Origin of the sequence: Actinacidiphila guanduensis, from assembly GCF_900103985.1 — a bacterium.
GTDB lineage: Bacteria > Actinomycetota > Actinomycetes > Streptomycetales > Streptomycetaceae > Actinacidiphila > Actinacidiphila guanduensis.
Genome location: NZ_FNIE01000004.1, coordinates 1 through 113,268, shown reverse-complemented (window position 1 = coordinate 113,268; position 113,268 = coordinate 1). Strand labels below are relative to the sequence as shown.

Here is a 113,268-nt window from a genome sequence, read left to right as displayed (position 1 = left end):
GGGTGCCGTAGGACTGCACCCAGCCGTGCCGCGTGGCGAGGAAGCCCGTCAGCTGCTCGGCGAAGTACTGCACCATGTCGTTGCGCTCGGGCTCGCCGTGCACCAGGACGTCCAGGCCCGCCTTCTCCTGGAAGGCGATCACCTCGCGGATCTCGGCCCTGATCCGCTCCTCGTACTCTCCGGCACCGATCCGCCCTGCCCGCAGGTCCGCGCGGGCCGCGCGCAGGTCCCCGGTCTGCGGGAAAGAGCCGATCGTCGTGGTCGGCAGCAGCGGCAGGGCGAGCTGCGCCCGCTGCGCGGCCGCGCGTTCGGCGTAGGGCTGGGGACGGTGGGTCCCGGCGGCGGTGATGGCCGCGGCGCGGGCCCGTACCGCGGGGTCGAAGGTGATGGGGGAGCCGGCGCGGGAGGCGAGCGCGGCGCGGTTCGCCGCGAGCTCGCCGGCGATCGCGCCGGCGCCCGCGGACAGCGCGTGCGCGAGGGTGACGACCTCGCCGGTCTTCTGCCGCGCGAAGGCGAGCCAGCGCAGGATCTGCGGGTCGATGCCGTGCTCCACGGCGGCGTCCAGCGGCACGTGCAGCAGGGAGCAGGACGCGGCCACGTCGACCCGGTCGGCCAGGCCCAGCAGGGTGCCGAGGGTGGCCAGGGACTTCTCCAGGTCGTTCACCCAGATGTTGCGGCCGTCGACGACGCCGGCGACCAGGCGCTTGCCCGGCAGGCCGCCGGCCGCGGCGAGATCGGCGAGGTTGCCGGCGCCCGCCTCGGTGAAGTCCAGGGCGAGCCCCTCGACCGGGGTGCGGGCCAGCACCGGCAGCGCCTCGCCGAGCCGCCCGAAGTAGGTGGCCACCAGCAGCTCGGGCCGGTCGGTGAGTCCGCCCAGCTCGCGGTAGGCGCGCTCGGTGGCGGCAAGTTCGCCCGCGGTGCGGTCCTGCACCAGGGCGGGCTCGTCCAGCTGCACCCACCGCGCGCCCGCGGCCCGCAGGTCGGCGAGCACCTGGGCGTAGACGGGCAGCAGCCGGTCCAGCAGTGTCAGCGGGTCGAAGTCCGCGGGAACGCCCGGCGCGGGCTTGGCCAGCAGCAGGTAGGTGACCGGGCCGACCAGCACCGGCCGCGCCGCCAGGCCCATCGCCCGCGCCTCGGCCAGCTCGCCGAGCTGTTTGGCCGGATCGGCGGCGAAGACCGTACCCGGGCCCAACTCCGGCACGAGGTAGTGGTAGTTCGTGTCGAACCACTTCGTCATCTCCAGCGGCGCCGCGTCCTGCGTGCCGCGGGCCATGGCGAAACAGCCGTCCAGCGGGTCGGCGGCCACGGCCGCGCGGTGCCGCTCGGGGATCGCGCCCACCATGACGGTGGTGTCCAGGACGTGGTCGTAAAGGGAGAAGTCGCCGGTCGGCACCTCGTCGAGGCCGGCGTCGGCCAGCTGCCGCCAGGTGTCCCGGCGCAGGCCGGCGGCGGTCTCCCGGAGGGCGCCGGCGCCGACGCGGCCCTTCCAGTAGCCCTCGACGGCCTTCTTCAGTTCCCTGTCCGGCCCCTGGCGGGGGTAGCCGTACACGGTCGCCCGTGCTGCCGCGGCTGCGGACGTCGCTGTCACGGAGATCTCCTTCGCGAGATGAATCCCTGGTCTCCCGGTGGCGGGACGAAGGGGCGAAGGGTGACGGACCACGGACGGGTGGCCGGGCACGCGGCAGGTGCGGCGGCCCGTCCGATGTGTGCGCCGACCCGCCCTCGAGGTCACCGGGATGTCCGCGCGCGGGACGTCCCGGCGCGGGCAGGTGGCAGGTCTTCGGACTCGCGGGCGCGCCTCGTATCCCATGTATGCCACGAGGCACCTACTGGCCGTAGCTTCCCAGGCCCGCTGCGGGCCCAGTGCGTGTGACGGCGGTCGTTCCCGCTCACCGCTGCGGGGCAGTCCCGGATTCCCACCGGGTTCCCTCTTGCGACGCCTCCCGCCTGGCGGACGGGCGCGAACCAGCTGCGCCTCCCAGCATAGGAGGCCGCGCCGCCACCCGCGCAGTCTGCTGGTGGCGGCGGCTCCCCCTGGCTCCTAGGGTGGACGGGCATCGTTGCCGGGCCGGCGGAGGGGACGTGCTGGAGCGGGTCGAGATCGACGGGACCGAGGCGGGGGCGCGCCCCAGACGGACAGCGTGGAGCAGACGGTGACGGGACCGCACTGTCTGCCCCGCCGCCTGCTCGTCGTCGATCCGGCGCCAGGGGAGCAGGCGCTCGCGGAATTGAACGCCTTTGCCGCGCTCGGCCTGGAACCCGTGGTCAACCTGCGGCGGGTGGCAGACGCCGCGCTCCGCGCCCGGATCGAGGCGAGCTGGGAGACGGTGGACTTCGACGGCTTCCGTGAACCCGAGCTGGCCGCGCACTTGGAAGCGGAGGGCCACGGTTACGACGCTCTGAAGTGCCGGGCCGGGATCCCGCTCACCCGGACGGTACTGGAGCGGGCCACCCACCCCGGCCTACGCCACCGCTTGGTCCTGGCAGGCCGGGCAGCGGCAGGCTCCGACACGTTCGATCGGGCAGCGGCAACGCGCTTGGGCGTGGCCATTCGTACGACTCCGGGAGCCAACGCCGCCGCGGTGGCCGAACTGACCGTGGCGCTCGTGCTCGACGCGTTGCGCGGTGTCTCGCGGCGCGCCGCCGCGCTGCGCGAGGGGTCGTGGGGCGCGGCAGTCGAGGACCTGCCCACGGGCAGCCTTGCCGGGGCGCGGGTGGGACTCGTGGGCTCCGGGGCGATCGCCCGGCGGGTCGCGGGGTTGACGCGCGCCTTTGATGCGGAGGTGTGGGTGTGCGGGTCCCCGCGGTTCACTCCCGAGCGGGCGGTCGGCTGGCCCGGCCGGCGGGTGGAGTCGCTTGCCGAACTGCTGGCCGGTTGCGATGTGGTCTCCGTGCATGTGCCGGCCACGGCCGAGACAGTCGGGCTCATCGGTGCGGCAGAGTTGCGGCTGATGCGACCCGGCTCGGTCCTGGTCAACACATCGCGGGCGAGCGTCGTACGGGAAGAGGCCCTGCATCATGCGCTGCTCGATCCCAACCGCGGTCCGTGGCGAGCAGCGGTTGACGTCTTCGACACCGAGGGCCCACGGTTCTCCTCGCTGCTCGCGGGGAACCCGCACTGCACCGTTTCCCCGCACGCGGCGGGCATGACGCGCGCCGCGATGCGGGAGGCGTCCCAGCGGCTCTTGGGCGAGTTCGCCTCCTTCTTCGGCAGGCCCGAGGAGGGACCGCCGGCGACGGACCCGGAAGGCCGGTCCCGCCAGTCGAGTTGAGAGGCAGGGATGCCAGCCGGTGACGGTGTTGCCGACCGGGGAGAACAGCTAGGCCGGGGAGGGGGTCGGGGCGGGGGCCGGGGTGCGGTGGGGGAGGAGGAAGGGGGTGGCCAGGAGGAGGGCGCCCGACAGGGCAAGGGCCGGGCGGAGGCCGAGAAGGGCGCCCAAGCAGCCCCACAGGGCGGTGAGCAGGGCCGCGGAGGTCTTCGTGGTGACCGTCCAGGCGGTCAGGGTGCGGGCCACGCGGGCGGTGGGGGTGCGCTGGAGGCGGTAGGTGGCGTATACGGGGTTGAAGACACCGCAGCAGAAGATGAGGCCCGACTCGACCGCGATGACGAGCAGAAGGCCGCCCGTGCCGCGGCCGGTGAAGGCCAGGCCGATCGGCCACAGGGCGCGCAGGGTGCCGAAGACGAGCAGGACGCGGTGATCGCCGTGGCGGGCGGCGAGAGGGCGGGCCAGGCGTGAGCCGAGCAGGCCGCCGAGGGAGGGCGCGGCGAAGGCGAGGCCGTACTGCCAGGGGGCGAAGCCGAGCCGGCCGAGCATCAGCACGTCGAGCAGCGGCTGCGCGGCCACCACCAGGCCGTTGAAGACCGCGGTGTTGAAGAACAGCGGGCGCAGGGCGGGGTCGGCGAGGATGTACCGCCAGCCGTCGAGCAGATCCGAGGCTCGCAGCCGGGCGCCCGAGCGGCGTTCCGGCCGCGGCTCGTCGCCTCCCGTCGCGCGGATGCCCAGCGCCGAGAGCAGGTAGCTGACCGCGTCGGCGACGACCGTGGCCACCGGGCCGAGCAGGCCGATCGCCGCGCCGCCGAGCGGCGGCCCGACGATCGTGGTCGTCCACGCCGTGGACTCGAAGCGGGAGTTGGCGGTGAGCAGGTCCCCGGGCGGCACCAGCGACTTGAGGTGGACCCCGGACGCGGCGCGGAAGGTGATGTCGGCGGCCGCCACGACCACCGAGACCAGCAGCAGCTGGACGAAGCCGAGCACACCGAGCGCGTAGGCGGCCGGAATCGTCAGCAGCACCGCGAACCGCGCGAGGTCCATCGCCATCAGCACCGGCCGCTTGGGCCGGAACTCCACCCACGGGCCCAGCGGCACCGCCACGGCCGCGCCCACCGCGGCACCCACCGAGGACAGCGCGGCCACCTCGACGGGCCCGGCGTGCAGCACCCGGATGGCGATCAACGGGAACGCGCCGAAGGCGAGCCACGTACCGAGGGCGCTCGTGCCGTACGCTCCCCACAGCCACCCGAAGCGCGGCCCCAGCCGGCCCCCGAGCAGTGGTCCCAGCCCGCTCTTCATCCCCGAGAACTCCTCGCTCCACAACCGATCCGCGTGCAGGAGCATCAAAGCGAGTCCCGTGGCCTGGGATCAAACAACCATGAAGCCGTGAGCCACAACCAATGGTTGTGCGCGTAGGGTTGCGGGTATGGACCTCGATGCCGTACGGACCTTCGTCTCCGCCGCCGACGCGGGACGGTTCCAGGAGGCCGCCGCCGAACTGGGAGTCACGCAGCAGGCGGTCTCCAAACGCATCGCAGCACTCGAACGCGACCTCGCCGTACGGCTGTTCACCCGCACCCCGCGCGGCGCCGAACTCACCATCGACGGGCAGGCGTTCCTGCCCCACGCCCGCGAACTGCTGCGTGTCGCCCAGCGTGCGGCCGCCTCCGTGCAAGCCGGGCGCCGGCCGCTGAGGGTGGACGTCATCACCTCGCGCGGCGCCGGCTCGGGCCTGATGCGCGCCTTCCATCAGGCGCACCCCGACATCGAACTCGACGTGGTGACGCTCTTCGAGATCGACGCGGCCGTGGCCGCCATCCGCTCGGGCACGATCGACGCGTCCTTCCGGGCGGTCGGCGCGCCCGGGCACCCGCTGCCCGAGGACATCGTGTCCGCCCGCGTCGCCGACGAGACGCTGCACCTGCTCACCGGCCCCAAGCACGCGCTGGCCGGCGCCCGTTCGGTGACGCTGGACCAGCTCGTCGGGCACCGGATATGGATGCCGGGCATCGCCCCCGGCACCGAGTGGGCCGCCTACTACGACGACCTCGTCGCCGAGTTCGGCCTCACCATCGAGGCGACCGGCCCCAACTTCGGCTCGGACGCGCTGCTGGACACCGTCGCCGACACCCCGGCGCTGGCCACCTTCATGGGCGAGCACGCCCGCCTCGTCTGGCCCACGGCCCACGGCCTGCGCCGCATCCCGGTGACCGGCCCGACGCCGGTCTACCCGCACTCGCTTGTCTGGCACCGCGACAATCCGCACCCCGCCCTTCCGGTCCTGCGCGCCCACCTCGCCACGGCGGCGCCGGCGCCGAACGCGCCGGGCACGTGGATTCCGCAGTGGGCGGGCCGGGGGTGAGGAGCGGGCCGTCAGCGAGCGGGCCGTGTACGCGGCTCAGCCGCCGGGCGGGCGGGCCCGGCGCGGGCCGTGAGCTGTCAGCTCGGCTCGTCCACGAGGGCGGCCACCGCTTCGATCTCGACCAGCTGGTCGTGGTAGCCCAGCACCGTGACACCCATGAGCGTGCTGGGCACGTCGTGGTCGCCGAAGGCGTCGCGGACGACCTGCCAGGCGGTGACCAGGTCGGCCTGGCGTGTGGTCGTCACGAGGACGCGGGTGCTGATGACGTCCTGGAGCCCGGCGCCGGCCGCGTCGAGCGCGGTGACCAGGTTGGCCACCGCCTGGGCGGCCTGGCCCGCGTAGTCGCCGACGGCGACCGTGGCCCCGTCGGCGTCGAGCGGGCAGGCGCCCGCGAGGAAGACCAGCCGGGCCCCGGCGGGCGCGGTGGCCGCGTAGGCGTACTCGGCGACGTCGGAGAGGGCGGCGGAGCGGATGAGGGTGACGGCGGCGGCCACGGCGGTCCTTTCGCGGAGGGCAGGGCGCGCGCCATGCTGCCAGGCCGCGCCGGGGGAGCGCCCGCGGTTTTCGTACGGCCCGCGGGCAGGCCCCCACCCTCCGGCGCACACGCGTACTTGCCTGCCTGCGCACCCGCGCACCTGCTGCGTACCCGCGCACTTTGCGTGCCTGCGTGCCCGGGCACTGCTGCGTACCCGCGCACCGACAGCCGGGGCACTCGCCGGCCGCCGCGCCCGGGCACCGAGACCTCGCGCACCCTCCGTACGGGCTCCGTACCGGCTCCGCACGGGCGGCGCCGGGCTCTACGCGCCCGCTGCCCGCACCCCCGCCTCCGTCACCGTCCGGGCCGTGCGGACCACGCTCGCCACCGCCGACTCCTCGTCCAGTCCGCACAGGTCGGTGAGGGAGAACAGCGCCTCGGCGCTGACCACCACCGCCAGGTCCCGTTCGAGCTGGGTCAGCGCCTCCTGGGTGCGCGCGCTCGCGCGCAGGGGGGCCAGCGCCTGCTCGATCAGGCCGAACCGGATGCCCGGCCGCGCGGCGACCGTCTCGGGACGAAGGAGCGCGGCCGCCATCGTCGCGCGGACGGCGCCCTGCCGGGCAAGCACCCCGCGCAGCAGGAACTCGCAGGCGAACGCGACCCGTTCGACCGGATCGGGGTGGTCGGCGACCGGCGCGAGGGCTTCCTCGGGGGAGGGCCAGTCCCCGGCCAGCGCCTCCCCGATGAGCGAGGGCAGGTCGGGGAAGTAGCGGTAGGCCGTCGCCTCGGAGACCAGAGCCTCGCGCGCGATCTCCGGCATCGTCACCTCCCGCCCGGTGCCGATGAGCGTGCGCGCGGCGGCCACGATCGCCGTCCGCGTGCGCAGCTTCTGGTTGGTGCGGCCGGTGCCCGTCGTCATGCGTCGTCCTCCCTCTGTTCGTCCTCTCATGGTAGCCGAATCCTCGCGTTGTGAGAGTTGACTTGCATCACGGAGGTGAACGGTCTATCTTAATGAGAGTCCACTCTCACGAAGGAGCTCGACATGACCGACGTTTCCGTGGTCGGACCCACCGGTGGCGAGATGATCCCGCTCGGCGCGGTGCGGATGCGCATCCTCGAGGACGGCAGCACCACCGACCACCGCCTCGGCATCGGCGAAATCACCGTGCCGCCGCACACCGAGGGCCCGCAGCAGCACCGGCACGCCCAGCACGACGAGGGCTTCTACGTCGTCTCCGGCACCGTGCACTTCACCGTCGGCGACACCGTCCACGTCGCCCCGGCCGGCACGCTCGCCATGATCCCGCCCGGCGCCCCGCACACCTTCGCCAACCGCGGCGACGAGCCCGCCGTCCTGCTCAACACCTTCACCCCCGACCTGTACGTGCAGTACTTCCGCGACCTGCAGGAGCTGTTCGCCAAGGAGGGCAACCCGAGCCCGCAGGCCGCCGCCGAGGTGATGGGCCGCTACGCCACCGAGCCCGCCACCGACTTCGCCTGAGCCGCCCGGCCCGCCCCGCAGCCGAGCCACTCCCGCACCCCGCCACTGCCCCACCCCGCAAGGAAGACCAGGAGCACACGCATGACCGCCACCGTCCACACCCTCGCCCTCGGCGGCACCGAGCCCGGTGCCGATCTCACCGTCGATCTCACCGTCGACGACCAGGGCTCCGGCCGCCCCTTCCTCCTGCTCCACGGCGGCGGCGGACCCCAGACCGTCGCCGCCTTCGCCGGCCTGCTCGCCGAACAGCACGGCGCCCGCGTCCTCACCCCGGTCCACCCCGGCTTCGGCGGCACCGAACGGCCCGAGCAGCTGACCGACGTCGGCACCCTCGCCCGCCTCTACGCCGACCTGCTCGACACCCTCGACCTGCGCGACGTCATCGTCGTCGGCAACTCGATAGGCGGCTGGATCGCCGCCGAACTCGCGCTGCTCGGCAGCGAGCGGGTGAGCGGATACGTCCTGGTGGACGCCGCCGGCATCGAGGTGCCCGGCCACCCGGTCGTGGACATCTTCCCGCTCACGCCCCAGGAGCTGTCCGCGCTCTCCTTCCACAACCCCGCCCGCTTCGGCATCGACCCGGCGGCCCTGCCCGAGGCGGTGCGCGCCGCCGCGGCCGGCAACCGGGCCTCCCTCGCCGTCTACCAGGGCCCGTACAAGATGGCGGACCCCGGCCTGCGCGAGCGCCTGGCGAAGGTCACCAGCCCGGTGCTGGTGGTGTGGGGCGAGAGCGACCGGGTCGTGGACCGCGACTACGGCCGCGCGTACGCCGCCGCGATCCCAGGCGCCCGCTTCGTGCTGATCGCGGCGAGCGGTCACCTGCCGCAGATCGAGATGCCGTCCGAACTGCTGTGCATCGTCGCGGAGTTCGCGGAGGAGAACGCCTGACGGTCCTTGCCGGGAAGCGACGGCGGGCGGCGCGCTCCCGGCCGGTGGCCGGGAGCGCGCCGAGGTACCGCGGAAGGGGCCCGCGGGCCGTGCGGGGGCCGCGCGGACTGGTCCTGCCGAACGGGCGCTCGGGGACGGGCGGTTCGGAGTGGGGCGTTCGGAGCAGGACCCGTCCGGCTCAGAGCGCGGCGACCCAGTACGGCGAGAGGTTCATCCAGCCGTTGCCGCGGGCGCCGTAGAGGGTGCCGGAGGAGTTCTCCGTCAGCGTGTACCAGGAGTCCACGTAGTCGGGGTCGTTGGTCCACCACGAGTCCGGCATGGCGGCCAGGATCGCGTCCACGAGCGGCACGTAGGCGCCCTGGTCGGTGATGGTGAGCAGCGCGTCGGCGAGGGCCTGGGCCAGGGCCTCGTAGTTGGTGCTGCCGTCGTCCTCCATCATCACCAGGTCGGCCTCGTCGTACTTGTAGAGCGACCAGTTCACGATCAGCTGGTTCGGGTAGTAGGTGTGGTGGTCGTCATCCAGGTAGGGCATGTCGACGGTGTCCACGCGCACGACGCCGTCCAGGCCGAAGCCGCTGACGATCGAGAAGATCTCCGCGTCGCCCTCGATCCAGGGCTCCTCGTCGTCGTTGAGCCACACCGAGTTGAGCTTGGTGGCCCAGTAACCGCCGTCGGCCGGGGCGGCGTTCGGGGAGGTGCCGGCGGCGTCCGTACGAGCGGCCGGCTTGAGGCCCTTGGCCGCCAACTGGGCGTCCACCTGGGCGAGGCCGGTGCTCAGCGCCTTGGTCACGTCGATGTCCACGACGTAGACGGGCTGTTGGGGCGCGTGGCGGGTGCTGAGCCGGTGGGTCCGGCCCGAACTGTCGTACGCCGTCGCGGTGGTGGCGGCGTCGCCGTGATCGGCGACGGCCACCAGCGGCAGGGTGGCGGGCCTGAGCGCGGTGCGCATCGCGTCGGAGCCCAGCCGCAGGCGCAGCAGCGAACCGGTGCTCGCGGGAAGGCCCTTGGCGGCGGCGATGGCGCGGTCGGCCGAGCGGACGGCCGCCTTCAGCGCGGCCGGGGTGCGGCCCGAGCCGGTGAGTGCGGCCAGGTCCACTTGGTCGGAGCCGAGCGCGGCGATGCGTACCCGGGCCCGCCAGGCGGGGTCGGAGAGGGAGGCGGCCAGTGCCCGGGCGGTGGCGGACTCGGAGTCGGCGATCTGCGAGGCCGTCGCCGCGGTGGCCTTGTCCGCGGCGGCCTTGGTGGAGGCGGGGGCCGCGTCGCGGGCGTGGGCGACGGGCAGGGCCAGGCCCTGGACGGCCAGGGCTGAGGCGGCGGCGAGGGCGAAGCCGATGGCGGCGCGACGCGCGGGGCTGAGGCGCATGGGGGTTCCTCCTGGGGACGTGCCGGGGGCGCCCGCGGGCAAGCGCGGGCGGTGCCACGGCGATTGGGGGAGTCAGGTGGAGCCGGGGCACGGAGCCGTGCGGTACGGGGCCGAGCTGAGGAGCCGGTAACGGGCGGTGCTGTGCGGGCACATCGCAGATGATTGCGCTGTTCCGGGGCCGTGCGCGCCGGCGGGTGCTCTGCCGGATCTATGCGAGTAGACGCCCCGCACGGCATTGAGGATGAAGGGCCCGCGGGCAACGCACAAGCGCGATCTCCGGCCAGGTGGGGCGCGGGCGTGGCCGGAAAGCTGTGCCGTCTCCCACAGGCCCCATCCGTCCCTGGAGTCGCGCCCGCTTTATGGCCATCAGCGCTGTCCCCGCGGCAAACTCGACCTCCTGGCCGCCGCGGATGTCCCTCGAGGGACGGTGACACCACCTCCGGCGTCCGCCGGTGGAGCCCCCGGCCGGGCCCGCTCCTCGGCAGTCAGCCGCGCCGGGCGAAGAGGACCGCTTGCGATGCCGCCCGCCCCGGCGAGAGCAGCAGTTGCGCCTCGACCTCGAACCCGGCCTCGCGCAGCCAGCTGACCACCTGCTCCGGCTGACGCCGGTGGACATGGACCTGCATCGGGTGGCCGCCGTAGCCCTCGGTCTTGAGCCGCGACCCGGCACCGACGTGGAAGAGCAACTGCAGCGGTCCGCCCGGCCGCAGCACCCGGTGGAAGTGGCCGAACACCGCCGGCACCTCGTCGTCGGGGATGTGGATCAGCGACTGCCAGGCCACCAGGCCGGCCAGCGAGCCGTCAGGAAGGCGCAGGTCCGTCATGGAGCCGACCTCGAACCGCAGTCCGGGGTGGTCGCGCCGCGCGACGTCGACCATGCCGGGCGACAGGTCGACGCCGAAGGCGTCCACGCCCAGCGTGTGCAGGTGGGCGGTGACGTGCCCGGGGCCGCAGCCGACGTCCGCCACCGGGCCACCGCCCGCCGTGCGCACGGTGTCGGCGAACAGGGACAGGGCCGTGCGGATGTATTGCTCGCGCGCGATGGCGCCGCGGACGAGGTCGGCGTAGGCCACCGCCACCGTGTCGTACGACGTTCGGGTGTCGGTCAGCCAGTCGTGCGTCCACATGGCGCACACGCTAGTTCACGACCTTGCAGGGCTGCCGCTCAGAGGCCTGCCGGGTGCAGGACGTCGGCGACGACTGTGCTGACGTTGTCGGGGGCGCCGTTGGCGTTGGCCAGGGTGATCAGGTCGCGGACGGCGTCTTCGGGGGCGGGGGCGTCGGTCAGGACGCGGTGGATGTCGTCCGCCGGGACGGCTGCGGGCAGGCCGTCGGAGCACAGCAGGTAGCGGTCGCCCGGTCGGGCGTCGTGCAGGCGCAGGTCGGGGGTGCCGTGCGAGCCGCGGCCCAAGGCCCGTACCAGCAGGGAACGTTGAGGGTGCGAGACGGCCTCCTCGGGGCTGATGCGGCCCTCGTCCAGGAGTGACTGGACGACCGTGTGGTCGTGGGTGATCTGGAACAGCTCGCCGTCGCGCAGGAGGTGGACGCGCGAGTCGCCGATGTGGACGAGGGCGAGCTGCGCGCCCGTCCACAGCATCGCGGTGAGCGTCGTACCGGCGTCCTCGGGAGCCGCGCCCGCGACGGCCTGTGCCGCCCGATCGGCGGCGTCCTGAAGGACGTTGAGCAGGTCGCCGGCCGGAAAGGCGCCGCTCTCCAGCGACTTGAGCGCGTCGATGGCGGCGGCGCTCGCGGGCGCGCCCGCGCTGCCGAACCCGTCGGCCACGGCGAGCAGCCGCGAACCGGCGTACGCGGCGTCCTGGTTGCTCGCGCGGACCCGCCCGGTATCGGTACGGGCCGCGTAACGGATGTTCAGGGCAGGGGAGTCGGAGGTCATAGCAGGGTCCTTCCGGGACAGATGGTCGACGAGGAAGGCGGCCAGGTCCCGCCGCGCGGCGGCCTCGGCCTCGACCTGGGCCCAATACGCGCGGACCTCCCGCGCGGCGGCCCCGGCCTCCAGCGCGCACACCAGCCGGATACGCGCCAGCGGCATGCCCAGGCGGCGCAGCCACGCCACCAGCCGGGCCTGCTCCACCTGCTCCGGGGCGTAAAGGCGGTAGCCGCTCGCCGGGTCCACGCGGGCGGGGGTGAGCAGGCCCAACTCGTCATAGAGCCGCAGCGCCTTCGGCGACAGGCGCGACGCCTTCGCGAATGCCCCGATCGTCAGCCACCCCATGCCCCGCTCCCTCCTCGTACCGGGCCCGTCGCCCGGCCCTCCCGATGCTGCGGCTTCCCCCAAGGTAAAGGTCAACCAACCCCCGCCACGCGGCCCACCAGGACCGATCCCCGCAGGTCGCGGCAAGCGGGACGGGCGCCGGGCCGGCGATCGGCGTTCCCGTCGAGGTGCAGGCGGCGCCCGCACGCGGGGATGGCCCTGACCGCACTGCGGGCGGACGGGAGGCACTGCACCGGATCAGCGCGGCTCGACGGGCGGCTCGGCGTCAACTGCCGTCGCCAGGCACCGGAGATGCGGGAGCTGTTCCGGTTTGGGCGAGGGCGGTCCGCAGGAAGGTGCGGAGGTGGGTGCGGATTGCGGCCGGTGCTTCGAGCCAGGGCTCGTGGCCGGCTGCTTCGATCGCGATCAGGGGGATGTCGAGGCGGCGGGCGAGTGCCGCGAGGGCGGACACCGGGCGGGGATCGGCCACTCCGGCGAGGAGTTCGGTGCGCTGGGGCAGGCAGGCGCGCAACTCGTCGAGGCGGGCGTCGAGCGGGTCCGCGCGTGCGGCCGCGCCCAACTCGGCGTTCATGAACCAGTTGACGGGGCGGCGGCGCCCGGCGTCCCGCGCGGCCCGGGCCCGGCCGCGTTCGGGGTCGGCGTGGTCGGTAAACCACGCCAGCGTGAGCAGTTCGACCTCCTGGGCCTCCGTCCGCCGCGGCAACGACTCCAGAGCGCCCAAACGTTCACGCTCCCGCGCGGGCATCCGCCGATCGCGCTCCGCCCGGTAGGGCGCCCGCCAGTCGCCGACGAAGGGCCCGCACATCAGGAGCACGGCCGACGCCCGGCCCGGATGAGCGAGACAGAACCGGGCGGCCAGGTCCGTACCGTAGGAGTGCCCGACGAGAACCACCTCCGCGGCGCCCCAGTGCTCCACCAGCTCCGCGAGATCATCCACGTGCCGTTCGAGGGAATGCCGCCCCTCCCACGGAGAAGCCCCGGTGCCACGCTGGTCGTAGCGGTACACGGGCGCGAGGTCCGCGACCATCGGGGCGAGTTCGCCCAGGTAGTCCGGCAACCCCGGCCCACCGTGCAGCAGCACCACGGCAGGCTTCCGCCCCACACCACTGGGACGCGAACCCTCCTGACGGCCACCGTCCGAACCCGGCTCGCCGGCGCACCCGTTGCTCGCGCCGGCGTCGAACGAACCCGCGCCATCAGCACCCGCCCCGTCCGTACGCGCCTTGCCCCCGTCCGCGCCACCGGCACCAGCGCGACCCGGGCCCGCACCGTCCGCGCGCGTCCCGCCCGCTTCCGCGCCGCCCGGAACCGCGTCCCCGAGAGCCGCAGCCGCCAGTGTCCTCCACCGCACCCGCGCCCCGTCACTCATCACCGCGAGGCCCCGCGTCTCGATCAAGGTCACCGCGCCGAAGCTACTCCCGTCCGCCGGAGCCTGCCAGACACCGTACGACGGGCCGTACTCCGGGCGGAGCCGTGCTGCCGGCGTGCGGATGGGGCACCGCCGGGCGGCACCCGCAGCCGGGCCCTCCCACCCTGGGCCCCCGAAGCCCGCAGAATGGCTCGCGGTGCCCGCCGGCCGACGGTGCCGGGGGTCGGGAGGAGTACGGGATGCGGATCGGGATGCAGCTGGAGCACCGCCGGGGGTTCCTGGAGGCCGTCGCGGAGCTGCGGGACCTGGAGCGGGCCGGACTCGGCACCGTGTCCGTCGCCGAGCTGTACAGCTTCGACGCGGTCAGCCAGCTCGGCTACCTCGCCGCCGTCACCGACCACCTGGAGATCGCCTCCGGCATCCTGCCGATCTACTCGCGCACCCCCGCGCTGACCGCCATGACCGCGGCCGGTCTCGACTACGTCTCCGGCGGCCGGTTCACCCTCGGCCTCGGCGTGTCCGGGCCGCAGGTCATCGAGGGCTTCCACGGCGTGCCCTACGACGCCCCGCTGGCCCGCACCCGCGAGGTCGTGGAGATCTGCCGCGCGGTGTGGCGCCGCGAGACGCTGGCGTACGAGGGGCGGCACTACCGGCTGCCGCTCGGCCCCGGCGAAGGCACCGGCCTCGGCAAGCCGCTGAAGCTCCTCAACCGGCCGGTGCGCGAGCGCATCCCGGTGATGATCGCCGCGATCGGGCCCAGGAACACCGCGCTGGCCGCGGAGATCGCCGAGGTGTGGGAGCCGGCCTTCTTCCACCCCGAGCGGGCCGAGGAGGTCTTCGGCGCCGCCCTGGCGCAGGGCCTGGCCCGCCGCGCCCCCGAACTCGGCGCCCTGCGCGTGCACGTGGACGCCCCGGCCGCCATCGGCGAGGACGTCGCCGACGCCCTCGACCAGGCCCGGCTGCGCCTCGCCCACTACATCGGCGGCATGGGCGCGCGCGGCCGCAACTTCTACTTCGACCTCGCCTGCCGCTACGGCCACACCGAGCAGGCGGAGCGGATCCAGGACCTCTACCTCGACGGCCGCAGGCGCGAGGCCGCGGCCGCCGTCCCCGAAGCCCTCGTGCGGGGCGTGTCGTTGATCGGCACCTGCGCCGAAGTCGCCGACCGCGTGGCCGCGTTCGCGGCTGCGGGCGTCACCACCCTCTCGCTGAGCCCGATGGGCCGCGCCACGTCCACCCCCGAGGCCCGCGTCCGCCTGGTCGAGCAGATCGCCGCGATGGCCGGCTGACCCCGGCGGGGCCCACTCGCCGAGGGGACGAGCCCCCGTCCCAACGCCGGCTGGCCGGGCGCGGCTTCCCTATCCGCGTCCGCCTCGGCATGCTCACAGGTACGACCAGTGACGACACCACGTGCGACAGCCCGGACCCGGGCGAGGCCGCGGTGGGCCACGCAACCCGCAAGGACGCTCGTGAACGAACAGCCCCTCACCATCCCCTCGCCGGCCGACATCGAGGGCGCGGCCGGACGGATCCGCACGCTGGTGCGGCGCACGCCCGTCATCCACCTGGCGGCGGGGGAGTTGGACGTTCCCGTCCCCGTCACCTTGAAGCTGGAGTTCCTCCAGCACACCGGCTCTTTCAAGGTCCGCGGCGCGTCCAACGCCCTCGCCCTCGTGCGCGCCGGGGAGCACGGAGCTCCGACCGCCGGCGTGTGCTGCGCGTCGGGAGGGAACCACGGGGCCGCCGTCGCCTGGGCGGCGCGCGAGGCGAACGTGCCCGCCACCGCGTTCGTGCCCGATTTCTCGCCCAAGGCCAAGACCGACATCATCGAAGCCCTGGGCGCCCGCCTGCGCCTCGTCGAGGGCTTCTACGCCGACGCCCTGGCCGCCAGCCAGGACCACGCCCGGCGCGAGGGCGCCTCCCACATCGACGCCTACGACGACCCGCGGACGGTGGCGGGGCAGGGCACGCTCGGCCTGGAACTCGCCGAGCAGGTGCCGCAGGGCCAGCCCGTGCTCGTCGGATGCGGCGGGGGCGGCCTGTACGCCGGGGTCGCCCTGGCGCTGGCGGGACGCAACCGGGTGATCGCGGCGGAACCGTCCGCGGCATCCTCGCTCACCGCGGCCCTGGAAGCGGGGAGTCCGGTGGACGTGGAGGTCGGCGGGGTCGCCGTGGACAGCCTGGGCGCCCGACGGGCGGGCCGGATAGCCACCGCGGTCGGCCTCTCGCTCGGCATGAAGACCCTCACCGTCGCGGACGAGGAGATCACCGCCGCCCGCGCATTGCTGTGGCGGCGGCTGCGCATCGCGGCCGAACCCGGCGCGGTGACCGCGCTGGCTGCGCTCCTCGCACACGCCGAACAGTTCCCTGACGGGGCCACCGTCGTCGTCTCGGGAGCCAACGCGGCACCCCCGGCCGGCGGCTGAGCAGCGGCCGGAGAGGCTTCGAGCGGTGCGGGCCGCCGGCGGCCCGCACCGCCGGAAGCGCGGATACCCGCCGGCCCGCCCGGCGGACCACCGGACCGGGCGTACGCGGTGACGCGAAGGGCAGGCGACAGGAGGCCGGCCGGAGGCGCCGGGCTCCCGCGCCCCGGTCAACCAGGGGGCATCAGCAGCGACGTCACCAGCGGCGGTCCTGGGCCATCGGCGGGCGCGGGGCGGAGCCGGGGCGCCGGGCCAGCTCCACCAGATCCTGGATCGTGATCATTCCGAGCAGCCGCCGGTCGTCCTCCAGGACGAGGATCGGGCCGCCTCCCGCCGTTCCCGAGCGGTCCAGCAGGTCGGTGAGCAGGTCGTCGGGGGAGGCGAGGACGCAGCGGTCCAGGGAGGCGGCGACATCGCGGATGCGGACGCATCGCGTCGGAGGCGTGCAGGCCGCGCAGCGACTCCGTCAGGGTCGAGCGGCGCACCTCGGCCACGGCCGCCATCGACAGGAACCAGCCGAGCAGCACCAACCACAGCCCCGCCGTGGCGCCCGCGAAGAACTCCACCAGTCCGGCGCCGACCAGCAGCGCGCCGGCCACCTGGCCGCACCGCGCGGCGATCCGCGCGGCCCGCTCGCGGTCGCCGCGCGCCCGCCAGATCACCGCTTGCAGGACGCGGCCGCCGTCCAGTGGCGCGGCCGGCACCAGGTTGAAGGCCGCCAGCGCGATGTTCGCCCAGCCCGCCCACGCCAGGACGGCGCTGACCAGCGCCCAGTGGGCGACGTCATGGGTGAGCACCGCGGCGCCCAGGCCCACGCCCCCGCACACCAGGCTGGTGAGCGGACCAGCCGCCGCGATCACGCCCTCGTCCCGGGCGGTCGTGGCCTGCCCCATACGGGTGACCCCGCCGAGCGCGAAGACGGTCACGTCCTTGACCTTGATCCCGACCCGGCGCGCGACGAGCGCGTGCGCCCCCTCGTGCGCGATCAGACTGGCCCCGAGCAGCAGCGCGCCCGCGACCGCCCAGGCGCGGTAGGCGCCCTGCGAGTGGTTCGGCGCCCACTCCGGGAGTGTGCCGCCGCCCAGACCGACGGCCAGCACGATGATCAGCAGGGGCGCGCTCCAGTGGAACCGCAGGGGCACCCCTGCGATCCGTCCCATGGACAGCGATCCCTTCACCACACCTCCCCGCCACCGCGGGGGCATCGGTTGCTGCGCCCGGCCTTCTTCCAGTGTCCGCCCGCCGGGCGCGGAACGGGCGGCCCGACAGACCCGGAGACACCGGCCACCGGCCCCGGCCGGCGGGGGCCGAACGTCCCGGCGGGAGCGGGAGCGGGAGTGGGAGCGGGGGCGGCGGGGGGCGGAGCACGCCGATGGCCACTCGTGCCGCGACGGGGTGCGCCCGGTCGGACCGGAACCCTGGCGGAGCTCTGGGGGCGGCAGCCCTGCCCGCGGGACCCTCAGTCGTCGGTCCGGCGTGCCGGGCGGAGCCCTTCCAGTGAGTAGCGGGCCGTGGCGATGGCCTCCACGGTCTGCTCCTCGGTGAAGTCCTCAGAACCGGGGATGTGCGGGACGAAGCCGATGAGGACACCGTCGCGGAGCACCTCGGCGCCGAGCTCGACGGACTTCCGCACCGTCCAGAGCGCCTCGCTCCCGTCGGGGATCACCACGCGGATGCCGAACTCGTACACGCCCTCGTCGGCGCGGTGGGCCATGACGTCCCGCGCGCGCAGGGCGGAGACGATGCGGTCGATGCGGTCGCGTTCCATCGCCGGAAAACCTCCTGCGCGGCCTGGTCCGGAAAAGCCGGGCTTCCTGCCCCGGCTTTCCACCGTACCGCCGAGGCACGGTGCCCCTCGGGCGTACGACGGCGGGCCGGCGGGACCCCTTCCCGGAGTCCGGGCCCGGCCGCCCGGGAGCGGCCCGCTGCGAACAGAACCGCAATTCGCTCGCGGGTACGGGTGTTCATGGCCGCCGCGGGCCGTCCCACCGGCACCGCGGCGGAGTCAATTCTGTGAGCCGTTGAAAAAGCCCTGATCGGCCGGTACGCGGCTGTTTCGCGGCCAGGGCGCCGGGCAGCCGAAGGGCACGAGGACGCCGGCCTCACGGTCAACGCGCTGATCGACTCGGTCAGGTTCACCGGCGACATCGGCGTGGTCGGCGTGTTTCTGCCCGAGGATCCCGGCTGCGCGCCGACCTCCGGGGCGTTCAGCGGGGCCGGCCGAGTTCCGCCGCCGGACGCAGGTCGTCCTCCAGCCCCTCGCCCAAGGCCGCGCCGGCCAGCGCCCGCCCCAGCCGGGGCGCCTGCTTGAACAGGTTGTGCCCGGCGGCGAAGAAGATCCCGTCGGCTTCCCAGACCGCCATGCCGTCCTCGCTCCACGGCAGGCTCGTCACCCAGCAGTGCAGGTACTCCACCGGCTCGGGATCGAGGCCGGGCAGCGCGCGGGAGACGTATGCGCGGGCGCGCTCGTTGAGCGCCACCAGTTCGCCCGGGTCCGCGAAGCTGCCGTCCTCGCGCACTTCCACCGTTTGGCTCAGGCCCACGGCGTACCGGCCGTTGCCCGGGTAGGGGGCCGCGTAGACACCGGTCTCGCCGAAGTCGCCGCTGCTGTCCTGCAGGCACGCGACCCGTTCCGGCGGCGCTCCCCTGACCTGGAAGGTGAGGCGGACGTGGGCGGCCGGCCGCACGGGGAGCGAAAGCCCCACACCGCGCGCCATCCGCGCCGTGTGCAGGCCCGCGCACACCACGGCCGTCGCGTACTCCTCACGGCCGGCCGCACTGAGCACTTCCACCGTGCCGTGGTCCGTCGGATGCACGGAGATGACCTCCTCGGTGACCACCGCGTCCCCCAGCGCCCCGGCCAGAGTCTCGATCGCGGCACGCGTGCGGATGGCGCCGCCGCCCTCGTCCAGCATCGCGGGCCCCTCGTAGTCCGCCAGCATTGGCATACGGGCGCGCAGTTCCGCGCTGTCCACCGTCCTGACCGGTATGCCGCCGGCGTCCTGCAGGATGCGCAGTCGCCCGGGAACGGCGCTGCCCAGGGCGACCACCCCGTCCCGGGAGACCAGTTCCGTGCCCAGCCGGTCGGCCCACTCGTCCCAGACGGCGCGGCCCTGCCGTGTGAACTCGACCAGGCGGGGGTCGTCGTGCGCGTGGCGGAAGATGCGGGACTGGCCACTGGACTGCCCGTGGCCCGGAACACCGCTTTCGTAGACCCGCACCGACGCTCCGCGCTCGGCCAGCGCATAAGCCGTGCAGAGTCCGACGATGCCGGCCCCCACCACGGCCACTTCAGGAACCCGGTCCATCCGATCGCCTCACTTCGCGTCCCGGGGCGGTTCCCCTGCGGAGCAGGGAGGGAGTTCATCCGTCGCCGCCGCGAACCGGTGGGTGACCGGACCCGGCGGGCGGCACGGTCGGGCTCTACGTGACGCGACGGCGGAGCCGTGCCCCCCTCAGTCTCACATCGCCCCGAAATATGTCCAACCGGGCATCCGGGCGGCCGTCGTGCCCGGCCGGCGGGGAGCCGTCGGCTGACCGCGCGCGATGATCGGCCCGGCGGCACCCGGACGGGTCACGACGGCCGCCGCGGCTTGACTTCGAGCGCGCTCCAATCCATAGAGTTCCGAGCACGGATGTTCGCCCACTGCGTACGCCCTGCCGTCGAGGACCACGGTCGCGAACGGCGGCCGTGACCGCCGAGGTGAGCCCGACCGCCGACCCGGCCAGGCTGTTTCCCAGGGCATTCCCAGGACATTCCGAGGACAGAGGTGAACCGATGAAGGTGCTGGTGACCGGCGGGACGAGCGGGCTGGGACTCGCCATGGCCTCCGCCCTGGCCGCGACGGGGGCCTCCGTGGCGCTGACCGGGCGCTCCGGCGAGCGCGCGGAGTCCGTCGCCGCGGACCTGCCGGGGGCGATCGGCGTCGCGATGGACGTGCGCGACGAGTCGTCGGTGGCCAGGGCCGTCGACCTGGCGTGGTCGCGGCTCGGCGGCGTCGACATGCTGGTCAACAACGCAGGCATCGGCATGCGCACGGTCAACCCGCGCTTTATGACACAGCCGCAGGGCTTCTGGGAGGTGCCGTCCGACGCCTTCCGCGCGGTGATCGACACCAACTTGACCGGCTACTTCCTGGTCGCCCGCGAGATCACGACCCGGATGCTGGCATCCGGCGGTGGCCGCATCGTCAACATCTCGATGAATCACTCGACCATGCAGCGCGCCGGGTTCGTCCCCTACGGGCCGTCACGCGCGGGCAGCGAGGCGCTGTCCCGCATCATGGCGGCCGACCTGCGGGGCACGGGCGTCACCGTCAACCTGCTGCTGCCCGGAGGCGCGACGGTCACCGGGATGCTGCCCGAGGACGTCGCCGCCGAGGGCGACGGGTTCCTGAGCCCTACGGTGATGGGCCCGCCCATCGTCTGGCTCGCCTCCGACGCCGCGGCCGGCGTGCACGACGAGCGCATCGTCGCCGCCGAGTTCGGGCAGTGGCTGCGGGACCGGGAGAGCCACTAGCCGGCGGCCCGCCGCGCCCGCGGGGCCTCGCGCACCGGTGTCAGCTGTCCGGGGTAAGGTCCTGCGGCGCGCTGCCCAGCCAGGTGCTGATCGAGGACAGGGCGACCGGGCCGTAGTCCTCGTCCACGCTGCGGGCGAGATCGGCGATGGATATGCCGCGCAACGCGGCCCGCCAGGCGGCCTCGGCCGAGGCCATCGCCCGGGTGATCGCGCAGGGGCGGGTGCACTGGTCGGGGTGGGCGGCCAGCGGCCCGCGCTGCCGGATCTCGGTGCAGACGAATGCGGGCTGCGGGCCGTCCACCGCTTGGACGACGTCCAGCACGGTGATCAGTTCGGGGGCGCGGGTGAGCACGTAGCCGCCCGCCTTGCCCTGCACCGAGGTGACCAACTCCGCGCGGGAGAGCGCCTGGAGCTGCTTGGCCAGGTAGCTGGGGGAGACGTCGTGCAGCTCGGCCAGGCGCACCGCGGGCACCGGGTCGCTCGCCGTGGTGAGCACCACGCAGCAGTGCAGCGCCCACTCGACCCCGCCTGACAGCTTCATGCGTACGCCCCGGCCTCTCCCTGTTGACTCGGACACAGACTATCCGACTATGATTCCGGACAAGAATTATCCGGGTTAAGGCTCCGCTCGTCGCAGGGCGCGCGGCACACAGGGAGAAGGGGAGAGCGATGAAGCTCACCGTCGTCGGCGGCACCGGACTGATCGGCTCGCAGGTGGTGCGCATCCTGACCGGGGCCGGCCACGAGGCCGTCCCCGCGGCACCGTCCACCGGTGTCGACCTGCTCACCGGCGAGGGCCTGGACCAAGCGGTCAAGGGCGCCGACACCGTGGTCAACCTGGCCAACTCGCCCACCTTCGACGAGGCGTCGCTGGACTTCTTCCGCACCTCGATGACGAACCTGCTGGCCGCGGGCGAGCGGGCCGGCGTGCGCCACCAGGTGGTCCTGTCCATCGTCGGCGTGGACCAGGTGCCCCAGCTCGACTACTACCGGGCCAAGACGCTCCAGGAGGAGTTGCTGCGGCAGGGCCCTACCCCGTACTCGATCGTCCGGGCCACCCAGTTCTTCGAGTTCATGGACGCGACCATGTCCTGGACCTCCGACGAGAACACCGTCCGGCTGCCCGCCACCCGCATCCAGCCGATCGCCGCCGCCGACGTGGCCGCCGCGGTCGCGGAGGTCGCCACCGGCGCCCCGCTCGGCGGCATCCGCGAGATCGCCGGGCCCGAGGTCTTCCCGCTGGACGAACTCGGCCGGATCACCCTGGCCGCCGGGCACGACGAGCGCCCGGTCGTCACCGACCCCACCGCGGGCCTGTTCGCGGTCGTCGAGGGCGATGTCCTGATCGCGGGCCCGGACGCCCACCTCGCGCCCACCCGCTACCGCGACTGGCTGGCCGCCAAGTCCCGCTGACCGGGCCGCAGTTCACCCCCGTCACAGGCTGATCGCTGCGATGCCGGCGAGGACGATCACGGCACCGGCGAGCCGGCGGGGAAGGCCGCCCTCGTCGAAGAGCCGCCAGGCGAGCAGCGAGCCCAGGACGATGGACGACTCGCGCAGCGGCGCGACGAGGGCGACGGGGGCGCTGCGCATCGCGACGAGGACGAGGATGTAGGCGACCGGCGAGAGCACCGCGATCACGAGGATCGGCACCACGTCCGTGCGGACCTCGGCCGCGAGTTCCCTGCGCCGGGCGAGGCCCCGCGGCAGGAGTATCAGGGTCTGCAGCAGCATCGTGCCGACGTAGTACGCGACGGGGTCGAGGTGCAGGGCGGTGATGCTGTCGCTGTCCCAGAGGGTGTAGGCGACGATGGTCGCGCCGGTCGCGGCCCCCCAGGCGATGCCGGGCAGCGGGTTGCGGTGGCCGAAGGGGTTGCCGGTGACGACGAGGATGCCGCCGACGACGAGCCCGGCGCCGGCCGCCGCCGTGCCGGTGATGTGTTCGCCCAGCACGAGCAGCGCGCCGAGCATGGTGAGCACGGGGCCGGTGCCGCGCGCGACCGGGTAGACGACGCCGAGTTCGGCGCGGTCGTAGCCGGTCTGCAGCGTCAGCGAGTACGTCAGGTGCAAGGCGGCGGAGACCGCGCAGCCGGCCGCGAGTCGCCAGTCGAGGCGCTGCGCGCCGGTCGCGACGGACACGGCGCCCAGCGGGAGGAAGAGCGCGGCCGAGGCGATCGCGTAGGCCCAGACGAACAGGACCGTGTCGCCCCGCTTGTACTTGGAGGCGGTGTTCCACACCGCGTGGCACGCGGCGGCGACGAGGACGAGGGCTGCGGTGCCGGGCTGCATCGGCCCCGCTCAGCCGAGGTCGGGCAGGTCGATGCCCGCGTACTGCGCCCGGCGCCTGCGGTCCGGGTCCCGGATCGCGATCGCGGCCGCGAGGGCGTCGAGGACCGCGAGGTGGGCGATACGGCTGCCGGCGGCGGCCATCTGCTCCGTCAGCGGCGCGCCGCCGACGGCCAGGACGATGCCGGCGAGGTCGGTCAGCGGCGTGCCGTACTGGTTCGTGATGGCGACCAGCGTCGCCTCGGAGGAGGCCGCGGCGTCGGCGACGGCGAGCGTGGTCGCGGTGCGGCCGGTCGAACTGACGAGGAGGACGACATCGCCGGGACGCAGCAGCCGCATCGCGATCATCGCGGACTCGTGGTCGGTGATGCCGGCGGTTCGCGCGCCGAGCACGCGGAGCCGGAACACGGCGTCGGCGGCGACGGTCGCCGACGGCCCCGCCCCGAAGGCGACCACCTGCCCGGCCCGCAGCACCGCCTCCACGGCGGCGTCCAGCGCGTCCGCGTCGAGGGCCCCGCTGAGCGCGGTGAGGGCGTCGTGCCCCGCGCGGGCCGACGCCTCGATGATCGTACGGGTCGTCGCGTCCGGGCCCAGAGCGGGCGAGGGGTCGAAGAAGTCCGTGGTGCCCCGGGCGCGGGCGATCTCGAGCTTGAGGTCGGCGAACCCGCCGAGGCCCAGCGCGCGGGCCGCGCGGACCACGCTCGGCGCCGACACCCCCGCCCGGGCGGCGACCTGCGCCGTGGTCGCGCTGCCGACGAACAGCGGGTCCTCCAGCAGGAGGTGCACCACGCTCGCTTCGCTGGGAGCCAGCCCGCCGGCGCGCGCCTGGACGCTGCCGAGCCATTTCGCGAGGGAGTCGTCCATGTAAACGCAGTTACCTTCCTTGCCGGTTTCTCGTAACAGCGTAACCTCGTGGGATGGCAGAGAAGAAGACGGCAGAACAGAACACCTCGCCGGGCACGGGTGATCGGCGTCCGACCGTGGCGGTCGTCGGCCCTGGCGCCATCGGCACGACGATCGCCGCCGCGCTGCACGAGAGGGGAGCGCACCCGGTGCTGTGCGGCCGCACGGCCCGCGACCACGTCGAACTGCGCGACGGGGACGACGCCGTCGTCGTGCCGGGACCGGTGCGCGCGGACCCCGGCGGCGCACCCGGAACCGTCGACCTGGTCTTCCTCGCGGTGAAGACGACGCAGACGCAGGCCGCCGCCGGCTGGCTGGAGGCGCTGTGCGCACCCCGCACGGTGGTCTGCGTGCTCCAGAACGGCGTCGAGCAGGAGCAGGGCCTCGCCGGGCTCCTGCCCCACGGCCACGTCGTCCCGGCCGTCGTCTGGTTCCCCGCCCAGACACTGCCCGACGGCGCGGTGCGGCTGCGCGGCCGCGCGCGCCTCACCCTGCCCGAGGTGCCCGCCGCCGACGTCGTCCTGCGCGCCCTGGCCGGCAGCCGCTGCGCCGTGGACACCTCGGCGGACTTCGTCACGGAGGCGTGGCGCAAGCTGCTGCAGAACGCCGTGGCCGGGCTGATGGTCCTCGCGGGCCGCCGGGCGGGCATGTTCCAGCGGGCCGACATCGGCCGGCTGACGTCCGATTACCTCCGCGAATGCCTCGCCGTGGCGCGAGCGGAGGGCGCGGCCCTGGACGACACGGACGCGGCGGCGGTCCTGGAGACGTTCCGCGCCTTCCCCCGGGACCTGGGCACCTCGATCCTGGCCGACCGCGAGGCCGGGCGGCCGCTCGAATGGGACGTCCGCAACGGCGTCGTCCAGCGGCTCGGCAGGCGGCATGGGATCCCCACCCCCGTCAGCGACGTCCTCGTGCCGCTGCTCGCCGCCGCGAGCGAGGGCCCCGGGTGACCCTCCACTGCGGGTTCAGCCGCCGGGAAAGCGGTCGATGTTCTGCTCCACCCACGAGCGCAGGTGGGCAAGCGGCGCGCACGCGTCCGCGCCGAGCGGCGTGAGGCGGTACTCGACCCGCGCCGGCACCTCCGCGTACACCGTGCGGTCGACCAGGCCGTGCTCCTCCAAGCGGCGCAGCGTCTGGGTGAGCACCTTGGGGCTCACCCCCTGCAGCCGGGTGCGCAGGGCGCCGAAGCGCCGCGGGCCGTCCTCCAGGGCGCCGAGCGCCAGCGCGCTCCACTTGTTGGCCAGCAGGTCGAGCATGTCGCGGCACGGGCAGGCCGCGCGGTACACGCTCCTGGCGTCCCCGCAGCCCTCCTCGGACGTGTCGGCCGCTGTCGTCATGACTGCCATGGTACCCAATGGGTACCAGGAGATCTTGCGGGTAACCACCGTCCGTTGCGTACCGTCGCCTGCGAGCGGGCGCCGGCCGCCCGCCGCCCGTACCGCCCATTGACCAGGAAGCCGCACCCCATGAGCGAGATCCCGACCACGATGCCCGCGGTCGCCTACCGCCGCAGCCTGCCCGTCGACGACCCGGAGAGCCTGCTCGACATCGAGCTGCCCGTGCCGCAGCCCGGGCCGCGCGACCTGCTGGTCCGCATCGAGGCCGTCGCCGTCAACCCCGTCGACTACAAGGTCCGCCAGAGCGGCGACCCCGAGGGCGGGCAGCCCAAGGTGCTGGGCTGGGACGCGGCCGGCACGGTCGTCGCCGTCGGCGCCGAGGTCGAGCTGTTCGCGGTGGGCGACGAGGTCTACTACGCGGGCGCCCTGAACCGGCCCGGCACCAACGCCCGCTACCACGCCGTGGACGAGCGCGTGGTCGCCCGCAAGCCCGCGAAGCTCTCCTTCACCGAGGCCGCCGCGCTGCCGCTGACCGCGCTCACCGCGTGGGAGGGCCTCTTCGAACGCCTCGGCCTGCACACCGGCGCCCTGGACCAGGAGGGCGCCCTGCTGGTCACCGCTGCCGCCGGCGGCGTCGGCTCCTTCGTCGCCCAGCTCGCCCGCGCCCTGACCGGCCTGACCGTGATCGGCACCGCCTCGCGCCCGGAGACGGTCGAGTTCGCCCGCCGCATGGGCGCCGAGCACGTCGTGGACCACCACAAGCCGCTGGCCCCGCAGCTGGCCGAGGTGGCGCCGCGCGGCCTCGACCACGTCTTCAGCACCGCCGGCACCGACCGCAACCTGCCCGCCTACGCCGAAGCGCTCAACCCCTTCGGCAGCATCGTGGCCATCGACGACCACGACTCCCTGCCGGTCGGCGTCCTGAAGCCCAAGGGCATCTCCTTCCACTGGGAGTTCATGTTCACCCGCTCCCTGTTCCGGACCCCTGACCTGGACCGCCAGCACCGCATCCTCACCCGGGTCGCCCGCCTCGCCGACGCCGGCGTCCTCACCACCACGGCCACCCGCGACCTCGGCCCCATCACGGCCGCCAACCTCCGCGAGGCCCACCGCCTCCAGGAGTCGGGCTCCACCATCGGCAAGACCACGCTGACGGGCTTCTGACCCGGCCGTTCCGTGCGGCAGGCCCCGCGCCCGCGCGTGGTGTGGCTCACGAAACGGCCGGAAACGGAACTTCCTGCTCCGCATCGGCGTCATTCGGACGTCGGACATTCGAGGAGAAGGCAGGCGGGACAGGTCGGGCATGGGTGAGGGGCACGTCGGCGCGCAGACGGGGAAGGGGCGCCGGAAGCGGGAGAAGGACGGCGGGCTCGACCTGAACGTGCCGCAGGTCGCGGGCAGTGCCGTCGCCGCGGTCGTGGCCGCCAAGCTCGCGTCGAACCTCGGCGTGTACGGGACGATCACGGGCGCGGGCGTCGTCAGTGCGCTGGGCACCTGCGGCGGGACGATCCTGCAGCACGTCTTCCGCCGCACCGGCCGGCAGGTCCACGAGGCCGCCCTCCAGGCACTGCCCCGCACCCGCCAGATGCCGGTCCAGGCGGCGGGCACCAGCCCCGAGCGCTGGGCGGACGGCGAACGCGCCTACCTCCTGGAGGGCCCGCACCTCCCGACCCCCGAGCCCTCGGCGGCCGACCGGCCCGTCGCCTCCGCGCTGGACGGCGCGGCCCTCGACGCGGCCCTCGACCCGACGCAGTTGCTGCCACGGGACGCGTCGCAGAACGAGACGCTTTCCGCGGCCTTCGACTCGACGCGGCTCCTGCCGCAGGACGCCTCGGAGGAGCAGACGCGCCTGCTCGCGAGCGCGGCCGCGGACGCGAACGCGGATCCGGGCGAAGACGTGACTCCGGTCGCCAGCCCCGCCGCGACCTCGGCTGCGACCGGCAGCGACGGGACCCGCCTGCTGCCCCACCCCGGCGCCGCCGGCGTCCCCGCCGGCGCTTACAGCTCCACCACCCTCCACCGCGTCCGCCGCCCCGGCTGGAAGCGCCCCGCCGTGGCCGTCGCCCTCGCCTTCGGGCTGACCATGGGCGGCATCACCCTCTACGAGGCGGCCTCCGGCCACACCCTGAGCGGCCACGGCCGCGGCACCACGATCGGCAACGCCTTCACCGGCCACACCTCCTCCGGCTCCGGCCACCGCACCACCCCGGCGCCCTCCGAAACGGACACCCCCTCCACCGCGCCCACGTCGGGCACCGGCGCCCCCTCCACCCCGCCCACCGCCCCGCCGACCACCCCCGACCACCGGACCACCCCGCCCCCCTCGTCCCCGACGAACCCCGTCACCCGCACCCCGGGCACGGGCGGCGGCTCGTCCGGCGGTTCGACCGGCGGCACCGGTTCGGGCTCCGGCGGCGACCACACCGCCGGGCCCACCCCGTCGGTCACCCCCTCCACCTCGCCCTCCGCGGGCCCGGGCAGCGACTTCGACGGCACCGGCACCCTCCCGTAGCGCCCACCGCACAGCCCGTGCAGCACGTCCCCACAAGTCCCCGCACGAACCGGACTGTTCTCCCGGAATCATCGCCGATCTCGATCTCCTGACCGAGCCCGCACGCCACCGCTGATCCCGAACTCGCCCCGCAGGAAGCCCGGCGGCGGTCCGGGATGGCACCGTGCGGGTATGCACACGGCACTTCATCGCAATCCGACACGCCCCAGGGGCCATCGCAATCCCATATGCCCCACCGGCGCGCGGCGGACGCAGGCCCCCTCATGAGCACCACTCAGGAGGAGCCCACCCCCCTCGACGAGCAGGACCGGACCGGGAAGGGCCGCCTGCGCCGGATGGCCCCCGACACCCGCCCGCTCGCCCTCCCCACCTTCCGGCGGGTGTTCCTCGGCCAAGGCGCGTCCTCGATCGGCACGATGCTCACCCGCGTCGCGGTGAGCGTCCAGATCTACTCCCTGTCGCACTCCTCCCTCTACGTCGGCCTCGCCGGCATCTGCGGCTTCGCCCCGCTGGTCGTCTTCGGCCTCTACGGCGGCGCCGTCGCCGACCGCGTGGACCGCCGCGTCCTCTACCTGTGGTCCTCGCTGGCGACGTGGGCCGTCACGCTCCTGCTGCTCGTGCAGACCATGCTCGGCGTCGGCTCCGCGGCCCTCATCCTCGTCCTCGTCGCGATCCAGGGCGGCGGCTTCGCCGTCTCGTCCTCCACCCGCGGCGCCATCATCCCCGGCATCGTCCCCGCCCCCCTGATCCCCGCGGCCAACACCCTCAACTACGCGGCCGGCACCCTCGGCGACGTCCTCGGCCCCCTCCTCGCCGGCATCCTGGTCGCGCTGCCCCACGGCTTCGGCCTCGCCTACGGCGCCGACGCCCTGCTCTTCCTCGCCTCCCTCCACTCCACCTTCCGCCTCCCGGCCCTCAAACCCGCGGCGCCCGCCGCCACTTCGGCCGTGCGCTCCATCGCCCAGGGGCTCCGGTTCATCGGCGGCAATCCCGTCCTGCTGATGTCCTTCGGCGTGGACATCGCCGCCATGGTGCTGGCCATGCCCGAAGCGCTCTTCCCCCAGGTCGCCGACACCCGCTTCCACGGCGGCGTCGGCCCGCTGTACTCCGCCGTCGCCATCGGCTCCGTGCTGGCCGCCCTGCTCGGCGGCTGGATCGGCCGCGTCCGCCGGCAGGGCGTCGTGCTCACCTGCGCCGTACTCGGCTGGGCGCTGGCGATCGCCTTCGCCGGCTGGTCGCCCACCCTGTGGGGCGCCGTCGTCCTGCTCGCCGTGGCGGGCGCCGCCGACCTGGTGAGCGCGGTCATCCGGCAGACCCTCCTGCAGACCTACGCCGCCGACGGGATGCGCGGCCGCCTCCAGGGCGTCCACACCGTCGTCGTGAGCGGCGGCCCCCGCCTCGGCGACCTGCGCGCGGGCGCGATGGCGGCGGCGACGACGATGTCGCTGGCGTGGTCGGGCAGCGCGCTGCTGTGCGCGGTCCTGGTCGCGGTGGCCGCGAGCTGCGTACGGCCGTTCTGGCAGTACGACGCCGCGGCGGCGGAGGGCCCGCCCGCGCCGTGACCTGCTCGACGTTTCCCTGGGCGTTCGCCGTCCCTACGTGCGGGCTCCTCCGGCGAGCGCCAGCCGGGAGATCTCGGCCATGGGGGCGGCGGGGCCCAGCGAGCACAGCGCCTCTCCGTCGATGTGCTCCAGGCGCAGCCGGTTCACCGTGATGACATTGCCGCCCTGCCCGACGGCCGTGGACTTGGTGTACTCCACCACGCGCACCTCGCTCCACGGGCAGGCGGCGATGCCCTCCGGGCGGCTGAGCACGAGGCCGCCGTCGTAGAGGTGCAGCCGCGGGATGCGGCCGTCGCGGGACTTCAGCACGATCGGCGTCAGCACCACCAGCGCGACCGCCATGGCCAGGAAGACCGCGCCGAGCGCCGTCACCCCCGCCTGGTAGGACCCGGCGGTCAGGCCGATGCCCGGCGGCAGCAGCACCACCGCCAGGCCGACCATGAGGCAGCCCGGGTCGCCACCGCCGAGGGCGTGCGTGCCGCGCGGGGCGCCGAAGCCGATGCGCTCGGCGAGTTCGGCCGCCGAACGGGCGGTCGCCGGTCCGTCACCGCCGCCGGGTATGCCGCCGCCCGCCGCCGACCCGACGGTACCCGGTACCGTCACTTTCCTCGCGTCCCCCACCACCGCACCGTCCTCTCCCGTTGCGCGTTCCATACCCGCGGGGAGGGCGCCGCTCACCTGCGGGCCGCGTCGTGGCCGGCGCTGCCCGCGCCCAGGTGCTGCCGGGGCGTCCACTCCTGCGCCAGCAGGCCGAGGACAACCTCGTCCACGCGGCCGCCGTACACCCAGGCGGCGCTGCGCAGCGTGCCCTCCCGGACGAAACCGACCCTTTCCGCGGCGGCGAGCATGGACGCGTTGTCCGCGAGGGTGTCGACCTGCAGCCGGTGCAGCCCGCGGACGGTGAAGGCGTAGGCGCACAGCGTGTCCAGCACGTCGGCGCCGAGCCCGCGACCGCGGAACGACGGGCGCAGCGAAATGCCGATGTGGGCGGTGCGGTTGTGCGTGTCGATGGCCCACAGCAGGGCCTCGCCCGCCAGCTCCTGCGACGCCAGCTCCACCACGGAGAAGGACGCCAGCTCGTCCGAGGGCTCGACCATGGCGTGCGGGGCGTGGGCCGAGCCCGGCGAGATGGGCCGCCACGGACGGGAGTCCGTGCGCCACGTCGTCGTACAACTCGGCGTGCAGCACCGGAACGTCGCTCTCGTGCCGGGCCCGCAGCCCGATCCTCTCACCGCGTATCACGGGTGCATTGGTATCGGACCCGCACGACCTGATCAACCTGCTTTCGCCCCGCCCCCGTCCGCGGCGGCGCACTACCCTCGGACGTAGAGGCCGGCCGCCGAGGACGAAGGCGGCGCCGGCGCGCACCTCACGGAGGGAGCACCGCGATGCGCGCACACGTCGGAGACTGGCTCGTGGTGGAGTCCCGGCATCTGGACGAGCACGTGCGCCGGGGGCGCATCGTCCGCATGGACCACCCGGACGGCACCCCGCCGTACGTCGTCCACTGGACCGAGGACGACCGGGAGACGCTCTTCTTCCCGGGCCCGGAAACGCATGTGCAGCCCGAGGAGCGGGTGCGCCACACCGCCTGAGCCATCGAGCCCGCTCGGGTCCGCCGGAAGGCGCCCGCCGCGCCGCGCCGTGGGGACGCCGAGCGGGCCGATCGCGCCGGTGCGCCGCTGACCGACCGGCTCGCCGCGCTCCCGAAGCGACCCGTGCGTCCGCGCTCCCCGCGGGTATACAGGATGTGGGCCCGATTGCCGGCCCGGCGGCCTGTCCGGCGATGCGGGGGTTGCGATGCGCGTACGTCCCGGCGAAGAGCCGGCCGACGCCCTGGAGTTCGGCGCCGGCCGGCAGTGGAACATCGTCGGGGCGACGGCGGTGCTGGCCAGCGGGGCGGTCGTCGGACTGGCCTACGAGCGCGGCGTCGAATGGTGGCTGTCCCTGCTGCTCGCGGTGGCCGTCGCCTACGTCGCGGGCTCCTTCCTGCTGCGCCAGCGGCGGTGGCGGGCCAAGGGGGCGCTGGTGCGGATCGACGGCTACGGGCTCGCCGTCAGCGGGGGCCCGAGGGTGCCGTGGGGAGACATCGCGGCGGTGGAACGGACCGGCCGGGACGAGCGCGAAGGTGTCGTCTTCGTCGCCCGTCCGGGGGTGGCGGTTCCACCGCCCCCGGCGCGGATTCCGCTGCTCGCGGTGCGTCCGCCGGGGCGCTGCGGCTCCCAGGTGGTTTTCTTCCCGGCCCTTCTGGACGTCTCGGCGGAAGGGATCATGGCGGCGGTGCACCACTTCGGCGACGGGGTCCCGGTCAGGGGCGGGGGCACGCGCGACGTCAGTGGTTGAACACTTCGGGCGGTGACGGGGCGGGAATGCCGGGTGGTGTGGCCCGTCCCGGCGCGAGTGGGGCGGCAGGTGCCGGTGCCGAGGTGGTGGCGAGGGCGCTGGTAGCGCAGCGGTATCCGGGGGCGTCGGCGGATGCGTCGGGGAGTACGGCGCCGGGTACCGTCGCACCCGGCGGGACAGCCCACACAGAACAGGGACGCACGCATGCCCACTGACACCACGCCCGACCCCGGCACACCTTCCGACACGCCCTCCGGCACACCTCCCACCGCGGCTCCCGCATCGCCGGGCGCGCCTTCGGGTGCCGCCACGGACCCCGGCTCAAGTGTCGGCTCCGCCTCCGAGGACGTTCTCGGTCTGGTGGACGCGGGGCTGCTGGCACCGGTGTGGACGGGGACGGCCGCGGCGCGGGCGGTCTCGGACCTGGCGTGGCTGCAGGCGATGCTGGACGCCGAGGCCGGTCTGGCGCGGGCGCAGGCCCGGCTGGGGACGGTGCCGACGGAAGCCGCCCGGGTGATCGGGGAAGCGGCCAGAGCCGAGCGGCTGGACCTGGTGGCGGTGGCGCGGGCCTCGCGGGAGTCGGCGAACCCCGTGGTCGCGCTGGTACGCGAGTTCACCGCTGTGGTCGCGGCGGCCGACCCCGACGCCGCAGCCTACGTCCACCGGGGCTCGACCAGCCAGGACATCCTCGACACCGCCGCGGCCCTGGTCGTCTCCCGGGCGCTGAGGGCGGCCCGCGCGGACCTGGCGTTGGTGGAGCGGGCGCTGGCCGCGCTGGCCGCCGAGCACCGCGACACGCTGATGGCGGGGCGGACACTGGCGCTGCAGGCGGTGCCGACGACGTTCGGCCTGAAGGCGGCCGGCTGGCGGCACCTGGTCCTGGACGCCGTGCAGAAGGTCGACGCCCTCCTCGATCACGGCCTGCCGGTCGAGCTCGGCGGCGCCGCGGGCACCCTCGCGGGCTACCTGGAGTACGCTCCGGGCGCCGAACCCGCCGCCTACAGCCAGGAGTTGACGCGGGCGTTCGCCGGCGAGCTGGGCCTGTCGGTGCCGCTGCTGCCCTGGCACGTGCTGCGCACGCCGATGGCGGACGCGGCCACGGTGTGCGCGTTCGTGTGCGGGGCGCTGGGGAAGATCGCCGTCGACGTGCTGTCGCTGGCGCGCACCGAGGTCGGCGAGGTCCACGAGCCGGCGCCCGGCGGCCGGGGCGGCTCGTCGGCGATGCCCCACAAGCAAAACCCCGTCCTGGCGACCGCGATCCGCTCCGCGGCCCTGCAGGCGCCGCAGCTGGCCGCGAGCGTGCTGGCGTGCCTGCCCAGCGAGGACGAGCGCTCCGCGGGCGCCTGGCACGCCGAGTGGGAGCCGCTGCGCTCCCTGCTGCGGCTGGCCGGGGGAGCGGCCCACCAAGCGGTGGAACTCACCTCGCAGCTGTCGGTGGACGCGGCCCGGATGCGCGCCAACACCGAGTTGACGGGCGGCCAGATCGTCTCGGAGCGGATCGCCGCGGTGCTGGCGCCGCTGCTGGGCAAGGCCGAGGCCCGCGCCCTGCTCACCGAGGCGTCGGTGCGGGCCTCGCACACCGGCGAGCAACTGGCCGACGTCCTGCGCGCCGATCCCCGCTCGGCGAAGCTCCTGGCCGAGGAGCGCTTCGCGGACCTGTTCGACGCGGCGGCCTACACCGGCGCGGCGGGCGCGCTGACCGATCGGGCACTGGAGCGCAGCCTGCCCCCGGCACCGCCGGTGCCGGGGGAGTAGGGGCGGCCGCAGGCCGGGCGGAAGCGGCCGGACGGAGACGAGGGGGTGGGAACGCGGGCGGGGCTATGGGCAGGCGAACCGGGCTGCCCTGCGTGGGCCGACGCCGTACGGGTCCCCCCGAGCCGCCCTTGCTCCGCCGCCGCCCTTCCGGCCGCCCGACACCGACGTCCCGCCAGGCGGCACCGGGAAGCCCGTATGGGTACGGCGGGGCCCGTTGCCGCGGCTCCCGCCGTACCGTACGCGCTCAACCCGCCTGGTCCCGGGGCCACTTGGCGCCCGTACAGCAGCAGCACGGGGCAGTCCCGCGGCAGCCACCGGCCGCACCCGGCAGCCCGCGCACCGCCCGTAGGGCAGTTGCCCACGCCGCCCCGTGGTGCCGCCGCGCCGGGGCTACTTGGTGAAGGTGAACCAGTTGATGTTCACGAAGTCCGCCGTGCTGCCCGAGGCGAAGGTGAGGTAGACGTCGTGGACGCCGGTGACGCGGGTGGTGACGTTGGCGGGGACGGTCTGCCAGTTCTGCCAGCCGCCGCTGCTGCCGTAGTCGATCTCGGCGATCTTCGTGCCGCCCGCGCTGTCGATACGGACCTGGATCGCGCCGCTGACGCCCGCGGGCGCGCCCGAGGCCAGGCGGGCCACGAACTGCAGCGGCGAGGTCGAACCGAAGTCCACCGCCTGGTACTTGAGCCAGTCGCCGTTCGAGACGTAGCCGACGTCCTGGCCGCCGCCGGTGTCGGTGCAGCTCTCGGTCTGGGTGCCGCTCTGCGCGCTGTACGACTCCGCCTGGATCGTGCTGTACGCTCCCGTCCCGCCGCTGGGGGGCGGGGTGCTGCCCGAGCCCGCGCCGGGGCCGAGGGTGATCGTCCAGGAGGTGGGGGCGCCGTCCTGGATGTGGCCGTCGACGGGGGCGGCGCCGGTGGGGCCAACGTCGTCGTAGGGGAAGGCGTAGCCGATCGTGGCGTACTTGTGGACCAGCCGCGCGTAGTGGTTGGTGATGGCGTCGGTGTAGTAGCCGGAGGGCTGGACGCCGTCGGGCTGGTTGTTGCCGCCGGAGACCAGCAGGGAGCTGCGATTCAGGGCGGCGGCCAGGCGGGCGGCGACCGCGCCGCGCGCGTCGCCGCCGGAGTTGTAGAGCGGGCCGCTGGCGCAGCCGAAGATGTCGACGGCGCTGGGCTTGGTGAAGGGCACGCCGTTGGTGTTCAGTCCGGAGAAGACCAGGGTGTCGCCGGAGACGGTGCCGGTGTAGGAGCCGATGGAGCCCTGGCCGTTGATGGTCAGCGGGTGGGACTGGTAGTAGCTCCAGACCCGGTCCAGGTAGGAGTTCCAGTAGCCGCCGAAGTCGGTGGGGGAGTGGGCGGGGGCGAGGACGCGCAGCACTGCGCCTGAGGCGTCGGTGGCCACCAACTGGTTCCAGGGGGCGCCGTCCGCTGCCGCCTGGGCCTGCAGGCCGGAGGCGATGGAGGCCAGCGCGCCGGCGGGCAGGGGGCTGACGGACTGGTTCCCGCCGCTGCCGGTGGTGGCCATGGACACCGGCAGGGCGACCATGTCGACGTAGGAGATGTTGGCGTAGAGGTTGGCGCTGTTGTAGGTGAACTCGCAGAAGGTCCAGTTCGTCAGCCAGTTGGGGTCGCTGCTGGTGAAGCCGGGCTGGACCAGGCCGGGCACGCCGCCGCCCCCGCCGGGCGGGTTGACGAAGAACTGGATCTTCTTGCCCACGGAGAACCAGACGCGGCCGCCGATGACGTAGTCCTGCAGGGTGAACGTGGTGGCCGGCGAGCCGGAGGCGCCGAGCGCGATGGCGTAGTCGGGGGCGGGGGTCAGCACGGCCGAGGGGCTGGGCAGGCGCTGGAAGCGGCCGTCAGGGGTGACGAAGCCGGGCCAGCCGGTGCTGTCGGAGCCGCTGATGTAGGCGTAGACGGTGCCGCTGCCGGAGTTGTTGGCCAGCGAGACCGGCAGTGAGGCGCCGGCGGCCGCGGCCCTGGGCGTGATGCTGCTCGCCCACAGCGGCGAACTCGCCGCGGCGGCGGCCAGGGCGCCGGCCGCGGTGACGAAGGAACGTCGGGAGACCATGGGGTGCACTCCTCGGACGGGGCAAGCGGGCCGCGACCGCCGGCCGTTCGGCCGGGGGTGCTGCGCGGCCCTGGCGTGCCCGGTGTGTGGGGGGAAGGGGCGTCCCGGGGGCGCCCGCCAGCCTTGGAGCGCTGCGCGCGCTCGACGGTCTGCCGGGGCTCTGGCGGGAGCTGCCGGGGGACTGGGGGGTCTGCGGGATCTGCTGGTCTGCGGGAGGTTGTCGGGGAGGGGTGGACGGCGTGCGGAAGCGTGCAGTGCCCGCACGCGGGGGTGTGGACATCTGATCGACCCTGATTGAACTCGTGGGTACGGTCTGCCGTCAAGGCTCCAGAGAGCGCTCTCTCCGGAAGTGTGCGAGAGGGTCGGGCCTCGCGTTGGCGTCCCGGAGACCGGCCGGCTGCTGCCGCTGCCGTTGCTGCTGCTGCTGCCGGTACGGGCACCCGCCCGGCGGCAGTCCGGCCGCCGGCGTCCGGGACACGGGCCGACAAGGGCGACAGCCGGACTGGCAGTGTTCGGTACACGGGCCGACGGGGCCGACAGGGGTCGGCACGGGCGGGGCCTGAGCCGCGTCGGCCGCGTACGGGCCCTGAACCGTACGTGGCCGACGCCGCCCGACGCGGTACCGGAACCCGCCCGGCGGGCACGGTGCTTCAGGGGATGAGGTCCTCGTGGCGGCTGCCGCGCCACTCGGTGAGCAGGACGGTGGCGTCGTCGTCGAGGCTGCCGTGGTGGTGGTGCAGGACGGCGCGCATCAGGCGGCGCAGCGTCTCGTGGAGGGTCTGCTGCCCGGAGTGGTGGCGGACGACGAAGTCGGTGAAGCGGTCCAGGCCGAACTCGTTGCCGTCGGGGTCGCGCGCCTCGGTGATGCCGTCGGTGTGGAGCAGCACGCTGTCGCCGGGCTCCAGTTGCTCGCGGCACACGTGCACCGGCAGTCCGAGGCCGGCGCCCATCGGCCCGGCCGGCGGGCAGGCCAACGGCCGCGTCCAGCGTCCGCCGCGGACCAGGATCGGCGGGTGGTGGCCGCGGTTGACCCAGCCCAGCACCCCGGTGTCCAGGTCCAGGTCGGCGAAGATCCCCGTGACGTACCGGGTGTTGCCGAACTGGCCGATCAGGACCTCCTCGACGGCCTGGCTGATCTGCGCGAGCCCGAGGCCCTGGCGGCGGGCGTTGCGGGCGGCGGCGACGGCGACGTTCGCGGTGAGCCCTGCGGTCGTGTCGTGGCCCATGGCGTCGAGGACCGACAGGTGCAGCACGCGGCCGGCGACGGCGTAGTCGAAGGCGTCCCCGCCCACGGCGTAGGCGGGCTCCAGGGCGGCGCCCACGGTGACGTCGTGCCCGGCGTACGCGGGCGGCGGCATCAGGTTCCACTGCAGCTCGGCGGCCACATTCATCGGCGCGGTCCGCGTCAGACGGGCGTAGGAGTCGCTGAAGGAGCGTTTGCTGAGCAGCAGCAGCGCCGTCATGGAGGCGAGCGCGCGCAGGGCGCTTCGGGTCTGCTCGCTGTCGTCGGCGGTGTCGGCCCGCAGCACGCCCAGCCGCTCGACTCCGTCGGTGACCGCTGTCCACCACCGGTAGGAACCGCTGTTGCGGGTACCGGTCGGGCCGTTGCCGTTGCCGTTGCCGTTGCTGGTGCTGGTGCTGGTGCTGGTGCTGGTGCTGGTGTCGGCGGCGGTGTTGCTGCCGTTCCGGTCGTCGCCGCCTTTGTCGTCCTCGTCGTTCTTGCCGGTTCTGGTGTCGGTTCCGGTTCCGATTCGGGTGTCGGTGCAGGTGCCGGCGGCAGCGCCGCTGCCGTTCCAGTGGCCGCCGCCCACGCTGGCCTTGCCGCTTTTGCCGATGCCGTCACCGGCGCCGGTTCCGTTTCTGGTGCCGGCGCTGGTGCGGTTGACGGTGCCGTGGTTGGTGCCGCCAGTTTCGCGTAGCAGGTCGACCCGCTGGTAGGCGCGCCCCGGGAGCGAGCCCTCGACGGGGAACTCGAGCCCGCCCTCGCCCGCGTTCGCACCGCGCCCGGTCAACTCCCGCAGGATCACCTCCTGCAGGTCGACGACGAACAGCCGCACCTGCCACAGGCCCGCGTCTGCCGCGTGCGCGGCCACCAGCCCGGGCAGTTGCTCCAGCGTGGCCGTGTGTCCGGCCTGCATCAGGTCGCCGAGCATTCGTGCGACCTGCCGCTCATCGGTCATGACAGGTCCTCCCGCCTCAAGCAGGAAAGCGCCCACCGCCTCCCTCCTCTTCCGCTTGCCCACCTCCACCCGCGCCCCCACCTCCGACCTGCACCCCTGTCGCTTCCAGGCAGCGCAGCCTCGCACGGAAGCCAGCACCCACGCGACGCCATCAACACCCTCAGCAACGCGCTCGGCGACCCTGTCGTCGCGAGTGCACCCGCGACGACGGAAAGGACCTGCCACCGTGCGGAGCCGTCGTCCGCTGCCGTTGCCGCCAAATACTGAACTCATTCCAGCTTTGAGCGACAGCCCCCGATCCGCGCTGTGTCACGGACATCTGGTAGGCCCTGGCTATGACGTTCTTGGTGGTGGTCGAGGGTGATGTCAGCGGATGGCGCATCGATCGGGATGCGCTGACGGATGCGATCCGTGCTCGGTGGTCCGAGGTCGAGGTCGAGTCGATGCACCGTAGCAAAGTGCGCAGCCTCATATGGGAGTTCGAGACCGAGTACGGTCCGGGTGAGGCGTATCTGCACGAGGACGGGACATGCCTGTACATGGACGTTTGGGAGGAAGACGCGATCTGGTTGGCGATGGTCTTCCGCAGGCTGACACCCATGGACCTTGATCTGGTGTTCTGCGATGAGGGTTACACCTTCGACATTCGTCTGCGGGCTGGGACGACCGAGGCTGAATTGACGGACCTGGTGAATATTGCGGGTTGATCTCAACCCGTTGCAATGAGCAGGAGGACCAGGACGGCTTGGACGAGGCTCGTGATCCGGCTCGCCGAGCAGCGGAGTTTGCTGAGGAGGCGCCAGGGCTTGAGAGCGGCGATGGCCTGCTCGACCAGTGGACCGACGATCACGCTGCCTTCCAGGCACGTGACCTGTCAGATCGCGACTAGGTCTACGTCTGGGCAGACGGGATCCACCCGAAGGTCCGCCTCGGCCAGGCCCACTCCTGCGTCCTGTTCCTGCTCGGCGTCCGTCTGGACGGCACGAAGGAGCTGATCGCCCTGGCCGAGGGCCTGCGCGAGTCCACCGAGTCGTGGGCGGACCTGCCGCGCGACTGCCGCCGACGCGGCATGCGAGACCCCGAGCTGGTGGTCGGCGACGGCGCCATGGGCCTGTGGCGTGCGCTCGCCGAGGTGTTCCCGGCCGCACGGCCGCAGAGGTGCTGGGTTCACAAGGCCCGGAATGTCTCGAACTGCCTGCCGAAGTCCGCGCAGCCCGGCGCGGCGAAGGCCGTGCAGGAGATCTACAACGTGGAGTCCCGCACCCATGCCGAGAGAGCGAGCGAGGTGTTCGCGAGGACCTACGGAGCCAGGTTCCCCAAGGCCGTCGCGAAGATCACCGACGACCGGGACGAACTCCTCGCGTTCTACGAGTTCCCCGGCGAGCACTGGATCCACCTGCGGACCACGAACCCTATCGAGTCGACTTTCTCCCCCGTCGAACTGCGCGCCAAGGTCACCCGCGGTGCCGGCAGCTCCGCGGCCGCGCTCGCGCTGGTGTTCAAGCTGGTCGATTCAGCTCAGGCCCGGTGGCGCGCGATCACCGGCGCCCACCTGGTGTCCCTGGTCCGCGCCGGTGCGCGGTTCGAGAACGGCGTCTTGGTCGAGCGTGAGGAGCAGGCCGCGTGACCCTTTCACGACATCCTGGAGAACCCGGACGAGCAGGTTCGCTTCGCGCTTCCTCTACGAGCTACAGCAGGGCGCTGAGGCGGACGAGGTCAGCGAACGGCGGAAACGCCTGAGCGGGACCCCGAGCCGGCATGTCACCCTGAGGTCGCCCAAGGGCAGACCGCTGGACCAGCGCGGGAGTGAGCAATGAGGTATGTCGATCTCGATGCGCGAGTCGGCGAACTGACCGGGGTCCTCGACCCTGGCCCCTACCTTGAGCTTTTGCCTGCACTGAGCACCAGCCTGCCCCCGGGCGCCAGGACGTTCGCCACCGACCCGAGCCACTACGACTTCGCCGGGCGGCGCTGCGTCAAGGACCTGACGCTCCACCAGGCGACCTTCCTCCACGAGGGTCAAGCCCTGGACCTCCACCTCCGTCACAACTGCTGGAAGCACGAGGAGGACCTGGTCATCCGTTACGCGGGGGTGACAGCCGTCCAGATCGGTACTCCGAACGAGCCCTCGACCTGGGACAAGCTCGGCACGCTGATCCTGGACGAGATCCTTCCGCACGACCAGGGCTGCAGTCACGAGATGGCCTTCAGGCCCGGGTCCGTCATCGTCACGTGCAACGACATCACCGCTACCTGGGTCGCAGCGCACTGCCCCCAAGCCCACAGAGGCTGAGCAACCACAGTGCCTCACCCACAAGCCTTGACTATTGCTCGTGGGGTCGTAGTCCCGACGGCTCCCGCTGCAGGGCTTTGGGGCGGCCTCCGACCGCCGTCCCGGAAAGCCCGGCCCCAGAGCGGTCGAACCCCTGACTCCCGGCACTCGTTCCTACGGGGACGATGAACGCCTACGGGGAACAGGAGTTCCGCAGTTCGTGGCGACAGGGTCGAAACCGTTGCTGCGCACGGCTTACCTGCTCACCGGCGACGGTGTTGACCGTGCTCTCCAGACGCACGTCGAAACGGCGTATGTCGTCCAGGTCGTGTGCGGTGGGCGCGGGTAGGACGCGTGGCAGGGGGCGTCGGCCGGTGTGAGGTAGCGGTGATGCTCCGGTGAGGGCGTGCAGATCCCAGGGGACGGGAGAGCCGATTCCCCTGCCTCGCCGGTCTCGGACCGCTCCGAGCCCTTCCGGCAGGACGAGCCCGCACATGTCGGCCCCGAGGAAGAGCCGACTTCTGTCGACGCGTGAGCGATTCGTTGAGTGGTGGCGTGCGCGATCGGGATAGTGTGCGGGGCGTGGAGGTGGAGCGGTGCCTACGGAGGACGAGCTGTTCGGCGCGGTCGACGCGCTGCTGGAACACGTCTCCTCGGACAGCCTGCCGCCGCCCGCCGAGCGCAGGCGGCTGCGGGAGGCGGCGGGGCTGAGCCAGGCGCAGGTCGCCGCGGCGGTGGCGACGCGGCGGGAGGCGGTGGGGAATTGGGAGGCCGGGCGCAGCGAGCCCCGGCCGCCGCAGCGTGCCGCCTACGCCCGGCTGCTGGAGGGCCTGGCCGCACGGTTCCCCGCTCCCGCGAGCCCGGCCACGCCCCCACCGGCAGAACCTGAAGGACGAACGGCAGCCCCGGTCGCGTCCGACGGTCCCGCGCCGGTTGCCCTGCACCGCTCCGGGCCCGAACCACGTACGGCAGTCCCGGTTGCGTCCCACGGTCCCGCGCCCGCCGCCCCGCCTCGCTCCGGGTCCGAAGCGCCACCGGCAGCCTCGGCCGTAGCCTCCGCTACCGATGGTCTCGCCCCGGCTACCCAGCAGCGCTCCGGGTCCGAAAAACGAGCGGCTGCCCCGGCCACCTCTGACGGTCCTGCCCCGGTCACCCCGCCCCGCTACGCGCCCGAAGGGCGACCGGCAGCCCCGGCCGCGCCCAACGGTCTCGCCTCCGCTACCCCACCCCACCCCGCGGCGGCCCCCCACCGCTCCCCGCAGCAGCCGTCACCGCACCACCCCGCACCCCCGACACCCCCGGCGCCCGCCGTGAGCGCCACCTCGAGCGCCGCCCCGAGCGCCCACGTCACCGAGGAGCCGGCCCCGGCACCCCCCGCCCGGCGGGCAACGGCCCCGCGCCGCCCGGCGGCGCAGAAAGCCGCCCCGCCCGCCCCCCCGGCCACGGATCCGCGCTTCGCCCACGGCCCGCTCGGCGTACTCGACGGCGACGGCTCCGTGTACTGCGCGGGCGGGCTGGTGCTGGAGTGCCCCGCCAGCACGGTGCCGGACCTCGTGGAGTGGACGCTCGCCGAAGCGAAGCTCGGCGCGCCGCGGCTGCACCGCTCCGGCAAGGACTCCGACCCCCTGATCGTGGTCACCGCCGCGGCAGCACAACGGCTCGGGCTCCCCGAGCGCCTGGAGGACCGGCGCGGGATGCGGCTGCCGGAGGACCACCGGGCCGTCCGGCAGATCGCCAAGGCGAAATGGCAGCTCACCAAGCGCGGCTTCGGGCCGTGGACCCGGATCTACCGCCCTGTCAGGAGCGGCGAGCGGCAGTGCGTGCAGCTCGCGATCCTCCCGTGGGACGCCCTGGACGCCCGCGCCTGGGGCGACGCCGACCAGTTGCCCCCGGCAGAACTCGCCCGCGTCCTCGCCGCCTACGCCACCCGCGTGCTCACCCCCCGCGGCTCCACCGCGGTCGCGGGCCTGGAGCTGATGACGGCGCTGCGGCCGCCGACCCGCGCGGTGAAGGACGACGCCACCGGCACCTGGACGTCCGGGCCGGTCCCGGGCTCGCTGACCGCCCCGGTGGACCCCGCGCCGCCGGAGGCCCCCGACGAACACCCCGTCGTGGCCGCCCTGTTCCCCAGCACCCATCAGCGGACCCCGGCGGAAGTCCTCGACGAGGAGGCGTACGACTGGACCCGCCCCGTCGAACTCCTCACCGACGCCGAGTGCGGCAAGCCCTTCGCTGTCGGCATCGACGTCAACACCGCCTTCCTCGCGGCCGCGAACCGCCTGGCGGTCGGCCTCGGGGCGCCGGAGCACGTGAAGGAGCCCCGGTTCGACAGGACCACGCCCGGAGCGTGGCTGGTGGACCTGTCCGGCATCGAGATCGACCCGCGTCTGCCGTCGCCGTTCACCCCGCACGGCCACCGGCCCGACGGCCCGGCCTGGTACGCCACCCCGACCGTCGCCTACGCCGCCGAACTCAGCGACACCTTCCGGCTCCCGGTCGCCGTCGCGCCCATCGAGGCGTACATCCGGCGCGAGGCCGGCCCGTACCTGGACCCCTGGTACAAGCACCTGGCCGAGGCGTACAAGCAGACGATGGCCGACCTCGGGGTGACCGCCGACCTGACGCCCCAGCAGTTCCTGACCGCGATGGCCGGCCACAAGTCCGCCGACCCCGGCATGGCGATGGTGCTGTCGGCGATCAAGTCCACCGTGAAGGGCGGCATCGGCAAGCTGCGTGAGCGCCCCCAAGGCGCCAAGTACCGCCCCGGCGAGCGGTGGCCGGCCCTGGAGCGCCCCACCTGGCGCCCCGACATCCGCGCCGCGGTGATCGCCGCCGCCCGGGTCAACATGCACCGCAAGATGGTCAGGACCGCGCTCGCCACCGGCAGCACGCCGCCGCTGGCCGGCGCCGTGGTGTTCGGGGAGGACGCGCTGCTGCCGATCGCGCTGCTGTCGGACTGCGCCGTCTACCCCGGGGCCGGCCCGTCCCCGCTGGACGTCCTGCCCTACGACGCGGCCGGCAAGGCGGCGCCGGGCACCTTCCGGCTCGGGGTCTCGCCGGGGATGGTCAAGCACGAGGGCACCCAACCGCTGTACTGGGCCGTAGAGCTGATGGAGCAGCAGCACAACCCGGCCCGGCACATCAAGGGCGACGGCCACGACGCCGTCCTGGACGCGGGGGAGTAGCGGCATGGGCGGGGAGGGCGCGCGGCAGGCCCTCGCGGACCGGCCGGGGACCGTAGGCGCGGGGACGGCGGCCGAGCACGCCGCGGGGGAGGAATAGCGGCGTGGGCGAGATCGAGGACGCGCTGGCCCGGGCCACGGAGAGTACGGCGACCCGCCCGATCCCGAAGACCGCCCGCGCGCAGATGCGGTTCCTGGTCAAGGCGGAGAAGGGCTCCACCGCCGCGGCGGCGGCCCGCCTCGGCGTCACCCGGCGCACGGTCGAGCGCTACCTCAAGGGCACCCTGCGCCGCCCCCGCAAGGAACTGGCGGCGCGCCTGGAGCGCGAGGTCCGCCGGGACTGGCAGCCGCGCGTACGGCAGCGGGCCAGGAAGCGCGCCGCCACGGCCACCGGCATCGTCATCGAGACCCGGGCCCGCTTCGGCTTCACCGCGGCCCCCGGCTCCACCGACGACGCCCGGATGCGCCGCATCACCCAGCACCTGCCCCCCGGCTACGCGGCCCGCCTCTTCGACGCCCAGGCCGAAGGCGCCACCGAGCAGCAGCTCCGGCGCATCGCCGCCGAGGGACTGCAGGAGATCTACTTCAAGGACCGCGGCCGCCGCGCCCAGGGCCTGGAAGTGGAGTTCACCGACATCGACTACATCGAGCTGGACTTCTGAACCTTCCCGGCCGAACGGCCGCGGCGACCCCCGGTTTCCGAGCGGGGGCGCGCCACGGTCACAGTGCGGTGGCGGCGCGGACCAGCCCCGCGACCGCTGTCGAGCGGAGCTGCGGGGGCCAGGCGATGACCGTCGTGACGCGGGGGGCGTCGGAGACCGGAACGGCGGTGAGGTTCTCGGACAGGCCGGTACGGCCCGACTCCGGCACGACCGCGCAGGCGCGGCCCAGGACGATGAGCTGGGTGAGCTGCGTGTGGTCGCGCACCCGCGGTCCCGGGCCGTCCGGGAAAGTGCCGTCGGGCCGCGGCCAGCGGGGCAGCGGCAGGTCGGGCAGGCCGGTGACCTCGGCGAGCCGCACGTGCGGGCGGGCGCCCAGAGGGTGGCCCGCCGGGAGGATCACGACCTGGCCCTCGGAGCGCAGTTCCTCGGTGTCGAAGCCGGACGTGTCGTCGAACGGCCGATGCAGCAGGGCGACGTCGGCCCGGCCGTCGTGCAGGTACCGCGACTGCTCGCCCGGCCCGCACAGCACGACGTCCACGGCGGCGGCACCGGGCTCGGCGGCGTAGGCGTCGAGGAGCTTCGCCAGCAGTTCACTGGAGGCGCCCGCCTTCGCGGCCAGGACCACCGCGGGGCGGCCGGTCGCCGCGACGGCGGCCCGGCGGGTGCGCCGTTCGGCGGCCTCGACGGCGTCCAGCACCGCCCGCGCCTCCCGCAGCAGCACCGCCCCCGCCCCGGTCAGGGTGAGACCCCGGCTGCCGCGCTCCAGCAGGAGGGTGCCCAGACGCCGTTCGAGCCCGCCGATCGCCCGCGACAGCGGGGGCTGGGCCATCCCGAGCCGCCGCGCCGCCCGGCCGAAGTGCAGGTCCTCGGCCACCGCGACGAAGTACTTCAGCTCACGCGTCTCCACCTCGCCAGCGTAACCGGCACCTCCAGGAGCGATACCCGGCCGGTATCGCCGCCCACCCAGTCGGTCTTGGACGCACTGCCTGCTGGGGGAGAAGGATCGATGTCATGAGTGAGACGAACACCGTGAACCACCACAAGATCGCGCTGGTGACCGGCGCCAACAAGGGCATCGGGTACGAGATCGCCGCGGGGCTGGGCGCCCTCGGCTGGTCCGTGGGAGTCGGCGCGCGGAACGACGAGCGGCGCGAGGCCGCCCTGGACAAACTGCGCGCCGCCGGAGCCGACGCCTTCGGCGTGCCGCTGGACGTGACCGACGAGGCCAGCGTGACAGCGGCGGCCCGGCTGATCGAGGAGCGGGCCGGGCGGCTCGACGCGCTCGTCAACAACGCCGGGATCACCGGCGGCGGACCGCAGGAGCCCACCACGGTCGACGTGGACCGGGTACGGGCGGCCGTGGAAACCAACGTGATCGGCGTCATCCGCGTCACCAACGCCCTGCTCCCTCTGCTGCGCCGCTCGCCGTCGCCGCGGATCGTGAACGTCTCCAGCAGCGTCGGCTCCCTCACCCTCCAGACCACGCCCGGCGCCGAGACGGGCCCCATCTCCGTCGCCTACGCCCCGTCGAAGACGTTTCTCAACGCCGTCACCGTGCAGTACGCCAAGGAGCTGGCCGACACGCCCATCCTGATCAACGCCGTCTGCCCCGGCTACACGGCGACCGATCTCAACGCCTTCCGGGGGGTGCGCACCCCCCAGCAGGGCGCGGCCGTCGCGATCCGGCTGGCCACCGTACCCGCCGACGGGCCGACGGGCCGCTTCTTCGACGACGAGGGAGAGGTGCCCTGGTGACGTGCGCCCGGTCCGCGGCCCGGCCGGGGTGATCGTGCGGGTGCGTCCGCGTGACCGGCGCCGCCACGCCGTGCCGGTACGGCCGTCGCGCCCGACCCGGCCGCGGGCGGGGGACCCGGACGTGCTGACAGGCGTCAGGTAGCGGCGTCCAGGGGGTTGCCGGCCATCCTGGCGTCGAGGCCGGATCGGACCGCACGCGCCGCTGAGCTGTCGGGTTTGCGGTCGGCCTGGGACCGGAAGCACGCGAGGAACTGTTCGGTGAGGTCGAGCCGGGGGTGGCGTTCGAGCACTTCGGCACGGAAGTCCGCCGGGTAGGCGTCCACGTCCCTGCCGATGACCTCGGTGGCGGTGGCCGCCGCCAGCAGGTATCCCTCGGGGTCCGCGGCCACGTCGACACTCGGCCACATGTGGCGGACGATCACTTCCGACAGGCGGGCGCGCCGCTCCGGCGGCCATCCGGCGCCGGCGGCGAAGACACCGGCCAGATGGCCGCCGGCCTCCTCGAAAGCGACGGTGTGGCTGTCGAAGACCGGTACGAGGGCCAGGTCGTGGAACAGCGCGGCGACGTAGAGGAGTTCGGGGTCGAACCGGACGCCCTCCGCCGTGCCGCGGGCGGCCGCCCACAGGTAGGCGCGCAGCGAGTGGTTGAGCAGCGCGGGCGAGTGGTAGGCGGTCGCCACTTCCAGGGCGGCGGCCGGCACCGCGCCGGCGGGCACGGCCAGGGCGTCCGGACGCGGGTGGCTCATCGCGCACCGGCCTGCGAGGAGTCCTCCGGCACGACACGGATGATTGTCCTGCCGCGGCCGCGGCGGCCGGGTGCGAACGCCGCCGGCGTCTCCTCGAGCGGGCGCACCTCGCCGACGAGCAGGGTGAGCCGGCCGTCCCTGACCCGCTGCACGAGGTCGGCCAGGCGGGCCCGGTCGGGCTCGACGACGAAGAAGACCGCCCGGCCGCCTTCGGGCGTGACCGCCGGCGGCGCGGCGATGGTGACCAGGGTGCCGCCGGGACGTACCAGCGCGGCCGACCGTTCGGCGATGTCCCCGCCGATGACGTCGAAGACGACGTCCACCTGCCCGGCGTCCTCCAGCCGGTCCGCCTGGAGGTCCACGAACGTCTCGGCGCCCAGGCCCAGGGCGGTCTCCCGGTCGTGCGAGCGCCCGGTGGCGATCACGCGCGCTCCCGCCTCGCGGGCCAGTTGCACCGCGATCGACCCGACCGCTCCGGCGGCGCCGTGGACCAGCACCGTCTGCCCCGCGGCGAGCCGCCCGTGGTCGAACAGGCCCTGCCACGCGGTCAGTCCCGAGATCGGCAGCGCGGCCGCCCGGGTGTGGTCGACGTCCGCGGGAAGCGGCGCCAGGTTGCGGGCCTCGACGGCCGCGTACTGCGCCAGCGAGCCGTCGCGGGCCCAGTCGGCCATGCCGACGACCCGCTGGCCGATGGTGAGACCGGTGGTGCCGTACCCCAGCTCGACGACGACCCCGGACAGCTCGTGCCCGGGCACGCTCGGCGTGCGGTCGCGGCCCGCACGGTCGGTCCACGTGGCGGGCCAGTCGAGTTCCCCGCGGGTGAACCCCGCGGCATGCACCTGCACGATGACGTCGTTCTCGGCCGCGTGCGGATGGGGCAGTTCCGTCAGGGTGAGTCCGCCGGCACCGGCGTCCCGCTCGCGGACGGTGATGGCTTGCACGGGTGTTCCTCCCGGATAGTGGTCGGGCGACGGCGGCAGGGCCGGCGGTGGTCGGGCACACACGTGCCCGCCCGGGAGCACCACCCCAGGGACCAAGGCCGTCGCTTCGAACCTATGCCCCGGGCGGCCCCCGCGCGTGGGCCACTTCCGGGGCGAACGGATGAGCCACTTGCGCCCCCGCCGAGCGGGCACCGATCCGGGCGCCCCCGCTGTACACCCCGGCCCGGTACGCCATCTCGGCGACCCACCCCCACCGAACGCCGGGCCGGTCGGAGCGGGCTGCCGGCGGGCGAGCCGGTGCGACCCGCTCCCTGCCGACCAGAGCGCTCAGCTGCGTCCGAAACGGCTTGTCCCGAGGTCGGTTGTCGACCAGGATCACCTCATGACGACCAGAAAGGGCCATGCCCGCTAGGCACCCCGCCCCGCTCTCCAGCGCTCGCGCACCGCCGTCGCCGCAGTGCCTCGGCCGTGACCGTCCGCCCGCTCAGGAGAGCCCATCATGCAAAAGACCGCCCTCGTCCCCTACGCCCGTCTGCCCCATGCGCACCGCGACCGCCACGTTCTGACCAGCACCGTCGACGTTTTCGGCGCCGCTCACTGGTTGCTCGCCGAGCACGTTCCGCGGCCTGGCGACGACGTTCGGCCCTTCGACGGGCTGGTCGTCTCCGTCGATCCGGACGGCGACGCAGAACTCACCGAGCTGAGCGCCGTGCGAGCCCGCTGGCCGCACCTGGACCGCCTGCCCGACGGCGGGTTCGTAGTCGCCGCGTCTCGTGCCCGCCGATACGAGGACGCGAACCAGGTCCAGGTCTTCGACGCACTCGGCCGTGAGACCTCCTTCTTCTCCGTCGGGGACGCCATCGAGCACCTCCTCGTGGACGAGGCCGGCCGCATCTGGGTCGGGCACTTCGACGAGAACCCGGTGGGAATCCGCTGCTGGAGTGCCACGGGCCGACTCATTTGGACATCGGACGACGCCGGCATCCCCGGCCTCTTCGACTGCTACGCCCTGAACGTGTCGGGCACCACCGCCTGGGCGTGCACCTACACGGACTTCCCGCTCGTCGAGATACGCCCCGACCGCACCGACCAGCCCGTGAGGGTGTGGGCGAACCGGGTCCGGGGCGCCGAAGCGGTGGCCGTCCACGGTGAGCGGGTGGCCTTCTACAGCGGCTACCGCGAGGAGCGGGACCGACTCACGCACGGAGAGATCATGGAAACGTCCGTCGAGCCAACGGGTGTCGCCCTGCTCACCCTGCCCGACGGCTCTGTCCCCGGCCGTCGCCGGGTCGTCGGCCGAGGAAGCAGGATCTACGTCCAGGCCGAACCGTTCACCACCTGGGAGGTGTTCGACCTCAGCGGGTGACGCTTCTTTTGGCCGGGTGCGGGCAACGTGTCCGTGACTTTTGTCCACCGGGTGGCCGAGCGCGATCCGGTTGGTCGTGAGGGACGCGGTCACGGGGGCGGTCGTGGGGTCTTGAAGCGATGTACCTTGCCGCGGTTGCCGGCTTCGCGGCGGGCTGCGCCCGCCGCCCCGCCTCCCCCCCTTCCCATGTGGGACGTGGGGTCCGCGTACTGGCCTTTCGTTCAGCGCAGTTGTTCGGCCAGGCCGATGATGATGCCTTCCGGGCCGCGGAGGTAGCAGAGCAGGTAGCTGTCCTCGAAGCGGGCGATGCTGCCGAGGAGTTCGGCACCGTGGGGGCGCAGCCGGGCGACGGTGTCCTCGATGTCGTCGACGGCGAACATGACACGGTGCGTGCCGAGCACGTTGTGCGGCAGGTCGCGCGGCCCGGCGTCGATCACCGCGGGGCTGCGGTACCTCGCCAGTTCGAGCCGGCCGTGCCCGTCCGGGGTCCTGACCATCGCGATGTCGCAGCGGACGCCGTCGAGCCCGGTGCACTGGTCGGCGAAGGGGCCCTCGACCTGCGCCCTGCCCTCCAGCTCCATACCGAGTTCCACGAAGAACGCGACGGCGGCGTCCAGGTCCTCCACGACGATGCCGACGTTGCCCATCCGCTGGATCCCCACGCGCCTGCCTCCTGCCTCGTGCCTCATGCGGCCGACCGCGGCCGCCGATGCCCGCTCACCTCGTTGGGACGGGCCCGGCGGCGCGTTCTCGGCATCCGCGCCGGACACCCGAGGAACAGGATGCCCCGAACGGCGCCTCGGTGCCGTTCGGCCCGCCGCGCAGGGAGCGGTCGGGCGAAGTCGCCCAGGAGCGGCAGGGCTGGGGTGTCCCGGAGCGCGCGGCCCTCGTCTCGGTGCACACCGTGGGCCACGACGGCCTCGCCGCGGGAACCGTCCCCAGGTCCGGGTCGTGGGCCGCGGCAGTCCTGCGGCCGGGAGCGCGTACGCGATGGACCAGGGCTGCGGCGGTGGCCTGACGCCTCGGCGCTTCACCGTGGACCTCGATGCCGACCGCCCGGTCGCCCGACCGCGGGACGGCGTCGGCAGCGCGGGCACCGTGCACGCTGTGCAGTTCCCGTACTTGGTCTCCGCCGCGGACCCGGAGGTGCTGCTGGTCGACGCGACGACGCAGAGCGCCGACACCCGCTGGTACCTGGAACTCGACTGGTCCTGCGAGGGCCGCACCGGGACGGCCCGCATCGACGACCGGGGCCGCCCCTTCCGCACCACCAGCACCCGTGGGAAGGCCCGGTACTGGTACGGCAGAAAAGCGGGCGTCCCCGCCTGGGTTCCCTATCCGGACTGAGGGCGATCAGCAGGGGTCCGTGGGGGACTGGCAGGCGGGGGCGGTGGGCCCCGCCGGGCGGGGGCGGGCGGGGCCCCGGTTCGGTTCAGGCGAGTCCGAGTTGCTGGTTGAAGGTGAGGCTGTCCCAGAAGAGGAATTCTTCGTCCATCGTGCCGTTGCGGTTCCACAGGCCGACGGTGGCCATGTTGAGGGCGAAGGTGTGGCCGGTGGGCGGGATGAAGCCGCCCTTGCCGTCGGGCATGGGGCGGGTGAAGGTGCCGCGCATGACGCCGGTGACGGCGGTGAGGCTGCCCTGGGCGACGCGCAGGGGGTGCTCCGAGATGTGGGTGTCGGGCGCCCACACGAACTGCGCGGCCAGGTCGGCGATGTGGCGGTCGATGCCGTCGGTGTAGTGCCCGTCGGGCCAGTGGACGCGGACGGTCCGGGCGTGGCTGAGGTGGAGCCGGTCCCAGTCGGCGTGGCTGTAGACGTCGAAGTCGAGTTCGTCGAACGTTCGCAGGTGGGCGCGCTCCTCGGCGGTCAGGCCGTGGGGGTAGGGCGGGTTGGGCACGGGAGTGGTCGCGGGGTCGGGCAGCAGGTCGGGGTGCGGTGCGGGTGCGGCGGTGTGGCCGCCGAACGCGGTGGCGGCCGCGGCGCTGCCCCCGGTGGCGAAGGCGCCGAGCAGCGCGGATCCGAGGGCGACGGCGGCGCTGTCGCGCAGGACGGTACGGCGAGTGGTCATGGGGGCCTTCCGGCGTTAAGGACGTGAAAGACGTGAAGGACGTGAAGGAGGGGTCGGTGGAGCGGGTGGGCGGCGGCCGGCGTCCCGGTGCGCCACACCGTATTTACTTCAAGCTTGAAGTAATGGGTGACGTTACGCCCATTCACTTCAAGCGTCAAGTAAATTGGGGTGCATGACGTACGCCCCTGACGCCGACTCGGGCTCCGACTCCGCTCCCGACGCCGATCCTGGCGCCGGGCAACAGGAGGCGGCCCCGCAGTGGCTGGCGGAGGATCAGCGGACGGTGTGGCTGGGCCTGGTGCGCCTGCTCGCGACGCTGCCTGCCGCGCTCGACGCCCAGCTGGGCCGCGACGCTGGCCTGACCTTCTTCGAGTACAGCGTCATGGCGTTCCTGTCCGAGCGCCCGGAGGTCACGTTGCGGATGAGTGAGCTCGCCCGGCTGACCAACGCGTCGCAGTCGCGTCTGTCGAACGTCGTGAAGCGGTTGGAGCAGCGGGGTCTGGTCCGGCGGGTGCCGTGCCCGGACGACGGCCGCAGCACTCTGGCCGTCCTTACCGAGGAGGGGCTGCGCACGGTCGTGGAGGTCGCACCGCGCCACGTCCGTACCGTTCGCCACCTGGTCGTGGACGCGCTCACCCCCGAGCAGCTCGCCGAAATGGGCGCGGCGCACGAGTCGATCCTGCGGCGGCTGGACCCGGGCGCGCGGACCGACCCGCGGCGTCTGGACCGCCCGGGTACCTGACGGCAGCTGGCACGCTCTCCTCGGTTGGTGCGGCGACCGGGCGCGGCGGGGGAAACGCCGCGCACACCGGGGAAGGCGCCGGCGCTGGTGGGCCCCGCGGGTCGGGGTCCGGTGGCCGCCGAGGTCCCCAGCGGCCCACCGCTCGCCACAACTGGCTCCAAATGCGGTTCCTGGTGAAGCTCGTCTTCGACGAGAGGGGCGTCACCATCCAGCGGGTCGTACGCCGCCGGCGCTTCGCCTGGGCGGACATCGCCGGCCTGGTCTACTCCGAGCGCAGATCAGGAGTGGTCAACGGCCCTCCCACATACCATCTGCGCCTGGTGCTGCGCGGGCAGGAGCCCCCGCTGGGCCGGTTCCTGACGCAGGTGCAGCGCCAGGACTACTGCAACGGGCCGGTGCTGATGGCGCTGGCGACACTCGACGACGACGGCGAGAGCAAGGGCGACCACCAACGGCGCCGGGTGCTGGAAGAGTTGGCCAGGCACGGCTTTCCCGCTCCGGCGGCGAGGCCGTGGGAATTCCGCACACCGCGGTTCAGCGCGCGGGCGGTGACGGCGGCGGTCGCGATGGACCTGCGCGGCACCCATGCGGTGGCCGTACGGCACGGCGCGGAGGTCTCCGCGGAGGAAGAACCGCTGCTGGCCCGTACGTTGCCCGAGCTGGCCGCGGCGAACGGCGGGGCGGACACCACGTTGCGCGAACCGGACTTCGTCAGCTTCTTCTTCGAGGATCCGGCGGCGGCCGATGACGCGGCGGCGTTCCTGGCCGCGGCGCGCGAGGTTGTGCCCTCGCACTGGGGGGTGACGCCGGGGACGCTGCCGGCGGACGACGGCCCGCCGTCGGGCTCGGCGGTTGTGGCGGTGCCCCGTGCGGTGGGACCCGCCGGGACCGCGCCCGCGGCTGGCCCGCCCGCGGTTGAGCCCGACGCCCGGTGAACCGTCGCCTGCCGCGGTCCGGCGCTACGGGGCCGGACGTCGGCCGGTCGGGTCCCGGACGGGCCCGGCAGATCAAGGAGGTGCGGGGACGAACCGCGCCGCCGGTCGGCTGGTTGGGGGGTGGTGGCGGCGCGGCCGACGTCCTGTGGCGGCCGCTCCACTCCGGGTCGGCCAGTTCCCACAGCGCCATGAGGAGTCCCGGTAGCTGCCCCGCCAGGGCGCACAGCGTCTCGACGGCGTCGCGGGGCGCGAACTGCCGGCCGTTGAGGTAGCGCGCCCAGGAGGACTTGTTGTACGCGGTGCGGGGGTTCGCCGGTCCCGCGCGGAATAGCTGGCATGGGCGGCGTGGCCGGCATGGCTGACACGGTCGCGATAAGCGGTTGGTGCCCGCGGGGGCGGCTGGGAGCATGGCGGGCGTGCGCACATTGAGTGATGGTCTCGGGTACCTCTCCTACGATGTGGTCGGTGACGGGCCGCCGGTCGTGCTCGTACACGCCGGGGTGGCCGACCATCGCATGTGGGATGCGGTGGTGCCCGCTCTCGCGGAGCGGTACCGCGTGGTCCGCTACGACCTGCGTGGCTTCGGCGCGTCCGCGCCGCCGGCCGGGCCTTTCAGTGAGACCGACGACCTGCGGTGCCTGCTGGACCATCTCGGCCACGACCGTGTTCGGCTGGTCGGTGCGTCCTGGGGCGGCCGCGTGGCCGTGGACTTCACGCTCACCCACCCCGACCGGGTGCATTCCCTGGCGATCCTTGCCGCGCCCTGGCCGGGCTACCCGTGGTCGGGGGAGATGGTCGCCTACGACGAGGCCGAGACCGCCGCTTTGGAGGCCGGCGACCTGGACGCGGCCGTCCGCGTCAACCTGGACATGTGGCTGCGTGGGCCTGCCCGCGGCTGGGACGAGGTGCCGGACGGCCTGGCCGACCGGCTCCGCGGCCCGTTGCGGACCTCGTTGGCCAACCAGGCCGTCGTGGGGGAGTACTCGAAAGGCCCGGCGGGCGGCGACCTGGCCGCCGTGTCCGTGCCTGTGCTGGTGGGTGTGGGCGCCCTGGACGTCGAGGACTTCCGCGACATTGCCCGCCGCTATGCCGCCGGGATCCCCGGTGCCGTTCTGGTGGAGTTCCCCACTGCCGCCCACCTCGTGGCCCTGGACGCGCCGGCCGAACTCCTGGCCGCCCTGCAGCCATTCCTCGCCCGGTAGGGATGTCCGACGGGTAGCGGCGCGCCCGCATCCGGTCATCGAGGCGGCGTCCGGCGGGCCTGCTGCGGCCCTGACGGCGTCCTCTCTCGGTGCGGACCGGCGCGTCAGCCTCCGCCGGCGTCGTCTCGCCGGACGCCCCGGGCGTAGGCCTCCGCGGGTGCGCGGGTCATCGCTCGCCCTGGGGCACGGGCGCGGGCTCGCGTTGGGCGGTCGCGCGGGTTGGGGGCGGCCCCTTCGATACGGGATGAAGCAACGGCCTGCGGACCGTACGGCACCGGGCGCCGGGAGGGCCGCGGTGGGCGGTGCGTTGGGTGGTCACGTCCGCCGTTGCGCCGGCTGCTCCGGCTGGTGCGTCACCCTGCAAGCGGCCCGCCCCGGGAGGTCGGTGACCGCACGGCCTGCCAGCCAGACCCGGGCCGGGTGCAGATCGTCGTCGAGCTCCACCAGGTCGGCCCGCAGGCCCGGGCGCAGTGTTCCGCGGTCGGTGAGGCCGAGGAGGCGGGCGGCGGTGCCCGCGGCCATCCGGGCGGCGTCGGCCGTGGGCAGGCCGACGACGTCGACTGCCCGGCGGAATGCCTCGGCCACGAAGAGGGTGGATCCTGCGAGGGTGCCGGTGCCGGTGCCGGTGCCGGTGCCGGTGCCGCGCAGCCGCGCGACTCCGTCGCTCACGGTCACCTCCCGGTCGGCGAACCGGTAGTCGCCATCTCCGAGCCCCGCGGCCGGCATGGCGTCGCTGACCAGCATCAGCCGCTCCGCGCCGGCGATGCGGTGTGCCAGCCGGACGGTGTCGTCGGCGAGGTGCCGGCCGTCCAGGATCAGTTCGCAGCTCAGCCGGGGATCGAGCAGTGCCGCCGCTACGGGGCCCGGCGCCCGGTGCTCCAGTGGCGGCATCGCGTTGAACAGATGGGTGACCGAGCGGGCGCCCGCGTCCACTGCCCGGGTGAAGGTGTCCGCGGGTGCGTCGGTGTGCCCGAGGGACAGGACGAGTTGCCCGGCGTACTGCTCGATCAGCCGCAGCGCGCCCGGGAGTTCGGGTGCCACGGTCATCGACACGGCGTGCCCGCGGGCCGCGGTCAGGAGCGGACGCAGCACGGCGGGATCCGGCGCGCGCAGCGCGGTGGCGGTCTGCGCGCCGCGCCGGGCGGGGGACAGGAAGGGCCCTTCCAGGTGGATGCCCACCAGGTTCGGTGCCGAGCCGTCCTCGATCACCTCGGCGACGGCCTGTACCGCGGCGGCCATCGCCGGCGGGTCGATGCTCGCCACCGAGGCCAGCATCGTGGTGGTGCCGCGTGCGAGGTGGGCGGCCGCGGCCGCCCGTACGTCGTCCGGGTTCCCGGTGTAGACGGAGTGGCCGGCCCCGCCGTGGCAGTGCGGGTCCACGAAGCCGGGCACGACCAGCCGCCCCGCGAGGTCCAGCGCCGGTTCGTCCACCGCGGGCGGTGGGCCGGCCCCCAGGGAGTGGATCAGCCCGCCGCGGACCAGCAGCCACCCGGACACCACCCCGTGTGCGGTCGCGAACCGCCCCCCGACGAGCAGGTGTCCGTCGCGGGCGCCGCCCGCGCGGGACCTGGCCGGGTCCGGCGCGGGCGGATCGCTCGGAGCCGTCACCGCCGTGCCAGCAGGGCGTCCACCGCCGCGGCGGTGCAGACCCGCGAGGCGCCGAAGGTGCGCACCCAGCCGCGGAATCCGGCGAAGTCGGTGCCGGGTACGCCCATGTCGACCACCACGCAGTCCGGGTGCCTGGCCAGCAGCTCGGCGAGGACCGGGGCCTGCCACGGGAAGCGGTGCGGGCTGCGGACCAGCAGCACCACGTCCGCCCCGGGCCCGAACTCCTCCAGGTACAGCCCGATCTCGGCCTTGATCATGCCTTCGGCGTTGTACGTGTCCCCGGCCACCGACAGCGCCTCCACCTCGACGCCCGCGGCGCGCAGCGGCTCCTCGACGCCCCATGCGGCGCCGCCCTGCGCGGGCGAGTGCGTCGGGTCGAGCCGGACCACCAGGGCGCGGTCGCCGCGCAGTACGGGGTCGCCGTGCACCTCCAGCACCTGCCGGGCGAGCCGGGCCCCCACCGAGTCGTCGTGGGCGGCTTTGGCCGGCCGCCGCCGGGTGCCGAGCTTCGCGATCCTGGCGTTGGCCTCGCGCAGCCGCTCCTCCGGCAAGGTGCCGTCCTCGACGGCCGTGACCAGGGCCGCCGCGGCGGCGTCCACGTCGTCGCCGAACGCCCACGCGCCCAGGCACAGGGCGTCCGCGCCCGCCGCGATCGCCCGGACCGCGGCCTCGGGCAGCTTGGCGACGTCGCTGATCCCGTGCATCTCCAGGGCGTCGGTGATGACCACCCCGTCGTAGCCGAGTTCGCCGCGCAGCAGCCCGGTGAGCACCGCCGGGCTGATCGTGGCCGGCACGGAGTCCAGTTGGGTGAGCAGCACGTGGGAGACCATGATGCTGTCCACACCGGCCGCGACGGCCGCCCGGAACGGGTCGAGGTAGTGGTCGACCAGCTCCTGCCGGGACAGGTCCACGGTCGGGGTGCCCAGGTGCGCGTCGGTGGAGCTGAGCCCGTGGCCGGGGAAGTGCTTGGCGCAGGCGCTGACGCCCGCCGCCTGGAGCCCCTCCACCCACGCGGCCGCGTGCCGGGCCACCAACGCGCGGTCCGCGCCGAAGCAGCGGATGCCGTTCGGGCTCAGCGGGTTGACGGCGGTGTCCACCGCGGGCGCCAGGTCCCAGTCGATGCCGGCCTCCACCAGGGAGAGCCCGATCTGGTGGGCGGCCTGCCGGGTGAGCTCGGGGTCGTCGAGCCGGCCGAGCGCGTGGTTGCCGGGCACCGACGTACCGCCGTACGCCTCCAGGCGGTTGACGTCGCCGCCCTCCTCGTCCACCGCGAGCAGGACGTGGTCGCGCAGCGCGTGCAGGCCGTCGGTGAGTTCGCGCAACTGCTCGGCGGAGGCGATGTCCTTGCCGAAGAGCACGAAGCCGCCCAGCCCTTCCGCGACCCGGGCGCGCGCCCACCGCGGCACGGTCCGGCGGCCCAGCGCGGGGAACAGCACGCCGTGGGCGAGGCGCGACAGTTCGGTCATGGAGTCCTCACTTCTCGGATCGGGGGATTCAGCGGGTACGGGGGTGCGAGGGGTGCAGGACGGTGCAGGACGGTGGAGGGGGGCCGGCGGGGGACGCGGACGGCCGGGCGCGGGCAGGGAGAGGGGGTGCCGTGGTCATCCCTTGACCGCGCCGTTGGTCATGCCGCCCACCAGCCGGCGCTGCACCAGGAGGAAGAAGACCAGTACCGGGAGCGAGAAGATGGTGGAGGCGGCGATCATGGCGCCGTAGTCCACGCTCTCGGCGGTTCTGAAGGACACCAGCCATACCGGCAGCGTGTAGTTGTTCTGCGACTTCATGATCACGTAGGCGAAGAGGTAGTCGTCCCACGCGTTGACGAAGGCGAAGATCGAGGTGGCCACGATGCCCGGCATGAGCAGCGGCAGCAGCACCCGGACGTACATCTGGAACCGGCCGCAGCCGTCCACCAGCGCCGCCTCCTCCAGTTCCACCGGGACCCCGTCCACGAAGCCGCGCAGCGTCCAGATCGTGAACGGCAGCACGAACGTCATGTAGGTGAGGATCAGGCCGGGCACGAAGTCCAGCGCGCCGATGGAGCGGAGCATGAGGTAGACGGGGATGACCATCGCCGCCGCCGGGATCATCTGCACCAGCACCAGGATCGCCAGCAGCACCTTCCGCCCGGCGAACCGGAAACGGGCGATGGCGATGGCGGCGAAGAGCGCGATGACGAGGGAGAGTGCCACCGAGGAGAGCGTCACCGTCAGCGAGTTGCGGACGAACACCCAGAAGTGCGGTTTGGCCAGCGCCCGCTGGAAGTTGCCGAGGCTGATCGGCCACGGGAAGAACTGCGGTACCGCACTGAGGATCTTCCCGCTCGGCTTGAACGCGGTGGCCACCATCCAGTAGACGGGGAACAGCATCACCGCCGAGACCGCCACTGCGATCGTGTTGTTGACGGCGCGGCGGCGCCGCGCCGGGGTCGGGTGCGCGCTCATGCCGGTCCTCCCTGCTCGTCCCCCTGGTCGGCGAGCCTGCGGACGTAGGCGATAGAGAGCACGGCGAGGATCAGCACGGTCACCACCGCGACGGACGCGCCGCTGCCGTAGTCGTTGCGGCTGAACGCGGTCACGTACGCGTACACCCCGAGGGTCGTGGTCCGGCCGTCCGGGCCGCCCTGGGTGAGCACCCAGATCGGGGTGAAGGAGTTCACCGACCAGATCACCTCAAGCAGCGTCAGGATGCCCAGCACCGGACGCAGGATCGGCACCGTGATGTGCCGGAACGTCTGCAGGGTGCCGGCACCGTCGAGCCGCGCCGCCTCGTACAGCGGCTCGGGGATCTGCCCGCGCGCCGCGAACAGGGTCAGCGCGACGAACGGCAGGCCCTTCCACACGGTGAGCAGGATCACCAGCCCGAGGGCCTGGTCGGGGTGGGAGAACCAGTCGTACGCGGTCAGGTCGCCGAACACCCGCAGCTTGGTCAGCAGCCAGTTGGCCACGCCGTACTGCGGCTGGTACATCCACTGCCACACCAAGGTGGCCGCCACCATCGGCATCGCCCACACCAGGACCAGCGAGACGGTGGTGACCACCCGCGCCCACGGCGAGACGCCGGTGAGCAGGTGGGACAGGAGGAAACCGAGCACCATCAGCAGCGCGACGCACACCACGGTGAAGACCAGCGTGCGCAGCAGCACCGCCCGGAAGTCGGGATCGCCGAACAGCGCGGTGAAGTTGTCCGCGCCGACGAAGTCCGCCTGCCCGGTGAACAGGGAGCGCGGACCGAAGTTCTGGGTGGACAGCACCAGCAGCCGCGCCAGGGGGTAGCCCTGGATGAGGATCAGGGCGGCCGCCGCGGGGGCGATCATCGCCCACGGCAGCATCCGCCGCCGGGCGCCGCCGGGCCGGCCCTTCGGCCGTGGGCGGGGCCGGCCCGGAGCGCGCGCCGCGCTCCGCTTCTCGGTGATTGCCATCGGGGTCCCAGGGGTGCTAGTGCAGCGCGTTGAAGGCGGCGGTGGCATGCTTGTCGTAGTCCGCGGACGCCTTGGCGATGTCGCCGCCGGCTGCGATCTTCGAGAAGAACTGCTCGTTGTACCGCTCGGTCTCCAGCGTCGCCTCGCCCGGACTGTTCGGCAGCGGGTGGCTGTTCTTCGCCGCCTGCGAGGCGACGGCCAGCTGCTCGGGCACTCCGGCCGGGGTGAAGTCCGGGGAGATCGGCAGCAGGTCGAGCTTGAGGGCCATCTCCTGCTGGAACGCCTTGCCGGTGATGATCCGCAGCCAGTCCTCGGCGGGCTTCTTGTCCGGGCTGTCGGCGGCTATGCCGATGGTCGAGCCGGAGACGATCACCGGCATGGGGGCGTCCGCGGTGTAGCCGGGCAGGGCGAAGAAGCCGATGTCGTCCTTGAGGGCGGGGTTCTTCTGCAGCACGGCGGCCGGTTCCCACGCCTTGACGTACTCCATTGCCGCCTTGCCGTCGGCGAACAGCTGGTCCTGGTCGGGGCTGTCGGTGTTGACGCCGACCGAGGACCTGGTGGAGCAGGTGTTCTGGAAGGTCCGCCAGGCCGCCAGGCCGGCCTGGTTCGCGGGCGAGGACATCTGCGCCTGCCAGGCGCCGTTCTTCCGGGTGGCGATCGTGCCGCCCTTGGCGAAGAGGAAGGGCATGCCGTTGAACCAGTACTGGCCCGGCAGGTAGAAGCCGGAGAAGTTCGCCACGTTCTTGTTCGCCGCGGCGAGCTTCCCGCAGTCCTGCTGGAGTTCGCCGATCGTCGTCGGCAACCGGGTGATGCCCGCGGCGGTGAAGAGCTTCTTGTTGTACATCACGACCTTGGTGCCGCCGTAGAGCGGAGCCGCGTAGAGCTTGCCGTCGTAGGTGGACGGGGTCGCGAGGCCGGACAGCCACCCTGCGGAGTCCTCGAAGGTGCTCTTGTCGGCGGTGAGGTCGGCCAGGCCCCCCGAGTAGGTCTGCAGCGGGGTCTGGGTGTTGCCCATCTCCACGATGTCCGGCGGGTTGCCGCCGGCCAGCGCGGTGGTGATCTTGGTGGCGATGCCGTCCCACTGCTGGATCTGGACGTCCACCTTCATGTCCGGGTACTTCTTGGCGAACTCCGCGTCGACGTCCTTGATCAGCGGGCTGTCGCCCGGCCCGCCGGTCATCATCCAGACCGTCAGCGTGCCGTCGGAGCTGGCCGAGCCGCCGCTGCCGCCGCCGCAGGCCGTGAGCGCGAGCGCCAGGACCGGGACCGCCGTGAGCGCGTGACGCCACCGTGCACGGTTCATCCTTCTCATCTTTGTCACCCTTCTCGCCTTTCGCTGTCTTCCGGGTCTTCTCCGTCGTCGGGGCCTGTGCGGTGCGCCGGGGGAGCCGGGGCATCCGTGGTGCGGCTCGGGGGGCCGGCCGGGTCCGTGTCGGCCGTGGGGCAGGCGGCGAGGCGCTCGACCACCGTGAGGCGGTCGACGTCGATGGTCGCGGCGTGCTCGGCGCTGATGCCGAGCTCGTCGTAGAGCCGGCCGAGCGAGGACGCCATCGCGCCCAGCAGCCCGGCCGAGTCGCCGAGGCCGGAGTGCCGGACGACGCTGCGGACCCCGACCGCGTCGGCGACCTCGTCGCCGATCGCGTTCAGCGTCCTGGCGTCGAAGGACGCCGAGAACCCGCCGGTCAGCACGACCGTGCGCGGCTCGTAGGCGAGCGCGACGATCGACACCAGGTGGGTCAGCGCCTCGCGGACCTCGGCGAGCAGCGCGGCGTGCTTCGCCGGCTCGGCGAACAGCTCCTGTGCCCGCGTCACTTCGGCACCGCGCCCGCGGGCCAGGGCCACCAGGTCGGCGCCGGAGAGCAGATCGCGCAGCCGCTCGTGGCGGCCGGGCAGCGGGAGCCGGCCGAACTCGCCGAGCAGCCCCTGCTCGCCGACGAGCACCCGGCCGTCCATGGAGACGGCGGCGCCGAGGCCGGTGCCCATAGCCAGCAGGACCGCGGTCTCCCGGTCCGGCAGCGAACCGTACTGGAGTTCGCCCAGCAGGGCGACGTTGGAGTCGTTGCCGACCGTGAGCGGCACCCCGACCGCACCGGACAGCGCCTCGACGAATGCGGTGCCCCGGATCTGGCCGAGATTGTGCGACGCGAGCACGGTGCGGCCGTCGCCGCTGACCACGCCGGGCACGCCGATGGAGACCGCGCGCAGCGGGGTCCCGCCGCCGTGGGCGGCCACCAGGCCGGCGATCCGGTCGGCCACCCAGCCGGCGAGCTCCCCGGCCGTCGCGTCCCGCGGTGTCGCGCCCCGGCTCCGGATGAGCGCGCGGCCGAGCGCGTCGGCGACCACCACCCGGCAGTTGGTGCCGCCGAGGTCGATTCCGCAGACCAGGGCCGAGCGGGCGTTGAACCCGACGGCGGTGGACTGCCGGCCCCGACCTTCGCGTACCAGTCTGCCGCCCTCGTGGACGAGTTCGTCGTCCATCAGGTCGTCGACGATGCGGAACACCGTCGCCCGGCTGAGACCGGTGTCCGCGATGAGTTTCTGACGGTCCATCTGGGCGCCGGACAGCAGGGCCGCGAGGACCGCGCTGCGATTGGACGCCCGGGGGAGCGAGGTAGTGGCCACATTTCCTCTCACGCTGAGATTAATTCGCGTGGCGCCTACTCTAGCGACGGATCGGCAAGCAGAACCGGACACGTGCGTTACGTTCCCGTAAAGAGGGCTGCCGCTACGGACGGTGACGGTGGTTGGCCGCGGGGGTGAGGAAGCCGGGGGAGGACCCGGCGGTGAGGCGGCCGCGGATGCCGGTGCGGGCGGGCGCGTGACCCGTGGGGGCGGGGGCAGACGCCCGGTGGGTGCGACACCGCGCACCCCGTGTCTCGGGAGGGCAGGGCGGATGGCGTCGCAGTCGCACACGGGGCGGGGATGGACGGGCGCGTCCCGCCGGTCCCGCGAACAAGCGCTGGCCACGGTCGGTCGGGCGGGCTTCATGGCCCGCGGCGTCATCTACGTTCTGGTCGGCTACCTCGCCCTGCGGATCGCTTTCGGCGACGGTGGTGACCAGGCCGACCGGCAGGGCGCGTTGCAGCAGATCGCGAGCCGGCCGTTCGGCACGGCGCTGCTGTGGCTGCTGGCCGCGGGCCTGGCGGGGATGGCAGTGTGGCGGGGTGTGCAGGCCGCGGTGCCCGGGGCGGAGAGCCGCAAGGCCGGGTCGCGGCTGATGAACGCCGGACGCGCGGTGTTCTACGCCTTCGTCTGCTGGGGCACCGCCGCCTACGCCGCGGGTTCGGGCGGTTCCGGCAACAGTGACAGCTCGTCGAAGGACTGGACGGCGAACGTGCTGAAGCTCCCCGCGGGCCGGTGGCTGACAGGGGTGGCCGGGTGCGCGCTGATCGTGGTGGGCGCCGTCATCGCCGTACGGGCGGCGCAGCGCCGTTTCCTGCGGAAGATGGAGACCGGGCGGATGGGCCCGAAGGTGCGGACGGCGGTGGCCGCCTCCGGTGTCGCGGGCGGCGTGGCGCGCGGCGCGGTCTACTCCGCTGCGGGCGTCTTCGTGCTGCTGGCCGCGATCCGCTACGACCCGGGCAGCGCCAAGGGCATGGACGACACCCTGCGCAGCTTCGACCGGACCGCGGCCGGTCCCTGGCTGCTGGTGGTTGTGGCGGCCGGCCTGGTCCTGTACGGCTGCTTCTCCTTCGCCTCCGCCCGGTGGCGCCGCCTGTAGGAGGCGAGGACCCCCCGGGGCCCGGACGTCCCGGCGATTACCAGGGCCTCGGGGCCGCCGTGGCGGGAGGACTGCAGGGATCTGATGACGCGAGCCTCAGGCTTCCGGAATCGGGCGGTCGTAGAAGTCGCCGCGCGGCTCATCCGGGTCGACCCCGGCTCGCTTGCCCGTGTCGAGTGCGTCGATCCGGGTCATCTCCTCGTCGTCCAAGGCGAAGTCGAAGACGTCGAGGTTCTGGGCAATCCGGCCGGGGTTGGTCGACTTGGGAATCACCGAGCGTCCGTGCTGGATGCCCCAGCGGAGCATGACCTGCGCGGGCGACTTGGCGTGGGTCTCGGCGATGGCCGCGATGGTCGGATCCCGCATCACATTCATGCGGTCCTCCCGCCACGGACCGGGGTAGAAAGTGATGCCGCCGATCGGCGACCACGCCTGGGTGAGGATGCCCAACTCGGCGTCGGCGCTTTGAACGTCAGGCTGCTGGAAATAGGGGTGCAGCTCGATCTGGTTGACCGCCGGGACCACATCGACCTCCGCGAGGAGTCGCTTGAGGTGGCTCGGCTTGAAGTTGCTCACGCCGATCGCGCGCACCGAACCATCGGCCAGCAGCTTCTCCAAGGCTCGATAGGCCGCAAGAGTGCGGTCGAACAGGCCGGGTCGGGGCTGGTGCAGGATGAACAGATCCAGCTGGTCGACACCGAGCTTGCGGGTCGACTTCTCGAACGCGTGCAGGGTCTCGTCGAACCCGTAGTCGCTGGGGAACACCTTGGTTTCGATAAATACCTCATCCCGGGGGAGTCCGGCTCGGCGCAGGCCGTCTCCGACCTCCTTCTCATTGAAGTACGCGGCGGCCGTGTCGACGTGGCGGTAGCCCAGCTCGAGCGCGGTCGCCACCGCATCGGCGGTCTCCTCCGGTGCACTCTGATAGACGCCCAGGCCCAGAGCCGGGAGGGTGACGCCGTTGTTGAGAGTGATCGTTTCCATGTCTCCATTGGACTCACGATCGGCCCGATGCGGGAGTGGCCCTTGATCGGGGTACTGGCGCTACCCCCCAGAAGGCGGCGGCGCCGCGTACCGTGGCGGCATGGACCTGCGGACCGAAATCTCCGAGTTCCTGCGCACGCGCAGGGCCCGGATCACGCCCGAGCAAGCCGGGCTCGGTACGGCCGGCGGACGACGCGTGCCGGGGCTTCGGCGCGAAGAGGTGGCGGTTCTCGCGTCCATCTCCGTGGACTGGTACGTCCGCATCGAGCGCGGCAACCTCACCGGCGTCTCCGACGAGGTCCTCCATGCCCTCGCGGCCGCGCTGCAACTGGACGACGCCGAGACCACCCACCTGCACGACCTGGCACGGGCGGCCCGCAGCTCGACCCACAGATCCGCGACCCGCACGACGCGACCCGCGCTGCGCCCCGGACTGCAAACCATCATCGACTCGATGCAGGGACTTCCGGCGTGGGCGCGCAACCACCGCTTCGAGATCATTGCGACCAACTCGCTCGCACAAGCCCTCTACTGCGACCTCCTGCAGAGCCGGATCGCAGCCGGGAACAATGCCCGCTTCACGTTCCTTGACCCGCTCGCACGCGACTTCTACGTCGACTGGGAGCAGACCGCCAACGACGTCGTCGCCGTCCTGCGCGGCTACGCCGGCGCGAACCCGGCCGATCGGCGCCTTTCCCATCTCGTGGGCGAGCTCGCCACGCGCAGCGACGACTTCTCCCGCCGGTGGGCCCGCTACGACGTGAAGTACCACCGCACCGGCCGCAAGGTCCTCCGTCACCGGGTTGTCGGGGATCTCGATCTCGGGTTCGAGGCGCTTGCGCTGCCCGACTCCAGGACGCTGAGCCTGTTCGCCTACTACCCCGCCGACGAGCCGACTCGGGAGCGCCTCCAGCTGCTGGAGAGCTGGGCCGCCACCGAGGCCCGCGACGGCGCCTGGCCTCATCCCGTCCAGCCGCAGTAGCCGCGGGATCGAGGAGCAAGGAGCGCACATTCTCGCTCGCGCAGACAGGAAGCAGGCTCCGTTCGGCCGTTTGATCGAGGGTGGCCCCACGCTTCTGGCAGGACTGGAACGACGAGCCTGAGCGTTGATTCTCGGGGCGGGCGCACGTCTACGCCCGCGCCGGCATCTGATGCGACTATCGCTGACGGACCACCCCCAGCCTCAACCGGAAGCAGGTGACCACCATGGTCAGCGTCAGCCGAGAGACCTCGACTCAGACACGGACCCGGCTGCGGACCGTCATAGCGAACTCTGAGATCGTGGTGTTCGACGGGGCGTGGTCATTCGTCGAAACACCGATGGACCAGCCTCCTCACTTGGACGAGCGCGTCCTCGCGGTCGTCCGCGACGACGAATGCTGGAGCGCCCTTCGCCCGGACGACGGGAGCGACGGGGACAGAGAGCGATTCGGTCTGCTGTCCTTCCACTTTCCGCCTGGCCTCGACAACAGCGGCTTCGTCGGCTGGCTGGCCACCGAGTTGAAGGAGCGCCTCGGGACCGGACTGTTCGTCGTGTGCGGCAGCAACAGCGATCGCGGTGGGATCTACGACTACTGGGGCTGCCCCCTCGACCTGCTGGACGATGTCGTCGGCGTCATCCGAGAGCTCGCCGACCCCTCAGCGTCCCCGTCATGAGCACCATCGCTGCCGGAGACGAACGGGTGCCGACGGCCGCGATCGCAGGTCCGTCCGTCCGTCGTGTAGCGACGCACCGCGGACCCCTCACTGATCTCAACGACCACGGCTCGGCACCGGAGGCATGACCATGAACGCCACACCGCCCATCACGACCGGCACCATCCACCACCTCGTGCCTTTCGCCCGGCACCTGGGCGTCACCTTCTCGACGATCGACCCCGACCGCGTCGTCGCCCACCTGTCCTCCGAGAGCGGCGACTTCGCCACGATTGGCGGCGGTGTGCATGGTGGCGCGCTGATGGCGCTTGCCGACATCGCCGCTGCCGTCGTGGCCGTCCTCGCGAGCGGTGATCCCACCGCTGCTCCCGCCACCATGCAATCCTCGACCAACTTCCTCCGGCCCGTCGTCGGCGCCGCAACGGCAGAGGCCCGCATCACCCGCGCCGGAAGATCGACGGTCGTCGACGTGGAGCTGACCGACCCGGCTGGTGAACTCTGCGCACTGGTGCGGCAGATCGTCACCGTTCGACCCACCGCCCAGCAATGAGAGGAGCTGACGCAACGCTCGGACGCCTCTGTAGGTGACGACGCAGCAGGCGAGCTTGGTCGGGCGGTTTCTCGTGCGCGGTTTCGGTGGCGGGTCGGGGTCCTGGGGTGCGGCGGCCATCGTGGAGCGTCGGTCAGGCGGGCTCGGGGGATGATCCCTCGACGGCGTGTTCCTGGGCTGCTTGTGCCCACAGCGCGGGGAGCCGGTCGAGGCCGGGCAGGGCCCGGTCGGTGGCGAAGTAGGCAGTGGTGGTGCCGTTGTAGCTGCACACGGCGACGGACACCGGGTGGTGGCGCGGGAGCCAGGTGAACAGGCGCGCGTCGGTGACGACGGCATCGCCGTACCGCAGGGGCGGGAGCGGGATGTAGGAGGTGTCGACGATCGCCCTGGCGGGGGTGGTGAGCCGGGTGGCCAGGGTGTGGAACGCCCGTACGGGGGTGCGGTCGGTGATCGTGCGCATGGCCGCGCGGCGGGCGGGGTTCTTCGGCGCCCGGGTTGCGGCGATGACCGCGTCCAGCCGTTCGGCTGCGGTCGCCCGGTGGCAGGGCAGGGGGACGGGGGCGAAGGTGAAGAGGTTTCCGGGGATGTGTTCTTCCCCGGGGCCGCGCAGGTCGACCATCATGACGGCGGGCACGGGCCGGCCCGCGCTGCGGGGCCAGTGCTCGTTGCTCCAGGTGCGCAGGCTTTCGGCCAGTGCGGCCAGCACGGCGTCATTGGTGCTGCCGCCGCGTGCGGCGGCAGCGGTGCGCAGGACATCGGTCGGTACCTGTGCCCAGGCGCTGGCGCGGTCGCCGCTCAGCGGCCGGGCGGGGTCGTCCCAGAGGTTGTTGGCGGCCGTGGTACGGACCATCGCAGAGACGGTACGGAGGTAGTCGCCGGGCCGGACTTCGGGTCGGGCTTTGCGGGCCGGGGGTTCCTCGGCGGGTGTGCGGGCACGGTCGGCCGCCGGGGTGGCGCCGAACAGTTCGCGGACGGTGCCGATGGCGCCCCGGCCGTCCTGGGCGGTGTGGTGGGCGCGGTAGCACAGGCTGAAGCGGCCGGGGGCGTGGCCGTGCAGCAGCCACAGGTCCCAGCGCGGGCCACGGTCCGGGAGCGGGTGCGTCAGCAGATCCTGCCGCGCGAGGTCGAGGTTCTCCGCCCCCGGGGCGAGCCGCCGTTCGCGGACCCGCAGGTCCAGGTCGGGGCTGGGGTCGCGGGCCCAGCGTGCTCGCAGTCCCGGGCCGTCCAGGTGGTACGTGAGGCGGGGCAGCCGGTCGAGGCGGTCGGCGAGGTGGGCACGCAACTCGGCGAGCGGGGGGACTTCGCCTTCCAGGTCGAGGAAGGCGCCGATCGTCAGGACCAGTCGGGGATCTGCCTGCGCCATGGTGTGCATGGTCAGATCCATGGGCGCGGGGCGCGCGGATGCGGGCACGTGGGTGTCCTTACCTGGGTGGCATGGGCGGCGGCAGGTGCGTCGGTCGGTCTCGGGGCTGGGGTCGGCCGGTCACGGGTTTGCCGAGGCGCCGGCCCGCCGGGTCCCCCGCGGGCGGGGAGGGTTTCGGGACGCCGCGGGTGCCAGGCGGTGGGTGAGGTGTCCGAGGGCGAGGAGGGTGAAGGCGTCGGCGAGGGCGGGGACGGCGAACGCGAAGGGGCGTGGCCCGATGGAGTCGGGGACGGAGTCGACGGACCCGTCGGGCCGCTGCCGGGTGAGCAGGTAAGCCGCGGCGCGAGCGGCGGGGCGCGGGTCGGTGGTGCGGGCGCTGAGGACGATGAGGGCGTAGGCGGTACTGAGGGCGTCGCTGCCGCTGCCCCCCTGCTGCCCCCAGCCTCCGTCCGGATTCTGGGTGTCCAGCACCAGGCGTGTCGCGCGCCGGACAACGCGATGGGCAGGGCTCCCCGGGGCAGCGTGGGAAGGGTGGCGCAGGGCGGCGAGGGTGGCCCGGAAGACGGTGTGCAGGCGGCTGCTGCTCCAGTCCGGCGGGAAGGAACCGTCGGGGGACTGCTGGCCGGCCAGGTGGGCGAGGGCCGCCTCCACCGCGGCCTGCCCGCCGTGGCCCTGGGTGCTGAGGGCGTTGGCGGCGGCCGCCGTCATGCAGGCTTCCGAGGGTGCGCCGGCGAGGTAGGTGGGGAAGCCGTGGTCGGCTCCGCGCAGGGCGTACAGGGCGGAAACCGCCCGGCCGATCGCCGTACGGTGGCGCGTCCGGCCCGCCAGGTGGAGGAGTTCGACGGCGGCCGAGGTGCAGTCCACGTCGGCGAGGAGGGCACCTTCGGTGTAGGACCAGCCGCCACCGGGCCGTTGGAGAACGAGCAGGCGCTCGGCGACGGCGTCCAGGACCGGGGCGGGCGCACCGGCCGTGTGCAGGGCCACGCCCGCGGTGGCGGTGAGCCAGGTGTCCTCGTCGCAGATGAACGGCATGCCGCCGTCGGGACGCTGGTGCCGCAGCGCGGTGCGCAACCCTGCGTCGACCAGGCTCCGCTGGCCGGGCAAGGGCGCCAGGGCGTGCAGGACCGAGAGGTGGATGAGGAGGTTGCCCTCCCACACGGTCCCGGGGCGCTGGGTGGAGCGCAGGAGCTCCAGATCGGCCGCGTCGGGCAGGCCCGGGCGGGCGAGCACGGCCTTGACCGCGGTGACCTGGACGCGTGCCCAGGTGTGCAGGCCGCGCAGGTCGAAGGCGCCGGGCTTGGGTGGTGCCCCGTCCGGCACGGCGCCGAGGACGAGGAGGACGGCGTGCAGCAGGGCGCGTTTGCGCGCGCCTGTGAAGTCCGGTGCCTGACGCAGGAACCGCTCGACGTCCAGCGCCTCTCCCTCCACCCTGCCCGGCCTGCCGTCGAGTGAGGCGCGGGCCAGCAGCCGGTCCAGGGCCTGCGGCGAGTCGCGGTGACTGGCCAGGTAGGCGGCCACCCGGTCACGGGCCTCGGGCTCCGTTCGGGTGCGGTCGAGCAGGGCCAGCAGCAGGGCGGATTCCAGGACACGGCTGCGGCACGGATCACGCACGGCCCCGTCCGGGCCGACCCGTGACAGGAGGCGGGTGCGCAGCCGGGCGGTGGCCGAGGCCAGGCCGGCGGGGAACGCGGCGTGGGGCCAGCGGGGCAGGTCGGCACTGATCGGGGCGGGTCTCATCGTGGTGGGTCCGTCTCCGGGGTGCGGTCGGGTGCGGGTCGGGCGCGGGTCGGCGGCCGAAGTGCCGGTCAGAGTCCGGGGGCGCGCCCGGGCTCGGGGCCGCCGGTGAAGCGCCCGGTGACGGCCAGCCAGCGCAGAACGGCGGCGGTGAAGGTCTCCACCAGGTCCACGTATCGCAGCAGTTCGGCCCGCCGGCCCGAAGGAAGCCCGCGCTCGGCGCGCAGCCGCGCCGCGGTGGCCCGCATACCCGCACGCCGTTCCCCGATCATCGCGGCCGCGCGCCCACGGGCCTCGCCGGTCGGGCAGCCGCCCTCGCGGGCGAGGAGCGTCACCAGGTTGTCCTGGCCGACCGCCTCGTCGTCCGCCGTCGAGGCCAGGTCGTTCGCCCACCCCGCGACGTCCGCCACCGCCCGGCGCAGATCCCGCAGCCGGGCGTCCACCCGCGCGTGCTCCACCAGCGGTGCGCGACCGATGCGTTCCAGGACGTCCAGCATCGGCAGCAGGGTGATCGTGCGGCGGCGCAGGCCGAGGTAGCCGTCCAGGGGCAGCCGGACCCCGTCCCGGCGCAGCGCCGCCTCCTGCTCGCAGGCATCGAGGAAGTCCGTGTAGTCGGCGGTGAAACGCTCCCGCCAGCGGGCGGGTGTCCCGGTGGCCGTCCGGTCCCAGAGGCCGGCCAACGCCACCGCGTGCGCGCCGGCCCCGCCGGCCGGCCCCGTGCCGGGCGCGAGCACCCCGCGCAGCGGGCCGGTGAAGCGCTCCAGTTCCCCCGGCACCGACCCGAGGCCCCGCCGGTCGATCTCGTCGTCCACCCAGCAGATGAAGGCGGCCCACCGCATCGCCAGTTCGACGTCCGCGGCAGCCGCCCCGGGCAGGGCGCCGCCTGCCAGCACGTCCAGCCGCATCGACACCAGGCGCCGCTCCCCGCGGGTATCCACCACCATGCCCGCTGCGCGCGCCCACGGCAGCACCGTCTCCGGCCCGAGCACCACGACACCCGACGACGCATCAGTCACTCTTCGACCTTGCCCGCACATCGTCGGGGCCACTGGCGAAACCCGCGAATCGGTACAACACGGCCGTCCCTCAGGTAACATCCGGGCCGGACGCCCGGATCCCTGCTGCCCGCATCGAGAGCGCCGCACGCCCGGTGCGGTGTGCGCAGCAGCCGAAGCCGCCCGTGGCCCAGGGGACCGTGTCCGCACCAGATCCCGGACACGCTCTTGCCGCAGCTCCGATGGGGACGAATGCGTCGGCGGCCGGCGTGCCCGTGCTCGTCACGCGTCGGCGAGGAGGGGGTCGTAGGCGGTGTTCCTGCGGCGGCCGGACATGAAGGAAAGGAATTCGCCCACGAAGGCGCTGCGGCCGTAGCTGCCCTCGGTGGTGGTGAGGTCGCGGTGGAAGGCGGTGCGGAAGAGTGCCCGGTGTTCGTCCGCGTCGATGGTCCCGCTGCCGTCCTTGTCGGTGACGTCGAAGAGCACCTCGGCCACGCGGATGAGCGCGGGACCGGCGAGGGAGGGAACGGCGGCGGCGTACTCGTCGGCGCTGACACGCCCGTCGCCGTCGGTGTCCAGGGCGGTCTGGAGCTCGCGCCACCATGCGGCGAAGGCGTCGTAGAGCCGGGTCTCCTCGGGTTCGTCCAGGTCGAGCCGGGTGGCCAGTTCGCGTGCCATGGCGGCGAGGTCGGGCCAGTCGAGGTGGCCGTCGCCGGTCTGGTCCAGCACCTGGCGGAAGAACTCCTCCGCCGGGCGCCGGCCTTCTCCCGTGGCCGCCGAGTCAGCCGGGGCCGGGTCGGGGCCCGTGTCGGTGCTCAGTGGCGTGAGGAGGCGGAGCAGGGCCGATGCCCGCTTCATGCGGGCGCGCAGCGCGGTCGCGGTCCGGGCGCGGGGGTCGTCGCTGTCGGGAGGGAGGGTGAGGGTCTGGATGACGGTTTGGGGATTGATCCAGCCCTCGGGCAGGAAGCGGGTGAGCCCGGCGGCGAGGTAGGCGCCCTGCATGAGGGTCGCGGCGCCGGGCATCTCGGGCAGGCCGGACTTGCGCCGGTAGGGCTCGGGGAGCGAGGCGACGGTGATCGCGCCGAGGAGCGGACCGACGACGGCCCGGCCGACCGCCCACAGTGTCGGTGCGCCGTCGAGCAGTGCCGGGGCGGGCAGGTGGTCGAAGAGCCGGTAGAGGATGATGCGGGCTGCCTCGGTGTTCTCCAGCTCGTCCTCGACGACCCGGTCGAAGTACCGCCAGAAGTCGTTGAGGTCCTCGGGGAGTTCCTCGGCGTCGCCGTCGAGCGCTGCGAGGAAGGAGCGGTACTCGGCGTACATGCGCTCCATGGTGTCCTGGTCGAGCGGCTGACCGCTCAGTCGGCACATGGTGACGGCGCTCTCGTAGAGGGTGGCGACCACCCAGGCACGGGTCGCCCGGTCCATGGCGTCGTAGCCGCGGCCGCGGGCGTCGGTGCCGCTCATGCGGGCGTGCAGCCTGTTGAGCCGGGCGGCCTCCCGTTCCCGTACCGCCGGGTCGGCATCGAACATGCGCCGCATGCTGAGGAAGGTGTTGCGCAGCCGGCGCCAGGGGTGGGCGACGAAGGTGGAGTTGTCGGCGAGGGCGGCGCCGATCTGCGGGTGGGCGGCCTCCAGCACGGTGGCGCGGATCACGGCCAGCGCCCAGCGCGGGTCGTCGAAGAAGGCGCGGAACTGCGATTCAGGGCCGAACAGGGGTTTCTCGTCGGCCGTTCCCGTGGTTCCAGTCGTCATGACGGGTCTCCGTTCGTCCGGGGCGGCACACCGCCGAAGCGGCGGTCGCGGTGCCGGTAGATGTGCAGGCAGGTGAGGAAGTCGGGGGCCCGGAAGTCCGGCCAGAGCACGTCGGGGAAGACCCATTCGGCATAGGCGACCTGCCAGAGCATGAAGTTGGAGATGCGCTGCTCGCCGGAGGTGCGGATGACGAGGTCGACGTCGGGGGTGTCGGGGAACGGCAGGTGGTCCGCGAAGAGCCGCTCGGTCACCTCGTCGGCGGGTGTCCCGCTGCGGATCAGCGACCTGGCGGCCTCGACGATGTCGCGGCGCCCGCCGTGGTCGAAGGCGACGGTGAGCGTCATCCCCCGGTTGCCCGCGGTCAGCGTCGCCAGAGCGTCGAAGTCCTGGGCCAGTTCACGGGGGATGCGCGGGTCTGCGGCCCCGAGGAAGCGGCAGCGGATGCCGCGGGCGAGCAGCAGCGGCGCGTGCTTGCGCACGACCCGGCGGACCAGGCGCATCAGGTAGTCGACCTCCGCGCCGGGACGGTTCCAGTTCTCGGTGGAGAAGGCGTACAGGCTGAGCCACTCGACTCCGGCCGCCCGGGCCGCCTCGATGATGTCGATGACGGTGGTCTCGGCCGCCCGGTGGCCCGCCGTTCGTGGAAGCGAACGCCGCTGCGCCCAGCGGCCGTTGCCGTCCATCACGCAGGCCACGTGCCGCGGCACCGCACGCGGCCGTCCGTGATCCGGCTCTTGATCGTTGCCGTACTGTCGTCCACCCGGCTCGTCCGCCGTTGCCGTGTGCGCGCGTTGGATGCCGTGATCCGTCACGCCCAGCCCCCTCGCCCCCTGTACGCACGCCCCGCCGGAGCGTTCCCGTCCAGGAGTCTGACGGCACGGAAGGGTCCTGGCGGGCCGAACGGGGGGCTGTCACCCTTGGTTCATATGTCCTATTCCCTTCGGCGCCGGCGGCTTTCTCCGGCTCGGTACGTGCGCGATCCGGTCCTGATCCGTCGGCCGACCCCGGTGGGACGAAGCCGCGCGGGACGAGAGCGCGGACCGGCGCCCGGGGCGGGTGCCCCGGGCGCCGGTCCGCGAGGCGGCCGGCAGGCCGCGGCAGGGGTCAGTAGTGGAAGACGGACAGCTGGCTCCCGTGCGGCCCCGGCGTGTAGCCGGTGCGCGTCGCCGGGTCGACCTGCACGAAGGAGCCGTTGATCGGCAGGCTGACGTTGTACCAGTAGAAGCCGGACACGCGGGAGATCAGCTTGCCGGTCTCGTCCACGACCACGATGGCGCTGGTCGCGTTGTTGTCCGGATTCCCGGCACTGGTGCTGGGCGGGGCGACCTCCTGCATCACGAACAGGTGGTGCGCCTCGTCGGCGACCGGATGCTGGTAGCCGCCGCCGGGCAGGGTGAAGCGGGTTCCGGCACCGGTGCCGACGTCGTACAGGCCGAGCGCACCGTCGTCGGTGGCCGCCAGCATGGTGTGGGTGGTCGAGTCGATCGCCAGCCCGTGCTGGGAGCCGACAGTGACGCCGGGGAACGAGGAGACCGAGCCGTCGGCGGCGACCGTGACGAAGCTGTTCGGGCCGTCGTACGTGAAGAAGTCGCTCGCGCCCAGCACCGCGGTGCCGGTGCTGTTGTCGGCCCCGAAGGCGGTCACGAACGGGTACTGGTAGCCGCTCAGCTCGGGCTCCACGTCCACGGGCGGGCCGAAGGTGCCGGCCGCCACATTCGAGGTGAACACGCGGTAGGCCCCGGTCGGGCCGTTCTTGCCGTAGAGGAAGGAGCTCGTGTCCGTACGCTGGTTGGGCGCCGGCAGCGGACCGGTGCCGCCGCCCGGCGTGACGTCCGCGGCTGGCGGCGTCCAGGCGCCGGCGTCCTTCCCCTCCGACAGCGGGGCCACCACGTGGTAACTGCGGCTCCCGTCCGGGTCGATGCGCTCGTACAGCCCGGTGTCCCCGGCGAACAGGCCGGCACCGGCGCCGAGCGAGCCGGGCGTCTGGTAGGTGGACGCCGAGGACGCCACGGTGCGGGTCACCTTGTTCGTCCCCTGGTCGAAGACGTCCACCGTGCCGCCGGCCGCCCCGTTGGAGGTGACGAAGCCGGCGTGACCGCCCGCCGCGACGCCGAAGCCGGTGTAGACGGTGCCGCCGGAGGACGGCACGACACCGTCGCGGGTGACCATGCTGACCTCGCTGCCCTCGCCGGTTATTCGGCCGTTGTGCGTCGCGAGGACCCGGACCACATGGTTCATCGCGGTGTCGAGCCGCAGCACGCTCTGCGGGAGCGTGACGGTGCCCCGCGCGCCGTGCACGGTGCCGTGGTAGACCGAGCCGGTGTCCACGCCGTTGGCGTCGATCCGGGAGCCGTTGGGGTTGTTGAAGGGGTTCTGGTTGCCCGTCGAGGTCGGACCCGCCGCGCTGACCTCGACGATCGCGCCGTCGGCACCTGGGACGTCACGCACGTCCCAGGTCACCGCGAGCCCCTGGTCGTAGTCGACCGCGACGTCGTGCCCGCTCTCGCCCGGCTGACCGGCCGGCGCGAGCAGCGGCGCCGGCGGGCGCGCGTCACCGGTCGGCGCGACCCGGACGAAAGCCCAGTGCGTGTACGTGACGGCCGCGCGCCCGGCCCCCGCGGGCTGGATGCCGATGCCGTAGATCCCGGCGCCCTGCAGTGCCGAGACAGGCACCTCGACGGTCCCCACCGGGGCGGTCAGCGGGACGGTGTACGCCGGCCGGAAGTAGCCGGACGACGCCGGGTCGACCCGTCCGGGCTGCGAGACAACCAGCACCGGGTCCGGCGCGCTCACCAGGTCGCGCAGGTCGTAGTGGACGGCGATGGTGGCGCCGCGGGCGACTGCCGGGGCCGCGGGCGCGAGACCGTAGGTGGCGAGCCCGTCGCTCGGCCCGAAGGTGAGCGTGACCGAGCGACTCGCCAGGGCCCGGCCGCCGCTGCTCGCGGCATAGGTGAGCGTGACGCTCCGCGAGGTGGTCGCGGCCAGCGGCAGCCCGGCCGCGGCCAGGATCGCCGAGGGCTGCAGGCGGGCGTTCGCCGTCGCGGCGAGCTGCTTCTTGCCGACCGTGAGGGAGTAGCTCACCCCGTGGGCGGGCAGCCCCTGCCAGTCGGGTGCCAGGACGATCCAGTCGTTGACGTGCGCGTGGTCCAGCGGGATCGCCGCAGGGTCGGTCTCGTTGTTGAAGATGGTGTCGAACCCGTCGAGCGGGTGCCGGGCCACGACCGCGATGCGCGGCAGCGAAGGCGCCGCCGGCTCCCCGGCCCGCCGCAGCAGCGTCTCCACCGCCCTGCCGACGTCGACCTGCGGGCCGACGTGGAGGTCGAGGTCGGTCTGCGCGGGCTGCGCGACGGGGGAGGCGGTGCCGACCAGCAGGTCGCGCACCTCGAGGGGGTCGGACATGCCCTGGGCGTGCGTCAGCCGGGCCACCTGGAGCACGACGGCCGCCGCCGCGGCGACCTCCGGCGTGGAGGCGGACGTACCTCCCTGGTAGGCCACGGACACCGCGGTGGCCGGGCCGCCGGCGGCATGGGCGAGGGCGATGACGTTGTCGCCCGGCGCCGAGATGTCCACCCGGGAGCCGCGCCCGCTCGCGAATCCGCGGGCGCCGTTGTAGCGCGTCTCCGGGTAGGGTGTGACGCTCGCCGGCCCGGCGCCGCCACCGGCCGAGGCGAGGTCGTCGAGCGTGGTCGCCCCGACGTCGATCGACCCGGTGTCCGCGACGAACGACGGCGCCGTGGACATCGCCACGTCGTCGAGGTCGGTGGGCTGCTTCCCGTGCCCGGCCAGTTCGGTGGCCGTGCTGCCGCCGGAGGGCGGCACCGCGGCGTTGGTGTAGGTCCGCAGGCCGTCGCCGGCCGAGACCGTCACCACGATCCCGTACCGGTGCACGATCGTCGCGATCACCGAGGCGATGACCGGGTCCTCCTCCATGTACCGCCCGGAGAAGCCGTAGCTGTCGTAGCCGAAGCCGAGCGAGGCGGTGATCACCGAAGGGCGCGGCTTCTGCTGCGCCGCGGCCAGGAACGCCGCCGCCATGTCCGCTGTCGCCGGGCCGGAGACCGACGGCAGGACGAGCCGGTACTGCGCGCCCGGCGCGATGCCCAGCAGGTCCGTGACGCCGCTGCCAGGGTTCTCCGGCCGCTGGAGGTCGTGCGGCAGCGGAGCCATCATCGAGAAGTCCAGGCCGACTTCGGTCAGCGTCGGGTCGTCCGCGCCGCACACCTGCCCGACCGGGTCGAGCGCGCCGTCCGCGTCGGCGGTGTAGGTCGGGATGAGGGGCATGCCGGGCCAGTCGAGATACCGCTGCCCGTGCTGGACGACCGTCGTCGGCCCGTAGGCCGCCGCCCACTGGTAGCAGGGGTTGGTGCTGTCCGCGGCGGCCGAGGCGTCGGTGAGCGTCCCGAGCGAGACGTTGGTGATGATCTCGCCCTGCCCGGGCAACTGCCCGAAGCGCTGCCCGATCTGCGAGTAGGCCGAGGCCGCGTCCACGCCCGTCGAGCCGAGCAGGCTCTGCAGGCCCGACGTGAGACCGTAGTTCGACGGCAGGGCGGCCGACGGCTGCTGACCGCCGGTCACCGTGCCGCGGGAGGAGGCGGCCTGGCCGGCCGCGCGCGCCGCGGGCGCCGGGGTGTCGCTCAGCGGCGTCCCGCCGGTGTTGAGCGAGGTGACGCGCCAGTCGGGCGAGGCGTAGGCGATCGCCGGGTCCTGGCGCAGCACGGCGAGGGCGTGCCCGGCGGTCGCAGCCGGCACGTGCAGCCGGTAGACCCGCGACAGGTCCAGTGGCGCCCCGTCGGCGCGGGTGTCCGCACCGGCGTCCGGTGCGACCGGTTCCGTCCTGCTCACCCCGAGCCCGGCCAGCACGCCGTCCAGGCGCGCGTCCCCGGTGTAGCGAGCCGGACGACTGGCGTCCGGGCGGGTCCTGAGGGTCACCCGCGCGGGTGCGGCAACGTTGTCAGAGTAGGCGACCAGCAGGTCGTCGGAGGCGTACGGTTCGGGATGCCCCCGCGTCAGGTCGGCGACCAGTTCCGGCCGCGGTGGCAGCGTGGTGGCGGTCCGGCCGGCCTCGTGGTGCAGCGGGACGTACTCGAATTCGGAGGTGCCGCGGGCCCGGTCCTGCAACTCTGCCAGCCCGTCGCTGTAGACGGTCGCGTAGCGGCCGTCGGGGAGCGCGAGCCGCTGGTAGACCACGTCCGGGCGGGTGGCGCCCGCGGAGTCGTTGCCTGCCACGGGGGCCGCCGTGGCGATCGATGGGTTCCACACTGGCGTGCAGAGAGCGGTGACCACGGCGAAGGCCACCGCGATCACCGTTCTGGCGCGTGGGTGCACGGATTGTCCTCACGTCGATGACGGGGGATGCGATGCCGCTTGATCGCAGGCGGCACGCGCCGACACTAGGAAGTACATGCGTCAACAATCAACCACGTGGGGCGGGCCCCAGTCGTCCGGAACGGTCACGGTGGCCGGGCACGGCACACATGACCTGCGGCTTGTCCGTGGACACTCATCTTTGGGTTTCGTATACGGCGGCTGGAATGTGCCCCAACTCACCGCGGCGCGCCCCTGCTTCCAGGTGCGGGACTTGCCGTCCGGGCCGGGGCGGGTGCAGCGTCATGTCCGGACCGCGCTCGGGTCGACCGGCAGGTCATTGCCGACATCCCACCCGGCCGCGGGACCATGAAGGCCGTCACGGCCGCTTTCCGGCGGGGGTGTTGGGCGGTGTTGCAAGCCGTGGTTCCGGGCGACGACGGCGGGGCGGCCGAGCGTGGGGGCGAGGTGTCGGCGTAGCGGCGGGAGACGAGGCTTCCTCCGCGGCGGTGGGGTGGGCGAACTCCAAGACGGCGCGCATCGGCAGGCGGCTCCACACGGCGTGCCGAGCGCTCCAGGCTGCTGACCTGCAACGAGGGGCGCCGGCTCGCATCCGGGCTCTACGCCGTCGTTGGCGACCGCCAGGTGTCACCCGCTGCCAGGGCAGGGCTGTCACCCGCGGCTTGTCCGCCCGACAGGACCGGCGGCCCGGGCAAGGACGTGACGAGGCTCGGCCGCGCTTGGTTCCACGGCTGGGTGGTGCGCGCCGTGGCGTCGCACCACCCAGCCGTGAAGGGGCGATCCGTCCTCAGGCGGTTGTTTCGGGGTACTGAGCCGCGGCACTGAACGAGCGTCCTCTGCGGCGACGGCTGGGCGTCGGACCCCACCGGCCGCGGCACCTGCCCGCACCACGACGGCGAAGCATGAACGGCGGTCCGAGCCTGCCCGTATGGTTTCGGCATGGACACGAACAAGGTCGGCTCCGTCCCCCCGCTCGGATACTGCGCACCCTGCATCCGCGAGGGCGTCTGGAACGCCGCCGTCACACAGCACGCAGGAACCTCGACTTGTGCGCATCACCTGATTTACAACGAGGGCATCGGCGAACTTGAATTTCCGGGCAGCCTCAGCGACTCCGAGAAGCAGCGCCAGGTGCTGAATCAGCTCGAACGACGCAACCCGACGGGGAACAACAGCCACTTCTGAGGGGCGCGTCGGCAACTTGCCCCTCCACGGCATGGGACACGGATTTCAGCTACGCCGCCTGCACCGCGCCACGGGCCCCCGAGATGCTCGGCACCACCCAGAGCTTCCTGCGCGCCATCGGCGAGGCCCGCCTGTTCACCCCGCTGCGCCGGCCTGACCGTCAATGGAGTCGGCGCAGTTCCGCTCGTGCTGTTCGCGGAGCCGGGCCTGCTCGCGCTCGTGCGTCCGGTCGCTGCGGCCGCCGCGGGCCGAGGCCTTCCCGGCCGGCGTGCCGGCCCGTTCGCGCCGGCCGCCGTCATCGCGGTCGGGGTCGGGGGCGGGGAGGCTGGTGGGTGGGGTGAGTGCGGAGTGCAAGGCGCCCGGCGGACCCCTGCCACGCGGTCCCCTCGCGTCGTGCGGCTGGACCCGCCCCGCCGTTGCCGATCAGCCCAGTTGTCGAGCCGGCGGCCGGCGTCCGGAGCTGTGCCGTGGTCGGTGGATACGCTGACGTGCTGCCACTTTTCGTCCTCTCCCAGGCGCCGTGTCCAGGCCGCGCGGCCGTAGGTGCAGGCGTCGCTGCCCAGCAGAAGGCGCGGCGATGGCTCGTCGAGGCCGACGACGGTGAGGACGGCCTGGGCGACTTTGGCCGGGTCGCCGGGACGGGAGAGCGGCCGCGCATCGCTGACGAGTCGATACGTGGCCCCGCCCCTCCCCGTGACCCCAACCCGGCGCCGTCGCCGCGGCGCGTGTGAGCAGGCGTGCTGGTGGCGTCGCTCGACCGTGCGCGGAGTCCGTGCAGGCTGGCCTGCGTCCCCAGGTGTCGAGGGGCTTCCTCACCGTCTCCCGGCGGTTCGGGCACGGGACGGCGACCGGGCAGAGCGGCTGCCCGTTTGCGGTCGGACTCGCGCGGTCCATCGGTGCGGACGTGCTGCTGGCTGCGCTGAAGGTGCCGGCGGGTGTCGTACAGGTACCGCCGGCGGTTTCCGGGTGGGCGGCGATCGGAAGCGAGGCCGTGTCCCGGGTGTCGGTCGCGTCGGTGGCCCGGTACGGCCGGCTCGATTGCGAGGATGAGGACTGCCTGTCCGGACCGGAGGAGCGCCGCCGGGCACGCCCTGGTGTTGCAGCAAACCCTTCGGGCGCTGGGGAGAGGTCTTCGGCGAGACAGTGGCCACGGTCGTGCTCGACCGCCTCGTCCACCATGCCGAAGTCCACTCCCTCAAGGGGGACTCCTACCGCATGCGCGGCCTGGAGGGTGCGGTTCTGGTCACGGCGAGGGGCGGGTCAGCGTCTCGCCTGTGTGGATGACGGGTTGCACCTGGGCGGAGGGCGCCAGGATCAGTTCCTCGAGTTGCGCGACGATGGTGGCCGGAGAGATCGGCGGTTGCCGGGCGAACACCTCCAGCAGGGTGTCGACGGACTGCGCGACGGTGAATTTCTCCCCGGCGTCATGCCTGGCGCTCGGTGACAGTGGTCCGCTGTCCACGGCCTCGCGGATGCCCCAGGCGAGTGCCTCGGCATTGTCGGGGGTGATGAGTGACACCGCGCCGCAGTCGGTTTCGGGCAGGCCGCCGTCGTTGGAGGCGATCACCCGGCAGCCGGAGTGCTGGGCCTCGATCGAGACGATGCCGAAGGTCTCGTGCCAGTACTGGCTGTTCGACGGCATGACCACGATGTCGTGATCGGCCATCAGGGCCGCCATCGTGGCGGGTGTCTTGCAGTTGGCGACCACGGAGATTCCGGGGTGCTCGCCGAGCAGCTGCTTGATGATCTTTCCTTGCGGCTTGTCCGCGCCGGCTGTCGTCGCTGTGAAGGTGAGGTCCAGGTCCTGCTCGATGACGTCGATGTGCAGCGTCTCCAGCAGGGTGTAGATGCCCTTTTCCGGGCTCAGCCTGCCGGCGAACAGAACCCGCGTCTTCCCGGTGGCGTTGCCGGGACGGGACTGCGCGGCGAAGCACGGCTCAGCGAACGGATACACGACGCTGATCGTCAGAACGTCGATGTCCAGGTATTTCGACCACAGCGCGGCCGCGTACCGGCTCGTGACGATCAGAGCGCGGTCCCTGGTCCCCTCGACGGCAAAGGCCCTTTCCCGTTCTCGAATGGGCGGTGGATTGTGCAGGATCAAGAACGCGGGGTGCATGGTCGGCACGGGATGCGGTTCGTTGACGAAGACGACGGTGCCGTCGAGTTCACTGATCTCGGCCAGGGTCTGCAGTGACAGGAACGGGATATCGGTGAACTCGTCCCTGCCGTCGTCGACGCCCAGGCCGACGGTGACCACCTGGGCCGGCAGTCCGCGCCGTGTCAGTTCTCTGACCTGTCCGACCGTGTAGTTCTCCGAGCCGCCGGTGCCGGCGGGCAGCGGATTTCCGGGAGACCAGATGAACGAAATCAATGTGTCCTACCTCGTGTTGTGAAGTTGTGATCAGGATCCGCGGCCGGTGAACGGTGTTCGCGGGAGGGAGCGGGCGCGGCCGGCTTTTCAGTGCGCGGCGCGGCCGATCGTGGGCGGGGGAGCCCGGCCTTTGTCGGGGTCCTGGAGGGCTTGCGGTGCTGCTTTGCCGAGGGCGACTTCAAGTCGGCCTGGTGCGTCCGGTCACTGGACGTGACGTCCGCTGTGGGTCGACTGCGGCGGCCACGGGCCGTGCGGCGCTCTGCTGTCCCGGGCGGGTCCACGGGCGGTCCGGTGCCCCAGCCGGTAAGAGCGGAATCGCCTGGTGCGGACGGGCCCTGCTGGTCCTCGAAGAAGCTGACTCGCACCACATGCCCATCGACCGGCACCGTGTGCGGGTCGACGGGACGGCTGCTCGGGTTGACGGTGATCCGGTCCCCGTGGACATCGAGCAGGCCGGTCCGCGTGGAGGGATCCATGGTCAGGCCGCGCGAGTACGTCGACCAGACGTCGCGATCCGGGCAGGCATGGAACCCACCAGGGCCGGAGAGGCCGCAACGACCGGGGACGCGGAGGCCGGGACGTCAGCGACTTCAGCCGCCTGGATGCCCGACGCCGGTTCCCGGAAGAATCCCGGGTCACGCGAGCGGGCACCGCTGCACCGGTGCCGGCAGCCGTGGTCGCAGGGGCCGTCGCAGTCATGACGCGCGCCTCACCCCGGGAACGGGGTGAGCCGGCCCGGTAGTAGTCGATCGCCGAAAACGACACGGGCGGAATGCGAGTGCACGAAAGACCCTCGGTGAGCGCACCCTACCCCCGGGGCGGCCCGCCGGACGAACCAGTTCGCCGTCGGGACCGACCGTCAGCCGATCAGGAGGTGCCCGCGGTGCCGCCACGCCACTCCACGAGCAGGATCATGGCGTCATCGCTGGTAATCCCGCCGCGGGCACGCTTCAGCGCGTGGGACAGCTCCCGTACCGTCGCCCGGACCCCCAGCGGCCGCCGGCCGACCTCGCTGGTGACGTCGATGAACTGCCGAAGTTCGCACTCGAATCCTGCGGCCGGGCGTTCTTCGAGCAAGCCGTCGGTGAAGCACAGCGAATGGATCGGGGCTCCCCGGCATGCCGCTCACGGCCCGGCACGGGCATGAGCTGCTCGTAGTCCTGCTGGTGGCTGCAGGTGGCCCTTGCGGGCGGGGAACTGCCGGTCGGCCGCCGTGCCGCCCGCTTGTCGGCCTGTGCTACGGGCGCCGGAGGCCGTTTTGGGGCCCGCGCCGGGGGACAGGCGGAGTTGCAGCGTGTCTGCCGGCTGGGCACCGTTGGTTCTACCGTCCCGTATCGGGTGTGGTGGTGTTAGGTGGTGCTGTGAACGAACGCGAGCGTCCCTCAGCCTCGGTCAGGATCGATCGGTCGGAGGGGTTCGGGGAGCGGCTGCTGGGGCTTCTCCTGGACCGTGCCCATGAAATGCCGCCTCACCTGATCGCACCGCTCGTCGCGGAGGAGGTCGCCAGGATCGGCGGCCGCGAGGTGTCCCTACTGCTCCAGGACTACGAGCAGCTCATGCTGATGCCGCTGCCCGGCAGGGGACTGCTGGCCGGAGCACCGCAGCCGGTCGCCGACTCGCCCGCAGGTACGGCGTTCCTCCAGGCGCGGACCGTGGAGGTGGTGCAGGACGGGGGGACCAGGCTGTTCCTGCCGCTGCTGGACGGAAGCGACCAGGTGGGCGTCATGGCCGTCACGCTCGGCACCGTGGACGACGACGACAGGCGGCTGCTGCGCAGGCTCGCCGGCCTTGTCGCGGACCTGATCGTGACGAAGGACAGTTACACCGACACCTTCACACTCGCCCGGCGCAGCGCTTCGATGAGCGTGGCCGCGGAGATCCAGTGGGCCCTGCTTCCGCCGCTGCGGATGTCCGTTCCGCAGGTCGAGGTGGCGGGCATCCTGGAGCCGGCCTACGACGTGGCGGGCGACAGTTTCGACTACGCGCTCAACGGGGATCTGCTGCACGTCGCCATGATCGACGCGATGGGCCACGGTCTGAGCGCGGCCGTCATGGCGACAGCCGCCATCGGCGCCTACCGCCACTCCCGAAGGTCGCATGTCGATCTGCCCGGGATCTACGCCTACATGGACGAGGTCATCGCCGAGCAGTTCGGGCCGGAGCAGTTCGTCACCGCGCAGATGATGCGGCTGGACGTCGCGACCGGGCACCTGCAGTGGGTCAACGCCGGGCACCCGTGGCCGCTGCTCATCCGCGACTACGAGGTCCTGGGCGAGCTCGAGGGCGCGACGACGCTGCCGGTGGGTTTCGGTGGCCGGCAGCCCTTGGTCAGTGAGCGGATCCTGCGGCCGGGCGACCGCGTGCTGTGTTTCACCGACGGTCTCGTCGAGGAACACCTGGCGGGAGGCGAGGAGTTCGGCCTCCCGCAGGTGATCGATGTCATCGCCGAGGTCGGATGCCGCCGGCCGGGGCCCCGGACGATGGTGCGGGAGCTGTCCCACGCGCTGAAGCGGGCGCGCGGCGGGATCACCACCGACGACGCGACGATTCTGCTCATCGAGTGGCGCGGCGGCAGCGCCGACCACCTGGCCGTCATGGACTGAGCCGGGGGCGCCGGGCCCTTTGCGCCCGCGGCACACCGTCCGCCGGCGGTCTCACAGGAGTACGGTGAGAACACCGAGGGTTTTCCGTGCACCCGCATCCTGCCCGTGTCGTTTTCGGCGATTGAAGATGCTGGTCCGGTTCGCCCCGGACCGGGAAAAGGTCCGTCCGTGATGACCCCGACCGTCCCGACCGTCCCCGCCACGGCACTGCCGTCGACCGCAGGGCTTCCGGCGCCTCCTGAGGCCCCGCCCACTTCACCCACCCCGCTCCCCGAGCCGAGCCCGGACGTGCCCTCGCCCGTACCGGATCCGATGCAGCCGTCGCCCTTTCCCCTGCGCGTCTCGCTGGCGCCCCAGGGCTCTCGGCCCGCCAGGATCGACGGGGCCTGGTGGCCGCACTCCCGCGACCTGACCGCGGAACTGCCCGCGCTCGTCGCCCTCCTGGACGTCTACTGGGACCGGATCACCCGCGTCACGGTCAACCCCGCCCACTGGCCCGTCGTCCCGCGCAAGGTGCAGGTCGCCGGCCATGTCGTCAAAGTGGGCTGGTTCGCGCAGGAACAAGACCCGCACCAACTCATGCTGCTCTCCTACCGCACCGGCCGGTGGGACCTGCTGGTGATCCCGCCCGGGACACCGTCGGACACCGCTGCCCGGCTGATGGCCGCCGCGGTGGACCCGCGGTGCTCGTCTGCGGGCACCGCCCTGATGGACGAAGCGGCCGCCCGGCACCCCGACGATCGGGCGGCCGAAGCGGGCGAGACCGTTTGGGAGTCGGAGGGGGGCCGCGGCCTCCCTCCGGGCGCAGGTCCGATGACATCCCGCGCCACTGGACAGTGAGCTCGGGCGTAGTCACGCTGGGAAAACCGCTGTGGTCCACAGGACGGTGGGTACGAAACCAATGCGCTGGTTGATGGTGCGGATGGGGCGGTTTTCGAAGGCGTTCGACGTCGTCACGTAGGCGACATCGGGCCGCTGTGATCGCAGCGTGGCCAGGGAGCAGGCCTTTATCCAGCTCGCCGGCCCTATGCGGCGGTGCTCGCGCGCCACAGCGGTGTCCTCAATCGACGCGATCGACGCGATCGACGCGATCGACGACGGCGGGGGCGAGACCCGTATCTCGGTGAAGGCCACGGCTGTGTCCCCGTCGACCGCCGCGGTCACGCGCGTCTCGCGTCCGCGGCGGGCCACGACGGTTTCCAGGTCCCGCACGCGGCCTGGGCTCCGGTTCTCGTCGTCGGCGTCCGCGTGGGGCGCGTCGTTGATCGAGGTACGGGCTTGGGCGTAGGAATCCAGCAGATGTTCCGGGCAGGTCCCGGTCCAGTGCACCAGCCGATACCCGGGCGCTGGCGACGGTGCGGGCGGCGGCCGATCGCACCGCGCGACGGAACGGATGTCCCGCTGCCCCTCCGCCGCTCCGACACGACGGCAGAACCCAGCGGCTCCGGCGGCCGCGCCGCGCCCGGCGACCGCCACCGGGGGCAGGGCCAGGAGCACGCCTGCGTCGCGCCGTCCGACCGCACGCAAGGCCACCACGAAGAAGGCCGCGGTTCGCGCACGGCCCGCTCGGGGTGCCGGACGGCGACGGCTCTGTTCTGCGCTGGCGGCCTGGTGCTGGGAGTGCCCGGCCGGCACGGTGCCGGAGCTGGTGGAGTGGACGCTGGCCGAAGCGAAGCCCGGTCCGCCGCGGCTGCACCGCTCGGGGAAGGACTCCGACGCCGTTCACGCCGCACGGCGGCCGGCTGGCCCAGTTTGGTGCGCCACGCCGACAGTTCCCCGCCGGTGGCGCAGGCGGGGACACGAGAAGTGTGCTGTCGGTACCGGGCTTTCCGTCGTGCGGGGCGGGTCCGGCGCTCACGGCGTTCAGCCCGCGGCCGGGGACGGCCCGGCACTTCCCGGTCCGGACTCCGGGCCTGCCTCGGAGTCCTGAGCGGCCGGCGGTGCGGCGGGAGAGGCCCCGAAAGTCAGGCCGGAGAAGCTCTGGCCCTGCAGGATCGGCGCGTGGAAGGTACCCCCGCTGATGTGGTTGTGCACCCCGCCGCCGAGCGGCACTTGCGCGGCCTGCTGCCGCCACCGCTCCAACTCCGCCGCGAACTGGGTATCCCCCGCGGCCCGCCGGGCCAGGACCGCACTCAGCGCCGCGACCCGCTCCTCGTCGGCCGGATCCTGCGCCAGCGCCGTCAGTTCCTCCTCACCCGAACCCCCAGCCGGCAGCACCGACGCCTCACCCCCGTCATCACCGGCTTCCGGATGCCGGAAAGGGCGGCGCACCAGCTCTCCCAGCCCCGCCCACACCTGACGGCCCAACTCCCCGCCGGCACCACCCGCCAGCGCCACCAGCAACCCCGCCGACACCGGATCCATGAACGCCCCCCAACGCGGCACAAACCACTACCAGGAAGACACACCGTAGAAGACCCTCCGGTTCCTCGCAGCCAAACCGCCACCGCGCCGCCGCAGAACGCCCGCGGGGCCGCCCCGTACCGCCGACGAGACCGTAGGCAGCCACGTCGGCGAGGCCCTGCAGCCCGGCATCGTTGCCCGGATCGTGGGGGCGGGCATCTGGGCCCGGCGCGACGGGTCCATGCCCGACGCGGTGCTGCGGCGCGGGGCCGAAGAGCGCAATGTGCTGCCGGCAGAGCCGGGTGGGGGATGGGCGCGAACGTGGCGGGGCATTCTCCGCCTGAGCGCAACGCGGCAAGCCGGTACGTCGGCAACCACAGGGGGCGGGCAAAGCGATGAGGGACACTGGCACGGACAATGAGATATCCGGCGGTGTGTTCTTTTCCACCGTGATCCAGGGCCGCGACATCACGATCGAGTTGCCCGCACAGGTCTCCCCGGCGTTGCACGGACTTCCGTCCGCGTCCGCGGTGTTCGTCGGCCGCGATACGTATCTCGACACGCTGATGGAAAGGCTGGATCCCGCGACCGGTGGGTCGCCCGCCGCTGCGGGCAGGGCGGTCGTGGTGGTGACCGCGGTGGGCGGTCTCGCCGGCGTCGGCAAGACCGAGCTTGCGCTTCAGGCTGCCCGTGCGGCGCAGGCGCGGGGCTGGTTCCCCGGCGGTGTGCTGTTCGTCGACATGTTCGGCTACGACGACAGCCGGCGGCTGGGGCCCTCTCAGGCGCTGGAAGGCTTCTTACGGGCGCTGGGAGTGCCCGGGGAGCACATCCCGCACGGTGTCCAGGACCGGCAGCGGCTCTACACCTCCATCCTCGCGTCCTATGCGAGGCAGGGCCGCCGTATCCTCGTCGTGATCGACAACGCCGCTGCACATGAGCAGGCCAGAGCCCTGCTGCCCGCGGACGGCGTGACTGGGGCCGTTGTGACGTCTCGTCACACCCTGGGAATGCTGAGCGCTCGCCTGCTGGATCTGGACACTTTGACTGTGAACGACGCCGTCAGGGTCATCGACCACACCTTGCGGATGGCTCGACCGCACGACACCCGAGTCACCGACCAGCCCGAAGACGCCCTGAGGATCGCCGAGTTGTGCGCAGGGCTGCCGCTCGCGCTGCGCATCACCGCTGCGGTGCTGATCAGCAGACCCCGTCAGCCGCTTTCCCAGTTGGCCGCGGAACTGGCCGATGAAAAGGCGCGGTTGGAGGCGATGCGGTACGACGACAGCGCTGTCAGCGCCGCGTTCGAGCTGTCGTACCGCCAACTGCCTTCCCCGCAGGCCCGGATGTTCCGGCTGCTGTCCCTCAATCCGGGCCCCGACATTTCCACCGAGGCCGCCGCCGTGCTCGCCGCGATGGATGCCGCCGCGGCCCGCAGGGATCTCCAAGGGCTTGCCCGTGCCCATCTGGTGGAGGCCGGTACCCCGTACGGACGCTGGCGGATGCACGACCTCGTCCGGTCCTTCAGCGACCGCCTGGCGGCCGGTGACGAGGAGCGGCAGCCGGTGCTGGCGAACCTGTTCAGCTGGTACACGCATTCCGTGAACGCCGCCGACGAAGTCATGCGGCCGGGGCGGATCCGACCCGACATCAGTGCCTCGCGCGGGCCGGTACCCGCTGCCTTCCCCGACCGCAACGGCGCCCTCGGCTGGTGCGAGACCGAGCAGTCCAACCTCGTGGCGGCCGTGCACAGCGGCGCGGACGAGGGGATGGGCCACCTCATCTGGTCCATCCCCTTGAGCATGTGGGGCTACCTGACGCAGACCCTGTCCTGGGACGTGTGGATCGAGGCCCACCATGTGGCGGCCGACGCCGCCGGCCGGTGCGGCGCGTACGAGGGCCAGGGCTGGCTGCTGAACAACCTCGGCACGGGCTACCGGGCCATCGGCCGTCCGGACCGCTCCCGGGCCGCGTTCGCCGCCGGGCTCGACGTACGGCGCGGCCTGGGCGACCTGCACGGGCAGGCGGACTCGCTGAAGGACATGGCCATGGCGGCGCGGGTCTGGGAGGAGTGGGACGAGGCGCTGCGCCTGTCGTACGAGGCGCTGGACGTCATGACGCGACTGACCGTGCCCGACCGTTCCGGCAACGCCTCCACCCTCGACACCATCGCGGTCTGCCTGAGTCACCTCGACCGGCTCGACGAGGCCGCCGACGCGGCCGCGCAGGCCCTGGCCATCTGGGAGGACCTGGACGGCGCCCGCGACGACCGATCCTGGGCCCGGTGCAAGACCGTGCACGCCGATATCGCGCGCCGGCGTGCGGACCATCGGCAGGCAATCGCCGACTGCCTTGAGGCACGGGAGGTCTTCGAGCGCATTCGTGACACCTGGGACGAGGCCGATGTCCTGCGCACCCTGGGCGAGTTGTGCCTGACCACAGGCGATCCGGCCGCCGCCCGCGCCCACTGGCGGCGAGCGGCTGAGCTGTTCGAGCAGTTGGGCGACGCCGCCGCGTGCGAGGCCGTGACCCGTGACTTGGCGAGCCTGCCCGCCTCACAGCCGCAGGCCGGCAGCGAACCCCCCGGCGAGGCCGGCCCGGGCGCTTGACCGAAGTGCCCCGCCGCCCGGCGACGAGTGCTTGGATGAGTTCATGAGGATCCTGGTCACCGGTGCGGCAGGCTACGTCGGCTGGGCCGTGGTCCACGAGCTCCTCGCCCGAGGGATGCAGGTCGTGGCACTGGTCAACCAGCATGCGGCCGCGTTCCCCGGCGGCGTCGAAACGCGTCACGCCGATCTGACGGACCGTGCCGGCGTGCGCGCGGCCGTACAGGACACGGACGCCGTGTGCCACCTCGCGGGCCTCGCGCGGGTTCGCCTCGGTTCGGGACAGCCCACCCGCTACTACGCGGTGAACGTCACGGGGACGGTCAACCTGCTGGACGCGATGGCGGCCCAGACCGAGCGCTCCGGGCGGCCCGGCAGCCTCGTGTTCGCCTCGACCAGCACGGTTTACGGCCATCCCGCCCAAAATCCCGTCGACGAGACGGCGGCGCGGGACCTCCTGCAACCCTACGCCGCGTCGAAAGCTGCGTGCGAGGACCTGATCGGCTGGCAGGCTGCGACAGGCGTCCTCGGCGCCACCACGCTGCGGATCTTCAACGCGGCCGGCGCCTCGGCAGGGCGGGCCGACCAGGACATGACACGGATCATCCCGCACGCCGTCGCCGCCGCGGTCCAGGCCGCCCCCCACCTGGAGATCAACGGCGACGGCACGGCCGTACGTGACTTTGTCCATGTCAAGGACGTGGCGACGGCCTTCGCGCAGGCGTTGCACGCGAATACGGCCGGACGGCACGCCGTGTACAACCTCGGCGCGCACCCCGCGAGCGTACGAGACGTCGTGGACGCGGTGGAGCGGCTCACCGGGCGCCCGGTCCCGCTGCGCCACGGCCCCGCTGTCGGGCAGGAGGCCAAGGTCCTGACGGCCGACACCTCGGCCATCGGCGCGACTCTCGGCTGGGCAGCGACGTCGAAGGGCCTCGACGACCTGGTCGCCGACCAGTGGCGGACCGCGCACCCCGGTACAGCCGCCCGATGACCGACCCCAACTCCGTCGAGAACGGCATTTCGGGCGGCCTTTTCCTGTCCGGCGTGGTGCAAGGCCGCGACCTCTCCGTCCGCCTGCCGTACGAGCCCCCGCCGGCCCTGGCCGCACTACCCGCGCCGACCCCGGCGTTCACAGGCCGTGGAGACGAACTGTGCCGCCTCATGGACCTGTTCGCCTCGCAAGCCCCGGGTGCCCCTACGGTGGTGGTCGGCGGGCTGCCCGGCAGTGGCAAGACAGAATGTGTCCTCGAGGCCGCTCACCAGGCCATCGCCCGCGGCTGGTTCGCTGGCGGTGCGCTGTTCGCCGATGTGTCGCGGCTGCACGGCTCCGCCCTGCTCGGCGGATTCCTCCGCGCGGTGGGCGTGCCCGCCTACCGCCTGCCCCCCTCGGGCGCGGAGCGGTCCGCTTTGTACGCACGGATACTCACGGAATTGGCCCGAAACGGCAGCCCGCTCCTGATAGTCCTGGACAACGTGACGAATCCCGAGCAGCTTGCCGGGCTCGTTCCGGAGACGTCCCCGGCCACCACAGTCGTCACGACTCCGGTGCATCTCGGGGATCAGGGCACACACCGGATGGTCCTGCGGCCTCTGGCCGCAGCGGACGCGACCCTGCTGCTCCACCGCGCGCTCACGATGGCCGACCCGGCTGACACCCGCGTCCTCGACCACCCCGAGGACGCCGCCCGCGTGGCCGAACTCTGCGACGGCCTGCCACTGGCGCTGCGCACGGCGGCAGCCCTGCTGGCGGAGAGCCCGCGCCGCCCGCTCGCGTCGCTGGCCGCCGACCTGGCCGATCCGCGCACGCGGCTCGACGAACTCGCACACCCCGACCATGACGTCCGCTCCCGCCTCGCTGCGAGCCATACGCGCCTGGATCCGGCGCAGGCGGAACTGCTGCGGCTGATCGCGCTGAGCGACGAGCCGGAGACGCTCACATCGACGCTCGCCGCGCTGACCGCAGAACCCCTGGAGATTGTCCAGGAGCGCCTCACGGCACTGCTGCACCTTGTAGAGCCTGGTACCGCACCGGACAGTTGGCATGTTCCCGGGTTCGTGCGGCTCTATGTCAGGGGTCTGCCGCAGCCGGAGTGATGACGCCCCGTGACAGGAGAGGCACGTCGGTGGATCCCTTCGAGAGCTGACGCAGTGTTCGGGTGTGTGGCTGGGTGCTCTTGCCGACGTCCAGTCCGAGGAAGACGCCCACGCCGCCTGTGTCGATCATCGTGCCCCTAGGTGCTCGTCGCCTGCTGGCCCAAAGGCATCGGTGCCGTTCTCGCGCATCCACGTTGTGCAGACCTGGGTCTCGGGGTGTCCGGGTCCGGCCCCGGGTAAAGGGACTGTCCGTGAACGGTCAAATTCCTGCCGTGTCGACCGACGTGCTCGTGTAGACGAAGTGGCTGCGTAACCGCCGACTCGGGGCTCCGGGGAGGCGTACCGGCCGGTCGGGGCGCCGCATTCCCGGTATTGACCGGGTCACGCCAATCTGCTTCTCTGTCGCCACGGCGCATCCGCACCGCTCACCTGTCGGATCTTCGGCACGCCCCTTCTCGCAGTCGGTTCCGTCTCCCGTCGAGAGCTCCGCCGGAGCGCTTGACGGCCTGTCAGGTCACACCCCTTGTCGGGCCGGCTCGTTGCGGCTTGATGTGTCTGCATCATCTACGCGCGTCCACCGATCTGGGCCGGGTCTCCCGGTCCGGCGGCACTCTTCAGCCGGCAGTTCGGCCCCGTCCGTCGCGGTCCGTCGCGGTCCGTTGCGGTCCGTTGCGGAGCCGTTCCGGTGCGCCCTCTTCCTTCCCTACGTGCAGATGAGCGCTGCCCGCGGGCAGCCCGCATCTGCGAAGAGAGGTTCCTCCATCCATGGGCGAGACCTATCACCGCAGAGCGGCACGAGCGGCCTTCACCGGCCTCGCGTCGCTCGCCGTCGTCACCGGCGCAGCATTCGCCGCCGCACCCCTGGCGGTAGCCGCGCCTGAGCCTGCGCCTGCAGCCTCACCCGGCCATTCGGTCGCCAACCCCTACAGCCCCGCGCACGACCACCCCTACCGGCACGGCGTGGTACCGACCCTCCGGCAGAACGCCAAGATGAAGTCGTGGGCCGCCGCTCAGGCGTCCCCTGCGGCAACCGGGCCGGAGACATTGTCCTACGGCGGCGGTGTCGACGGCATCGGTGTCCAGAGCGGCCACTCGAAGGTCTACCTGGTCTTCTACGGCACCCAGTGGGGCACGCAGAGCACCAACAGCAGCGGCGACGCGACGTTCTCCGGTGACACGAAGGGCGCCGCCCCGGTGGCCCAGGAGATGTTCAAGGGCATCGGGACGGGCAACGAGCGGTGGTCGGCCGACCTCACACAGTGGTGCGACGGGCCGAACGTGTCGGCAGGTGCGACCAGTTGCCCCTCGAACGCCGACTTCGTCCCGTACCAGAGCGGCGGCGTTCTCAGCGGCGTCTGGTACGACAACTCGGCCGCCTCGCCCAGCGCCGCCACCGGGCACCAGTTGGGGGTGGAGGCAGTGAAGGCGGCCAGCCACTTCGGCAACACCACCGCCGCGGCCAACCGGGACGCCTATTACGTGATCCTGTCCCCGCACGGCACCAACCCGGACGACTACCAGGGCCAGTACTGCGCCTGGCACGACTACAACGGCGACACCACGCTGACCGGCGGTGCCGTGTCATCGACCGTCGGCGACGTCGCCTTCAGCAACCAGCCGTACAACATGGACTCCGGCGCGGGCTGCGGCGTCGGCTTCGTCAACTCCCCCGGGACGCTCGACGGGTACACGATGACGCTCGGCCACGAGTGGCACGAGATGATGTCGGACCAGAACCCGGCCGGCGGCTGGACCAACCACACCGGCAGCTCCTACGACGGCCAGGAGAACTCCGACGAGTGCGCCTGGATCAGCCCCGGCACGACGGGCGGCGCCGCGAACGTCACCATGGGCACCGGCACCTTCGCCGAGCAGGCGAGCTGGTCCAACGACACCAACTCCTGCGCCATCACCCACGCCATCGTCGGCGGCGGCACCGGCAACACCGTCACCGTGACCGGCCCGGGCAACCAGAGTTCGACCGTCGGCGCCGCCGTGTCGCTCCAGGTGTCGGCCAGCGACTCGGCCTCGGGACAGACCCTGACCTACAGCGCGACGGGCCTTCCCGCCGGGCTGAGCATCTCCTCCAGCGGCTTGATCACCGGTACGCCCACCACGAGCGGCACCTCCACCGTCACGGTCACCGCCAGGGACACCACGGGCGCCTCCGGCAGCGCGTCCTTCACCTGGACCGTCAGCACCACCGGCGGCGGCTGCGCCGGCCCCGGCCAGAAGATCGGCAACCCCGGCTTCGAGACCGGCACGGCCGCGCCCTGGACCGCCAGTTCCGGCGTGATCGACAACAGTTCCGGTGAGGCCGTGCACTCGGGCAGTTGGAAGGCGTGGATGAACGGCTACGGCACCACCCACACCGACACCCTCTCGCAGTCCGTCACCATCCCGGCGGGATGCGCGGCGACCTTCTCCTTCTACCTGCACATCGACACGGCCGAATCCGGCAGCACGGCCTACGACAAGCTGACGGTGCAGGTCGGCAGCACCACGCTGGCCACCTACTCCAACGTGAACGCGGCCACCGGCTACGCCCAGAAGTCCTTCTCCCTGTCCGGCTACGCCGGGCAGACGGTGACGCTGAAGTTCACCGGCACCGAGGACTCGTCGCTCCAGACCAGCTTCGTGATCGACGACACGGCACTGAACGCCTCCTGACGGCACAGGAGTTCGCGATGGTGGGGCGGAAGGTCCGCCCCACCACCGCGGTACCGGGAGCCACGCAGACGTCACAGTTTCGGAGGTGGGCCGATGACCGGCCGCAGGATCGGCGGGCTCCCCGCCGCCGTCGGGCGCGGGGCGCGCGCCTCACTGCAGGTGCTTGTCCTCGCCGCCGCACTGGGCGCGGCCGGCGCCTGCTCCCCGGCTGCGAGCCGGCCCACGGGGTCCACCGCCGGCTCCCGGTCGTCGCCCACCACCGCGTCCGCCGCGACGACGCCCCCCGCGGCGCTCACTCTCGACGAGCACGCCCCGCGGACCGGCGTGCACGTACGCAGCGGCACGGTCGTCGTCGTCCGGCTGCACAGCACCTACTGGTCGACGCCGACGAGTTCCGACCCGGCAGTGCTCGTGCCCGGCGGCGGCGGAAGCTCTCCGGCGGGTTCGTGCCCGCCGGGCGGCGGCTGCGGCGTGGCGTCGGCCCGTTTCACCGCGGCGCACCCCGGCACCGCCCACGTCACCGCCCACCGCTCGTCCTGCGGCGAGGCGATGCGCTGTCCGCCCGGGCAGGATTCCTACGAGGTCACGGTGACGGTGAGCCGTGAGCCGTGAGCCGTGAGAGCGTTCCGTCCACTGCGCCGGCCGCCGGCCGGTTCCGCGAGGCGGTAGCGCCTTGCCGTCATGCGAAGGTGCCGCGGGCCGCGACGCCGCCGGACCTGTAGCCCATGGTGAACCACTGCCGGCGCCGTGCCGCCGGACCACGGGTCCGGGTGTCCGGGTTGACCTTGCCCTGGTACTTCCGCTGGATACGGTCGTCCCCGATCGGGGCGGCCGCGTCCGGGCCCAGGCCGATGTCGGCCTGCGTCACGTCGGTGATCAGCGGCTTTCCGCTCCTGGGATCCGGATTCCGGCCCGCTGCGGTGAGGGATGACGGTGTAGGGGCGTTGCGCTGCTGTCATGGCGGGGGTCCGCCGCCGCACTCTCCTGGCCGGAGCAGGGCGGCGGACCCCTCTCAGAGACGGGAGGAGTCCCGTACCTGGTCAGCCCCGGCCGGTGTGGTTCCAGCAGCCGGGCACTGTGTTCAACGACCTTCCGTCAGTCGCGTTTAGCGGTCGGCGATGTGCGGTTGCCCACCTGCCGGCCGCGCTGGCCCCGCCTGCCTGCCGCCCGCGCCAGCCCCGCTGTCCGCCCGGCTGCCGGCTGGCCGGGCCGCCCGCTGGGTGTGCTTGCGGGTGGCGGGCCTTGCCGGGGCCGGGTGGGGCCGGGCGGCGGGCTTGTTGTGCTGTCTCGGGCGGGTGGTGTGGCGGGCCTTGTCTGGGCCGGGCAGGGGGTGGGTGGGGGTGGGTCAGTGGTGGGTGGGGTGGGTGGGTAGGACGAGGAGGGTGGCGTGGGTGGTGTAGGCGGATCCGGCGCCCTTGGCGGTGAGTTCGGTGGGGCCGGCCGGGGTGTCGGCGGGGAGGGTCACGGTGGTGGTGATCCGGCCGTGGGGGTCGGCGAGGACCGGGCCGAGTGGGGTGGTGCCGAGGGCGAGGGCGATGCTCTCGCCCGGTCGGTAGCCGGAGGCGGTGACGGTGAGGGACCGGCCTGGGAGGGGCAGGCCCTTCACGGTGAGCCGGCCAGGTTTGAGGGAGGCCGCGTACTCGGCGCAGGCGTTGCCCTGGGTGCCCACCGCGGGTGCGGGGGTGCCGCCGGTGACGCCGTCGTCCTCACGGACGGTGAGTGTGCCGAAGCCGCTGTCGCCCATGACGCCGCCGGAGACGTCGGTCGCCGAGACCTTGAAGGACGTCGAGGCGGTGGTGCTGGGGAGTGTGTCTCCGTAGGTCGGCACGGTCACGGCCACGCAGGTACGGCCCGGCGTGAAGGTGACTTTCTGCATCGCGGACCCGGCCGTGGCGGTCGTGGAGCCGAACACGCTGACGTAGGCGGTCACTTGGTGGCCGACCGGTTTGGAGAGCACGGCGGCGATCTGTGCAGTGGACGGCGCGGAGCCCTCCTCCACGCTGGTGGGCACGATGTCGACGGCGGCCTGCTGGACGGGCACCCGCGCGCCGACGGCACGGTTCTCCGCGGAGAGGTCCGACAGGTAGACACCGCCGGCCGCCGACGCGTCCGCGCCCTGTGCTCCGGTGAACCGCACCTCGCGGATGTCCCGCAGGTCCAGGGTCCGCAGTGCGGACGTGGGGACGGTCACCTGCTGGAGGATGACCTTGCGCAGCCACGGGGAGCTGACGCCCGCCATCCGGGTGACCGCGGCGGGGTTGAGGGAGGAGACCGGCGCGGACCAGGTGCGGCCCTTGCCGTCGACGACGGTCAGTGTGACGTCCGTTCCGGTGGTGACGAATTCGTCGGCCGCCATCTTCACCGAGAGCTGCTGGTAGCGGCTGATGTTGCGGTCGGCGGGCGGTACGGTCACCCGGACCTGGCCGTCGGCCGCGCTCCATGTCATGTGCAGCATCGGCGAGGACGGCACGTCCCAGGCCCACTGTGCGGGCGACCAGTGCGGAACGGCCGCTTCGTTGAGCGTGGTGGTGCAGTACGGCTGGGGCGGGGTCACGGTCACACCGCCGGTGCCGCCCATGTCCTGGCAGACCTGTGCGGTCGCGGGACCGCTCACCCGGACTGCGGGGTCGGGGTGTTCGAAGGTCTGGAGGTCGCTGCGGGAGTCCGCGGGCTGGGTCGCGGTGACCGAGACGTGGGCGAAGGAGGCGGATGCGGGCAGCGTGTCCGAGCCGTCGAACAGCGGCTGGAACTGCTTCTCGTCACCGAGGGTCAGCCGGAAGAAGCCCGCGACGTAGGCGGTTTCGACCGCCACCTGCTGGGTCGGGGTGAGCCGGGTGGTGGTCGGCGAGGTCGGGTCGCACACCGGGTCGTTGGCGCCGGTGGCGAGCGAGGCCCAGTCGTCGGAGGTGCCGGAAGGCCAGCCGCCGGGTGTCCAGATGGTGTTGAAGTAGTTGTGGTTGGCGCCCTGGACGAGTACGGCGGAGCGCAGCACGTTGTCGTCGAAGGCGTGCCGCGAGTCGTCCACGATGTGCTGGCCCATCAGGTTTTCCACGTCGCCGTCGCAGTACGGCAGGATCGTGGCCGTGGCGACGTTCGGCAGGGAGATGCGGTCGTAGTCGACCGGGGCGAGCGGGAGGACGGCCTTGATGCCGAACTGCTGTTTCACCGGCAGCGCGTCGTTGAGGGTCGAGGCCGCGGTCACACCTTCGCCGCCGCGGGAGTGGCCCATGATGCCGACGTCGTCCAGGTCGAACTGGCCGATCAGGTCACGCGGGGTGAGGTCGCCGGTGAGCGCCTGGGCGAGGCTGACGTCCCGGTCGGTGAACGTGTCGTGGTAGACGGCGGGCCGGCCGGTGTCGGCCTTCTGGAGCATCCGCAGGGTGTCCAGGATGAGTTCGCCGCGGGCCTGGGCGCCGTAGTCGGCGGCGCGCTGGTTGTCGGTCGCGTTGATCGCGTTGGCGGAGATGGAGACCACGGCGTAGCCGTTGCTGGCGAGCGCGCGGGCCGGGGCGTCGTAGCCGAGGAAGCTCGGTATGGGGAAGCGCTGTTCGGTGCTGGCCGGTGAGGTGGTGCAGGGCCAGCCGGCCGGGTTGGGCTTGCCGGAGCCGTAGCAGGAGCTGTGGCGGCCGTGCAGGAAGACGACCAGCGGCTTGGGGCCGCGGCTGTCGGGCAGGTACAGCTTGCCCTCCAGCTCGCCGCGGGTTCCGCCGATGTTGAGCAGCGGGATCGCCTGGTCGCCGAAGTCGTAGATGCCTTCGGTGACCTTGTGGCGGCCGGGGGCGGCCGGGTCGGCGGGCAGCACGGACGGGGTGGCGCCGGGCACGGTGGCCGTGCCCCGGCCGCCGGGGCGGCTGCTGGTGTCGGTGGCCGTGGCCAGGGCGTCGGTGGTCACGGACGAGGCGTCGGCCACCGACGGGTCGGTGGTCACCAGGGACAGCGAGGTGCCGTCGGCGGACTCGGTGGCCGGGCCGAGGTTGCGGCCGTCCACGGAGAGGGTGGGAATGCCCGCGGTGACCGGCAGTTGACGGTCGAGGTGGAGGTTCACCGCGAACCCGCCCGCGACGCGGGTGACCGACCAGTGCGGTCCGGCGGCGACCTGACCGGACGGTGCGGTGGCGGCGGTGGCGTTGGTGTTGACGAGGGAGAGGGACAGACAGGCGAGCGCTGCTGCCACGCCGACATGTCTCGCACGCCGAATGAGCTTGGGCATGAAAAGGCCTTAGTCTGCACGGAGTTGGGAGGCATCCGCCCTTCGTCCACGGTGGGGGCGAGGGCACGGGCGGGCCGAGCGGTTCGCAAAACTATGCGGACGCCATGAAATCGATGCAGCGATCGTGTTTCGGCGGCATTCCCTTCGCCTCACATCGGCTGCGTCCGGGCGGCGCCCGTATCCGCAGGCGGGTTTCACCCCGCGCGGGACGGGGAAGCGGGATCGGCCCGCGGCGCGGGGGCCGGCCGGCCCGGGGCCGCGGGTTCCGGCGACCGCAGCTGAACACCGTCCCGGCCGGGCGGACGGAGCCCTCACCCCGGCGGGTGGACGTGCCACCCGCGGCGCCCGGCAGGAGGCCGGACCGGCCGTCCCGGTGGAGCGCGCGGGCAGGGCCGGAAGGTGCCCCGGCCGACGTCGCGGGCGGCCTCCGCGCTGCCGCGCATCTCTGCCCGTCTGCGTGGGTCGGCCCGAGCGGTGCCGGGTGGAAGCCGGGCCGACGTCCTCCCGTCCCCGTTGCGGGCCCGATCTGGGGCGCGGCCGGCGTCGGGCGGTCAGCTTGTTTTTTGGCCGGGTGGCCGGTTGGGCGACGGGTTGAGTGTCAGTGCTGACGCGTAGCTTGAGCGGGTGAGCTGGGACGTCTTCATCATGCAGTTTCCACCCGAGGCCGGTGCCATCGACGAGATCCCCGACGACTGGGATCCGGCGAGTCTGGGCACGGGCCGGGATGTTCGCGGTGTCCTTTCGAAGGTGCTGCCAGGCGTCGGGTTCTCACCGGACGGGTGGGTCGACTACGAAGGGCCGGGCTTCTCGATCAGCATGCCGGTCAGTGAAGCTGACGACTCGCCGGTCACCGGGGTGAGCCTGTTCGTTCATGGCGACAGCGAAGCAGCAGCCCCTGCGGCTCTCGCGGTCGCGGATGCCCTGAAGGCGCGAGCCTTCGAGACCGGTTCGGGAGACTTCCTCACCGCTGACTCGGCCCGGTCCGCCTTGGACGCCTGGCGCGCATATCGCGATCGTGTACTGGGCGAGCGAGGCCCATGAACGGCCGCCCGCCAGAAGAGGGGGACGAAGCCGCTGCGAAACAGCCGATGATGGTCGTCGACGGGCTGCTCGGGTTGCAGCATCAGCCGGAGATCCACAGGGGGCCAGCGGTGGAGCACAGCTTTGAGCGGGAGAACATCGAAAGCGCAGCTCGTGCTCGCTACAACCGGGACATACAGCAAGCACGCCGCACTGTGCGCGAGGCCTTGCGCTCGGACCTGCCGGCCGCCCACATGGGCTTGGGCGTGACCGTCATCGCCTTGATTGTCGTCGCCACTTTCTCTGGCGCTCGATGGACTTTGATCATTGCTGGCGTTCTCTTGGCTTGGTTCCTTCTTGCACTGGCGGTGATCCACATCGGCAGCGGCCGTGGCCGGGATGCCGTCCGTCGGGCCTACATCGCCACGTTCGGCTGGGGCAACTGGATCTGAACGCCCTCCGCCGCGCCCCCTGTGCAGGAACCAGAGGTTGAACGTCAAGCTCATGCGCGGCCCTCCAGCATGGAGCGGGTCCGTGCGGGTGCTGGCCCCGGTCCGCCGGGTCGGGTGTCACACGGGAAGATCGTTTGGCACTTGTAGCGGGTGAAGGCGGAAGTAGGTCCGCCCCTTTGCCTGGAGGCGTCCTCGATGATGGAGCCGATCGATCCGACCCGTCCGACCTGTCCGCGCGGTGCAACTGCCCATGCCCCCGCTGCAGCCGCTGTCGCGGCGAGGCCTGTAGCCGGCCCCGCGCCGGGCCCCGCGGCAAGTCCCGTACCCCTTCCGCCGGCACCGGGCATCGTTCCTGGTCGCGTCTCTTGTCCGGCCGCTTCCCGGGACTGCGACTCCTCTTCTCCCGGCCTTGAACGGGCGGGGGAAGGAGGTGTTGTTCTCTTCGGGGTCTGCCCGGGGGGCCGCAGGACGGGGCCGGCAGGCGGCGCGGGCGGCGCGGGTGGTGCGGGCGGGTGCGGAGGTCCGCGGCGAGGTCCTGGTGACGCCGGCCCGGTTCCGGCTAGCGACCCCTGAGCAACTGCGCGTCCTGCTGGTGCCGCACCAGGAGGGCACGCAACCACGCGCGCCGGGCCCTGCGCGACCTGTCGAGCGGCCGCCGTTGGCCGGGCGGGTGCGGCGCGCTCTGCAGTCGTACTGGTTCTGCGTCACGGCAGGCCTCGCGGAAGCGGCCGCCTCAGGGCTGCTGCCCGCCTTCAACGGGGCCGCCGGGGCGGCCGGCGCCCGCGCCACGGGCCGGAAGGCCGCAGCGAGGACGGGGCTGCGCGAGCACGGCCCGGCCCTGGTCGACGCCGCCGTCACGTTCCACGCCGCGGGCGCGGCAGCTGCGGGGGACTGGCAGCTCGAGCCGGCGCATCCGACGCTGGCCGGGCCGCTGATCCCCGACGCCGTGGTGCTGCTCGCCACGGGCCGGTTCGCGTTCGTGGAAGTGGACCGCGGCACGATGGCCTACGCCTGCCTGCGGGCGAAATTGGGCCGCTACGCCGCCTACCGCACCGCCCCGCACCGCGCCTCCGTCCGGGCGCGGCAACGCAGGCAGGGAGCCGCGCCCGCACTGGCAGTTGCACTACACCGCCCACGGGTTTCCAGCCGCCGTTCCCGCCGGTGCTGGTGGTGTTCGCCGCCGCGCCGGAGAAGCGGGAGGCGGAGTTCCTGGCCCGCGCCGCCGGCGCCGCGCCGGTCCGTTCCCGGCGCCTGACCGTCGCGACCACGACCACGACCACGACCACGACCGCGGCCCGCCTTGCTGCGCACGGCCCGGCACGGTCGGTGCGGCGGGTCGCGGGCGCCCCGGCGGGCGGCTGGAACCTGGAGGACCGGCTCCCGGCCCCGCGGTGACCCGTCGGGTAGCGGTTGGGGCTGCTCGAGCCCGTCGCTTTGCTCCGGTGGGTGGCCCGGAGCGCGGCGGCTCCGTCAAGCCCAGACCGATCGGCTGCCGGCCGGCCTGACTTCGTGCGCAACGTCCTCTCCGTGATTCCGAAGGGATCTGCGGAAACGGTCGCCGCGACGATCCGCACGGTCTTTGCCCGGCCCGCTGCCGAATCGATCCGGACCCAGCTCGAACCGGGAGATCGAACGCCGCCCCGGCGCCGCCCAGGCCTTCCCGAACACCGATACGGAAAACGGCAGTCCGAGAACATCTACCGGCTCTGCCATGTACACGGACCGGCAAACATCGTCCCGGGACTCGCCGAGGAACCGGGCTGACGCGGTGGCCACCGGCGGCCTCGCGGCTGTTTACTGCGGACATGGCGTGGTGGGGCGGAAGGACGGCCGAGCGTGCGCGACACCTGATCCAGGACGTCACCGACGAGGTCCACCGGCAGGCAAGGGAGGGCGGGGTCCCGTAGCGGGTCCTCGACGAGGTGACGGTCGAGGCCGTGACGCGGGCCGCCGATGAAGGATGCAAGGGGCCCGACGCGATTCGCACCCTGGTGGCGGAGGTCGCCGCCGGAACCCGGTATGAGGAGGCCCGCGCTGCGCAGGCTCGTGGGGCCGAGTACGGCCGCGAGCTCGCCCTGAGGCGCTGGGAGCGCGAGCGTGATCGGGAACGCAAGCGGGAGAGGGCGCGTGCCAAGGCCGCCGAGGAGGCCGCCCGCCGCACACAGGCCCTGGAGGAGAACGTGCACCGGCTCCTGGCCGACGCCGGGCTCACGCCCGGCCCTCCCGGGACCACGATTGCGGAGCTCCTGATCGCCCGCGACAAGAAGGTGTCGGCGCACCGGCTGCGGACCGCTGTCGAGGCGTACGAGCGCGCCTACGAAAGGCGCGAGCAGCGCCACCGGGACTCCGGCGGATCCGCCCCATGGCCGACACCCGACGAGGTGATCTCCTCCCTCTTCGGCCCGCGCGCCTGATCGAACGCCCTGTACTCCGGGCGCTCACCGACCTTCACCCGGAGCCGAGTACGACCAGCGCCAGGAGGAGCGCGAGCCGCCGCCAGGGTGCAGGAGGAACCCCGGGAGGCAGCCAGGAAGCGCAAGCCGAAGGCCGCGTGGGCGCTCGCGCAGTGGTTCGAGGCCCGGGAGCGTAGGACGGAGGAACTCGCCGGCGTGTGGGGCGACGCCGGACTCGAGGACGACCAGTGACGTGCCGGCCCGCGGATCTCACCGGCGCGACGGTGCCCCGGGGGCCGGAAGTATCACCACGGTGACAGTGCGCAGGGCCACCACGTGAGGAGTGCGCTCCGGCCTCGCGTTCGCTCAGGGGGAGGGCCTGGAGCGCAGCCCCGTCGTCAAGGCCCCTCCAGGCCCGCGCAGTTGTCCGGTACGGTTCGACTCCGCATATGTCGGGTCAAGGCTGCAGGTGTTCCCGCACAGGTCAGCGCATCCTTGCATCCGCCTGTTGCCGCTCGGCGCGACGCCGGCCCCGGCGGGTCTTCCATCGACGGCCCAGCGGGCCGAACAGTGCATAGGCCACTGACAGCGGGGCGACCGAGCCGGTCCGGTGCGTGACTCCCGACCAGCCGTCGTGTTCCCACAACAGCGGCACCAGTCCGGCCAGTACGAAAGCGACGGTGCCGGCGTTCACCACGTTTTCCGCGATCTCTGCGATCAAGCCCGATCGTTGTCCCACGGCCGCCACCGTATCGGCCCGCCTACCGCTTCGTGGAGCACTGGCAACAGCACCGATCTACATCACTGTCCCACTCGAGCCGCTCCGAGCAACCCGTTCCTGCGCCCCGCAGCTCGGAGCCCGGCCACGGTGCAACTGCGAACGCGACCGGACGCAGGGTGCGCCGGGCAGGCCGCGGGTCCGGCGGATGCGGCCTGCCCGGCGCGGGGTGGTTCATCGGGCCGTACGGCAACCAGGCGTTCAACCACTCGTTCGTACCGCTGGGCCGCGCACGGCCGGAAGACCGCCTCCGACCTGCGGTAGTGATGTCCGCCGCACTGCGGCGGCATGCCGACTTCCCCTCTGTGTCCCTGTCCTTGCCCTCAGCGCTGGCGAAGAGGGAGCGAACGGAACTGCGGACCGGACACCTCGGGGCTGGGCCGAGGGATTGGTGTCGCGGCGTCCGGCTTCCGGCCGCCGCGACGGCCCCGTTCGGCCAGGGGGAGGACAGCGCCGCCGAACGCTCCGGGAAGGCCGCTGTACGCCTGCCTGACGGCTCGGTGGCAACAGGCGGGCCGGGTTGGTCGTTCTGTGTCAGCGGGGCGGCCACGGCGGTAGGCAAGGGCCGAGCCTGGGGTGCCCGGCAGGTTGCCCCGGCCCGGGCTTTCGCTGCGCGCCGCTATCAGCGCATGGCCGGTTCGGTGAGCTCCTGGTGTCGTTCCGCGCTGTTCGGGGTTGGGCTTGTCTGCGTGCCTGCGGGTGTTGTGCATGAACGGGCCGGGAACAGGCGGGGCGTGTGTTCGGCCGCGGCCATGCTTCCTCGGGTTTCCTGGGCGGTTGAGGGGGTCGCGGTGTCCGGGGTGTGCGGGGTGTGGTGATGGCGGCTGTTCTCGGTTGGTTCCGCGGGGTCGGCGGTTTTCCTCGATGTGGAGGAGGGTCGGGTCTTCTGTCGAGTCGAACTGATGGGGGGCGTTGTTCGGTATCGTGTCCGCGTTGATCCTGTGCTCGATGTCGTTCCGGGTGGCGTGTCGGTTGTCCGCGGGTACGTGGCGGGATCGGCCTTCGCCGCCTTCTCCGATGATCGAGGTGTCCGCGTGGGTCGGCAGATGTCGGGCGAGCTTTCGGTCGAGCGGGCCGCGGACCTTCTGCCAGAGTTGGCCCACGTCGTCGACGGACTCCGAACGGCCGGCTGGTGACTGGATCCATCCGCCGAGCGGTTCCCGGGGTCGTGGATGTGAGGCCACGATCTCGGCCGGGGACCCGGTGCGCGGATGCTTCTTGCCCGTGGGCGGATTCTTTCAGCCCCCGCCGGCATGGTGCCCGAGGTTTCCGCGGGCACCGTGCCCGGCCACGGGTGACGAGCGGTGCACGGGGCGGCCCTCCTTCCCGCATCGGATCTGCTGACTGGTGTCGAGGTGGCGCGTGTGCTCGAGCACCCGTTGCTGGGTCGCGGTTGGTCCCGGTCGCGGCGCTGTGTCTGGACCCCGCCCCGAGGCCGTGGCCCTGCACGGCGGCCTCGCCGGGTCCCGGCAGCGGGGTGCCGGCCCCGAGCCCGTTGTGGCGTTCTCCGGTCGGCGCTCCGGTGACGGGGCCGTCCGGCGGGTCGGCCTCAGGCCGCGTCTCGATCTCCGCCGACCGCCTGCGGTGTCTCGTGTTCACGGCGGTGGTGGTGAGAGGGGCCCGCGCGGCGGGGGAAGTGCACGTTCCGGGTGCGGTTCACGCGCCGTCCCGGAGTCGTATTCGTTGCAGGCGGTGCTGGCGTGCCCTCAAGTAGCGTGCGGTGAAGCCGGAGAGCGCGCCGAGGAACATTCCGCCGGCGACGCCGACCACGACGTCTGCGGATTGCGTACCGGGCAGCAGGGTGAAGAACGCGGTCCAGCAGGCGCCGACCGCGACGCCGAGGCGGACGGGGTGTCGAGCTGCGACGAACCGTTCCGTGCGGGTGAGGGGCTGCTCACCGCCGAGCATGCGGTCCACGGCCCAGAATGCGCGCAGCAGCCTGCTGCGTATGCCTGGCATGGCGGCACCATATCGGCCGTTCGACGGACGTCGCCGACGTCCTCGGCCCTTGGGCGCTGCCCCGGTCCGGTCCAGGACTCCATCAGGGAGCGGGCCCGACCATCGCCGACGTCTACCAGCGAATCCCCAGTGCGTCGGGTTCCGCGCGTCGCTGCTCGCTGGGATTGTCGGCCTGCCCGCGGGCGTTGTCGACGAAGGTTGCTCTGCAAGGTGGTCTGCCGGGGCGGGGCCCTGTCGGTCGAGTGATCTTCCCGACGGCTTCGCATACTTCGACGGCCGATATATTGTCGGGGTGTGGGAAGACAACGAAGCGTGATGAGTGAGGCCACGTACTTCATCCTTGCGGCGCTGCTGGACGGGCCGTTGCACGGCTATGCGGTCATCAAGCGGGTGCAGGAACTGTCGGGGGGCCGGGTCGGTCTCGCCGTCGGGACCCTGTACGGGGCGTTGGAGCGGATGACGGACGGGGGGCTGATCGAGGTGGACCGCGAGGAGGTCGTCGCGGGGCGGCCGCGGCGCTACTTCCGGGCCACGGCATCGGGACGCGAATCCGTGCAGGAGGAGGCCGGGCGGCTGGCCGCTGCCGCGGCTGTGGTGACGGGGCGGACAGCGGCCTCGAAGCGCCCCGCGAGCGGCACGGGGCCGGCTGCGGCCGCGGGGGCAGTGGTGATCGCGTGACCGGCCGCCGACCGGAAGGCAGGGGCTGGGTGGAGCGGTGGTACCGGGTGATGCTGCGCGGCTATCCCGCGCCGTACCGCGAGCGTCACGGTGGCGAACTGATCGGCACGCTGATGGAGGCGTATCCGTCGCGGCGGCTGCCGTCGTTGCGTGAGTCCGCGGGCCTGCTGGATGCCGGGCTGGTCACCCGCGTGCGCACTCGGCTGGGGGGAGACGCCGGCGTGGGTGGCGGGTCTGCAGCTCGGTGTGCTCCTGCTGGCTCTGGTGCAGGCCGGGTCGTGGCCCCTGGGCAGCTTGTTGACCACCGGTCATGCCGCGCCGGCGATCCTGCTGCCCCCGCTGCTGGTCGTGGTTCCGATACTCCTCGGCCGGATGGGCACCGCGGCGGTCCTGGCGCTGATCCAGGCGGCATCGGCGACCTACGAGGGGCATCTGGCGGCCGGCTGGCCCTATACCAGGGTGGAGATCGTCTCCTCGACAATGATCCAGGTCCAGCCGTTGTGGGGCAGCGTTCTCTGGACGCTTCCCGGCGTGCTGGAGGCCTGGGTGATCGCGGCGGGTGCCGTCGTCCTCGCACTGCGCAGGCGGGCCCGGGGCCCGTTGCCCCGGCGCTCGTGGTGGTGGCTGACGCTCCCGCTGCTGCAGGCCGTGCTCAACGCCTGCACCAATCCGCTCCTGCCCGCCGGAAATCATTCCTGGGATCACCAGCCCCTCCGCGCTCCACTCACTGCTCTGCTGGTGCTGCCGATCATCGCCAGTACCGGCTTCCTGCTGATCGCGCTGCGGGCCACCGTCGAGACCGGCGACCCACGCTGGGCCATCGCAGCCGGGGTGTACCTGCTCCCCACCGGAATCCTCGCAGCCGCATTCACCCTCACCCAGCCTGCCGCCGTCCCGACACTCGACACGGCTCTGCCGGCCGTCCTGCTTGCTGCCGCCTGCACCGCCGCCGCCCTCCTGCGCACAATCCCGCCCCGAGCCCACAGGTGAGCGGCAGGGCCCGGGCCGGGGTCCCCGACGGGATGCCCGGGCCCGGCCCTTGACTGCGCGCTGTCTACCGGCGCATGCCGAGGGCGTCGAGCTCCGTCCGGCGCGCCGTTCGGGGGTGAGCTTGTCTGCGCGTCTGCGGGCGTTGTCGATGAACAGCCCCAGCTTCACGGTGGTCTGCGATCCGTCCGGCTCGCCGAGGTGGACGACCGCCTTGCGGGGAACGGCCTGCAGGTGGCCTTCGCGGGTGTGGAACGCCTTGGCGGCCCGGATGTTCAGCGCCCACTTGTCGGCCTGCTTGCGGGGCGCCGGCGGCCGCTCGTCGGGCTCTGCCGGGGACAGGTGGAGTGTGTTCTCCAGCATCCACTGCTGTGCGGGCAGCAGCCGGTCCCAGGCGAGGCGCTGCGCCTGGATCCACGCCTCCAAGTCCTCGCCCTGGAGGCTCGTCTGCCCGGGCGCGGTGGGCAGTTCGGTGCCGGCCTCGATGAGGTTGCGGCACAGCCGATAGCAGCGTTGCCAGGCGACCGGCCGGGCCGGGCACCAGGACGGGTCGATCGCCTCGAGCGCGTCCCTGCGCTCTTCGGTCAGCGCCCCGGCGGCGGGGCCGGCCGGCAGCCCCTGCTCGCGCCGCGCCTCGATCTCCATGAGCCGGCTGTGGGTGGGCGTGTTGTTGGCGGCGGTTGTGCGTCAGCGGTGTTCGGCTGTCGATTGCCTGGTGATGTGCTGTGGGCGGGGGGTGGCCTGCTGTCACGGGTGAGCAAGTGGCTGTGGTTCTGCGGCGAGGATGTGCTGGGCCGGCTGTCGTGGGGGTGGCTGCTCCCATACTTGTACGCAGGCGGGGGAGACAGGGGTGGGCCGTGGTGGACGCGGGTGGTAAGGATGCGGGTGGCCGGCAGGACAGTGGTCCGCGGATGTTCATGGCGCTGCCAGGGCCGGATGAGGACGGGACCGCGGGGTTCCTTCGCTCCGTGGCGGATGTCGTCCGGGTGATCGGGCTCGATGTCGACTCTGCACCCGCGCCGGATGGCTACCCGCAGGTGCAGGGGGCTCGAAGAGCGCTGCGCGAGCTGTGCCGTGAGGGCGTGGTCCTTCCCGCGGGGGCCTTCGACGTACTCGTCGCGGCGGCCGTGCGGGACCCGAACCCGAGCTTCAACCGGGGGTTTGTCGAACCCGCGCTGAACGCCTTCGGGCGGCGGCGTCTGCGGGCGGCGCTGCTCGATGTCCTGACGACCGGCCCGGACCCGGAACGGGCCGGTGCCGCCCGCGCCTGGTACTGGTCGGCCCTGCCGTTGCGCATGCCGACGGTGGTGGCCGAAGGGCCCGCCGGGGCTCCCGAGCCCGACGATCCCTGCGTGCTGGCACGCGAGTGGAACGAGCTGGCCTTGCGTGAGTTCCTGCGTAACGAGCACCTGGACGTCCGCCGGTGCATCCTCCCGCTGCTCCGCCTGCGACACTCGTCGTACCCTCCGGAGCTGCACGCACTCGTGGACCAAGCTGTGGCGGTCGCTCGGAACCACCCCGACGAGTACCTCCGCCATCGTGTCGAGATCCAAGCCGGCTCCTGACAGGGAAACGCCTTCGGAGGGGGCGGGCGAGGGGCACCCAAGCCGGGTGGACCAACAGGGTTGGCTCGCCGGGCTGCTAACGCAGCCGGCGCCTCCTCCGGCACCGCTCCGCAGTCACGCACCCCCCACGGCAGAGGTACGCCCTCCGGCGCCAGACCGGCCGAACCCCGGATCCGGGCGGGATCGACAGCAGTACGATCACGGCGTGACCTGGCCCACCGTCGAGGACGCCCCCGCCCTGCACACCAAACACGCCCCGACGACCGCGGCGTTGGAGCTCATCTACACGCACTGCGAGATCGTCGCGGCGCTTGCCTTGGACCTGGCCGACCGACGTCAGCTCGACATCGACCACGATCTGGTGCGCATCGGCGCCCTCGTCCATGACGTCGGGGTCTACACCCTCTACCGGCCCGAGGGCACGATCACACCCGGCACCTACATCCGGCACGGCGTCGCCGGCCACGCGATCCTCCAGGCTGAAGGCTGGCCCGAGCAGATCGCCCGCATCTGCTCTTGCCACACCGGCGTCGGCCTGACCCGCCAGGACATCGAACGCCGGCACTTGCCCATCCCGCCCGGCGACTACACAGCCATCACCCGCGAGGAGAAGCTGGTGATGTACGCCGACAAGTTCCACACCAAGTCCTCCCCGCCCGCATTCCTGACCCCCGACGCCTATGCCCGCGAAGTCGCCCGCTTCGGCCCCGACAAGGAAGCCCTTTTCGCCGAGCTGCGCGACGAGTTCGGCGATCCCGACCTTGAACCGCTGCAGTCACGCTACGCCCACGCCCTGCGCTCCGAATAGCGCTCCCGCCGGACCTGCGGGCAGGGCACGAGAGGCCGACGGCAGGATGGAGCGCCTGCCGCCGGCGCGTTCGGTAGGCGCCTCGTGGAGAGAGATCAGCCGCCTACCCGGGCTGCAGCAGAGCCGGACTGGACCCACCGGGTCGTCGACGAACTCCACCTGTCAGGCCTGGACCGACATCGGGCCGCGGCCGTCGTTGGCCGGCCGCCGGGCCCCGCGGCTCGTCGTGCCCACCGACGAGCCCGTCGTCAACGGCGCTGTCGAGGGCCCGCCCGGAGGCGGCCGGCCGTCCACGTCGCCCGCCATGCCACTGGCGTCCATCGCCAACCACCTCATCTGCTGGGGAGGTCACCGATAGCGACTGCATCGAGCTGGGCCTCTGACGACGGTCACCGACCCTGCCCCCACCAGCCAGGGTGAGCCGAAGCACGATAGTTGCCACAAAGGCGCGTTTGCTGTCACTCGGGGGCGTCTGCCGTCGTTTGCGGGGTGGTGGGCCGACGCATGCGGTAGCAGGCCACCACTGCTGTCGCTGTGGAGTCCAGAAAGATCATGAACACCGGCGATTTGTCCACCGGCTCAATGCAGCCGGCACGGAGGAGCTCGTCCCCGGCCTGCTGGAAGATGTCGACGGAGGCGGCAAGGCCCTCGAACACGTGGCCACGCCGCTCGGAGCGGCGCAGCCGACGCCGGAAGACACCCGCGTGCTGATCGGCGGGGGTCAGGCCCTCCCAGACGACGAAGTCACCCCCGGCGATCAAAGCGTCGCGTGCGGGTCCGCACGCCGGAGTCTGTTCGCCGATCATGCCTATGAGATCGTCGCGCGTCACTGCGACCTGGTGACAAGAACACCGGCCATCGGTCGGGTGTGACAACTGCAGCGCCTCTCTGGTGACTGTCCGGCTGCTTCGACCTGGTTCCTTCGCAGCCTATGTGGTGCCGTCGGTGACAACTACCGGGCCCCGGCCGGGGGTTGTTGGGTGATCGAGGTCCGTCCGGTTTCATCCGGTGCGGCCGAGGGCGGCCGAGGGCGGTCGAGGGCGGCCAGGGGCCCTGGCCGGTCGCGGGCGGTGTGTCGTCGGGCGGCGGCGATGTTGGTGTGACCCCTTGCGGCACTTTCCGGGTGGGGCGGGTAGTCCACGCTCCGCAAAGGGGGCTCCGGCCCGGTGGCCGGTGCCCCCTCTCTTTTCCCGGAGCCGGTGGAGCCCGTTTGTCAGGGGCAGCTGGGGCCGCCGCTGTAGCAGGGGGAGTAGTACGCCGTCGGGTGCGGGGCCGTGTGGTGGGGCTTGGGGAGTTCGGTGGCGTAGGTGGAGGTGACCGTGACGGCGAGGGTGTAGGCGTGGGTCCGGTAGGCGCGAGCCGTGACGGACTTCGCTGACAGCGGCTGCCACGTGAAGTACACCGATCGGTAGTCGGATGCCGTACTGCGAGGCTTCTTGGACGGGTCGACGTAGGTCGCGTCGGTGTTGCCCGGCACACCCGGATTCTGGGCGACCCCGACCTGGAGCTGTAGTCCGTTCGAGGTGTCCCGGCCGGCCGGCAGGGTGTAGTCCACGAAGACGTCGGCCGGACGGGCGGCGGCCTCCTTGACCTCCGACGGGCCGGCGCCGTCCGGCGGCCGGCGCAGGTCCGCGAGCGCGGCGACCAGTGCGCCGGAGGGGTCCTGGCGGCCGTACGGCGGTGCGGCCCAGCCCAGTTTCCGTGTCACCGCGTCGAGTCGGCCCAATCGCTGCCCGACGTCACCGTCGAACGCGAGGTAGGCGGCGGTGGTCCGCCGGCACGTGACCGGTGCCCAGCGCGGGCGGGCACCGAAGGACGAGGCACCGCTCTGGGAGGAGCACGCGTCCACTGTGGACGTTCCCAGGTAGGTGGCCCACCAGGCGGCCTCGCGGAAGCCGCTGATCTGGCGGTTCGCGGTGGCGGTGGCGGCTCGGTCGGCCGCCCGGGTGGCGGCGGACCGGGCGAAGGACTTCACGTCCGGCGGGGTCGGATGGTCCCACCGGTACACGCTCCACCCCAGCCACGCGACGAGCAGGACGACCACCACGACCAGGCAGCCGCAGGACCTCCCGAGCCAGGTCGCCGCCGCCGTCCTGGGCGGGAACCCGCTCGGGACAGCCTCTTCCGGTTCAGCCATGCGTCAGCCCCCCTGCTGTCGCGCGCCCCGGGGTACGGTCCCGCGGGGCTCGCCGGCGGGTACGGCCCCGGCGGACGCCCCCGGCGCCACGGTTGCCGGCCGCACCCGTGCTCCGTACGAGGATCCCCTGCCCCGGCGGCGGGACGGGAGAGCAGCCGCGCATCGTTGACGAGTCGATACGCGGCCCCACCCCTCCCCGTGACCCCGGCCCGGCGCCGTCGCCGCGGCGCGTGTGAGCAGGCGTGCTGGTGGCAGCGGTTGGGTGTCAGTCGTGTTCGTTTGTTGATTGCCTGGTCATGCTCTGTGGACGTGCGGTGGTCTGCTGTCACGGGGCGACCAAGGGGCTGCCGTTTTGCGGCGAGGCCGGGGTGGGTCGGATGTCGTAGGGGGCTGCTCCTGTGGGTGGCCCCGGAAGGGCAGGGCCGGTGCATCACGGGTTTTTTTGGGGGGTGTCCGGGGTGGTTTGGTGCGGGTCGGGTCGGTGGTCGCGGAGGGCTTGGAGGATGTCGGCTTGGCGTTGGTCGGCGGGTTGCGGGGTGTCGGGGTTGTCGAGGTGGGATGTGAGGCGGGCGTAGAGGGCGTCGTGGGTGAACATGGCGTCGAGGCCGGCCCAGGTGTCGTCGTTGATGAGGGGTTCCGGGTACTGCGCGGGGGTGATGAGTTTGGCGAGGAGGGGGAGGAGTTCCCATCCGTTTTGGAGGCGGTCTCTCAGCCAGGTGCGGATGCCGTCGGGGTCGGTGTGGCGCCACATCCAGATCAGCTCGCATTCCTGCTCGGTGAGGTTGGTGGCGGGCCGCTCGGTGGCTGGTGCGAGGTGTTCGGCCAGGCGGGCGGTGAGGGCGTCGCGGGCCTGGGCTGCCCATTCTTCGGTGGCTGTCACGTGTTCGGATGCGGTGTCGTCGGGGTTGGTGGCGCGGTGGAGGGTCCGGGTGGCCAGGACTGCTCCGGCGGGGGTGGTGGCCATAGCGGCCACGGCGGCTGGTCGTTGGTCGGGGGACAGGTCGAGGAGGAGGGCGGGAGCGAAGAAGCGCACCCGCCGGTCGGGGCCCAGTAGCCCCATCGCTTCTGGATGCGCGGTCAGCTGGCCGTAGTTGTCGGCCAGGGCCTGGAGCACCGCGGCGGCGGAGACGTCGACGCCGTCGTCCCGTGCTTGGTCGATGCGCCGGATGATGCGGTGGGTGTCCTCCCTTAGCCTTACCAGCAGTTCGGTTGCCTGATCGCCTCCGGTCCCTGCGGCGAGCTGGGCGAGGGCCTGTGCGAAGGCGGCTTCGGGCAGGTCGTCGGCAGGGACGGTGAAGACGACGTACCGGTCGAAGTAGTCGGGGCTGCCGATCCCGCGCCGGCGTGCAACGGCGCGGGAGTCGCCGCCGTTGCCGACGGCCTGTTGGACGGCGGGGAACAGCAGCCCGAGCAGCCGCAGTACCCCGTTCAGGTTGTCGTCGGCGACACCGGCCCGGCGCAGGCGCTCCTTCCACCGCTCGGCGCGCTCACCGGGCCGGGCGTCATGCCGCAGCGCCGGGTCGATGCTGGTCCCGGTCAGCTCGCCTCGATGTCGGCCCAGCATCCGGTAGACGCCGGACTCGCTGGTCCGCAGGAAGGTGACGATCAGGAAGTCGACGAGATCGACCTCCCCGGCCAGCGAACCGAGCGTTGCACCAGCCTGGCCGAAGTAGCGCTTGACGGCCCGCGGCGTCCGCAGCCGGTCCTGGAGGTGCCGGAAGTACGCCTCGGAGAAACGCCGCTCCTGCTCCGGCGTCATGGACACCCCGTGGGAGTCCAGCAGCGCGTTCAGGATACGGGTGGCCATGGCGTCGACGTCGCGGTCGCGGAAGGCCGGCAGATCGAGCCGGACCTGGATCAGCTCTTCCAGGAATTCCCGGGCACGCTGGTCTTTCGAGCCGACAAGGTCGGTACGCTGCAGGACGTCCAGCAGGGTCTGTTCGTCGAAGCTGACCAGGTAGTACACGTTCGGCAGGTGACCGACCAGGCGGATGAGCTTGAAGACGACCAGCAGTTCCTCCGGGGTGAGCCGGTCCAGGTCGTCCATGACCACCAGGACCGGCAGTGCCGCCTGACGCAGGGCCGCCTCTGCGTTTGGCAGCCGAGGCGCTGGTGTCCCCGGCTATCCGGTCGGCAAAGGTTTTGATCAGGTCCGAGGAATCCAGGCCCAGCAGCCCGGTGAGCTTGCCCAGCGGACTGATCGACTGGCCGAACGCGCCGATCTTCCTGCGTGGTTCGGACCACTGCTTGCCGTCGGGGAGGGCGGAGCGGATCTCGCTGAACAGTGCCAGCGTCAGCGACTCGAGGTCGGAGTACATCCACGGGTTCAGCTCGGCGACCGACCACGGGTTGGTGTCGGTGCCTGCAGCTGTGTTTTCCAGGTGCCGGATCGTCATCTGCAGGACGGACGACTTGCCGGAGCCCCAGGGGCCGATGAGTGCGAGGACTCCGGACTCGCTTTGCTCGCGCACCTGCTGGAGGAGCGCGACGGCGTGCTGGGCGTACTGCCGTCGCCCCAGCAGATCGGGAGCGTCAGGGCTCCCGTCGACGGGATCGTCGTTGAAGAATCTCTCCCCGGTCATCGGCTCATCGTGCCCGACCGCGCACCTGTGCTGGTGCGGAACGCGGGCGCGGTGACGAGGGGCCGGGGGGAACGGATGCTGTCAGGGGTGACCAGGCGGCTGCCGTTTGGTGGTCCCGCCCGCTGCCACGGGGTGACCAAGCGGCTGTCACGGGGTGGTTAGCAGACCGCGGTCCGGCTGTGTCGGGTTTGCCAGTTTGCGTGTGGGTGGGTGGCCGGGCCCGGCGGGCTGGCGGTGTGGGACTGGGCGGAGCGCAGGCAAGCCGAGCACTACCAGCGACCGCTGGCCGTCCCACGCACGGCGCCCACCCGCGACCGGTAGCCCCCGGAACCCCACACTCGCCCTCGTCCGGGGGAGGGCCGGGTCGGCCGATGGCGAAGTCGGCGAACTCCACGTCGGAGAAGGCCACTCGAAGCCCGCGCGCCCCAGCGCCCGGGCCAGGACGGCCATCTGTTGCGCCTCGCCGGCGCCGGCGTCCCGGGCGGCGAACAGCTCCCGCGCGACCGCGCCGGACAGGTGCTGGGTGATCAGCCGCCGGCGGGGGTCGTCGGAGGAACCTGCCGCGGAGGCGAATCCGAACCGGGCCCGGGTGTGCACGGAGAAACCGCGCTCCTCGGCCCGCACCCGCAACCGCTCGCGAATCCGGGGCCGCCACCGCGCCCGGACGACCTCCTCGATCACCCGCATCTGCGCAGCGCCCGGCGGCCGCCGTCCCGGACCGGGTGTGACCCACCGCTGCACGGTCCGATGCGAGACCCCCAGAACCCCGCCAGCCTCTTCGTGGAGCCCTTCTCCAACCTGAGCAGGAAGCCCAGACGGGCGGTGATGCTGCCCGGCAGAGGCGGGGGTACGCAAAGCCCGCTCCAGACCGGCATTGATCTCGCCCAAGGCCCCGTGCCTCCTCCTCGACGTCAGCATCTAAGCGTGGGCACGCACCAGCGGGTGCTCCGGCTCTTCTGACATAGCCGCCTACGGCGACTGCTGTCTCTGCTACCAGCCCTCCACGCTGGACACTCCATGCCTGCGCGGACCAGCAGCACGCCGGCCTGCCCCGAGGAGTCGGCTTTCCTGCCCCGGCGGTCATCCGTCCGGTCGGCAAATGGCGCCGACCGGACGGAGGCGTAGTCAGAGCCGGGACTGGATCCAGAACGCCGTGAGGGTGACCAGAGTGCCGCCGGCTGCCGCCGTTGGCGATCGTCCCCGCCGGGGCCGGCCCTACGGCGCTCACCAACTGGATGCGCGCGGTCGCGGGCCTGTCCCGCGAGCACTGGGCACCAAGGCGCGGGACCAGCAGCTATCACGGCGTCAACCGGGAGGGAGACTTCTACCCCTTCTACCTCGACTTCGCCGGCCGCATTCCCCTGGTGATGACGACCCTGGACCGCCTGAAGGAGCACGGCCTCTCGGGCCCGGTGTGGCTGCGCATCGACGGCTACCGCCCCGCCGAAGGCCAGCCCCTGCTCCAGGCGCTCGCCGACATCCGCCCCTACGCCG

At 72.9% G+C, this 113,268-nt stretch carries 98 protein-coding genes, 7 pseudogenes and 1 riboswitch (1 of these 106 only partly in view); of the genes and pseudogenes, 53 read left to right on the top strand and 52 right to left on the bottom strand.

The features are described 5' to 3' along the window. On the bottom strand, positions 1-1,588 hold the 5' portion of the coding sequence (gene metE / locus BLR33_RS09570) for a 5-methyltetrahydropteroyltriglutamate--homocysteine S-methyltransferase (RefSeq protein ID WP_093783903.1). 731 nt of this gene lie to the left of the window's left edge; only the first 1,588 of its 2,319 coding nucleotides appear in the window; it begins with the start codon at positions 1,586-1,588; its stop codon lies beyond the left edge, outside the window. Between the two features lie 178 nt (positions 1,589-1,766). Beyond that, positions 1,767-1,972: riboswitch (cobalamin riboswitch) on the bottom strand. Positions 1,973-2,141: 169 nt separating this feature from the next. On the opposite strand from metE, the gene BLR33_RS09565 reads away from it, so the two are divergent. Next, positions 2,142-3,272, top strand: coding sequence for an NAD(P)-dependent oxidoreductase (locus BLR33_RS09565; RefSeq protein ID WP_176930207.1), 1,131 nt, complete (start codon positions 2,142-2,144; stop codon positions 3,270-3,272). 48 nt (positions 3,273-3,320) lie between these two features. Here BLR33_RS09565 and BLR33_RS09560 read toward each other — a convergent pair whose 3' ends face one another. Beyond that, entirely contained in the window at positions 3,321-4,571 is a 1,251-nt protein-coding gene (locus tag BLR33_RS09560) for an MFS transporter (protein ID WP_093783901.1), read from the bottom strand. A gap of 127 nt (positions 4,572-4,698) precedes the next feature. Between BLR33_RS09560 and BLR33_RS09555 the strand changes: the two genes are divergently transcribed. Continuing rightward, a complete protein-coding gene (locus tag BLR33_RS09555) occupies positions 4,699-5,634 on the top strand; it encodes a LysR family transcriptional regulator (RefSeq protein WP_093783900.1) in 936 nt (311 codons plus the stop codon). A gap of 77 nt (positions 5,635-5,711) precedes the next feature. On the opposite strand, the gene BLR33_RS09550 is transcribed toward BLR33_RS09555, so the two are convergent. Both BLR33_RS09550 and BLR33_RS09545 read right to left on the bottom strand, forming a co-directional pair. Then, complete coding sequence (locus tag BLR33_RS09550) at positions 5,712-6,128, bottom strand: RidA family protein (protein WP_093783899.1); 417 nt, start codon at positions 6,126-6,128, stop codon at positions 5,712-5,714. A gap of 303 nt (positions 6,129-6,431) precedes the next feature. Next, positions 6,432-7,028 (bottom strand): TetR/AcrR family transcriptional regulator, encoded by a 597-nt coding sequence (locus BLR33_RS09545; protein WP_093783898.1) that lies wholly within the window; start codon positions 7,026-7,028, stop codon positions 6,432-6,434. A 123-nt stretch (positions 7,029-7,151) separates the two neighbouring features. Here BLR33_RS09545 and BLR33_RS09540 point away from each other — a divergent pair, with 123 nt between their 5' ends. Both BLR33_RS09540 and BLR33_RS09535 read left to right on the top strand, forming a co-directional pair. Then, positions 7,152-7,610, top strand: coding sequence for a cupin domain-containing protein (locus tag BLR33_RS09540; RefSeq protein ID WP_093783897.1), 459 nt, complete (start codon positions 7,152-7,154; stop codon positions 7,608-7,610). Positions 7,611-7,691: 81 nt separating this feature from the next. Beyond that, a complete protein-coding gene (locus BLR33_RS09535; RefSeq protein ID WP_093783896.1) occupies positions 7,692-8,498 on the top strand; it encodes an alpha/beta fold hydrolase in 807 nt (268 codons plus the stop codon). A 178-nt stretch (positions 8,499-8,676) separates the two neighbouring features. Here BLR33_RS09535 and BLR33_RS09530 read toward each other — a convergent pair whose 3' ends face one another. The 4 genes from BLR33_RS09530 to BLR33_RS09515 all read right to left on the bottom strand — a co-directional run bounded on the left by BLR33_RS09530 (position 8,677) and on the right by BLR33_RS09515 (position 13,175). Then, a complete protein-coding gene (locus BLR33_RS09530) occupies positions 8,677-9,861 on the bottom strand; it encodes a DUF3103 family protein (RefSeq protein ID WP_093783895.1) in 1,185 nt (394 codons plus the stop codon). A 485-nt stretch (positions 9,862-10,346) separates the two neighbouring features. Beyond that, positions 10,347-10,988, bottom strand: coding sequence for a class I SAM-dependent methyltransferase (locus tag BLR33_RS09525; protein WP_093783894.1), 642 nt, complete (start codon positions 10,986-10,988; stop codon positions 10,347-10,349). A 38-nt stretch (positions 10,989-11,026) separates the two neighbouring features. Next, positions 11,027-12,094: a protein phosphatase 2C domain-containing protein gene (locus tag BLR33_RS09520; RefSeq protein WP_093783893.1), complete on the bottom strand. Its 1,068-nt coding sequence runs from the start codon at positions 12,092-12,094 to the stop codon at positions 11,027-11,029. A gap of 265 nt (positions 12,095-12,359) precedes the next feature. Then, complete coding sequence (locus BLR33_RS09515; RefSeq protein ID WP_245771312.1) at positions 12,360-13,175, bottom strand: alpha/beta fold hydrolase; 816 nt, start codon at positions 13,173-13,175, stop codon at positions 12,360-12,362. A 527-nt stretch (positions 13,176-13,702) separates the two neighbouring features. Between BLR33_RS09515 and BLR33_RS09510 the strand changes: the two genes are divergently transcribed. After that, positions 13,703-14,752, top strand: coding sequence for an LLM class F420-dependent oxidoreductase (locus tag BLR33_RS09510; protein WP_093783891.1), 1,050 nt, complete (start codon positions 13,703-13,705; stop codon positions 14,750-14,752). Positions 14,753-14,932: 180 nt separating this feature from the next. After that, positions 14,933-15,889, top strand: a complete 957-nt coding sequence (locus tag BLR33_RS09505) for a pyridoxal-phosphate dependent enzyme (protein WP_093783890.1) — start codon at positions 14,933-14,935, stop codon at positions 15,887-15,889. Positions 15,890-16,056: 167 nt separating this feature from the next. Here the strand turns inward: BLR33_RS09505 and BLR33_RS09500 are convergent, their stop codons facing one another. Both BLR33_RS09500 and BLR33_RS09495 read right to left on the bottom strand, forming a co-directional pair. Further along, complete coding sequence (locus BLR33_RS09500) at positions 16,057-17,046, bottom strand: M50 family metallopeptidase (protein WP_245771311.1); 990 nt, start codon at positions 17,044-17,046, stop codon at positions 16,057-16,059. 299 nt (positions 17,047-17,345) lie between these two features. Beyond that, positions 17,346-17,654, bottom strand: coding sequence for a hypothetical protein (locus tag BLR33_RS09495; protein WP_093783889.1), 309 nt, complete (start codon positions 17,652-17,654; stop codon positions 17,346-17,348). A 312-nt stretch (positions 17,655-17,966) separates the two neighbouring features. Between BLR33_RS09495 and BLR33_RS37115 the strand changes: the two are divergent. Then, positions 17,967-18,116 (top strand): annotated as a pseudogene (locus tag BLR33_RS37115) (aldehyde dehydrogenase); the annotation flags it as partial. Here BLR33_RS37115 and BLR33_RS09490 read toward each other — a convergent pair. Continuing rightward, positions 18,094-19,194: an NAD(P)/FAD-dependent oxidoreductase gene (locus BLR33_RS09490; RefSeq protein ID WP_093783888.1), complete on the bottom strand. Its 1,101-nt coding sequence runs from the start codon at positions 19,192-19,194 to the stop codon at positions 18,094-18,096. The pseudogene BLR33_RS37115 and the gene BLR33_RS09490 overlap by 23 nt on opposite strands. A gap of 470 nt (positions 19,195-19,664) precedes the next feature. Here BLR33_RS09490 and BLR33_RS09485 point away from each other — a divergent pair, with 470 nt between their 5' ends. Further along, positions 19,665-20,405: an SDR family NAD(P)-dependent oxidoreductase gene (locus BLR33_RS09485; protein WP_093783887.1), complete on the top strand. Its 741-nt coding sequence runs from the start codon at positions 19,665-19,667 to the stop codon at positions 20,403-20,405. Between the two features lie 40 nt (positions 20,406-20,445). On the opposite strand, the gene BLR33_RS09480 is transcribed toward BLR33_RS09485, so the two are convergent. Then, the gene (locus BLR33_RS09480; protein ID WP_093783886.1) at positions 20,446-20,946 is read right to left on the bottom strand and encodes an RrF2 family transcriptional regulator; all 501 of its coding nucleotides are present in this window, start codon (positions 20,944-20,946) and stop codon (positions 20,446-20,448) included. Positions 20,947-21,074: 128 nt separating this feature from the next. Here BLR33_RS09480 and BLR33_RS09475 point away from each other — a divergent pair, with 128 nt between their 5' ends. Then, complete coding sequence (locus tag BLR33_RS09475) at positions 21,075-21,818, top strand: SDR family oxidoreductase (protein WP_093783885.1); 744 nt, start codon at positions 21,075-21,077, stop codon at positions 21,816-21,818. A 21-nt stretch (positions 21,819-21,839) separates the two neighbouring features. Here the strand turns inward: BLR33_RS09475 and BLR33_RS09470 are convergent, their stop codons facing one another. Next, entirely contained in the window at positions 21,840-22,694 is an 855-nt protein-coding gene (locus BLR33_RS09470) for a DMT family transporter (protein WP_093783884.1), read from the bottom strand. A gap of 9 nt (positions 22,695-22,703) precedes the next feature. Then, a complete protein-coding gene (locus BLR33_RS09465) occupies positions 22,704-23,555 on the bottom strand; it encodes a MurR/RpiR family transcriptional regulator (RefSeq protein WP_093783883.1) in 852 nt (283 codons plus the stop codon). A gap of 53 nt (positions 23,556-23,608) precedes the next feature. On the opposite strand from BLR33_RS09465, the gene BLR33_RS09460 reads away from it, so the two are divergent. Then, entirely contained in the window at positions 23,609-24,544 is a 936-nt protein-coding gene (locus tag BLR33_RS09460) for an oxidoreductase (RefSeq protein ID WP_093783882.1), read from the top strand. A gap of 15 nt (positions 24,545-24,559) precedes the next feature. On the opposite strand, the gene BLR33_RS09455 is transcribed toward BLR33_RS09460, so the two are convergent. Next, positions 24,560-24,931: a winged helix-turn-helix transcriptional regulator gene (locus BLR33_RS09455; RefSeq protein ID WP_245771310.1), complete on the bottom strand. Its 372-nt coding sequence runs from the start codon at positions 24,929-24,931 to the stop codon at positions 24,560-24,562. A 129-nt stretch (positions 24,932-25,060) separates the two neighbouring features. Between BLR33_RS09455 and BLR33_RS09450 the strand changes: the two genes are divergently transcribed. The 3 genes from BLR33_RS09450 to BLR33_RS09440 all read left to right on the top strand — a co-directional run bounded on the left by BLR33_RS09450 (position 25,061) and on the right by BLR33_RS09440 (position 29,005). Next, on the top strand, positions 25,061-26,095 hold the full coding sequence (locus BLR33_RS09450; protein ID WP_093783880.1) for a zinc-binding alcohol dehydrogenase family protein: 1,035 nt from the start codon (positions 25,061-25,063) through the stop codon (positions 26,093-26,095). A 139-nt stretch (positions 26,096-26,234) separates the two neighbouring features. Next, positions 26,235-27,443: a hypothetical protein gene (locus BLR33_RS34275; RefSeq protein WP_107408864.1), complete on the top strand. Its 1,209-nt coding sequence runs from the start codon at positions 26,235-26,237 to the stop codon at positions 27,441-27,443. Positions 27,444-27,706: 263 nt separating this feature from the next. After that, on the top strand, positions 27,707-29,005 hold the full coding sequence (locus BLR33_RS09440) for an MFS transporter (protein WP_218136633.1): 1,299 nt from the start codon (positions 27,707-27,709) through the stop codon (positions 29,003-29,005). Positions 29,006-29,038: 33 nt separating this feature from the next. Here the strand turns inward: BLR33_RS09440 and BLR33_RS09435 are convergent, their stop codons facing one another. Next, positions 29,039-29,608, bottom strand: a complete 570-nt coding sequence (locus BLR33_RS09435) for a hypothetical protein (protein WP_093783879.1) — start codon at positions 29,606-29,608, stop codon at positions 29,039-29,041. Between the two features lie 71 nt (positions 29,609-29,679). Beyond that, the gene (locus tag BLR33_RS09430; RefSeq protein WP_322987152.1) at positions 29,680-30,237 is read right to left on the bottom strand and encodes a GNAT family N-acetyltransferase; all 558 of its coding nucleotides are present in this window, start codon (positions 30,235-30,237) and stop codon (positions 29,680-29,682) included. A gap of 156 nt (positions 30,238-30,393) precedes the next feature. Here BLR33_RS09430 and BLR33_RS09425 point away from each other — a divergent pair, with 156 nt between their 5' ends. The 3 genes from BLR33_RS09425 (at position 30,394) to BLR33_RS09415 (ending at position 33,103) form a co-directional block, all read left to right on the top strand. Then, on the top strand, positions 30,394-30,600 hold the full coding sequence (locus BLR33_RS09425) for a DUF1918 domain-containing protein (protein ID WP_093783878.1): 207 nt from the start codon (positions 30,394-30,396) through the stop codon (positions 30,598-30,600). A gap of 205 nt (positions 30,601-30,805) precedes the next feature. Beyond that, positions 30,806-31,348: a hypothetical protein gene (locus BLR33_RS09420; protein WP_093783877.1), complete on the top strand. Its 543-nt coding sequence runs from the start codon at positions 30,806-30,808 to the stop codon at positions 31,346-31,348. A 204-nt stretch (positions 31,349-31,552) separates the two neighbouring features. Continuing rightward, entirely contained in the window at positions 31,553-33,103 is a 1,551-nt protein-coding gene (locus BLR33_RS09415) for a lyase family protein (RefSeq protein ID WP_093783876.1), read from the top strand. A gap of 390 nt (positions 33,104-33,493) precedes the next feature. Here the strand turns inward: BLR33_RS09415 and BLR33_RS09410 are convergent, their stop codons facing one another. Both BLR33_RS09410 and BLR33_RS09405 read right to left on the bottom strand, forming a co-directional pair. Continuing rightward, a complete protein-coding gene (locus tag BLR33_RS09410) occupies positions 33,494-35,170 on the bottom strand; it encodes a beta-1,3-glucanase family protein (RefSeq protein ID WP_093783875.1) in 1,677 nt (558 codons plus the stop codon). 650 nt (positions 35,171-35,820) lie between these two features. Continuing rightward, on the bottom strand, positions 35,821-37,350 hold the full coding sequence (locus BLR33_RS09405; RefSeq protein ID WP_245771309.1) for a PP2C family protein-serine/threonine phosphatase: 1,530 nt from the start codon (positions 37,348-37,350) through the stop codon (positions 35,821-35,823). A gap of 335 nt (positions 37,351-37,685) precedes the next feature. Between BLR33_RS09405 and BLR33_RS09400 the strand changes: the two genes are divergently transcribed. Then, positions 37,686-38,057 carry a hypothetical protein gene (locus BLR33_RS09400; protein WP_093783874.1) on the top strand — a complete coding sequence of 124 codons (372 nt, stop codon included), beginning with the start codon at positions 37,686-37,688 and terminating at the stop codon, positions 38,055-38,057. 2 nt (positions 38,058-38,059) lie between these two features. Here BLR33_RS09400 and BLR33_RS34270 read toward each other — a convergent pair. Next, a pseudogene (locus tag BLR33_RS34270) lies at positions 38,060-38,185 on the bottom strand (IS5/IS1182 family transposase); the annotation flags it as partial. Between BLR33_RS34270 and BLR33_RS09395 the strand changes: the two are divergent. The 4 genes and pseudogenes from BLR33_RS09395 to tpg (BLR33_RS09380) all read left to right on the top strand — a co-directional run. Further along, positions 38,174-38,977 (top strand): annotated as a pseudogene (locus BLR33_RS09395) (IS256 family transposase); the annotation flags it as partial. The pseudogenes BLR33_RS34270 and BLR33_RS09395 overlap by 12 nt on opposite strands. Positions 38,978-39,238: 261 nt before the next feature. Beyond that, on the top strand, positions 39,239-39,643 hold the full coding sequence (locus BLR33_RS09390; protein ID WP_245771308.1) for a hypothetical protein: 405 nt from the start codon (positions 39,239-39,241) through the stop codon (positions 39,641-39,643). A gap of 575 nt (positions 39,644-40,218) precedes the next feature. Next, complete coding sequence (gene tap, locus BLR33_RS09385) at positions 40,219-42,807, top strand: telomere-associated protein Tap (RefSeq protein ID WP_093783872.1); 2,589 nt, start codon at positions 40,219-40,221, stop codon at positions 42,805-42,807. Positions 42,808-42,908: 101 nt separating this feature from the next. Beyond that, positions 42,909-43,466 (top strand): telomere-protecting terminal protein Tpg, encoded by a 558-nt coding sequence (gene tpg / locus BLR33_RS09380; protein ID WP_093783871.1) that lies wholly within the window; start codon positions 42,909-42,911, stop codon positions 43,464-43,466. Positions 43,467-43,524: 58 nt separating this feature from the next. On the opposite strand, the gene BLR33_RS09375 is transcribed toward tpg (BLR33_RS09380), so the two are convergent. Then, positions 43,525-44,373, bottom strand: coding sequence for a LysR family transcriptional regulator (locus BLR33_RS09375; protein ID WP_093783870.1), 849 nt, complete (start codon positions 44,371-44,373; stop codon positions 43,525-43,527). A gap of 104 nt (positions 44,374-44,477) precedes the next feature. Here BLR33_RS09375 and BLR33_RS09370 point away from each other — a divergent pair, with 104 nt between their 5' ends. Further along, positions 44,478-45,221, top strand: coding sequence for an SDR family oxidoreductase (locus tag BLR33_RS09370; RefSeq protein ID WP_093783869.1), 744 nt, complete (start codon positions 44,478-44,480; stop codon positions 45,219-45,221). A 134-nt stretch (positions 45,222-45,355) separates the two neighbouring features. Here the strand turns inward: BLR33_RS09370 and BLR33_RS09365 are convergent, their stop codons facing one another. Both BLR33_RS09365 and BLR33_RS09360 read right to left on the bottom strand, forming a co-directional pair. Next, the gene (locus BLR33_RS09365; protein WP_093783868.1) at positions 45,356-45,967 is read right to left on the bottom strand and encodes an HD domain-containing protein; all 612 of its coding nucleotides are present in this window, start codon (positions 45,965-45,967) and stop codon (positions 45,356-45,358) included. Next, positions 45,964-46,908 carry an NADP-dependent oxidoreductase gene (locus BLR33_RS09360; protein ID WP_093783867.1) on the bottom strand — a complete coding sequence of 315 codons (945 nt, stop codon included), beginning with the start codon at positions 46,906-46,908 and terminating at the stop codon, positions 45,964-45,966. The genes BLR33_RS09365 and BLR33_RS09360 overlap by 4 nt, the downstream gene beginning before the upstream one ends. Positions 46,909-47,407: 499 nt before the next feature. Here BLR33_RS09360 and BLR33_RS09355 point away from each other — a divergent pair, with 499 nt between their 5' ends. Next, positions 47,408-48,274 carry a hypothetical protein gene (locus BLR33_RS09355; protein ID WP_093783866.1) on the top strand — a complete coding sequence of 289 codons (867 nt, stop codon included), beginning with the start codon at positions 47,408-47,410 and terminating at the stop codon, positions 48,272-48,274. Positions 48,275-48,495: 221 nt separating this feature from the next. Here the strand turns inward: BLR33_RS09355 and BLR33_RS09350 are convergent, their stop codons facing one another. Further along, positions 48,496-48,936 carry a VOC family protein gene (locus BLR33_RS09350; protein ID WP_093783865.1) on the bottom strand — a complete coding sequence of 147 codons (441 nt, stop codon included), beginning with the start codon at positions 48,934-48,936 and terminating at the stop codon, positions 48,496-48,498. Positions 48,937-49,213: 277 nt separating this feature from the next. Between BLR33_RS09350 and BLR33_RS09345 the strand changes: the two are divergent. Then, positions 49,214-49,621: pseudogene (locus BLR33_RS09345) on the top strand (transcriptional regulator); the annotation flags it as partial. Positions 49,622-49,706: 85 nt separating this feature from the next. On the opposite strand, the gene BLR33_RS09340 reads toward BLR33_RS09345, so the two are convergent. Then, entirely contained in the window at positions 49,707-50,342 is a 636-nt protein-coding gene (locus BLR33_RS09340; RefSeq protein ID WP_093783864.1) for an ester cyclase, read from the bottom strand. Between the two features lie 32 nt (positions 50,343-50,374). Here BLR33_RS09340 and BLR33_RS35135 point away from each other — a divergent pair, with 32 nt between their 5' ends. The 4 genes from BLR33_RS35135 to BLR33_RS09320 all read left to right on the top strand — a co-directional run bounded on the left by BLR33_RS35135 (position 50,375) and on the right by BLR33_RS09320 (position 53,221). Next, positions 50,375-50,518, top strand: coding sequence for a hypothetical protein (locus BLR33_RS35135; RefSeq protein ID WP_176930206.1), 144 nt, complete (start codon positions 50,375-50,377; stop codon positions 50,516-50,518). Beyond that, positions 50,515-51,084 carry a MarR family winged helix-turn-helix transcriptional regulator gene (locus BLR33_RS09335; protein WP_093783863.1) on the top strand — a complete coding sequence of 190 codons (570 nt, stop codon included), beginning with the start codon at positions 50,515-50,517 and terminating at the stop codon, positions 51,082-51,084. Before BLR33_RS35135 ends, BLR33_RS09335 begins: the two co-directional genes overlap by 4 nt. 161 nt (positions 51,085-51,245) lie before the next feature. Continuing rightward, entirely contained in the window at positions 51,246-52,019 is a 774-nt protein-coding gene (locus BLR33_RS34265; protein WP_107408863.1) for a PH domain-containing protein, read from the top strand. A gap of 416 nt (positions 52,020-52,435) precedes the next feature. Beyond that, a complete protein-coding gene (locus tag BLR33_RS09320) occupies positions 52,436-53,221 on the top strand; it encodes an alpha/beta fold hydrolase (RefSeq protein WP_093784271.1) in 786 nt (261 codons plus the stop codon). A gap of 315 nt (positions 53,222-53,536) precedes the next feature. Here the strand turns inward: BLR33_RS09320 and nagA are convergent, their stop codons facing one another. From nagA to BLR33_RS09290, 6 genes are all read right to left on the bottom strand, one after another. Further along, positions 53,537-54,829, bottom strand: coding sequence for an N-acetylglucosamine-6-phosphate deacetylase (gene nagA, locus BLR33_RS09315; RefSeq protein ID WP_245771307.1), 1,293 nt, complete (start codon positions 54,827-54,829; stop codon positions 53,537-53,539). Further along, on the bottom strand, positions 54,826-56,295 hold the full coding sequence (locus BLR33_RS36030; RefSeq protein WP_093783860.1) for a glycoside hydrolase family 3 protein: 1,470 nt from the start codon (positions 56,293-56,295) through the stop codon (positions 54,826-54,828). The genes nagA and BLR33_RS36030 overlap by 4 nt, the downstream gene beginning before the upstream one ends. Before the next feature lie 135 nt (positions 56,296-56,430). Continuing rightward, complete coding sequence (locus BLR33_RS09305) at positions 56,431-57,273, bottom strand: carbohydrate ABC transporter permease (protein ID WP_093783859.1); 843 nt, start codon at positions 57,271-57,273, stop codon at positions 56,431-56,433. Then, positions 57,270-58,145, bottom strand: a complete 876-nt coding sequence (locus BLR33_RS09300) for a carbohydrate ABC transporter permease (protein ID WP_218136632.1) — start codon at positions 58,143-58,145, stop codon at positions 57,270-57,272. The genes BLR33_RS09305 and BLR33_RS09300 overlap by 4 nt, the downstream gene beginning before the upstream one ends. Positions 58,146-58,266: 121 nt before the next feature. After that, positions 58,267-59,553: an extracellular solute-binding protein gene (locus tag BLR33_RS09295; protein WP_176930205.1), complete on the bottom strand. Its 1,287-nt coding sequence runs from the start codon at positions 59,551-59,553 to the stop codon at positions 58,267-58,269. 14 nt (positions 59,554-59,567) lie between these two features. Next, positions 59,568-60,872 (bottom strand): ROK family transcriptional regulator, encoded by a 1,305-nt coding sequence (locus BLR33_RS09290; protein WP_176930204.1) that lies wholly within the window; start codon positions 60,870-60,872, stop codon positions 59,568-59,570. Between the two features lie 271 nt (positions 60,873-61,143). Here BLR33_RS09290 and BLR33_RS09285 point away from each other — a divergent pair, with 271 nt between their 5' ends. After that, the gene (locus tag BLR33_RS09285) at positions 61,144-61,971 is read left to right on the top strand and encodes a DUF1206 domain-containing protein (RefSeq protein ID WP_093783857.1); all 828 of its coding nucleotides are present in this window, start codon (positions 61,144-61,146) and stop codon (positions 61,969-61,971) included. A 96-nt stretch (positions 61,972-62,067) separates the two neighbouring features. On the opposite strand, the gene BLR33_RS09280 is transcribed toward BLR33_RS09285, so the two are convergent. Continuing rightward, the gene (locus BLR33_RS09280) at positions 62,068-62,955 is read right to left on the bottom strand and encodes an aldo/keto reductase (RefSeq protein ID WP_093783856.1); all 888 of its coding nucleotides are present in this window, start codon (positions 62,953-62,955) and stop codon (positions 62,068-62,070) included. Positions 62,956-63,055: 100 nt separating this feature from the next. On the opposite strand from BLR33_RS09280, the gene BLR33_RS09275 reads away from it, so the two are divergent. The 3 genes from BLR33_RS09275 to BLR33_RS09265 all read left to right on the top strand — a co-directional run bounded on the left by BLR33_RS09275 (position 63,056) and on the right by BLR33_RS09265 (position 65,161). Then, positions 63,056-63,937 carry an MmyB family transcriptional regulator gene (locus tag BLR33_RS09275; RefSeq protein ID WP_093783855.1) on the top strand — a complete coding sequence of 294 codons (882 nt, stop codon included), beginning with the start codon at positions 63,056-63,058 and terminating at the stop codon, positions 63,935-63,937. A gap of 224 nt (positions 63,938-64,161) precedes the next feature. Beyond that, on the top strand, positions 64,162-64,611 hold the full coding sequence (locus BLR33_RS09270; RefSeq protein ID WP_093784267.1) for a DUF6196 family protein: 450 nt from the start codon (positions 64,162-64,164) through the stop codon (positions 64,609-64,611). A 124-nt stretch (positions 64,612-64,735) separates the two neighbouring features. Then, complete coding sequence (locus BLR33_RS09265) at positions 64,736-65,161, top strand: PaaI family thioesterase (protein WP_245771306.1); 426 nt, start codon at positions 64,736-64,738, stop codon at positions 65,159-65,161. A 133-nt stretch (positions 65,162-65,294) separates the two neighbouring features. On the opposite strand, the gene BLR33_RS09260 is transcribed toward BLR33_RS09265, so the two are convergent. The 6 genes from BLR33_RS09260 to BLR33_RS09235 form a co-directional block, all read right to left on the bottom strand. Further along, positions 65,295-66,572 carry a wax ester/triacylglycerol synthase domain-containing protein gene (locus BLR33_RS09260; RefSeq protein ID WP_143031664.1) on the bottom strand — a complete coding sequence of 426 codons (1,278 nt, stop codon included), beginning with the start codon at positions 66,570-66,572 and terminating at the stop codon, positions 65,295-65,297. A gap of 72 nt (positions 66,573-66,644) precedes the next feature. Further along, positions 66,645-68,261, bottom strand: a complete 1,617-nt coding sequence (locus BLR33_RS09255; RefSeq protein WP_093783852.1) for a prenyltransferase/squalene oxidase repeat-containing protein — start codon at positions 68,259-68,261, stop codon at positions 66,645-66,647. A 68-nt stretch (positions 68,262-68,329) separates the two neighbouring features. After that, a complete protein-coding gene (locus BLR33_RS09250; RefSeq protein ID WP_143031663.1) occupies positions 68,330-69,274 on the bottom strand; it encodes a terpene synthase family protein in 945 nt (314 codons plus the stop codon). Between the two features lie 261 nt (positions 69,275-69,535). Beyond that, entirely contained in the window at positions 69,536-71,005 is a 1,470-nt protein-coding gene (locus tag BLR33_RS09245) for an oxygenase MpaB family protein (protein ID WP_093783850.1), read from the bottom strand. Further along, on the bottom strand, positions 71,002-71,712 hold the full coding sequence (gene uppS / locus BLR33_RS09240) for a polyprenyl diphosphate synthase (RefSeq protein ID WP_093783849.1): 711 nt from the start codon (positions 71,710-71,712) through the stop codon (positions 71,002-71,004). The genes BLR33_RS09245 and uppS overlap by 4 nt, the downstream gene beginning before the upstream one ends. 397 nt (positions 71,713-72,109) lie before the next feature. Further along, positions 72,110-76,330 carry a S8 family serine peptidase gene (locus BLR33_RS09235; RefSeq protein ID WP_143031662.1) on the bottom strand — a complete coding sequence of 1,407 codons (4,221 nt, stop codon included), beginning with the start codon at positions 76,328-76,330 and terminating at the stop codon, positions 72,110-72,112. Between the two features lie 939 nt (positions 76,331-77,269). On the opposite strand from BLR33_RS09235, the gene BLR33_RS09230 reads away from it, so the two are divergent. The 3 genes from BLR33_RS09230 (at position 77,270) to BLR33_RS09220 (ending at position 78,799) form a co-directional block, all read left to right on the top strand. After that, positions 77,270-77,515: a hypothetical protein gene (locus BLR33_RS09230; protein WP_093783847.1), complete on the top strand. Its 246-nt coding sequence runs from the start codon at positions 77,270-77,272 to the stop codon at positions 77,513-77,515. Continuing rightward, on the top strand, positions 77,512-77,856 hold the full coding sequence (locus tag BLR33_RS37110; protein ID WP_407639659.1) for a hypothetical protein: 345 nt from the start codon (positions 77,512-77,514) through the stop codon (positions 77,854-77,856). Before BLR33_RS09230 ends, BLR33_RS37110 begins: the two co-directional genes overlap by 4 nt. A gap of 712 nt (positions 77,857-78,568) precedes the next feature. Next, positions 78,569-78,799 carry an ATP-binding protein gene (locus BLR33_RS09220; RefSeq protein WP_322987158.1) on the top strand — a complete coding sequence of 77 codons (231 nt, stop codon included), beginning with the start codon at positions 78,569-78,571 and terminating at the stop codon, positions 78,797-78,799. Here BLR33_RS09220 and BLR33_RS09215 read toward each other — a convergent pair. Beyond that, positions 78,759-79,889: a glycosyltransferase family 4 protein gene (locus BLR33_RS09215; RefSeq protein WP_107408862.1), complete on the bottom strand. Its 1,131-nt coding sequence runs from the start codon at positions 79,887-79,889 to the stop codon at positions 78,759-78,761. The genes BLR33_RS09220 and BLR33_RS09215 overlap by 41 nt on opposite strands. A gap of 867 nt (positions 79,890-80,756) precedes the next feature. Further along, a pseudogene (locus BLR33_RS09210) lies at positions 80,757-80,984 on the bottom strand (SpoIIE family protein phosphatase); the annotation flags it as partial. 266 nt (positions 80,985-81,250) lie between these two features. On the opposite strand from BLR33_RS09210, the gene BLR33_RS09205 reads away from it, so the two are divergent. Together BLR33_RS09205 and BLR33_RS09200 are read left to right on the top strand one after the other, a co-directional pair. Continuing rightward, a complete protein-coding gene (locus BLR33_RS09205) occupies positions 81,251-82,492 on the top strand; it encodes a PP2C family protein-serine/threonine phosphatase (protein ID WP_407639658.1) in 1,242 nt (413 codons plus the stop codon). Between the two features lie 312 nt (positions 82,493-82,804). Next, a complete protein-coding gene (locus tag BLR33_RS09200) occupies positions 82,805-83,332 on the top strand; it encodes a DUF5994 family protein (protein ID WP_093783844.1) in 528 nt (175 codons plus the stop codon). A gap of 12 nt (positions 83,333-83,344) precedes the next feature. On the opposite strand, the gene BLR33_RS09195 is transcribed toward BLR33_RS09200, so the two are convergent. Beyond that, positions 83,345-83,821, bottom strand: coding sequence for a hypothetical protein (locus tag BLR33_RS09195; RefSeq protein ID WP_093783843.1), 477 nt, complete (start codon positions 83,819-83,821; stop codon positions 83,345-83,347). Positions 83,822-84,355: 534 nt separating this feature from the next. Next, positions 84,356-84,856, bottom strand: a complete 501-nt coding sequence (locus tag BLR33_RS09190; protein WP_093784265.1) for a hypothetical protein — start codon at positions 84,854-84,856, stop codon at positions 84,356-84,358. A 509-nt stretch (positions 84,857-85,365) separates the two neighbouring features. On the opposite strand from BLR33_RS09190, the gene BLR33_RS09185 reads away from it, so the two are divergent. The 5 genes from BLR33_RS09185 to BLR33_RS09165 all read left to right on the top strand — a co-directional run bounded on the left by BLR33_RS09185 (position 85,366) and on the right by BLR33_RS09165 (position 92,817). Continuing rightward, positions 85,366-87,441 (top strand): tetratricopeptide repeat protein, encoded by a 2,076-nt coding sequence (locus BLR33_RS09185; RefSeq protein WP_176930203.1) that lies wholly within the window; start codon positions 85,366-85,368, stop codon positions 87,439-87,441. A 43-nt stretch (positions 87,442-87,484) separates the two neighbouring features. Beyond that, positions 87,485-88,432, top strand: a complete 948-nt coding sequence (locus tag BLR33_RS09180; RefSeq protein ID WP_093783841.1) for an SDR family NAD(P)-dependent oxidoreductase — start codon at positions 87,485-87,487, stop codon at positions 88,430-88,432. After that, positions 88,429-89,535 carry an AAA family ATPase gene (locus BLR33_RS09175; RefSeq protein WP_143031661.1) on the top strand — a complete coding sequence of 369 codons (1,107 nt, stop codon included), beginning with the start codon at positions 88,429-88,431 and terminating at the stop codon, positions 89,533-89,535. The genes BLR33_RS09180 and BLR33_RS09175 overlap by 4 nt, the downstream gene beginning before the upstream one ends. Positions 89,536-90,300: 765 nt before the next feature. Further along, on the top strand, positions 90,301-92,205 hold the full coding sequence (locus tag BLR33_RS36020) for a putative Ig domain-containing protein (protein ID WP_245771304.1): 1,905 nt from the start codon (positions 90,301-90,303) through the stop codon (positions 92,203-92,205). Between the two features lie 93 nt (positions 92,206-92,298). Next, positions 92,299-92,817 (top strand): hypothetical protein, encoded by a 519-nt coding sequence (locus BLR33_RS09165; protein WP_093783839.1) that lies wholly within the window; start codon positions 92,299-92,301, stop codon positions 92,815-92,817. 67 nt (positions 92,818-92,884) lie between these two features. Here the strand turns inward: BLR33_RS09165 and BLR33_RS09160 are convergent, their stop codons facing one another. Both BLR33_RS09160 and BLR33_RS35125 read right to left on the bottom strand, forming a co-directional pair. Next, the gene (locus BLR33_RS09160; protein WP_245771303.1) at positions 92,885-93,073 is read right to left on the bottom strand and encodes a neutral zinc metallopeptidase; all 189 of its coding nucleotides are present in this window, start codon (positions 93,071-93,073) and stop codon (positions 92,885-92,887) included. Between the two features lie 477 nt (positions 93,074-93,550). Further along, on the bottom strand, positions 93,551-96,379 hold the full coding sequence (locus tag BLR33_RS35125; protein WP_093783837.1) for an alpha/beta hydrolase: 2,829 nt from the start codon (positions 96,377-96,379) through the stop codon (positions 93,551-93,553). A gap of 660 nt (positions 96,380-97,039) precedes the next feature. Between BLR33_RS35125 and BLR33_RS09150 the strand changes: the two genes are divergently transcribed. The 6 genes from BLR33_RS09150 (at position 97,040) to BLR33_RS35120 (ending at position 100,532) form a co-directional block, all read left to right on the top strand. After that, complete coding sequence (locus BLR33_RS09150) at positions 97,040-97,456, top strand: hypothetical protein (RefSeq protein ID WP_093783836.1); 417 nt, start codon at positions 97,040-97,042, stop codon at positions 97,454-97,456. Beyond that, complete coding sequence (locus tag BLR33_RS36015; RefSeq protein ID WP_245771302.1) at positions 97,453-97,887, top strand: hypothetical protein; 435 nt, start codon at positions 97,453-97,455, stop codon at positions 97,885-97,887. Before BLR33_RS09150 ends, BLR33_RS36015 begins: the two co-directional genes overlap by 4 nt. Before the next feature lie 430 nt (positions 97,888-98,317). Continuing rightward, the gene (locus tag BLR33_RS37105; RefSeq protein ID WP_407639657.1) at positions 98,318-99,142 is read left to right on the top strand and encodes a replication-relaxation family protein; all 825 of its coding nucleotides are present in this window, start codon (positions 98,318-98,320) and stop codon (positions 99,140-99,142) included. After that, a complete protein-coding gene (locus tag BLR33_RS34260) occupies positions 99,049-99,282 on the top strand; it encodes a hypothetical protein (protein ID WP_143031660.1) in 234 nt (77 codons plus the stop codon). Before BLR33_RS37105 ends, BLR33_RS34260 begins: the two co-directional genes overlap by 94 nt. Positions 99,283-99,809: 527 nt before the next feature. Then, positions 99,810-100,301, top strand: a complete 492-nt coding sequence (locus tag BLR33_RS09130; protein ID WP_093783834.1) for a hypothetical protein — start codon at positions 99,810-99,812, stop codon at positions 100,299-100,301. A gap of 87 nt (positions 100,302-100,388) precedes the next feature. Next, positions 100,389-100,532: a hypothetical protein gene (locus BLR33_RS35120; RefSeq protein WP_176930201.1), complete on the top strand. Its 144-nt coding sequence runs from the start codon at positions 100,389-100,391 to the stop codon at positions 100,530-100,532. A gap of 232 nt (positions 100,533-100,764) precedes the next feature. On the opposite strand, the gene BLR33_RS34700 is transcribed toward BLR33_RS35120, so the two are convergent. Together BLR33_RS34700 and BLR33_RS09120 are read right to left on the bottom strand one after the other, a co-directional pair. Continuing rightward, complete coding sequence (locus tag BLR33_RS34700) at positions 100,765-101,019, bottom strand: hypothetical protein (protein WP_143031659.1); 255 nt, start codon at positions 101,017-101,019, stop codon at positions 100,765-100,767. Between the two features lie 1,695 nt (positions 101,020-102,714). Beyond that, entirely contained in the window at positions 102,715-103,017 is a 303-nt protein-coding gene (locus BLR33_RS09120; protein ID WP_093783832.1) for a hypothetical protein, read from the bottom strand. A 315-nt stretch (positions 103,018-103,332) separates the two neighbouring features. Here BLR33_RS09120 and BLR33_RS09115 point away from each other — a divergent pair, with 315 nt between their 5' ends. The 4 genes from BLR33_RS09115 (at position 103,333) to BLR33_RS09095 (ending at position 107,055) form a co-directional block, all read left to right on the top strand. Further along, a complete protein-coding gene (locus tag BLR33_RS09115; RefSeq protein WP_093783831.1) occupies positions 103,333-103,695 on the top strand; it encodes a PadR family transcriptional regulator in 363 nt (120 codons plus the stop codon). 225 nt (positions 103,696-103,920) lie between these two features. After that, complete coding sequence (locus BLR33_RS09110) at positions 103,921-104,685, top strand: hypothetical protein (RefSeq protein ID WP_093783830.1); 765 nt, start codon at positions 103,921-103,923, stop codon at positions 104,683-104,685. Between the two features lie 965 nt (positions 104,686-105,650). Next, a complete protein-coding gene (locus BLR33_RS09100) occupies positions 105,651-106,247 on the top strand; it encodes a hypothetical protein (protein ID WP_245771301.1) in 597 nt (198 codons plus the stop codon). Between the two features lie 205 nt (positions 106,248-106,452). Next, positions 106,453-107,055, top strand: coding sequence for an HD domain-containing protein (locus BLR33_RS09095; protein WP_093783828.1), 603 nt, complete (start codon positions 106,453-106,455; stop codon positions 107,053-107,055). Positions 107,056-107,217: 162 nt separating this feature from the next. Here BLR33_RS09095 and BLR33_RS35115 read toward each other — a convergent pair whose 3' ends face one another. The 6 genes and pseudogenes from BLR33_RS35115 to tpg (BLR33_RS37100) all read right to left on the bottom strand — a co-directional run bounded on the left by BLR33_RS35115 (position 107,218) and on the right by tpg (BLR33_RS37100) (position 112,692). Further along, positions 107,218-107,376 (bottom strand): hypothetical protein, encoded by a 159-nt coding sequence (locus BLR33_RS35115; protein WP_176930200.1) that lies wholly within the window; start codon positions 107,374-107,376, stop codon positions 107,218-107,220. A gap of 137 nt (positions 107,377-107,513) precedes the next feature. Beyond that, positions 107,514-107,885: a hypothetical protein gene (locus tag BLR33_RS09090; protein WP_093783827.1), complete on the bottom strand. Its 372-nt coding sequence runs from the start codon at positions 107,883-107,885 to the stop codon at positions 107,514-107,516. Positions 107,886-108,268: 383 nt separating this feature from the next. Next, positions 108,269-109,192 (bottom strand): hypothetical protein, encoded by a 924-nt coding sequence (locus BLR33_RS09085; protein WP_143031658.1) that lies wholly within the window; start codon positions 109,190-109,192, stop codon positions 108,269-108,271. Positions 109,193-109,622: 430 nt separating this feature from the next. Beyond that, positions 109,623-111,239, bottom strand: coding sequence for a P-loop NTPase fold protein (locus tag BLR33_RS09080; RefSeq protein ID WP_245771300.1), 1,617 nt, complete (start codon positions 111,237-111,239; stop codon positions 109,623-109,625). Positions 111,240-111,474: 235 nt separating this feature from the next. After that, a pseudogene (locus BLR33_RS36005) lies at positions 111,475-111,774 on the bottom strand (P-loop NTPase fold protein); the annotation flags it as partial. A 147-nt stretch (positions 111,775-111,921) separates the two neighbouring features. Further along, positions 111,922-112,692, bottom strand: coding sequence for a telomere-protecting terminal protein Tpg (gene tpg / locus BLR33_RS37100; RefSeq protein WP_407639656.1), 771 nt, complete (start codon positions 112,690-112,692; stop codon positions 111,922-111,924). A gap of 269 nt (positions 112,693-112,961) precedes the next feature. On the opposite strand from tpg (BLR33_RS37100), the pseudogene BLR33_RS09070 reads away from it, so the two are divergent. Next, positions 112,962-113,268, top strand: a pseudogene (locus tag BLR33_RS09070) (hypothetical protein); the annotation flags it as partial.

What these genes read in the sequence shown, in the direction of transcription:
- BLR33_RS34275 (WP_107408864.1), top strand. Translation starts at nt 26,235, where the DNA reads ATGGGTGAGGGGCACGTCGGCGCGCAGACGGGGAAGGGGCGCCGGAAG.
- BLR33_RS09530 (WP_093783895.1), bottom strand. Translation starts at nt 9,861, where the DNA reads ATGCGCCTCAGCCCCGCGCGTCGCGCCGCCATCGGCTTCGCCCTCGCC.
- BLR33_RS09525 (WP_093783894.1), bottom strand. Translation starts at nt 10,988, where the DNA reads ATGTGGACGCACGACTGGCTGACCGACACCCGAACGTCGTACGACACG.
- BLR33_RS09500 (WP_245771311.1), bottom strand. Translation starts at nt 17,046, where the DNA reads ATGGGACGGATCGCAGGGGTGCCCCTGCGGTTCCACTGGAGCGCGCCC.
- tpg (WP_407639656.1), bottom strand. Translation starts at nt 112,692, where the DNA reads ATGCTGACGTCGAGGAGGAGGCACGGGGCCTTGGGCGAGATCAATGCC.
- BLR33_RS09275 (WP_093783855.1), top strand. Translation starts at nt 63,056, where the DNA reads ATGGACCTGCGGACCGAAATCTCCGAGTTCCTGCGCACGCGCAGGGCC.
- BLR33_RS09400 (WP_093783874.1), top strand. Translation starts at nt 37,686, where the DNA reads ATGACGTTCTTGGTGGTGGTCGAGGGTGATGTCAGCGGATGGCGCATC.
- BLR33_RS09300 (WP_218136632.1), bottom strand. Translation starts at nt 58,145, where the DNA reads ATGATCGCCCCCGCGGCGGCCGCCCTGATCCTCATCCAGGGCTACCCC.
- BLR33_RS09265 (WP_245771306.1), top strand. Translation starts at nt 64,736, where the DNA reads ATGACCATGAACGCCACACCGCCCATCACGACCGGCACCATCCACCAC.
- BLR33_RS09560 (WP_093783901.1), bottom strand. Translation starts at nt 4,571, where the DNA reads ATGAAGAGCGGGCTGGGACCACTGCTCGGGGGCCGGCTGGGGCCGCGC.
- BLR33_RS09475 (WP_093783885.1), top strand. Translation starts at nt 21,075, where the DNA reads ATGAAGCTCACCGTCGTCGGCGGCACCGGACTGATCGGCTCGCAGGTG.
- BLR33_RS09460 (WP_093783882.1), top strand. Translation starts at nt 23,609, where the DNA reads ATGGCAGAGAAGAAGACGGCAGAACAGAACACCTCGCCGGGCACGGGT.
- BLR33_RS09200 (WP_093783844.1), top strand. Translation starts at nt 82,805, where the DNA reads ATGCAGCCGTCGCCCTTTCCCCTGCGCGTCTCGCTGGCGCCCCAGGGC.
- BLR33_RS09280 (WP_093783856.1), bottom strand. Translation starts at nt 62,955, where the DNA reads ATGGAAACGATCACTCTCAACAACGGCGTCACCCTCCCGGCTCTGGGC.
- BLR33_RS09490 (WP_093783888.1), bottom strand. Translation starts at nt 19,194, where the DNA reads ATGGACCGGGTTCCTGAAGTGGCCGTGGTGGGGGCCGGCATCGTCGGA.
- BLR33_RS09425 (WP_093783878.1), top strand. Translation starts at nt 30,394, where the DNA reads ATGCGCGCACACGTCGGAGACTGGCTCGTGGTGGAGTCCCGGCATCTG.
- BLR33_RS09335 (WP_093783863.1), top strand. Translation starts at nt 50,515, where the DNA reads ATGACGTACGCCCCTGACGCCGACTCGGGCTCCGACTCCGCTCCCGAC.
- BLR33_RS35115 (WP_176930200.1), bottom strand. Translation starts at nt 107,376, where the DNA reads ATGGACGCCAGTGGCATGGCGGGCGACGTGGACGGCCGGCCGCCTCCG.
- BLR33_RS09470 (WP_093783884.1), bottom strand. Translation starts at nt 22,694, where the DNA reads ATGCAGCCCGGCACCGCAGCCCTCGTCCTCGTCGCCGCCGCGTGCCAC.
- BLR33_RS09485 (WP_093783887.1), top strand. Translation starts at nt 19,665, where the DNA reads ATGAAGGTGCTGGTGACCGGCGGGACGAGCGGGCTGGGACTCGCCATG.
- BLR33_RS09370 (WP_093783869.1), top strand. Translation starts at nt 44,478, where the DNA reads ATGAGTGAGACGAACACCGTGAACCACCACAAGATCGCGCTGGTGACC.
- BLR33_RS36030 (WP_093783860.1), bottom strand. Translation starts at nt 56,295, where the DNA reads ATGACCGAACTGTCGCGCCTCGCCCACGGCGTGCTGTTCCCCGCGCTG.
- BLR33_RS09480 (WP_093783886.1), bottom strand. Translation starts at nt 20,946, where the DNA reads ATGAAGCTGTCAGGCGGGGTCGAGTGGGCGCTGCACTGCTGCGTGGTG.
- BLR33_RS09270 (WP_093784267.1), top strand. Translation starts at nt 64,162, where the DNA reads ATGGTCAGCGTCAGCCGAGAGACCTCGACTCAGACACGGACCCGGCTG.
- BLR33_RS09175 (WP_143031661.1), top strand. Translation starts at nt 88,429, where the DNA reads ATGACCGACCCCAACTCCGTCGAGAACGGCATTTCGGGCGGCCTTTTC.
- BLR33_RS09405 (WP_245771309.1), bottom strand. Translation starts at nt 37,350, where the DNA reads ATGACCGATGAGCGGCAGGTCGCACGAATGCTCGGCGACCTGATGCAG.
- BLR33_RS09440 (WP_218136633.1), top strand. Translation starts at nt 27,707, where the DNA reads ATGAGCACCACTCAGGAGGAGCCCACCCCCCTCGACGAGCAGGACCGG.
- BLR33_RS09555 (WP_093783900.1), top strand. Translation starts at nt 4,699, where the DNA reads ATGGACCTCGATGCCGTACGGACCTTCGTCTCCGCCGCCGACGCGGGA.
- BLR33_RS09365 (WP_093783868.1), bottom strand. Translation starts at nt 45,967, where the DNA reads ATGAGCCACCCGCGTCCGGACGCCCTGGCCGTGCCCGCCGGCGCGGTG.
- BLR33_RS09535 (WP_093783896.1), top strand. Translation starts at nt 7,692, where the DNA reads ATGACCGCCACCGTCCACACCCTCGCCCTCGGCGGCACCGAGCCCGGT.
- BLR33_RS34265 (WP_107408863.1), top strand. Translation starts at nt 51,246, where the DNA reads ATGCGGTTCCTGGTGAAGCTCGTCTTCGACGAGAGGGGCGTCACCATC.
- BLR33_RS09115 (WP_093783831.1), top strand. Translation starts at nt 103,333, where the DNA reads ATGAGTGAGGCCACGTACTTCATCCTTGCGGCGCTGCTGGACGGGCCG.
- BLR33_RS09520 (WP_093783893.1), bottom strand. Translation starts at nt 12,094, where the DNA reads ATGGGGTGGCTGACGATCGGGGCATTCGCGAAGGCGTCGCGCCTGTCG.
- BLR33_RS09415 (WP_093783876.1), top strand. Translation starts at nt 31,553, where the DNA reads ATGCCCACTGACACCACGCCCGACCCCGGCACACCTTCCGACACGCCC.
- BLR33_RS09285 (WP_093783857.1), top strand. Translation starts at nt 61,144, where the DNA reads ATGGCGTCGCAGTCGCACACGGGGCGGGGATGGACGGGCGCGTCCCGC.
- BLR33_RS09165 (WP_093783839.1), top strand. Translation starts at nt 92,299, where the DNA reads ATGACCGGCCGCAGGATCGGCGGGCTCCCCGCCGCCGTCGGGCGCGGG.
- BLR33_RS09180 (WP_093783841.1), top strand. Translation starts at nt 87,485, where the DNA reads ATGAGGATCCTGGTCACCGGTGCGGCAGGCTACGTCGGCTGGGCCGTG.
- BLR33_RS09305 (WP_093783859.1), bottom strand. Translation starts at nt 57,273, where the DNA reads ATGAGCGCGCACCCGACCCCGGCGCGGCGCCGCCGCGCCGTCAACAAC.
- BLR33_RS09495 (WP_093783889.1), bottom strand. Translation starts at nt 17,654, where the DNA reads ATGGAACGCGACCGCATCGACCGCATCGTCTCCGCCCTGCGCGCGCGG.
- BLR33_RS09295 (WP_176930205.1), bottom strand. Translation starts at nt 59,553, where the DNA reads ATGAACCGTGCACGGTGGCGTCACGCGCTCACGGCGGTCCCGGTCCTG.
- BLR33_RS09190 (WP_093784265.1), bottom strand. Translation starts at nt 84,856, where the DNA reads ATGGATCCGGTGTCGGCGGGGTTGCTGGTGGCGCTGGCGGGTGGTGCC.
- BLR33_RS09540 (WP_093783897.1), top strand. Translation starts at nt 7,152, where the DNA reads ATGACCGACGTTTCCGTGGTCGGACCCACCGGTGGCGAGATGATCCCG.
- BLR33_RS09085 (WP_143031658.1), bottom strand. Translation starts at nt 109,192, where the DNA reads ATGGCTGAACCGGAAGAGGCTGTCCCGAGCGGGTTCCCGCCCAGGACG.
- BLR33_RS36020 (WP_245771304.1), top strand. Translation starts at nt 90,301, where the DNA reads ATGGGCGAGACCTATCACCGCAGAGCGGCACGAGCGGCCTTCACCGGC.
- BLR33_RS09355 (WP_093783866.1), top strand. Translation starts at nt 47,408, where the DNA reads ATGCAAAAGACCGCCCTCGTCCCCTACGCCCGTCTGCCCCATGCGCAC.
- BLR33_RS09420 (WP_093783877.1), top strand. Translation starts at nt 30,806, where the DNA reads ATGCGCGTACGTCCCGGCGAAGAGCCGGCCGACGCCCTGGAGTTCGGC.
- BLR33_RS09245 (WP_093783850.1), bottom strand. Translation starts at nt 71,005, where the DNA reads ATGACGACTGGAACCACGGGAACGGCCGACGAGAAACCCCTGTTCGGC.
- BLR33_RS09080 (WP_245771300.1), bottom strand. Translation starts at nt 111,239, where the DNA reads ATGGACGACCTGGACCGGCTCACCCCGGAGGAACTGCTGGTCGTCTTC.
- BLR33_RS09455 (WP_245771310.1), bottom strand. Translation starts at nt 24,931, where the DNA reads ATGACGACAGCGGCCGACACGTCCGAGGAGGGCTGCGGGGACGCCAGG.
- BLR33_RS09465 (WP_093783883.1), bottom strand. Translation starts at nt 23,555, where the DNA reads ATGGACGACTCCCTCGCGAAATGGCTCGGCAGCGTCCAGGCGCGCGCC.
- BLR33_RS09230 (WP_093783847.1), top strand. Translation starts at nt 77,270, where the DNA reads ATGGACACGAACAAGGTCGGCTCCGTCCCCCCGCTCGGATACTGCGCA.
- BLR33_RS09255 (WP_093783852.1), bottom strand. Translation starts at nt 68,261, where the DNA reads ATGAGACCCGCCCCGATCAGTGCCGACCTGCCCCGCTGGCCCCACGCC.
- BLR33_RS36015 (WP_245771302.1), top strand. Translation starts at nt 97,453, where the DNA reads ATGAACGGCCGCCCGCCAGAAGAGGGGGACGAAGCCGCTGCGAAACAG.
- BLR33_RS09410 (WP_093783875.1), bottom strand. Translation starts at nt 35,170, where the DNA reads ATGGTCTCCCGACGTTCCTTCGTCACCGCGGCCGGCGCCCTGGCCGCC.
- BLR33_RS09545 (WP_093783898.1), bottom strand. Translation starts at nt 7,028, where the DNA reads ATGACGACGGGCACCGGCCGCACCAACCAGAAGCTGCGCACGCGGACG.
- BLR33_RS09120 (WP_093783832.1), bottom strand. Translation starts at nt 103,017, where the DNA reads ATGCCAGGCATACGCAGCAGGCTGCTGCGCGCATTCTGGGCCGTGGAC.
- BLR33_RS09340 (WP_093783864.1), bottom strand. Translation starts at nt 50,342, where the DNA reads ATGACCACTCGCCGTACCGTCCTGCGCGACAGCGCCGCCGTCGCCCTC.
- BLR33_RS09510 (WP_093783891.1), top strand. Translation starts at nt 13,703, where the DNA reads ATGCGGATCGGGATGCAGCTGGAGCACCGCCGGGGGTTCCTGGAGGCC.
- BLR33_RS09450 (WP_093783880.1), top strand. Translation starts at nt 25,061, where the DNA reads ATGAGCGAGATCCCGACCACGATGCCCGCGGTCGCCTACCGCCGCAGC.